Genomic DNA, 113,810 nt, shown 5'->3' with positions numbered 1-113,810 from the left:
TCCAGTCGACCATGGACACCCTCGACCGGCAGGTGAACGCCAACGTCACCGCCACGCTGCTGTGGATAGCCGGCATTGCCGCGCTGTGCCTCGGCGTGGTCAGCGCTGCAGGCCTGCTGCTCAACCTCAGCGAGCACCGTACGGCGGAAGCCAAGCTGCGCCTGCTCGCGCGGCGCGTGGTGCAGTCGCAGGAAGAAGAGCGCGGCCACCTCGCGCGCGAACTGCACGACGGCACCAGCCAGACGCTGGTGTCGGCCAAGCTGCTGATCGAATCGGCCGTGGAATCGCTCGAACGCCAGCACCAGCCCACGCCGCCCGCGCTGGTGAAGGCGCTGCAGCGGCTCAACGATTCGCTGATAGAGGTGCGCCGCATCTCGCACCGGCTGCGCCCCGCATTGCTCGACACCCTGGGCCTGCCCGCCGCACTGGAGCGGCTGGTCGACGAGTTCAGGGAAGAGGGCGGCGGCGTCGATGCCTCGATGATGATCGGCGGCGAATCCTTCGAACTGCAGCCCGAGGTGAAGACCGCGCTCTTCCGCCTCACGCAGGAGGCGCTGACCAACGTGCGCAAGCACGCCAACGCGCAGCACGTGCACATTGCGCTGAACTTCGACGAAGAAGAGGGCGTGCGGCTCGAAGTGAGCGACGACGGCACTGGCTTCGACATCGAGGCCGTGCAGCTCGACCCCCGGCGTGGCATCGGCCTGCGCAACATGCGCGAGCGCATGGAGTCCATCGGCGGGCGGCTCACCATGTGCAGCAACGCCGGGCGCACGTCCATCGAGGCCGAGGTGCCCGCCCGCAGCGCGAGGGCAGCAGCGGCCGAACAGAAACAGCAGGCACACGCGCCCGCATCAGGCGCCAGAGCATGACCACCGCCAAGACCATCCGGCTCTTTCTTGTCGACGACCACCCGCTGGTACGCGACGGCCTGCGAGCCCGGCTCGGCTCCATGCCCAACCTGGAGATCGTCGGCGAGGCCGGCAGCGCCGCCGAAGCGCTGGAGCTGGTCGGCAGCGTGCGGCCTGACCTGATGCTGATGGACGTCGGCATGAAGGACATGAACGGCATCGAGCTTGCGGAAGTGCTGCTGCAGCGCCAGAGCGCGACGCACATCGTGATGCTCAGCATGTACGACAACCCCGAGTACGTGCAGAAGGCCCTGCAGGTGGGCGCGCGCGGCTACGTGCTGAAAGACGCGCCCGCGGCCGAGATCGTCGCGGCCATAGAGGCCGTGTCTGCCGGCGGCACATTCCTGAGCCCGGCCGTGTCGAAAAAACTGTTTCGCACGCAGGAGCCGAGGCCGCTGCTCACGCCGCGCGAGAGCGAGATTCTTTCGGCGCTGGGCCGGGGCGAATCGAGCAAGCAGATCGCGCGCGAACTGGGCCTGAGCGTGCGCACGGTGGAGGCGCACCGGCAGAGCATCAAGCGCCGGCTGGGCATCGAGGGGCAGGCGGAGCTCATCAAGTACGCGGTGGAGCACGCGCGCGAATTCGGGCGCGATTCGTGAGCTGATGCCGTTGCTTCTGCAGCCTCTTTTTCGCTGATTGACCTGGCGACTGTCAGCGCTTTGTGGACTGGCGCTGCGGCCTCGCGATTACTCGAAGGAATCGAGAAATTCTGGGCAGAAAGTTATTTCTGCGCGGGGCTGGTCTTCTATACAGTGAATGCCCCTGTGGTTGAACGACCCACCTAGTGGGCATGGAGGGCAGAGCACACAAAGACTTCTTTTGAGTGAACCGCATTGCCTTGCGGCGGGCTGTTGGTGCGACGTGCATCGACGCGAACGCGAGGCGCAAAAGGCGACGGCCAAGGTGCGCGAACACCTTGACCGTCTGACCAAGTGACGTGCATTACCTTGAAGGAGAGCACACCAAATGGCTAAACGAATTATGGCCGGGCCCGCAAAACAGGCGTCCGTGGACGCGACCACCATGACACGGGACCCGTCCGGTCTTCTTGAGAACAAGCTGGAGCAACTGAACTCGCTGCTCTGGTGCTTCTACGGCGCCGGGGACGGATGGTTCCAGGAGGCGGGGGAGGCGCATCGGGAGAATCTGCTTTGGATTGCTTCTGATTTGGCGCGGGAGGCGGTGGCGCTTTATCAGGAGATGAGTCCGGCTGGATAAGGGCTCAGGGCGCCAAGTCTCCGAAGGTGGCTTGGCGCTTACTGCGGCTCTTCGGTTTCCTTCACGAGTTTCCGCTTTACGGCGGCTGCCGTCTTGTGTCAGGCTGAGTTCAGTTCCCGGAAGCGGTTGTTCAGCTTACGAGGTTATGCGCCGCTGTGAGCCGTCAGCCGCAACGACCAATTTTCTTGCGGGCGCGGGTTAGCAACGTGAATACACATGGCGATTGATCTCAGCCTATAGGGAACAACGGAGAAGTCACGGGCGATGGTCCTTCCTGGGGAGCAGCAATGGAGGAGATACTAGTCGTGAAGCCTGGTGGCAAGTGCTTGTACGTGGCGTCCGGTCCGGTGTCATGGCCGTGAATGGCGGCATCGAGATCGCGTACCGGAAGCTGAACGCACTGAGCAGTGAACAGCTGTCCCCCATCAACCGAGTATCCAACACGCTTGAATGCCTCGTAGTATGGGGTGACGACCAGTGAGCCACCAAAATACCCGGTGTTGCAGACCACTACGTTGCAGAAGACCGTCCTTGATAGAGAAACGGCCAGCGACTCGAAAAGCTTTACGTCACGGTTGTACGCGATGACAAACAGATGATGGACACGTCCGCGATAAAGGAGGGCGCGCTCAATATCCATAAAGTCGTAGCAAATGCTGACCCCGATCCGCCCGTAGGGTCCTGCATCGAAAACGTATACGTTGGGGTCGGCGTCAAAAGCCCATGGCGGTACGTACTTCTCAAAGCCGGACGCCTCGGCTGGCGCAGGGTCTCGCTTACCGAACCATACTCGGGCAGCATAACGCGAAGGTGTGCGCTTCCAAAAGTTTCGTGGGACGAGGACGAGACCTTCGTTTTTTGCTGACCTCGTTCGATGGTCCAGGCGGTAGTCAACTCCAATGATTGTTAGGGCATTCATAGAACAGACAAGCCGCTCGAAGTCGTCCAGTCGCGTTCTTGGTAGTGCTAGCTCAGGAAGAAGAATGATGCGGGGCTGATCGTCGTGATCTGCCAATGCCCTCATCGCTCTGCGAATCTCGTGCCACGCACGGCTATCCTCGGACGCCGAGATCCTTGGCGCACCACTAGAGACATTCCATGCGAGCTTGGAATCTAAGGTCGTTTGAATAACGCCAAGAGTAAGCGCTTCGACCAAGGCTGGTTGCTCAGAGCTCATGCTGGCCCCATTTCAAAGTAGCGTTTCCAATCAACGTCAGTGAGATGCATAAGATTGACAGGAGTGACTTGTCGGGACTGCTGATTGAAGGTCGATACTTGATTTGCCTCGAGTTCATCTTGTGCGATGGAGATGACGCGTGCTAAGTCGGCTGCGTCGATGAGGCTTACCGGATCATGCTCAGTGTCATCGGCAGCGTCCGGGCCCCATGCTTGATGCAGACCGGCGAATACATTTTCGGCAGCACGAGGCTGGAGACACGCCTCAAGAATCCCAAGAGTTGCCGACGAATAGGTGATTTCCTCTCGAAGGAGTTGCGGTAGATGTTTGAGCATGCTTTCATGCCCCAGCCCGTTCCATTGCACTGGCAGTAGGAACGTGCGCGAAAGCAAGGCAAACAGGCAAATGCCGAGACCGCGAATCGGATTCTGCGCAGAGCCGATTTCGGTCACCACGAGCGGCGCATATCGCCTGTCGTAAATCCGACGCCGCTGCGGCACTTGCCGTACTACGCCAACTCCGGACTGCCGCAGCTTTTGTTTCCACTCTTGCCAGGAAACCGCTTCCATGTCGATGAGATTGCTCGGCAACGCGAAGTTGAGCGGATGTGCGCAATGAGATCGCGCGCCAGCGTCTCTTCGTGACGCGCGTTCAAGGTAGTCGTTGTTCAGCGTTTCAGTGGAAGAAAGTAGCAACGCTGCTTGCCTGACGATCTCTAGGCAGGTCCATTCTCCGAGTCGCCACTCTTTTGTGATCCCGGAATCGCGGCTGTCCCAGATTCTTGTTGCCCAAACTGGGAGTGGCAGAAATTGCCCGGCCTCTGATCCTTCAAGGGATGTCCAGACTCGTGACGCTGCCGGGGAAAGAGTGGCCACTTCTTGAAGGTCTGGTTGATCTAGTCGACCCATCAAGGCATCAAACCACCAACCTTCTTGATTGGCTTGAGTTGGTCTAGTTCCTGATGCAATCCGCGTTAGCGCTCCGGTTGGTGCATCCGCAGGGAAGAAAGTCCAAAAGTCGTCGGATTCAGGCAGGTCTTCGACGCAGGTTCCTAGGTGAATGATTAGATCTGTCGCTCGACGAACGGGCTTGCGAAGATCGAACTTGCATCCCCACCAAGCAAATGCAACGCGCAGATCCGGCGAGACGTCATCGCTGCTTAACAGAGCTCGACCTCTTTCAAAAAATTTTTGACTTAGCCGTTGCCCGAGAAGCTGAAAGGTATTCGGCAATTGTTCCAACAGTCCAGTGGCGCAATAAACACCAACGAAGAACTGATCTAAGCTCTTCTGTACAAACCACCGATCTGCTTCAGGAACGCCTCGGTTAGTAAGCTTTGCAATATCTTGCAGTGATCTCAGCGCAGCCGCTCTGCGCCACCCTGCCGCATCGGGGTCAATAAGTAGCTGGGCAGCTCTCACTGTTTCTGCGGCGAGGACCGCGTAAGAGTTGCCGCGTATGTAGCTGGCCGCTAGCCGATTCACTGGATCGCGCGCATAGCGATCGATGTCGTCAAAAAGAAGTTCCAGTCCGGTAGCGCCGAGGCGGCGCGCGATGGTCAGTGCATGGGTCCATAGACGGACGCGATCAGGTCGTTCGTGCAGCACTTTTCTGACCAAGCCGAATACTCTGTCAGCAATGCCGGCAAGCCGGGCGTGAATCTGAGAGTCGCTAATGCCAGTAAGAGCAGCGATGGGGTCGAACGAAGGATCGTCCCCATTGCGACTGCTTACTTGGTTCCTAGTCTTTTGGATCTTCCCGGTGCCGCCATGTCGAACGTCGAGCGTTTCCGGTGCGGCGAGTCTTGCCTCGGCCACGCGGGCGAGGCGAGTCGCCGCGAACGCTAAACGTGTTCGCTCTGGCATCTCTGCTTCAGGAACATCTACCAGCAATAGGTGCTCTAGCTGCTGAGACAGGATTGAGAGTTCGTTGTCTTCAAGTGCCGTGAAGTCGGTTCTGCCGATTGCCGAAACCAAGGCAATCGTCTTCGTCATCAATGGAGTTGGAAACTCAGGATCAAGGCGGCATTCATCTTGTGCCCGATTCCAGAGGTCGGACCCCGCAACTCGCTTGCTGGCGTCGCTCGCACCTAATAGGTCCCCTAAAGCTTTAGGCTCGGTCTTTGAAGGGTTGATGTTCGCGCCAGAGCCTAGCCTATCGATCACATCCTTATAGTGATCAATCCACTTTATCAACTCCTCAAATGTCTTGGCCAGTATTACGTGGTCGTCGACATAGCGAAAGTGGGCGACGCGACCGAGAGGTAAGGATTTCTGCACCTCGTGGTCGACTTGCAAGAGCGCCGCGTTTGCGAGAAAACCTGACACCATGAGCCCAGTAGGAATTCTGCGAAATGTCTTCCGAGACTCATCAAGTTCGATGTGCTTAAGTTCGGCGTCCGTCCAACCCTCAAGGTCTAGTGGGAGCTGTGTCAGCGTCCTTAGCAGTCGTTGCACTTCTGGGCGCAGTTCGGCCGGAACGCAATGGGAGATTGCGTCGACGCACGCTGTTAGTGGGATTGATGGATAGAATTTCTCAAGATCTACAGATGCCCAAAAAATTCCATCGTCTTTAAGATCAGTTTCGGAACTATTCCAATAATCTGGAAAAACAAATGGGCATCGATCAGCCCGGTGCATTTGATACTGAAGCTCAAGCTCGTCGCGCTCATCGTCATCAAGGTTGTCCACCTTTGATTGACCGCTTGCGGCTGCCGAAACCGCCAAAGCGATATGACGCCTGAATAGCGGCCAAGCCTGCTGAAACGGCCGATAGATTCGCCCAGAGGAATGTCTGTATGGTCCGATTTTCCGAATCTTCTTGCCATGAAGATTTTCTTCAATCCACGTGGACCGGAAGAGTCTGTTGCCATAGCTCCAAACAGGCATCTTTGGGTCGACGTAGCGCCCTAAGACGTTCACGACTGCGGTCCAAGCGACTTGGTCTCTGATCGTGAAATGGAAATACTGCCGAACCCTGGGGTTTCCATCTCCATCAGGGTTCTTCGGGAAAGCCATAGGCCGAATCGGTGACATCCGAAATTTTCCCGAGCATAGTTCGTCACCAAGGCTCTGGAGTTCACGACCCAAATGGACTTCAAAAGAGGCGAGGTCCGCTTCGTCGATCCAGATGTCACCTGGGACGGATGCCCGTTTCACCTTCTCCCATGCCCAGCGCATGTTCAATTGGTCGCATACCTGACTCAGAAAACTACGCATTCTTCCCTCGCGCAATCACGTCACTGGCATCCATGCCTTCAGGTGGAATCACAAACCGAATGCTCTTGCTCCTCGCCCGAAACTCATTTGCCAGACATTTCATGAACTTTTCGCCTGCTGCATCACCGTCGGGAATGCCCACTAGATTAAATGGAAGTAGCTCTTCAACCCATTCGGAGCGAAACGACGTAGCCCCTAGAACCGCAACTGCTGCTAGGCCAGCCCCCTCCATGGCAATTGCGTCTGGGACGCCCTCGCAAATGTGGAGAAGACTGCCTGGCTGCAACTGGCTAAGCCGGTGGCGGTTGAACATAGGTTTAGGGATGCCGCTTGGGCCAAAGAATTTCATACTGCTCTCCAGGCAGCGAACCTGGAGGTACTCTGTAGCCGCTCCGGACTTGAAGGGGAAAAGTAGTGCGTAGCCAAACCAACTCAGTGCTCGTCGGCTCCCAGACAGTCCCGCGCCGCGGATTCGCTCTGCACCCCAGTGCTTTTCCAGCTCTCGATACGCCCTCGCTGAATTTACGAGTTCAACGACGCCGAACTTAAGCGCCAGTTCCGGTGCAATTCCGTGAGCTTGGAGGTAAGTGGTCCCCAACGACGCTTTTACCGGTCCGCAGTGCGCTATCAACCAAGCGTATAGCTCGGGGTCGGGCCTAGCTGAAGGGGCAGAAGTCTGGGAGTCGACTGGCTTGGGACTCGTAACTCGTGCAATGGAACGAGCGCGCCCACCAAGCGGGACTTCGCTACCGATGATGCCGAAATGGCTGCAGAGCCAGTTGCAGGCGTCCATAAACCCAACGCCGTGAATTTTCCGGACGAGCGCGATTGCGTCGCCATGCTCACCGCATCCAAAGCACCTCCAGGTGTTCCTCGCTTTGCTGACGGTGAAGCTTGGACTCGCTGTATCGTGTCCCTTGAAGCACATCGCCTTGTTGCCGCGCAGGGTGATCCCCATGGCTGATGCAACTTCCGCCATTGGCAATTCGCGCAGGCGTGCAAGTGCCTGATCACTCAGTGGCGTCGGCTTGGCTGCCTGTGTACTGGTTCGCCGCAAAACCATCTCCTCGCGCCAGTTTCCGTTCTCTTGCGGAAATTGTCCCATAGAGACAATTGAAATGGGGTTGTCAGTCCGCTAACGTCCGAATGCGCAGATGCCACCGGGGGCAACCAGTCCGGGCAAGGTAGTTACGTCAGTATCAGTCAGAGAGCGCGCCTGCCGTCACAGGCATTCGTCAAATGCTCAGGAAATCCGGCATGTCTCGTCCACACGCCCGCGCCGACGGTGCATTCAAATATGCAGATTTCAGACTTCTTCGGCATCCCACAAACAAGGTAGTCATGCGACGCGGAACTGCGCAATACGATTTCGCGCCGATACGAGAACACGAAAGCAGACCCTCGCAAGAAAGCTGGGTTTCTTCGTATGCACTGCTGTGAGGCCCTGTGCCGTTCGTTCTGGTCTATGCCCTTTTTCAGGCAATCGCGCCGATTCACAGACTGCACCGTCCGAAGCCGAGAGAAGGCCCCTAATCTATTCGCGACCGACTGCCGCAGAAAGATATATGAACCGAGTTCAGCCCGATTGTTTTGTCGACAGTGGATACCAACTGCTGGACGGCTTCCATTCAAAGAGGAAGGCCCTCGGCATCAGGCAGAAGTTGCTTGATGGACTCAAGCGACTGAATTCACAGCGAGGAGGACAAGGTTCAGCGAACTTGCTACAAAAGCTTCCCGTCTTTCAACAGATCGGAAAGCTATCCGCACTCGTCAAAGTTCCGGGCTTGCACGAAGCACTGTCAACGCCCGAGCTGATCGAGTGCATCACTCGTCTAGGCGGGCGCCCTCCGTCAGCAATTCAGGACACACAACTACTCCTGTCCCCACCCAACCAAGGCACCTCGACACTCGAAAGCCTGAACTGGCACGTCGACATCGCCACAAACTCCAAAGGCCCGTTACCCGGAATCCAGGCTTTCTTCCTCATCGACGACGTAGCCCCCGGAGGTGGCGCGACGCTGGCACTGGCCCGTTCGCATCGCGTCGACACCCAAGGCATGCCCACATCTTCCCGACTGCGCGAAGTGCTGAAGACCCCCGGCGACCTGAAACGTAATCTCGACCAACTGGGCATCGAAATCATCGAGATGTCCGGCCGCGCAGGCGACGTCTTCCTGATGGACATGCGCGTGCTGCACACGCCATCGGTCAACTCGACGAAGAACGTACGGATGATGGCCACGACCCGCTTCTTCTTCGACGGGCCTTCGCGCTAGGCCACTCCACGTCACGACGTTGACGGGGCCTGCAGACAGGGCCACCATCGCACAACGCGGCCGATGCCCGATCAGCCCGCGCCCCTGTTGCAGCCACCCAGCCAACCCCAGACTAGGTAACCCCAACAGGGCACCCAAGGGCACTGCTCCGAACAAGCTCTCAAGGAGACACCCCATGCCCGAAACCGACAAGCTCTTCGCAGGTTCGATCCCGAAGTTCTACGACACGCTCATGGTCCCCCTGATCTTCGAGGCCTATGCCCTCGACATGGCGGAGCTGGTCGCGGCCTCTTCGCCCGGCGCGGTGCTCGAAACGGCGGCTGGCAGCGGCGTGGTCACGCGGGCGCTTGCGCCCAGGCTCGGCGCCGGTGCGCGCTATGTGGTGACCGACCTCAACCAGCCCATGCTCGACTACGCCGCCACCCGGCAGGGCGACGGCGCCGATGGCAACGGCGGCAGCAGCACCGGCAGCATCAACATCGAATGGCGGCAGGCGGATGCGCTCAAGCTGCCGTTTGAAGATGCCTCGTTCGATGTCGTCTGCTGCCAGTTCGGCGCGATGTTCTTCCCCGACCGCACCGCCGGCTATGCCGAGGCGCGTCGCGTGCTGAGGCCGGGCGGGCGCTTCGTTTTCAATGTGTGGGACCGCATCGAGGAGAACGCCTTTGCCGACGAGGTCACCAACGCCATGGCCGAGTTGTTCCCGCAAGACCCTCCGCGCTTCCTGGCGCGCACACCGCACGGCTATCACGACGTCGCGCTGATCCGCCAAGACCTGAGCCGCGCAGGCTTCACCAGCATCCAGATCGACACGCGCGAGAAGCAGAGCCGCTCACCCTCGGCGCGCGAGGTCGCCACCGCCTATTGCCAGGGAACGCCGCTGCGCAACGAGATCGAGTCGCGCGACGCCAACGCGCTCCAGCTGGCCACGGACCGCGCGGCACAGGCGATTGCGAGCCGTCATGGCGAAGGCCCGGTGGCCGGCAAGATCCAGGCGCATGTGATCGTGGCGGCGGGGTAGGGGCGCAGGTCGCACGGGTGTGGCCCAGCCAGCCCCGCAACGCCGACCGTGGGGCTGACTGCGGGTACAAACGGCAGTTCCCGATCTCGCCCAGCCGCTCTTTCTCTTCGAATTCAGATGTCCAGTCTTCCCCACAGCCCCGCCGCCGACCGCAACAAGCAGCCGATCCTCGATGCGTTGACCGGCATCCTCGGCGACGAGGGCGCCGCCCTGGAGATCGCATCCGGCACGGGCCAGCACGCAGTGTGGTTCGCGGCTGCGTTGAGCAAGTGGACCTGGCAGCCCACCGACGCAGACGCGCGCATGCTGCCCGCGATGGCAAGCCGCATCGAGGAGGCCGCGCTGCCCAATCTGCGCCCGCCGCTGCTGCTCGACGTGATGGCGCCTCGATGGCCATCGGAGGGCTTCGCGTTCGCAGCAGCAGAAGAAGAAAAGCAGTTCGATGCGATTTTCTGCGCCAACATGCTGCACATCTCGCCTTGGGCCACGTGCGCCGCGCTGATGCAAGGGGCCGCGCGGCATCTGCGTGCTGGCGGAGTGCTTGTCACGTACGGGCCCTACATCGAAGACGGAGTGCCGACGGCGCCGAGCAACATCGCGTTCGATGAAGACCTGCGTGCGCGGAATCCCGAGTGGGGCATTCGGTGGCTGGAGGATGTGGCTGTGGAGGCGCGGCGAGAGGGGCTTGTGTTGCGGGAGCGGCATGCGATGCCTGCGAACAATCTGCTGCTGGTTTTCGCCCGTCCGTAGGCTTCAACGCCAAGGCGACTCCATCAACGCCACGTCCTCGAACGACAACTCTCTCAAAGCCCCACCATCGCGCGGCACCGCATACCAGCAGCGCCCAAGCGGTATCCGCCCATTCGCGTACATCACGCGAACCACCGCTTCCTGCGTGCCAAGCCGCAACACATGCGCCCCAATCGTCCGCTCCGCGTGCGTGAGCGCGAACTCGGCCAGCGCACGCTCGCATGCGAGCCGGTGCCAGCGCTTGTCGATCTGCCAGGCCCGGAAACGTTCGAACAGCGTCATCGTCGGTACTTTTCATCCAGTCCGGTCCGGAGTTTCGTGCATCCACAACGTGCATCGATCACGATGTTTCACTTTTGAAACGCGGGTGTGTGTCTTCATTCCTCGACGGGGCGTTTAAAGTTCGAGCCCGGTGCGCCCCGTGCGCACCTGTTTCATTTCAATCCATTCATCGTCCGACCAAAGAAAGACACCCGTTTTGAACAAGACCGACCTCATCGCCGCCATCGCCACGGACACCAACCTGAGCAAGGCCGACGCCGCCCGCGCGCTCGACTCCGCCATCGACAACCTGTCGCGCGCGCTGGCCAAGGGCGACACGGTGCAACTGATCGGCTTCGGCACCTTCGCCGTGGCCAGCCGTCCCGAGCGCGAAGGCCGCAATCCTTCGACCGGCGAGAAGATGACCATCAAGGCCAGCAAGGCGCCCAAGTTCACCGCCGGCAAGGCGCTGAAGGACGCGGTCAACGCGCCCGCCGCAGAGTAAGCAAGTAAGAGAAGAGACCCAAAAAGAACCCGCAGGAGGCACGCGCAGGCCTCTTGTCCAACCTCCCTCCGTGGCGCCCGCGCAGCAGTGCGGGCCGCGGAGGGCCGGCATCTTCAGGAAACCGTCGCATTCCGCGCTAGAGTTCGTGCAGGTTCACGAGCCCAGCCATCCGACATGTACGACGCGCCTGTGCCGACACCCTCATCCCCGACCACATCGCAGCAGTGGCTGCTTCGACTTCTTTCGATAGGGGCATGCCTTCTGTTCATCGGCTGTGCGAGCCCCTCGGGGCCACGGCAGGGCGGCGGCCCCGGGCCCGTCATCGGCGGCACCAGCACGTTGACGGCGGAGCAATCGAACAGCATCGCGATCCATGCGCTCGGCCTCGTGGGCACGCCGTACCGCTACGGTGGCAACACGCCCGACGGTGGCTTCGACTGCAGCGGGCTCATCGGCTACGTATACCTCAACAGCGTAGGTGAATCGCCGCCTCGCACGGTGGCTCGCATGACGGCCTTCGGCAGCCCGGTGGCCGTGTCCGAGCTTCGCACCGGTGACCTCGTGCTCTTCGGCTCTTCCACGCCCTCGCATGCGGGCATCTACGTGGGCAATGGGCGCTTCGTGCATGCGCCTTCGACGGGCGGCGTGGTGCGGCTCGATCGGCTCGATGGCGTGTATTGGTCGCGCCAGACGGTGCAGGCGCGGCGACCCTGAGCTGTCTCGGTTGAGGCCTCAGCCGGCCTTGCTGCGACCGCTCTTCTTCGCGCCCTCGGCACGCGAGCTCGCAGCACTCGCCGCAGCGGCACCACCACCATTCAACTGCTCGACCCACGACAGCGCATCGACATACGCCATGAACCGGTTGAGGTACTCCGGTGACATGTCGCGCATGAGCGTGAGCGAGCGGTGCACGAGCTGGTGCGAGTTGAGCGGGCCGGCGTTCTGGGGCACCTTCGCGCGCGACTGGTTCAGCCGCCGGTCGGCGCTGAGTTTGGACCAGGTGCTCTTGAAGTAGCGGATCGACTTCAGCTCGGCGGCTGGCGCAGGCGCTGCAGCGCGAGAAGAGGGGCGGGGCACTGCCTTGCCCGTTGCCGTTGTCTTCGCTGCCGTTGTTGCGGGAACGTCGCCAGCAGCAGGCGCATGCTTCGCGATGTGCTCGATGAGTTCCGCGAATGCGTCACGCTCGGGCTCAGCCGGCGGTTCCGCACCTACCGCGGACTTCGCCTTTTCCTGATCTTCGCCATACGCCGCAAGCAGCGCGATCACCTTGTCGTCGACGATGCGCCGCACTTCGCCATCGAGCGCAGCCGCGCGCCGGGCCATCGCCTCGATGACGCGAAAGCGCACCGGGTCGAAGCGCTGGTCGCCACGCGCAAGCGCCGCGGCGACCATGGCGCCGGTGTCGCGAGTGGTGGCTTCTTCCTGCTCAGTCACGAGGCTTCGCGTTGGCGCTGGAAGAAGAAGGGCGCGGCGTGGGCGCCATTTCCACGCGACGGTTCTTGGAGCGGCCGTCCGCGTCGGCATTCGATGCCACGGGCTGCTCGGAGCCGAAGGCGGCGGCGAAGATCGTCGATGACGGCACGCCGGCTTCGATCAGCGAGCGCGTCACGGTCAGTGCGCGCTGTGCCGACAGCTCCCAGTTGTCCGCGAACTGGCGCGCGTTGTCGCGCATCTGCCGGTTGTCGGTGAAGCCGCTCACCATCAGGATCTCGTCGCGCGACTTGAGATAAGTGGTCAGCGGCGCGGCCAGGCTCTTGAGCAGCTGCTTGCCCTCGGGCTGCAGCTCCGCCGAGTTGAAGGCGAACAGCACGTTGCCGCTGATGCCGATGCGGCCGTTGGTCAGCGTCACGCGCCCGGCGGCGAGCGGCGCCGCCAGGGCCTGTTCGAGCGTCTGCAGGCGCTTGGCTTCTGCCTGCCGCTGCTTGACTTCGGTCTCCAGCTTCGAGGCCAGCTCCATCTGCATGCCGAGCGCGCACACGAGGATGAGCACGAAGGCGCCGAGCAGGCCGGCCATGAGGTCGCCGAACACGGCCCACACCGGCACGCCGGGCTCGTCGAAGCCGGCCTCGATGTCTTCGCGGGTGCCCATCATGCTTCGCTGTCCACGGGCGCCTGCAGTTGCTTCTCTTGCCTGCTGGCGATCTGCTGCATGTCTTCGACGATCTGCTTTTGCGACATGATGCTCAGGTCGATCACCTCGCGCGCCTGCGCGACGTAGTAGGCGAGCTGCTCGTCGCTGCGAGAGATCGATTTGCCCAGCGCGCCTTCGATGCGCTGCAGGTGGGCCGCGAGCTTGTCGTTCGACTGGCTGAAGAGCTGCACCGCGAGGCCGAAGGCCTCACCCAGGCTGGCCACTTCCACTGCGCTGCCGGCGATCTGCGCGGCCACGTTGCTCATCTTGTCGGACTCCGCTTCGGCCTTCTCGGTGAAGCGGCTGCCGACGCGCTCCAGCATTTCGGCCGATGCCGACACCAGCGTGTCGATGGCCGCGCGCTGTTCGGTCGAAGCGTGGTTCACCGCGTCGAGCAGGGTGGAAAGCGTTTCGAGGATGCGGCTGCGCTCCTCCAGCATGGTGTTGTCGCGCGCCATGCTGTCGGCGAGCTTCTGGCGCAGCTCGGTCACCACCTCGGCCGCGGCACGTGGTGCCTCCGAAGCGGCCTGCAGCAGCTGGGCGATTTCGGTGACGGTGCTCTTCGCGTGCGCCTCGGTCTGCGCCGACATGTCGCGCGCGGTCTGGGCCATGGTGTCGAAGAGCTGCTGCTGCTGGTTCGCGTTGTGCGAATTGGCCTGCTGCCATTCCTGCTGCAGCGAGGCGGCCATGGCGCCCAGCGATTGCGTCCATGCCGCGAGGCGCTGTTCGTCGCGCGATGCCATCTGCGACATCGCATCGGCCGCGGCCTGCGGTGCTTCGGCGGCGGCCTGCAGCAGCCGCGAGATCTCGGCGACGGTGTTCTTCGCGTGCGTCTCGGTCTGCGCCATCGTGTCGCGTGCGGTCTGCACCATCGTGTCGATGAGCTGCTGTTGCTGGCCCGCGTTGTGCGCGTTGACCTGTTGCCATTCCTGCTGCAGCGATGCGGCCATGGCGGTCAGCGATTGCGTCCAGCCTGCGAGGCGCTGTTCGTCGCGCGATGCCATCTGCGACATCGCGTCGGCAGCCGCCTGCGGTGCCTCCGATGCGACCTGCAGCAGGCGCGCGATCTCGGCGACGGTGCTCTTCGCGTGCGTCTCGGTCTGGGCCATCGTGTCGCGTGCGGTCTGCGTCATCGCGTCGATGAGCTGCTGTTGCTGGCCCGCGTGGTGTGCGTTGACCTGCTGCCATTCCTGCTGCAGCGATGCGGCCATGGTGGTCAGCGATTGCGTCCATGCCGCAAGGCGCTGCTCGTCGCGCTGCGCCATCTGCGACATCGCGTCCGACGCGGCCTGCGGTGCTTCGGCTGCTGCCTGCAGCAGTCGGGCGATTTCTGCGACGGTGCTCTTCGCATGCGTCTCGGTCTGCGCCATCGTGTCGCGCGCCGTCTGCGCCATGGTGTCGAGCAGCTGTTGCTGCTGGCTCGAGTTGTGCGTGCCGGCCTGCTGCCATTGCTGGTGGAGCGAGGCGCCCATGTCGGCCAGCGATTGCGTCCAGGCAGAGAGGCGCTGTTCGTCGCGCGCGGCCAGCTCGGTCTGCAGCTTGGCGTGCGCCTGGTCCACGGTCTGCAGCAGCGAGGCGGTGTGTTGCTCGAATGCGGCGGTGGCGGAGGTGAGGGCCTGGTGCGCATCGCCCGACAGCTTCTCGCTGACCTGCTGGTGCTGCGCGAGCGCGTCGCCCCAGGTCTTCGACACATTGCCGACGGTGCTTTCGAGTCGCGCGGAGACGCTGTCGACCAGCGCGGCGGAGCGCTGCTCGAAGGTCTGCGCGAAGTGGTCGTGCGAGCCGCGCACGTCCTTCGACAGCGCTTCGCTGGTGTGCTGATGCTCGGCGAGCGCGGTCTTCCAGGTGTCTGCCACGCGGTCGGTGGTGGCCTCGAAGCGGCCGGAGAGGCCGTCGAGCTGCTGCTGAACGGTGCTCGAGATGGTCTGGTGCAGCGCGGCCGTCTCGCGCGCGATGCCGGCCATGGTGGCTTCGACCACGGGCTGGATCGCGGCGCCGGCGACGCGCGCGCTCTCGGTCAGGCTCTGCTTGAGCGACTGGTCGACGGAAGAGGCGAGGTTGCCGTACACGGCCTCGGCCTTGCTGTGGAAGCTGTCCTGGCTGGCCGCGAGCCGGTCGCTGAGGGACTGGTTCTGCCGTTCGATGGCATGCACCATGGCCTGCAGCTGGCCGATCATCTCGGGCATCGCGTGCGCCTGCTGCTGCAGCAGCTTGAACGACTCTTCGCGCTGGTGCGTCTGCGAGAAGACGCGCAGCACGGTGGCGATCTTCGTATCGAGCACCTGCCCGGCTTGCAGGCGCTCGCGGCGGCTCAGCGCAGAGGCCAGGCCCAGCATGGCCGATGCGGCCACGCCCGCCACCGAGGTGCCGAAGGCGAGGCCGAGGCCCTTCACGGGCGCGGAGAGCGAATCGCGGATGGTCTGCAGGTCGGTCGAGCTTTCCAGCGCGAGGCCGGTGCCCCGGAGCGTGACCACCATGCCGATGAAGGTGCCCAGCATGCCCAGCAGCACCAGGAAGCCGGCGAGGTACGGTGTGAGGGCGGGGCCCGGCAGGCCCACGCGCTCGCCCTCGATGCGCAGGCGCACGGCGTTGCGCAGCGAGGGATGCAGCCGGTCGAGCCAGGTGCCCAGGCTGTCGGGCGGGGCCGAAAGGTCGGCCGTGGCCTGCGTCAGGCTGTCGGTGGCCTGCTGGAAGCGGTGCAGCTCCAGCGCGCCCATGATGTAGAACGCGCCGATGATCAGCGTGACGGCCAATGCCAGCGGGTTGGTGCCGATGTATCCGGCGCCCACCCAGCCCACGACGGCAAGGCCAGCGACAAATACGGCGTAGTGGAGGAATCGGGTCATGAGGTCCTGGTGGCCTGGGTGCGAAGGGCATCGAGCAGCCCTTCGACCGGTTGAAATCTGAAGTCCAGTTCGGCGAGCAGCACGTCCTGGGCGTCTTTGCGGAACACGTCCAGCCACTCGTCGGTGGGCTGGGCACTGTGGGGGGTGTCGTCTGTCTCGGATGCGTCGGCTTCGGCGGCCTTGCGCAGGCGTTCGAAGTGCCGCTCGAGGATGCCCGGCACGGCCGACAGCAGGCTGTATTCGCGCGCTTCGAGCACTTGCGCCATGACCACGTCCACGGAAGCGAGCCGGGCCATGGCTGGCGACTTTGCCGCCATGGCCGCGCGCAGCTTGCCGCGCAGCGTGCTCGCGCCTGCTTCCATGGCCTGTTGCCGGGCCAGGTAGCGGCGCTTGTAGGGAGTGAAGTCGGAGGCTGCGTCCTTGCCGGCGCCGAAGGTGTTGTCTTCGGCGATGGCAGTGGCCAGTGCGGTCTTGACGCGCTGGCATTCGCTTTCTTCGTTGTTGCGGGGGGCGCGGAGGCCGGATTGCGGCGTTGCCGGGGCACCGTCGAGCGCGGCGGACAGCGAAATGGCGTCGGTCCAGCCGAACCACTGGCTCAGCCGGTCGGCGGTGGGTTGCGCGGGTTCCCGGGCGTCGACGTTGGAAAGCCTTGAGAGCAAGCGAATGAGCGCCGAGCCGTTGAAACCTGTGCGCCTTGAAACTTGCTCCATGCCCCCTGAAAGCGCCCGAATGCGCGTGATCCGAAAAACCCGGCAGTCTACAACAGGGGCCTCTCTCCGAGCCCTGCCCGGAGACACCGTAAAGCCCCGGCTGTGTAACGAAATGCCAGTTTTTTCATCATGCGCGCGGTGAACGCGGCGAAGTCACGTGCTCGGGCCGCAGGCCCAGTCCCACGGCCCGCGCCGGCAGCCTGCGCAGCAGCGGCCAGCGCGCAAGCAGCCGCAGCGGCAAGGGCAGGCGCCGTGGGGCCGCCGCCGGCCTGCCGTCGAGCACGGCCATGAGCACTCGGTCCTGTATGAATCGCTGTACGGCCTGGGTGACCTGCACGGGCAGTTCCCTGCGGCGCTGCAGCTGGGGCAGCAGGGCGTCGATCTGCTTGTCGGTCGCGTCGCCGGCCAGCGCGGCGGCCAGCAGGTTGGCGGCGGCCACGGCGTCCTGCACGGCGAGGTTGATGCCGACGCCGCCCACCGGCGACATCGCATGCGCGGCGTCGCCGATGCACAGCAGGCCGCGGCACGACCATGCTTCCAGCCGGTCGACCGTCACTTCGAGCAGCTTCACCGCGTCCCAGTCGGGCAGCGCCGAAGGCAGCCGATCGGCGAGGAAGGTGGCGATGCGGCCTATTTCCTCGTGGAAGGCACCGATGCCGCGCGACCGCAGTGCTTCATGCGCGCCCTTGTGGATGACGAAGGCGCATTGCCAGTAGTCGCCGCGGTTCAGCGTCACCAGGAAGCGTCCGCCCGCAACGTGGCCCCCGGTGGACGACGGATCGCCGGGTTGGCGCGGGATGGCCATCCACAGCACGTCGATGGGCGCCCCGTAGCTGATGTGCGGCAAGGCGGCGGCGTCACGCAGCGCGGAGTGCCGCCCGTCGGCCGCCACCACCAGCGAGGCGTGCAGCTCGACGTCCTGCGGTTGGCCCGCGCGGCCGCCGCGCCGCACCTTCACGCCGTTGACCCGGCCCTTGTCCTGCAGCAGGCCGACTGCCTCGGCGTCGGTCCAGAGTTCGAAGGAGGGATAGCGCCGGGCCTCGTCGCACATGAAGTCGAGAAACTCCCATTGCGGCATCAGCACGAGGAACTTGCTGTGCGAGGGCAGGTGGGTGAAGTCGGCCACCGGGACGCTGCGGCCCTCGAAGGTGGCGCGCAGTTCGTCGATGCGGTCGTGCGGGCGCTGTAGAAAGGCTTCGAGCAGGCCCAGCTCGTGCAGCACTTCGAGCGTGGACGGGTGCACGGTGTCGCCGCGAAAGTCGCGCAGGAAGTCGAGATGCTTTTCCAGCACGACGACGGGCACGCCGGCCCGGGCCAGCAGAAGGCCCAGCACCATGCCGGCAGGACCGCCCCCTGCGATGCAGCAGCGTGGGTTTGTGTCCATGGCTTCGATCTTTTCTCTCCCTGATCCGCTTGGGTGACCGACCTCATGTTCGCGCATGGCCCGGTTCGTGCGTGTAGGTCCGCAGGCATTGCACAGCGGGCCGGCGGGCGCCGTATCCGGGTTTTCCATTACGCAAAGCCACGCGCCCACCCCGCGCGGTCCGACGGATGCGCCGGCGCCCCGGTCCGGCAAAACTCCCCGGGTTCAATACCTAGGAGACATCCGCATGCACAGCATCCGACGCCATCTGGTGTGGCTGGTCGTGGCCGTGATCGGCGCGTTCGCGCTGGGCACTGTGGCCCTGACCCGAGGCGAAAGCGTCAACGCCCTCTGGGTGGTGGCCGCCGCGATCTGCACCTACCTGATCGCCTACCGCTACTACAGCCTCTTCATCGCCGACAAGGTGCTGGGCCTGGACGGCAGCCGCAAGACGCCGGCGCACCGCCACAACGACGGCCTGGACTACGTGCCGACCGACAAGAACGTGCTGTTCGGCCACCACTTCGCGGCCATCGCGGGCGCGGGCCCTCTGGTGGGGCCGGTGCTTGCGGCGCAGATGGGCTACCTGCCCGGACTGCTGTGGATCTTGGCCGGCGTGGTGTTCGCCGGCGCGGTGCAGGACTTCATCGTGCTGTTCATCTCCACGCGGCGCGACGGCCGCTCGTTGGGCGATCTCGTCAAGCAGGAGATGGGGCCGGTGCCCGGCATGATCGCGCTGTTCGGCACCTTCATGATCATGATCATCATCCTCGCGGTGTTGGCGCTGATCGTGGTGAAGGCACTGGCCGAATCGCCGTGGGGCACCTTCACGGTGGCCGCGACGATTCCCGTGGCGCTCTTCATGGGCGTGTACCTGCGCTACATCCGCCCGGGCCGCATCGGCGAGGTGTCGCTGATCGGCTTCGTGCTGCTGATGCTCGCCATCTTCGGCGGCCAGGCCGTGAGCCAGAGCCCCGAGTGGGCGCCGCTCTTCACCTTCGACGGCAAGGCGCTCACCTGGATGCTGGTGGGCTACGGCTTCGTTGCCGCGAGCCTGCCTGTGTGGCTGCTGCTCGCGCCGCGCGACTATCTCTCGACCTTCCTGAAGATCGGCACCATCATCGCACTGGCCATCGGCATCGTGTTCGTGATGCCCACGCTGCAGATGCCGGCCATCACGCAGTTCGCGCAGGGCAACGGCCCGGTGTGGTCGGGCAGCCTGTTCCCGTTCCTGTTCATCACCATCGCCTGCGGCGCCGTCTCCGGCTTCCACGCGCTCATCTCCTCGGGCACCACGCCCAAGATGCTCGACAACGAGCGCCATGCGCGCTTCATCGGCTACGGCGGCATGCTGGCCGAGTCCTTCGTTGCGGTGATGGCGCTGGTGGCGGCCTCGTGCATCGAGCCCGGCATCTACTTCGCGATGAACAGCCCCGGTGCGCTGGTGGGCACCACCGCGCAGCAGGTGGCTGCCACGGTGTCGAGCTGGGGCTTCGTGATCACGCCCGAGATGCTTGTGCAGACCGCCAAGGACGTGGGCGAGACCACCATCCTCGGTCGCACCGGCGGCGCACCGACGCTGGCCGTGGGCATGGCCCACATCCTGCACCAGGCGATCGGCGGGCAGGCCATGATGGCCTTCTGGTACCACTTCGCGATTTTGTTCGAGGCGCTCTTCATCCTCACGGCCGTGGATGCCGGCACCCGCGCCGGCCGCTTCATGCTGCAGGACCTGCTGGGCAGCTTCGTGCCTGCGCTCAAGCGCACCGACTCGCTGCCGGCCAACCTCGTCGCCACCGCGCTGTGCGTGGCCGCCTGGGGCTACTTCCTCTACCAGGGCGTGGTCGATCCACTGGGCGGCATCAACACGCTGTGGCCGCTCTTCGGCATCTCCAACCAGATGCTGGCCGCCGTGGCGCTGATGCTGGGCGTGGTGGTGCTGTTCCGCATGAAGCGCGAGCGCTATGCGTGGGTGGCCATTGCGCCGGCCGCGTGGCTGCTGGCGTGCACGCTCACGGCGGGCTGGCAGAAGATCTTCTCGTCCGACCCGAAGATCGGCTTCCTCTCGCACGCGGCCAAGTACACCGAGGGCATCGCCAACGGCGTGCTGGTGGCGCCGGCGAAGACGCCCGAGGCCATGTCGCGCATCGTCTTCAACGACCGCCTCGACGCCGCGCTGTGCGCGCTCTTCATCTTCGTGGTGCTGAGCGTGCTGGTGTACAGCATCAAGGCCTGCATCGCGGCGCGCGCGGCCAACCGCCCGACCACGCAGGAAACCCCGTTCGAACCGATGGGCGCCGCCGCCGCGACGGCCGCCCACTGAAGCCATGGGCCTCGCATTGCCGGAAGCCGGGCGCTACTTCGCGCGCTCGCTCAAGCAGTCGCTGCGGCTCATGGTCGGGCTGCCCGACTACGACGCCTACCTGACGCACATGGCGGCCACCCACCCCGACCGGGCGCCGATGAGCTACGAGGTCTTCTTCCGCGAGCGGCTGGAGGCGCGCTACGGGGCTGGCAAGGGACGCTGCTGCTGAGTGCGGCGCGGCATTGAGTTACAGCTCTTGCCTGTCGAAGCCCCGCCACGAGGGATGGACGGGCCAGCTCCCCGGGCCTAGAGTCCCGCCCATGTCCGCAGCCTCGTGGCTGATATGGAGGGTGATATGTCCCAGGATCCCTTTGCAGAGTTCAAGAACCGGCAGCGCGAGATGTGGTCGACCTTCGCGCCGACCGCCATGTTCACGACCCCGGTGGCCGGGCAGCTCGTCAGGTTCGCGCAGATCGAGCAGGGTGAGTCGGTACTGGACGTCGGAACCGGAACCGGCGTCGTGGCCGTCACGGCGGCACGCCGTGGCGCACGCGTCACGGGGCTCGACCTGACGCCCGAGCTGATCGAGGCCGCGGGAGAGAACGCCCGCATCGCCGGGCTCGAGGACATCGTCTGGACCGAAGGCGATGCAGAGAACCTGCCGTATGCCGATGCCTCCTTCGACGTGGTGCTCAGCCAGTTCGGCCACATGTTCGCGCCGCGCCCGGAAGTGGCCATTGCCGAGATGCGCCGAGTGCTCAAGCCCGGCGGGCGCATCGCCTTCGCCACCTGGCCGCCGGAAGATTTCGTGGGGCGCATGTTCGCCTTCATCGGCCGCAACTCGCCACCTCCGCCGGCCGGTGCATCGCCGCCGCCGCAATGGGGTAACCCGGGCATCGTCGCGGAGCGCCTGGGGCCGCACTTCGAGGCGCCGTTCTTCGGGCGCGGCACCATGCAGTTTCCCGCCCTGAGCATCGAGCACTTCCGCCTGTTCCTCGAGCGCTCGGTCGGCCCGATGCGCAAGCTGGTGGAGAACCTCGCCGGCGATCCGCAGAAGCTGGCGGCGCTGCGGGCCGAGTTCGATGCGATGGCCGGGCCGTACTACGTCGACAACGTGGTGCAGCAGAACTACCTGCTGACGCGCGCACGGGCACGCTGAGCGTCGCCGCGGCGGCCCGGGAGGCGGCCGTATCTATTTATTTAGAATCCGCCGGGTCGCGCGATGCGATCCCTTCGTCCGAAACCCCGGCCACCGCGCCGGTGCGGGCCGACGAAGGCACCCAACCCAGATTTCTTCAAGGCAGGGCACACACGGTTTCTTCATCCGAGCGATGGAGGAGTCGGCGTGGCGCTTCGCGATTTCAAAAACAAATCGCCCTGAGGGAATTCCTGCCATGTCCGTCCGTTCTCGCGCGCCGCGCTTTCGCCTGCGCCATCCGTCCCTGTTCGTTGCCGCCCTGGCCGCTGCCCATTGCGCGGCCCAGGCCCAGAGTGCCGACGCCACGCTGAAGGAGGTGACCGTCACTTCCGAGCAGGACGTCGGCTACGCGCCTTCCGTCGGCAGCACCGCCACCAAGGGCAGCGCGCCGTTGCGCGACATTCCGCAGGCGGTCAACGTGCTGCCGGCGCAGCTGCTGCGCGACCAGGGCGCGACCTCGATGCAGGACGCACTGCGCAACGCGCCTGGCGTGTCGTTCAACGCGGGCGACGGCCAGCGCGACCAGGTGGTCATCCGTGGCTTCACCGCCATTGCCGACTGGTTCGTCGATGGCGTGCGCGACGACGCGCTGTATTTCCGCGACCTGTCGGACACCGAACGCATCGAGGTGCTGAAGGGCCCGGCGGCGGTGCTGTACGGCCGCGGCTCGTCGGGCGGCCTCGTCAACCGCGTGACCAAGAAACCGATCTTCGAGCGTCCCTTCGGCGAGGTGTCGCTCGGGCTGGGCACGCACGACTTCAAGCGGCTCACCGCCGACCTCAACACGCCCATCGGCGAGAACATGGCGTTCCGCCTGAACGTCGCGCGCGAGAAGTCGGGCAGCTACCGCAACCAGCAGTTCATCGACCGCTACAACATCGCGCCCTCGCTGGCCATCAAGTTCAGCCCGCAGACCGACCTGCTGCTGCAGTACACCAACGCCTACGACCAGCGGCTCACCGACTTCGGCATTCCGGCGCTCAACGGCCGCCCGGTCAACGTGCCCATCGGCACCTACTACGGCTCGGCTTTCGCAAAGCGCGACGACACCACCACGACGAAGGTGCAGTCGTTCACCGCCACGCTGAACCACCGCTTCAGCGACGCGCTGAGCCTGCGCAACACCACGCGCTACTACAGCTACAAGCTCGACCGCTTCAACACCCTGCCCAGCGGCACCACCGACCCGGTGCGCCTGACGGTGGGCCGCACGCGCGGCTTCGTCGACCGCGACGAGAGCGGCTGGTTCAACCAGACCGACCTGACGTGGCGCAACGACCTCGGCGGCTTCAAGCAGGAATGGCTGATCGGCGCCGAGTTCGGCCAGCAGGACAAGCGCCTGTACTCGGTGAGCTCGGCCACCGGCTACGAGCGCGTGAGCATCCTGAACCCGGTTGCCGTGCCTGCGCCGCTGCCGCTTTCGAGCTACACGGCCAACAGTGCGATCCCCAGCAACTCCAGGTTCAAGACCGCCGCGCTGTATGCGCAGAACCAGATCACGCTGGCGCCGCAGTGGAAGGCGCTGGTCGGTGGCCGCTACGACGTATTCGGCCAGGACACCTCTTTCGAGCGCACGCTCGCGCCGCTGTCGCGCACCGACCGCAAGTTCAGCCCGCGCGCGGGCGTGGTGTGGCAGCCGAGCGAATCGCAGTCTTACTACGTGTCGTACAGCCGCTCGTTCCAGCCTTCGGCCGAGACCTTCGCGCTGTCAGCCAACAACACGGCCAACGACCCCGAGATCACGGTGAACAAGGAGATCGGCGCCAAGCTCGACTTCCTCGACGGTGCACTCAACCTCACGGCGGCGCTGTTCAACCTGGAGCGCTCGGGCATCAAGAACACCGACCCGACCAACCCGGCGCGGCAGATCAACGTCGGCACGCAGCGCACCAACGGCATGGAGCTGGCGCTGGCCGGCAAGCTGCCGGGGCGCTGGGACGTGAGCGCGGGCTACGCGTACCTCGACGGCCGCATGGTCAAGTCGCTGGCCACGGTGAGCTCGCTGCAGCTGCCGGTGGGCGCGGCGATTCCTGTGCAGGGCAAGACCGCGCCGCTCACGCCGCGCCACTCGGCCTTCGTGTGGCTGATGAAAGACCTGGGCAACGGGCTGAGCGCGGGCGGTGGCGTCAACTACGTGGCCGCGCGCTATGCCTCGCTGAGCAACCTCGTCACGCTGCCGTCCTACGTCACGGGCGACCTGGCCGCGAGCTACAAGACCGGGCGCTACGAGATTTCGGTGAACCTGAAGAACATCACCAACCGCAAGTACTACGTGTCGGCGCACGGCAGCGTGGACAACCTGATCATGCCGGGCCCGGGGCGCGAGCTGCAGGTGGGGCTGACCGCGAAGTTCTGAAGAGGCTGGGGCTCAGGCGCCGGCTGAGGCGGCCTGCGCCAATTCCAGCTTCTTTCTTCGGCGCGTCGGCGCGACGATGTCCTCTATGTCAATCGTGGAGAACATCGATGCAATCCGAACTCAACCAGCTTGCTGGCCTGTCCTTGCGCTGGCGGGTCCTGTTCTCGGCAGTGCTGCTCCTGGCGGCCGCGCTGAGCGCGGCCCGTCCGCTGGATGCCGGCACCGAACTGCAGGCCGAGCAGCGCTTCCAGCTCGCGCTCGAGGCGCAGGCCGCGCGCGACTACCGCTCGATGCTCGAAGAGCTGCGGCAGGCCGCGAATGAAGGCCACGCCGAGGCGCAGGAAATGCTTGGCATGGTGCTGATGACCGGCCCCACGCTCTACGGCACGGCCGTGAAGGCCGACCGCTGCGAGGCGGGCACGTGGATGCGCCGCGCGGCGGCACAGGGCAGCGAGACGGCCAAGGTGCAGCTGACCTTTCTCAACAGGCTGCGCACCGCGCCCGGGGGCAAGGTCGCCTGCTGATGAGCACCGGCGGCGCCGGTCGCACAATGTGCCTGCCGTGGGTGCACCGCCGCCCTTGGCCTTCCACCAGGAGGGCATGCCATGTTCAGAGACCGTGCAGACGCCGGCCGGCAACTGGCGCCGTTGCTGGACCGATACCGCGATGCGCAGCACTACGTGGTGCTCGCGCTGCCGCGCGGCGGCGTGCCCGTGGCGGCGGAAGTGGCGCGCGCGCTGAACCTGCCGCTCGATGTGCTGGTCGTGCGCAAGCTCGGCCTGCCTGGGCATGAGGAATACGCGGCAGGCGCCATCGCGGTCGGCGGCGTCCATGTGACGGGAGAGGATGCGCCGGGCATGGCGCGTGTCCTGAAGCGGGAGCGGCGCGAACTGCAACGGCGTGAGCGTGAGTACCGCGAGCATTGCGCGCCGCTGGATCTGCACGGCATGACGGCGATCCTGATCGATGATGGACTTGCTACCGGTCTTTCGATGCGCGCGGCCGTGATCGCAGCGCGGGCGCTCGGTGCCGCATCGGTCATCGTGGCCGTGCCCGTGGGCAGCGCGACCGCTTGCCGGGCATTGGGCGGCATGGACGTTTCGAGCCCCGCCACGGCTCACGCCGACGAGGTGGTGTGCATGCAGGTGCCTGAGCCTTTCGTTGCCGTCGGTGCCTGGTACCGGTCGTTCGAAGCGCCGGGCGACGAGGAGGTGCGCCGCACGCTGGCGCAGTGGCGCTGATCCTCTCCGGTGGACTACCGCTACGAGGCGTTCAGCGCATCGAACCCGCGCGCCAAGTCAGCCGTCAGATCCGCCGGCGCCTCCAGCCCGACGTGCAGCCGCACCACCGCCCCGCGCTGGCTCCAGTCCGTAACGCTGCGCGCCGCGCGCATGTTGGTCCATGCAACGAGGCTCTCGTAGCCGCCCCATGACGAGCCGCGCCCGAAAAGGCTGAGCGCATCGACGAATCGCTCGACCGCCGCGTTTCCGATGCCCGGTTGCAGCTCGATGGAAAGCAGCCCGTTCGTTCCGCTGCAGTCGCGCTTCCAGATCTCGTGCCCCGGATGCTGCGGCAGCGCGGGGCAGAACACGGTCGCGACTTCGGGCCGCTTCTCGAGCCAGTGCGCCACCTCGAGCGCATGCCGCTCGTGCATCTGCAGCCGCGCCGACAGCGTGCGCATGCCGCGCAGCACCAGCCACGCGTCATCGGGGCTCACGGTCATGCCGAAGGCGTCGCAGCGTTCGTTGAGCGGACGCCATGCGGCTTCGGTCGTGGCGACGGTGCCCATCATCACGTCGGAGTGGCCCGAGAGGTACTTGGTGGCGGCCATCGTCGAGATGTCGGCGCCCAGCGCGAGCGGACGGTACTGGCAGCCGGAGCCCCAGGTGTTGTCGGCGGCGAGCAGCGCGCCGCGCGCGTGCGTCAGTTCCGCCAGCCTGGGCAGGTCGCACATCTCGTAGACCAGGGAGCCGGGGCACTCGGCATACACCAGCCGGGTGTTCGGCTCGAACAGCTCCTCGATGCCGCTGCCGTCCGCCGCAAAGAACGAACTGCGGATGCCGTACGGCTCCAGGAACGAATGCACGAGGTTCCGCGTGGGCTCATACACGCTGTCCGACATCAGCACGTGGTCGCCCGGCTTCAGGTACGACAGCAGCACCATGCCGATGGCCGCGAGGCCGGTGGGAAAGAGCCGCGTGCGGTAGGCGCCTTCGAGCTCGCTCACCGCGTCTTCCAGCGCGAAGGCGGTAGGCGTGCCGCGTGCCCCGTAGCTGAAGATGCGCTCCTCGTCGCGCCGGGCCCGCGCGTCGCGCATCGCGCCCACGCTGTCGAACAGCACGGTGCTGGCCCGCACGAGGGGCACGTTGACGGGCGATCCGCCGGCGTATGACGGCGTCTTGCCGGTGCGCGTGAGCCGGGTGTCGAGCCTCAGGTCGGCGGGAACGTTGTGCGAGTCGGACATGGTCAAGTGGGGGCGAAGGGAGGTCGGGCCGCTATGTTGCTTCAATCAGTCGGCGCGCGCACCGGAAAGCTTGACGATGCGAGACCAGCGCTCGATGTCCTGGCGCAGTTGCGCGGCGAAGGCCTCGGGCGTGCTGGCCACCACCTCGCTGCCGCCGTCGGTCACGAGCTTCGTCACGTCGGGCAGGTGCAGGGTGCGAACGATGGCTTCGTTCAGGAAGGCCACGCGTTCGGGCGGTGTGCCGGCGGGGGCGAAGAAGCCGTACCAGTCCTCGAAGCGCGCGCCCTTGTAGCCCAGCTCTTCCAGCGTCGGCACCTTGGCGAACACGCCGATGCGGCGCGGGCTGGTCACGGCCAGCACGCGCAGCTTGCCGTTCTGCACGAAGCCGGCCACCGATGCGGTGGAGGTGACCATCACGTCGACCTGTCCGCCGATCAGGTCGGTCAGCGCCGGGCCGGCGCCCTTGTAGGGCACGTGGGTCATTTCCACGCCGTTGTCCTTCGCGAGCACCACGCCTACGAGGTGCGACAGCGTGCCGTTGCCCGGCGTCGCGTAGGTCACCTTGCCGGGGCTCGCCTTCGCCTTGGCGGCGAGGTCGGCGAAGCTCTTGAGGGGTGAGTTCGCTTCCACCACCAGTGCGAGCGGCGCGGCGTTGATCTGCGTGATGGGAACGAAGTTCTTGATCGGGTCGAAGCCGGGTGAGGCATAGAGCGACGGGTTCACGGCCATGATCGACACCTGCGAGGTGAGCACCGTGTAGCCGTCGGGCTTGGCGTCGGCCACGGCCTTGGCGCCGATGTTGCCGCCCGCGCCGCCGCGGTTGTCGACCAGTGCGGGCTGTCCCATGATCTCCGGCAGCTTCGTGGTGACGAGGCGCGCGGTCGCGTCGTTGCCGCCGCCTGGCGGGAAGGGCGAGATGAACTTCACCGTCTGTGACGGAAAGCCATTGCGCGGCGCCATCGGATCGGCTGTGGCTGGCTGCAGGGCGAGTGCCGAGAGCCATGCGGCTGCGACGGCAAGACGGGCGATGTGCGGGATGCGGCTGGCGAACGACATGACGGAACTCCTGGAATAGGAACTGACAAGGACGAACAGAAAGCGGGGCCGATGGGCGTGGATCAGGTGTGTGATGCGGCGGTGGGCAGTCGGAAGGCGGCGCGCTCCTGCGCATCGAGCTGCGCGACCAGGCCGGTCTCCCATGCGAGGTAGCGGCGCGCTGCTTCCTTGTTGCCGTCGTGCCGGTCGTGCACGAAGAACAGGTAGTCGATGCAGTCGCTGTCGGCGGGTAGCGCGGGCGTGGCTTCGACCGGCAGATCGGCGGCGCGCCAGGCGGCCATGCCACCGGACAGCAGCAGCGGTGCGAGCGGGAGTCCTGCGAGTTCGGAAGTGGCAGTCCATGCCGCGAGCGCTGCGTCATCGGCGACCAGCACGAGCTGCCGCGTCTCGTTCTTCACGTCACCGGCGAGGCGCGGGCGTATCGACCAGCGCGCCTGCGGGATGTGACCGGCGCGAAACTGCATGCTGCCGCGCAGGTCGATCACCGCCACGTCTTCACGCTCGATGCGCGCGGCGAGCGCCTGCGCGTCGATGGTGGCCAGCGCGGGCGCGGCCGGAGCCGCAGCGGGCGAAAGCGACAGTCCGCTCGCCAGCCCGCCTTCGAGCACGCTCGCGTCATGCCCCATCTGCCGCAGCCAGCTTGCCACGGTGGGCGCGCGCACGCCGTCGTTGTCGAACAGCACGAGCCGCGCGCCGCGCACGCCGAAGTACTGGTCGCCGGCCTGCATCAGCTGGCCGCCGGGCGTGTGCTGCGCACCGGGCAGGCTGCCGGCCTTGAATTCTTCCGGCGTGCGCACGTCGCACAGGAACAGGCTGCGGCTTGTGTCCGTGGCCCATTGCTGCACGGTCTGCGCGTTCACCGACGGTACGTCGAAGCGGGCGGCCAGCGCCTTCGCGGCAGGGCGCAGGTCGGTGTTGCCGCTGTCGTCGGCATAGCGCTGCGTGCCGCCGTGCTCCAGCTTGTGGTCGTTGAGATACCAGCCCTGCGTGCCGTTCTCCAGCGCGTAGACCGGGTTGGGCAGCCCGAGGTTGATGAGCGTCTGCGCGCCGATGATGCTGCGCGTGCGGCCCGCGCAATTGATGACGATGGGCGTGGTGGTGTCGGGCACCAGCTGCCGCACGCGGTAGGCCAGCTCGCCGTTGGGGCAGCAGGTGGCGCCCGGGATGTTCATCTTGTGGAACTCGCTGACCGGGCGGCCGTCGAGCACCACCACCTTGTCCTTGCGCGCCAGCATGTCGGCCAGCTGGTCGGCGCTGACGCGGGGCGTGTGATAGACCTCCTCGGCCAGTTCGCCGAAGGTCTTCGAGGGCAGGTTCACGCCCGCGAACAGCACGTAGCCCGCCGCCTTCCACGCGCGGGCGCCGCCCTGCAGCACGTGCACGTCGGTGTAGCCCAGTGCCGCGAGCCGCGCGGTGGCGCGCTCGGCCACGTCGGCATCGCCCTCGTCGTAGACCGTCACGCGCACGCCGCGGCGCGGCACGAGGCGCGGCGCATCGATCTCCAGCCGGCTGAAGGGCAGGGGAATGCCGTAGAACAGGTGCGCCTCGCCGTACTGGCCGTGCTCGCGCACGTCGAGCAGCGCGATCTCGCCGCCGTCGTGCAGCCAGGATTTGAGGGTCTTCGGGTCGATGAAAGAGGTCATGAAGGCAAGTCGTTGGGACGAACGAGTTCCTGCGAGGCCGCGACACGGCCCGCATGAAGAAGGAAAGGCGGAAAGGGAGAGTGAGTGCCTAGCGGCGCGTCTGCACGCCGATGCCCATGGTCTGGTACGTGCCGGCTGCCAGGTCGTAGGCGGTGCGGCTGTTCAGTGTCTCGAGCGCACGGCCGTACATGTGCAGATGACGGATGACCTGCTCGCCCTGGATCTCGACCGAGTGGATGTCTTCAGGCATCAGCGCGATGCCCTTGCCCGGCGCGACGACGACCAGCTCCGTCTGCTTCAGCTTGCCCACGCCCGGCACGCTGCCGTCGTCGGTGCGCTCGTACACGCGGTTGTGCTCGGTGCCTTCCACGGCGGCGATGCAGGCCCAGGTCGTGTGGTTGTGCGGCACGATCTTCTTGCCGGGGCGCATCACGTTCAAGTAGAGCGCATAGCTCTGGTCGGGGTCTTCGGCGATCAGGTAGCGGGCCTGGTGCTCGCCGGCCTCGGGCGGCGGAAAGTCGGCGGCGCCCCAGTATTCGGTGTGCGCTGCCAGGCCTTGCAGCGAATCGAGCACCACGTCGAGTTTTTCGCGGGTGGCTTCAGCGCCGCCGATGGCTTTCTTCATGTCGGCGATGGACGCCTCGACGGCCCGGCTGCGTTGCTCGGATGGGGTGCTCATGCGGTTTCTCCAGTGGGGTTGCCTGTTTCGTGTGCATCCACTGTAGTGACGGGGGCGTGACGCAACAATCCAGCCATCGCAGTAAACACATTAATAAAATTGATGTATGCCCACGCTAGATCTTGAGCTGCTGCGCTCCTTCGCGGCCGTCGTCAGCCTCCAAAGCTTTGCGGCCGCCGCCGTGCACCTGGGCCGCACGCAGTCGGCCATCACGCAGCAGATGCAGCGGCTGGAGGAGCAGATCGGCCATCCGCTGTTCGCCAAGCAGGGCCGGCAGAAGCGGCTGACGGAGCACGGCGAGAGGCTGCTCACCTACGCGCATCACATGCTGGCGCTGAACGACGAGGCGCTGCGCAGCCTGCGGCAGGGGCAGCTCGAGGGCAACCTGCGCATCGGCGCGCCGCACGACGTGGCCGAGACCATGCTGCCGCTGCTGCTGGCCGAGGTGGCGCGCACCTCGCCGCTGCTGCAGCTCGACATCCACATCGGCCGCAGCCCCTACCTGATGACCTCGCTCAAGAGCGGCGAGGTCGACATGATCATCTCCAACCGCGCCGACGCGCAGTCGCAGTTCGAGGGCGTGGTGCTGCGCAACTCGCCCACTGTGTGGCTGTGCGCCGCGAGCTACGTGCACGACCCGACGAAGCCGGTGCCGCTCATCATGGCCGACGGCCCCAGCATCTTCCGCCGCATCGGCCACGAGGCGCTCGACACGGCGGGCGTGGCATGGACGCCGCGCTACACGTCGTCGAGCCTGATCGGCATCAAGGCCGCGCTGCGGGCGGGGCTGGGCGTGACGGCGCGCGGCGTGGAGCAGCTCGACGCGGGCCTGCGCGTGCTCGGCGCGGGCGACGGCATGCCGAGGCTGCCCGACCTTGCGTACTACCTCTACGTTCGCAGCCACGTGGTGAACCCGGTCACGCGGCAGGTGTTCGAGACGCTGAAGAAACACCTGCGGCTGCCGCGCACCGACGAATCCAGCCAAGGTTCCGTCGCGTAACCGATGTGCTTGCGTGCAACAACATCGGTCCGAGACAAGGGCAAGGGCTTCAATGAACTTCTCACTTCGCGCGTCGTCGCCTCTCCCTCGGCCTTCCCGGCCCTGGCTTCTCGGAGCCCTGTTCAGCAGTGCCGCGGCGTGCGCCCAGCAGAGCCATCTGCCGGAGATCCAGATCGCCGGTCCGCGCGATGCGGCCATCGGCACGGCCGACAGCGCAAGCGAGGGCGCGGTGGAGCGCGAGTCTTTCCAGTCGAGGCCCAAGCTGCGGCCCGGTGACATCGTCGAGGCCGTGCCGGGCGTGGTTGCCACGCAGCACTCGGGCGATGGCAAGGCCAACCAGTACTTCCTGCGCGGCTTCAACCTCGACCACGGCACCGATTTCGCGGTGACGGTCGACGGCATGCCGGTCAACATGCCCACGCACGGCCATGGCCAGGGCTATGCCGACCTGAACTTCCTGATTCCCGAACTGGTGTCGGGCGTGCGCTACCGAAAGGGCCCGTACTTTGCGCAGAGCGGCGATTTCTCGCTCGCGGGCAGCGCGTCGCTCGACTATTTCAGCGCGCTCGAGTCGCCCTTTGCCGAAGTGACCGTGGGCTCGCACGACTTTCGCCGCCTGCTGGCCGCGGGCTCGCGCACCGTGCAGGACCAGACCTGGCTCGGCGCCATCGAGCTCGAAGGCAACAACGGCCCCTGGAACGTGCCCGAGAACCTCAAGAAGGCCAACGTCGTGCTGCGCTATTCGCAGGGCTCGCAGGCGCGCGGCTTCGGCGTCACCGCCATGGCCTACAAAGCCCGCTGGACCTCGACGGACCAGGTGCCCGAACGGTTGATGGACAGCGGCGAGCTGCAGCGCTTCGGCAGCCTGAATCCGACCGACGGCGGTAAGACCCGGCGCCTGAGTCTTTCGGCCAAGTGGTTCGACAAGGGCCCGGGCGGCGACACCGAGTTCAGCGCCTACGCCATCGACTACCGCTTCGACCTGTTCTCCGACTTCACCTACTTCCTGAACAACCCGGTCAACGGTGACCAGTTCGAGCAGACCGATCGCCGCCGCATCTTCGGCGCGCAGGGCTCGCACGCGATGGCCAACAAGATCGCGGGGCTCGACGGCCTGCTGAGCTTCGGCGCGCAGTGGCGCGGCGACCGCATCGGCGAAGTCGGCCTGTACGACACCGAGGCACGCCAGCGCCTGGGCACGGTGCGCAACGACAAGGTCTCGCAGGATCTGTTCTCCGTGTACGGCCAGCAGTTGGTCAATTTCAGCGACCGGTGGCGCGGCTATGTCGGCCTGCGCGGCGACGCGCTGCGCTACAACGTGCAGGGCCGCGAGCCCGTGCATGGCCCGCTCAACAGCGGCAAGGGCCGCGACTCGCAGCTGAGCCCCAAGTTCGGCCTGGCCTTCTCGCTCACGCCGGCGCACGAGTTCTACCTGAATGCGGGCGTGGGCTTTCACAGCAACGACGTGCGCGGTGCCGTCATCACCACCGACCCGCGCAGCGGCCTGCCGGCCGACCGCGTGCCCGCGCTGGTGAAAGGGCGCGGCGCGGAGATCGGCTGGCGCTTCCAGCCCGACGAAAACCTCACCGCCACGGTGGCGCTGTGGAAGCTGAATCTTGCTTCCGAACTGGTCTATGTAGGCGATGCGGGCACCACCGAACCGGGCCGCGCGAGCACACGGCGCGGGCTCGAGGCCACGCTGCGCTGGAAGTTCGACCGCGCCTGGCGCCTCGAGGTGGACGCCGCCGTGTCGCGCGCGCGCTTCAAGGGCGCGGCGCCCGAAGGCGAGGGCAACTACATCGACAACGCCGTCGAGCGCGTGCTGGCGGCGGGCGTCACCTACGTCGAAGGTCCGTGGACCGCATCGCTGCGGCTGCGCTACATGGGCCCGCGCGCGCTCGACACGCTGAACAGCGTGCGCTCGCGTGCCACCACGCTGCTGAATTTCGGAGCCCGCTACGCGGTGGACAAGCACCTGACACTGGGGCTCGACGTGTTCAACCTGGCGGGCCGCAAGGGCAACGACATCGAGTACTTCTATGCCTCGTGCACCGCGGGCGAGGTGGCGGGCGGCGCCTGCAACGGCGGCGTGAACGACCGCCACATCCACCCGATGGAGCCGCGCAGCGTGCGGGTCAGCGCACGCTACACGTTCTGAGCGGCCACGACATAGCTGCCGCGCCCGTTCTGCTTGGCCCGGTACATCGCCTTGTCGGCCGTGGCAAGCAGGTCTTGCGGCGTTTCGCCGCCGCCGCTGCCGATGGCGATGCCGATCGACACGCCTATGACCGTATCGGATTGCACCAGCTGCAGCGGCTGGGCAATAGCGTCGACGCACCGCCGTGCCAATGCCAGTGCGCCCAGTTCCGCAGATTCCTCGAGGCCGGTGGCCAGCAGCACGAATTCGTCGCCGCCGATGCGCGCCACCGTGTCCGTCTGCCGCACAAGCCCTTGCAGCCTGCGCGCGATTTCCCCGAGCGCCCTGTCGCCCGCCTCGTGGCCGAAGGTGTCGTTGAGGCTCTTGAATCCGTCGAGGTCCATGTAGAGCAGGGCCACCTGGTGCCCGTGCCGTCCGGCATGGGCCAGTGCCTGCTGCAGCCTGTCGTGCAGCAGCTTGCGGTTGGGCAGGCCGGTCAGCGCGTCGTGGTGGGCGAAGTGCGCCAGCGCCTCCTGGTTGTCCAGCAGCTTGGCCAGCAGGCGGTTGAAAGCCTGCGTGAGGTGCCCGATCTCGTCGTCGCGCACCACCCGCAGCGGCGCCAGCGCGAGTTCGCCCCGGGTCATGCGGTCAGCCTGGTCGGCGGCGCGAAAGAGCGGCCGCAGCAGCCAGGCCATGATCAGGCCGAGCACGACCAGCACGGCAGTCACGGCGGGCGCGCGCTGCTGCAGGATGAAGGTCTGCATGCGCGCCACCGGGGCCAGCGCCTCGGAGACCGGCAGCCGCGCCACCACGAACCAGCCGGCGCTCGGCACCGATGCGATGGCGGATATCTCGTCGATGCCCCTGGCGTTGCGCGTCGTCCCGCTGCCGCGAAAGCCCGCCATGGCGCGGTCGTGCAGCGGGTTGATGCCGTCGGCCGGCGTCGGCGTGAGGGACATCGACACATCCGTCGAGGCGACGAAGAGACGGTCGCGCGGCGAGATCACCAGGATGCCGCCGTTCTGGCCCACGCGCCCCTCCTGCAGATGGTCGAGCAGGCCGTCCGCCGTGAGGTCGGCCATGCCGAGCAGAACGGCCGTGACCTGGCCGGCGCTGTTGCGCATGGGCACGGCCATGGGCAGGGCCGAATGCTGCGAGGTAGTTGCCCGGGGCCGGCCCACGGCGCGCTGCCCGGCGGATGCGGCGGCGAATTCCGGACTGTCCGTTTCGAATTGCCCGGTTTCGTCGAGCCGATTGCCGCTGGCGTCGGCGATCGCCAGGCCCAGCGGGAAGAGGTCGCTCAGCGCGCCGCGCTCCGCCAGCCACGCATGCAGCTGGCGGGGCTGCGACAGGAGCTCCGGCGGCAGGGCGAGCGCCAGGCGCTCCAGGAAGGACAGCCGCTCGACGATGTAGTTGTCCACGTCACGGGCCACGTAGGCGGCCAGCGCCGTCTGCTGCGTCGCCACCGACTTCGTCAGGTCTTCCCGCAGGAAGCGGGTGAGCTGGATGTAGCTGGCCGCGGTGCCGACCAGCGCCATCGCCAGACCCATGACGAGGAAGCGGAAGACCAGGCTGTTGGCGGTTTTTCGGAGGTTCACGCGGCGGCAGGTCTTGAGGCGGGCTGGTGCGGGACTGTATCCGAAGCGCTCCAGCTGCCTCTTTACCGCCGTTCCGGCGGCGCCGCTCAGGTCGCCATGCTCAGGCCGCCATGCCGAAGAAATGCTGGCGGTAGCGCGGCGAAACCTCGTCCACGCGCAGCATCAGCGGCAGGTCGGCGGTGTTGAACGCCGCGTCGAGCGCGGGCGGCCCGAGAAGGCGCGCGCCGCAGCGCAGGTAGCCCTTGATGAGCGGCGGCGTGGCGGGAGGCGCTGCGTCGCTGTCGGCATCGGTGTCGGGCTCCGCGTCCAGCGGCAGCGCGATGCGCGGCTCCACGCGCCAGCGCTCCTCCACCAGGTGGGTGCGGCACAGCCGGTGCCACAGCCGCGCGGCGGCCGTGCCCTGGTCGTCGAGGCCGATGCTGGCGCAGCCGATCATGGTGTCGAGCGAGTGTTCGACCATGTACTGGCCCAGGGCGGCCCACAGCGCCATGATCACGCCGCCCGAGCGCCAGTCGGCGTCCACGCACGAGCGGCCCAGTTCCAGCGCGCTGGCGCGCAGCGGGGCGAGCGGGGCCAGGTCGAACTCGGTGTCGGTGTAGAAACCGCCCGCGTGGCGTGCCGCCTCGGGCGTGAGCACGCGATAGGTACCGATGAGCGGGCCGGGGCCGTGCACGGGGTCGACGGCGCGCACCAGCAGGTGGTCGCAGAAGGCGTCGAAGCGGTCGACGTCGAGTCCGGGCGGCGTGCCCTCGGGCGGCGCCAGGTGGGCGCCCATTTCCTGGGCGAACACGCGAAAGCGCAGGCGCTGGGCGTCTCGCACGTCTTCCTCGCAATCGGCCCAGCGGGTTTCCAGCATCGGCATGGCCGAGGCTGGCGTGACCGAACGGCCAGGCGGGGCGTGCGAGGCGTTGATGTCCATGCGCGTGCAACGGCTCAGTTGGAGGGTGGATAGCGCTCGACCAGCCGGTTCTGCCGCCGGTTGAGCCGCGCGAGCGCGAGCAGGCCGATGGGCTTCACGCCGGCCTTGCGCTGTGCCGAGCCGATGGCGAACAGCAGCCGCTGCTTGGCGAAGACCATGCGAAAGCCCTGCACCACGCCGATGTCGGGGTCCCAGGCTTCGATGGCTTCGGAGCCCGCACCGTTGATTTCCATGATCGTGAAGCCGCGCCCGGCGCCGAGTTCGCGCAGGCTCTCGTAGCGCACGTCGAAGCGTCCGAAGCGGAAGTCGGGCATGTCGCGCGCAACGGCGTCGATCGCCTGCACCAGCTCCGGCGTGATGAGCGCCGCGCCGTCGCGGTACAGGCCGCCCACGCGGGTCGAGCCGATGGTGGCCAGCCGCACCTGCTGGCCGGCCGCCGGCACGCTGTCGGGCGGCACGCTGCATTGGTGGCGCGGCGAGCGCGCGGTGCGGCGGGCGCGCACATCGACCGCCACGAGCTGGGCCACGGTGCTGCGGCCGTCGCCCGTCACGCGCGGGAAGTAGCGCAGTGCCAGCCCGATGATGCGGCCTTCGCCGCTGACGGGATCGCGTGCGTAGAAGATGCCGGCCTCGCCTTCCTGCGGCAGGTAGCGCTGCAGCACCACCGTTTCGCCGGAAGGAAAGACAGCCAGGTAGGCCAGCAGCGCCGCCATGTCGGGCACGAGGCGCACGCCGTAGCCGCACAGGCCGAGGTCGGGCTTGGCGACCACGGGGAACGCGAGGCCGCTGCCGGCCATGGCCTGCCGCAGCGAGTCTCCGGTCGCGGTGCCGTCGTTGAACACCGCGCAGTAGTCGGCCGTGAGCGAGCGCGCCAGCGGCCCCATGCCGCGGAAGTATTCGAGCTTGCCTTCGCCCACCAGCCCGCCCGAGGTGAGGTGCGGATTGGCCGCCGAGGGCACGGTCGGGCCCCCGTAGCGCAGCGAGAGCCACAGCCACTGCACCACCAGCGGTACGCAGATGAGCCACTTGGGCATGCGCTCCAGCACGCTGCATTCGCGCACCACGGCGAGCCGGGCGGTGTCGATGCCGAAGTCGAGCCCGGCGGCCATCACGCGCTCTCCTTCGTGCGCGTGGCGACGAGGCCGACGGCGGCGATGCGGTCGATGTGCGCATACACCGGACGCTCCAGCTCTTCGCCGAACACGTCGGGGTCGATCTCCGAGTAAGACCATGTATGGCCCGATGCCGCGAGCAGCGGCTGCATCTCCGCCAGGAACGGGTCTTCGCCATCGACCATGGCCACGCCGGTGTAGAGCAGCAGTTGTCCGCCCGGCGCGAGCCGCTTCAGCGACTCGGCCGCGATGCGCACGCTGAGCGCCCGCCCGAGCCGCGTGCCGCCATGCCGGTAGGCACGCTGCGCGGCATCGTCGAGGTAAGGCGGGTTCGACACGATGAGATCGAACTCGCCATCGACCGCCGACAGCGCATCGCCTTGAGCGAGCGTGACGGCGACGCCGGCCACTTCCGCATTGACGGCCGTGTACTGCAGCGCGAGCGGGTTGATGTCGTTCATCACGACCGTTGCCGGTGTGCCCGCGGCCGCCAGCGCGCGCGCCACCGCGATGCCGCCTGCGCCGCTGCCGCAGCCCACGTCCAGTACGCGCACCCCCGGCTGTTTCTGGCGCGGGGCCAGCGCATGGCGGATGAAGCGCGCGAAGCGGCTGGTGTCGGGGCCGAAGAACACGGCGTTCTCCTCGACCGTCGGATAGGCCGAGTGGAAGAACAGGTCGTCGCCCAGGCTCGCGATGCGCACGGTGCTGCGCAGCAGTGCTCCGTTGCGCCGCACGATGCCGGCGCGCTCCATGTCGGCCAGCAGCTCCGGCGGTACCGCGCCTGCCTCGAACGAAAGGTTCCAGCCGAAGATGTCGCGCAGTGTCGAGCCCGGCTCGCGCCCGCGCCGCGCGAGCACGCGCTGGTGCGTGAGCGGCGTGACCGTGGTGAAGCGGTAGCCCGTGGCGGCCACCTGGCGCAGCACGCCGGCTGCGTTCAGCATGCGGCAGTCTCCTCGACCCGCTGCAGCTCGGCGCTGTAGCGCGCGAAGCAGCGTTCGCCGCAGGTGAGCCGCATCAGCGCGCCTTCGGCGATGAACTGCCCGCAGGCCGGATCGGCCTCGACCAGCGGCCGGATCACCTCGCGTATCCATGCGCGCGAGTGCGACACATCGAGCGCCGCGTGCAGGTCGAAGTAGGCGCGCGCGCGGCCGCCCAGGCCCAGGCGGCGCATGCCGGCGGCCACCTGCTTCACGCGGCCGGGAGCAGTGAGTTCGATGACGCCGAGCGCGCCGATGGCGTGCCAGGCATAGCGCCGCGTGGTGGCCAGCGCGACCATGGTGTTGGCCAGCGCCAGCGACTCCCACACCGTGGTGTCGATGGCCGGATGCAGGTCGAGCTCGCGCACCATCTGCTCCAGCATCTGGCCGTGCATGGCGCTCTGCTTGCCGTGACCCATCTCGTCCCAGAAGTTGCGTGCGCATTCCAGCTTGGGCTGCGGCGGCAGCTTGACCTGGGTGCAGGCCAGCAGGTCCTCGAAGCCGGCTTCGCCCGCGGCCTCCTGCGTGAGGAACCAGCGCATCTGCGGCAGGGTGGCCTCCAGCGCCAGCCAGTCGAAGAGCGCGTGATGCTGGCCGGGGCCGGTGCGCTCCAGCGATTCGAACCAGCCGGTGAAGTGGTCCGCATTGCCGGCCGACGCCGAGGCCGCTGCCTGCACCTGGCTGCGCAGGGCTTCGAGAAAGTCGCCTTCGAGCAGCCGGTGTTCGTGCTCGCACGCGAGGTCTTCGCGCCACTGCGGGCGCGGGCTTCCCGGCTTCAGTCGCACGGCGTTGAACCGGGCCAGGCGCCGGTGCAGCTGTCGTTGCGGGTCCGGGTCCGTGATGTCGTCTGCGGACATGTTCGGTCCTTCTCGTCCGGTGGCGGAAAAAGAAGAGGCCAGCGTGCGCCTTTGCGGCGCGGCTGTCCGTCAGACGGCGCCTACAGATGGGTTCCGGCCGTGGGTCCGTGCCCACCGGCCGCTACGAAAAAGGCAGCACCTTGACGTCGAATACCCGCTCGCCGAGCCAGATGGCCGCCACCAGCACAGCGAGCGCCGAGCCGCCGCGCAGCACCAGCGGCGGGTAGCGCTGCCAGTTGCGCAGCGCCAGCAGGGCGGCCAGCGCCACGGCCACCACCATGAGCTGGCCTGCCTCCACGCCGAGGTTGAACTGCAGCAGCGCGATCACGAAGTCGTGCAGCGGCAGGTCGAGCTCGGCCAGCGCGCCCGCGAAGCCGAAGCCGTGGATCAGCCCGAACAGGAAGCTGAAGAGCTTGCGGCGCCCGCGCAGCACCGGATAGATGTTGTCGATGGCGGCCAGCATGATGGTGATCGCAATGCCGGGCTCGATGATGCGCGGCGAGATGGTCACGATCTTCAGCCCCGCGAGCGCCAGCGTGATCGAGTGCGCGATGGTGAACATGGTGACGATGCCGAGCATCGGCCAGACGGCTTCGCGCCACGCGAGCACCGGTGCCCAGCCGCCGTCGCGCCGGCGCAGCACGGCAGGCAGCAGCAGGCAGATCAGGAACAGGATGTGGTCGTAGCCGATGAGGATGTGGTGGATGCCGTCGCGGAAGAAGCCGCCGTCGGCTCGGGTTTCCGCATCCGCGCCCGCCGCGCCGGCGCTGCCCGGCCAGGGCACCGACACCGGCCCGGCGGACGGATCGAGCGAGCGCACCGTGGGCTGCGCGCCGCCGGCTCCTTCCGATTCCACGCGCAGCAGGCCGCGGTGCGTGGGGTCGACTTCGCGGAAGAGGCGGTAGTCGATGTCGAGCGCGGCGCCTGTCTTGCATTGCGCCTGCAGGCGCAGCACGAGGTAGGCGCCGTCGATGCGGTCTTCGATGGCGGGCTGCTGCGCTTCCGCCGGCACGCATTGGCTCTGCCCGAGGCGCAGGCGTGCAAGTGCATAGGCGCGGATGTCCGGCAGGCGTGCGCGCACCTCGCCCCAGCTGAGCTTGCGGTCGGCGTTGGTGTCGAGGTCGAGCATCGCGTCGAGGTCGCGCAGCGCGATGTCCCAGCGCAGGTCGATCATGTCGCCCTTGCGCTGCAGTTGCAGGTAGGCGTCGCTTGCCTTGTGGGCGTGGGCCGGCGCCGACCCGAAGAAGAGCAGAGCGACCAGCAGCACGGCCAGGCCGGCGCGTTCAAGGCATCGCATCGACACGCGCATCCTTCAGTCCGATCTGTTGCATCAACGCCTTCACTTCGCCGCGCGCAGCGGCGTCGTTGGCGGCCGAGGCTGCACGCGCGAACACCAGCAGGTCGACGGGCTCGCGCTGAAGCCTGACGTTCAGGCGCGCGAGTTCGAGCGCGCGCTTCGGGTCGTTCTGCACGTCGAGCGCGAACATGGCTTCTTCGCGCGCGTGCAGCGCGGTGGTGCCGGGGCGAAGCGCGGCGGCCTCGAAGCGCCGGCGCAGCTCGTCGGCCTCGGCCCGGGCGCTCCTGTCGCGCGCGGCGACCCCGGCGATGGCCAGCCGCAGCAGCACGGCGTCGCTGCGCGCTTCGCCGGCCAGCAGTTTCGGGATTTCGGCATGGCGCCCGACGCGCTGCAGATAGTCGCTGTAGGCCAGCAGCAGGTAGCCGGAGCGCTGCGCCGCCACGGCCTTGCGGTAGGCGGCGTCGGCTTCGGCCTGGCGGCCCGCCAGTTCCTCGATCTCGGCGACGCTGGTCAGCAGCCACTGGCGCGTGCCGGCCTTGGCCGCGTCGCGCAGCGCGGGGTCTGCCAGCAGGGCCTGCAGCGATTGCCGTGCGTCGGTGTGGTTGCCGCGCAGCCCGGCGTTCTCGGCGAGGCAGGCCACGGCGTAGAAGGAGGGGCCCGCGCGTCCGAGCGATCTGCAGGCGGCGTCCGACTCGCTGTAGCGGCCGCGCACGCGAAGAATGGTGGCGAGCGTGATCCACGCCTGCGCATCGTCGGGGCGCCTGGCGAGCGCCGCCCTGAGGGCGGCTTCGGCCCCGTCGAAGTCATGCAGGAACTGCGAGACCGTGGCGCGCATGACCAGCACGGCCGGCGGCGTCTGCGCCAGCGGTGCTGCCTCCCATGCCTGCAGCGCGCCCATGGCGTAGCCGGCATAGCGTGCGTCGCCCTGTTCGCGCGCCAGTTCGAGGTAGGTGGAAGCCGCGGCGATGGCGGTGGCCTCGTCGTCCGGCCGCTGCGCCAGCTCGCGGCGCAGCCGGCGTTGCTCGCCGGACCATCCGGCGACGACGGGCAGTGTCTCCACCACCTCGTCGTCGCTGGTGGGTACGCGCGGCACCGCATGCGCCGCGAAGGCGGCCAGCGCGAGTGCGGCGCCTGCCACCCATGCTGTCGCGGATGCGGTCCGGCGCATGTCGGTGCTACTGGGTGGCGACCGGCTCTTTGGTCTCCGACGTCGGCGGCGGGTCGAAGGCGGCCACGTTGGCCGGTTCGCTCGTGTCGAGCATGGTGGCGACCATGGCCTGCACATATGCGACGAACAGGTCGTAGGGGTCGGCCTGCGCGGGCGGCGGGTTCTGCGGCGGGGTGTTTCCGCCGACCGGAAACGGGAATGGGTAGAACCCGCCCCCGCCGCCACCTCCGCCGCCGCAGCCGGCAAGGGCTGTGGCCAGCAGCAGGGCGCCGCCGATGCGATGGATGTTTCGGTTCATGCCGTGCTCCCGGTTCACGGTGCCGAGGCGTTGACGGCGCCGGGCAGCGGGGTGTTCAGGTACGGGAAGGCGGCGGGGAACTGCGAGGGGCTCTGCAGCGCGCCGTCGGTGATCGCCGCGCCGCCTGCCGGCGCATCGCTGGGCTTGCAGCCGACCTTGAGCGCGTCGTTGGCGCCCGTCAGGACGCACAGGGCGCCCATGGCCACGCGCAACTCGATGTCCACCACGTCGTCGCCCGGGCGACGTCCGTTCGGGAAGCCGGCGTTGTCGCCGCCGGCCACGCCGAGATTGCTCTGGTTCGCCATCGCGGTGGGGGCGATGCTGGTGTTCAGTCGCAGCATTTCCGAAGCCTTGACGTTGGCGGGCTTGTTCAGGCCGTCGATGCCTGTCAGGAAGGCCGCGACCAGGTCGGTGCGCGGGAAGTTCGTCGGTGCGGGTGCGCTGGGGTACAGCGTCTGGATCAATGCCGGCAGCGTCGGATTGGTCACGTAGGTGGCGAACTGGCCGTCGTCCATCGGCCTGGAGCTGTTGAACTTGTCCTTGTCCTTCAGGCCGATGACGACTTCGTTGACCAGCGGCATGCCCAGGCGCGAGACCTGTGCCCAGGCGCCGCCGTTGAGCGTCGTGGTCCCGTGGCCGCTCTTGGGCGGGCTGGCGATCAGGCGGCCCTGGCGCGCGCTGGCCGTGGTCCAGCCGCCGATGATCGGGCCGGTGCCGCCCGCGGTGAGGCAGGAGGTCGGCACTTCGAGTGCCAGCGTGCTGACGTTGCGCGTGGCCAGCGTGCCCGTGCCGTAGGCGCTGGTCGAGCCCAGCGGGTTCAGGTTGATCAGGTCGAACACCTGGCCCAGCGCGACCGCGAACGGGTCCTGGCGCTGGCCCGCGAACACCCGGCCTCCGGCGGCGCAGCCCGGAATGTTGATGTTGTAGATCTGCTGGGCGGCATAGGCGGCGTAGCCGTTCGGGCCTCCGAAGGTCTTCTCGCCGATGTTGTCGGTCGGACGGTCGAACACGGTGGAGCCGTCGGCGGCATTGGTGACGGCGTAGGCCTGGCCCTTGCGGCGGTCGCCGCGCACGACGGTCAGCGTGAATGTCTCGCGCAGGTTGCTCGTGGCCTGGTTGGGCGCCGAGATCTGGCCGGCCTGCACCAGCGGGATCGAGACCTGCTTGCCGGAGATCGGCAGCTGGATGTCGCGCAGCGTGTTGGTGAAGCGGAACTGGAAGGTGAGGGTTTCCATGGCGCTGCCGGTGTTGTCGATATGGATCTCGTACAGCCCGTTCGGGTCCATCGTGAAGTAGTTGGGCCCGCCGTACGGGCCCTGGTCGGGCTGGTAGTTGGCGATCAGCGTCACGAAGTCCTGGCGGTTGGGCTCGTAGCTGCGGAACATGTAGAAGTCGGTGCCGTCCAGCTTGGGCATCCCCGCGATCGAGGGCGCCTCGCGGTGGCTGGAGGCGAATGCGCCGACGGCGGCGACCGCACTGAGCGCGAGAACACAGGCCTGTACAGGCGTTTTGGTCAATCTCATCGACGTCACCTCGGTAGTGAAAGTGTTGGGGTGGGCACGGACGGATCGCGTGGCCCCGGCGGGGGCGGCGCTGTCTGAGTACGGGCAACAAGTTCGCTTGGATGTGTCGATGCGGCTAGGTGCTTGCTCGCTTGCCAATCCTGCCGTTTGGGCGCACTCGCTCACGCACGCACGTACGCGGGCGGGCGGGGGCTGCCCGGTCGCCTGCCGTTCGATGCGGACGACCGGCCTCAGGTCGCCCAGATGCGCGGCGTGCCCGCGGGCAATTGCCACAGTTCGCCACGCCATGCCTGCCAGACCTGGCGCAGCAACTGCATCGCGGGCTCGACCACGGGCGCCAGCACGCGCAGCACGACAACTTCGGCGTGCGGACTGGTGGCTCCGGCGCTGTCGAGCAGGGGGCTCGCCTCGAGCAGCGTGCGCGCGTGCGCAAGAAGGGCGTCGCGCCGCGCGCGCGCCACCGGCGAGCCCGCCACGAAGAACAGCGAGGCCATGCAGCGGTGTCCGCCCAGGCCGATGGGGCTTTGCAGCAGCCGGTGGTCGGCCGCGTCGATGCGCCCGCGTTCCAGCCATGTGCCGGGTACCTCGATGTGCTGCAGGAAGGTGCCGCGTTCGAAGGGCTGGTTGGCATTCGGCAGGCCGAGCGCGGTGACGTCCCAGCCGATCAGCTCGGCACCAGGCTCGACCTCGATGGAAAGCCGGTTCTCGGCGCGGCAGCCGCTGTAGCAGATGGCTTCGAGCGGCAGCCATTCGAGCCGCGCGCCGGCTGCGAGGCGGATGCGCGTGCGCTGCAGCGCCAGCTCGCCTTCGGAGCGGTAGAAGCGGGAGGCGCCGGGCGTGGTGATCAGGCCATGGCTGCCGTCGGCGGCCTCGATGTCGATGTCGAGCGTGTCGCCGCCGACAAGGCCGCCGGGCGGATGCACGAGCACGTTGTGGCACACGGCATCGCCCTCGGGGTACAGGCTCTGCAGGATGCGCAGCGGGCCATCATGGCGGAAGCGGGCGACGGTGCGGGAGGCTTCCTGCCGGTAGGAGAGATGGAGACGGGCGTGCCAGGGCATGCGGCGAGTCTAGTGGCCCCGCTTTCAGGTCTTCCAGGCGCCGTCGTGGGCGGCACTGGCCTCGTCGATCAGCGCGGGCCCGATGCATTCGATTGGATGCGGCGAGGCGCGAAACACATCGCGGCACGACAGCTCTGCATCTCGCTGGTCCTGCCGCTCGCCTCGGAACACGCGCAGCCGCTCGGCGTCGATGCCGAACACCACGCGCCCGATGTTCGACCAGAAGATCGCGCCCGCGCACATCACGCAGGGCTCGCCCGAGGCATAGAGCGTGGCGCCGGCCAGCTCCTCGCGCGAGATGTTGCGTCCGGCCAGCGCGCGCAATGCGTTGACTTCGGCATGGGCTGTGCAGTCGCCCGTTTCCGTGTTGCTGTTACCGGCCTCGGCCAGTATCTCGCCGGAGGCCGAGACGATGACCGAGCCGAAGGGGCGGTTGCCCCGGCGGCGTGCAGCGTGCGACCAGACGATGGCCTTGCGCAGGTAGCGGCCGTCGCGCTCGTCGAGCGCGGTTTCCGCGGGGTAGGGGATGCCGTTGTTGTTGCTGGTGGTGTTCATGCCTTGGGGAGGGAGCGTTCGCTGCGCGATGGAAGCATCGACGTGTTGAAGATGGCGTCGGAGGCGGGCTTGATCTTGAGACCGAAGACATCGGCCACCTCGTCGACCTGCTGCTCCAGCGTGAGCTTCTTTATATCGCCGAGGCCGTGGCCGCGGGTGTCGGCGGCGCCCACGTACTGCGCGGTGATGCCCCAGCGCTCGAGTTCGATTTTCTCATCGAGGATGGGCTCGCGCTGGCGCATGGCCGCGATGCTGGGCGCCGGGTTGGCGAAGGTCTCCACGATGGCCCGGTTGCTCGCGCGCAGGAAGGCGGCCACCACCTTCGGGTTCTGTGCGATCAGGTTGCTGCCGGCGAGGATGGCGTTGCCGTACAGGTTGACGCCTGCGTCGGCGTACTTGAGCACCGAGAGCTCCTCCGGCTTCATGCGCGCGAAGAGCGACACGGCCGAGTCGTGGAAGTAGGTGGCGGCGTCGACGTCGCCGCGCACCATCACGTTGTCGCGCGCGCTGAAGTCGGTGGTCTGCCACTGGAAGGCGTCGGCGCGCATGCCCTGCTTGCGCGCGACCATCGGCCAGGCGCGGCGGGTCGATTCGACGGCCGCCGCCGCGACCTTCTTGCCCGCGAGGCTCTTGAAGTCGGCGGTCACGCCACGGTCCTTGCGGCCGATGATCACGAACGGTGCACGGTTGTAGTACTGGTACACGGCCTGCACCATCGGCGTGCCGGGGTTCTGCGCGTTGAACTCCACCAGCGAGCTGATGTCGCCCAGGCCCAGCTGATAGACGCCGCTGGCGATGCGGGTGATGGAGGCGACCGAGCCGGCACCGGTGTCGATGCTCACGTCCAGCCCTTCGTCGCGGTAGTAGCCCTTGGCCAGCGCGAGGAAGAAAGGTGAGGTCTGCCCGTTGATGCGGAAGTCGAGCGTGAACTTGAGCGGGGTGAGCTTGCCGTTGCCGCCTTGGGCAAGAACGGCGGGGGCGGCAAGGGCTGCGGCGCTGGCCGCGAGGAAGGATCGACGTTGCATGTGGGGCCTCGGAAGCTTCGTGTCTTGAATCCGTTCGCCCCTTCCTGTGGAACGGGCGGCGGGTGTTTCAAGAGCAATTTCCGGGCGGGCGCACAGTCATGGTGCGTGCGCTGCTGAACGCTTCTACTCTTGCGGCAGGTGATGCACGACGCATGCCAAGGGCCCTTCGCGAGCATCTTGCCGGGGCGTTTTGCTCGGGCATCGGGGCGGGGGCTTGGAGCGGCGGCGCGGCCGCGCCACAATCCGGGCGCGCAATTTGCAAGGCATCTTGCGCAGAGTAGAAGCGTTCAGCCGTGCAATGCCCCACGCATCCAGGCAGGAAATTGCTCTTTCACGTTCGTCCCACACGACCACAGAAGGAGTCCGCGCATGCTCGTCACCCAACAACCCGTCTTCCGCAAGTTCTGGCATGCCGTCATGCCGCTCACCGAACTTGCCAACGGCCCGAAGCCTTTCAGGCTGCTGGGCGAAGACATCGTCCTCTTCATCGACTCCGACGGCCAGCCCGCCGCGCTGCGCGACCGCTGCTGCCACCGCACCGCGAAGCTGTCGAAGGGCTGGTGCGTGGACAGCGAAGGCCAGGCCTGTGGCACCGGCGCGATCCAGTGCGGCTACCACGGCTGGACTTACGACCGCAGCGGGCAGGTCATCCGCATTCCGCAGTACGAGCCCGACCGGAAGATCTCGCCGGACTACCGCACCACGGCCTACCACTGCACCGCCCGCTACGGCTATGCATGGGTTGCGCTGGAGGAGCCCATCGCCGGGATTCCCGCCATTCCCGAGTTCGACGACCCGGGCTACCGCACCATCTTCCAGTTCTACGAGGAGTGGCAGACCAGCCCGATGCGCGCGCTGGAGAACTCCTTCGACAACTCGCACTTCAGCTTCGTGCACCGCGCCACCTTCGGCGTGGCCGCGAGTCCGAAGCCGAGCAAGTACGAGCTGGTGGAGAACGACTCGGGCTTCTACGCGGAGACGGTCATCGAGGCGACGAACCCGGTGAAGTTCCATGCGATCAGCGGCGTGACCGACCCGATCACCACGCGCCACATGCGCAACGCGTATTTCCTGCCGTTCTCGCGCCGGCTCGACATCGAGTACCCGAGCGGCGTGCGCCACATCATCATCAACTGCTTCACGCCCATCGACGACGGTCGCATGCAGCTGTGCCAATGGCTGTTCCGCAACGACACCGAGGCCGACTGCGCGGCGCAGATGCTGATCGACTTCGACGAGGAGATCACGCGCGAGGACAAGGACATCCTCGAATCGACCGACCCCGACGCGCTGGTCGACACGCGCCGGCGCGGCGTGGAGTATTCGATGGAGTCGGACCGCCCCGGCATGCTGATCCGCAAGCACCTGATGCAGCTGCTGGCGAAGCATGGCGAGGCGGAGGTCTATCGCGGCATGAGCAGTGCCGTGATTCCGATCGCAAAGGCCGCCTGAGCGGCCCCTGCATCAAGCGCATCAAGCCGGCGCGGTCGTCGGGTTCGGGCGCGTTGCGCGCGACGAGCCCGTTTCGTAGCGGTCCATCGCCAGGCCGTCCGTGCGGATCTCCGGGCGCTGGCCCATCACCATGTCGGAGATGAGCTTGCCCGAGCCGCAGGCCATGGTCCAGCCCAGCGTGCCGTGGCCCGTATTGAGGAACAGGTTGGCGTAGCGCGTGCCGCCGACGATGGGCGTGCTGTCGGGCGTCATCGGGCGCAGGCCGGTCCAGAAGGTGGCGCGCGGGACGTCGCCGCCGGGGAACAGGTCGGTCACGACCTTCTCGAGCGTGGCGCGGCGGGCCGGGTTCAGGCGCAGGTCGAAGCCGCCCAGCTCGGCCATGCCGCCCACGCGGATGCGGTTGTCGAAGCGCGTGACTGCCACCTTGTAGGTTTCGTCGAGCACGGTCGACTGCGGCGCCAGCGATTCGTCGAGCAGCGGCACGGTCAGCGAATAGCCCTTGACCGGGTACACCGGGATGTCCAGCCCCAGCGAGGCGATGGCGGCGCGCGAGTAGCTGCCGAAGGCCATCACGTAGCGGTCGGCCGTGAGGATCTTGCCGGCGGTGGTGCGCACGCCGGTGATGCGGCCGCCGTCGGTTTCGAGGGCGGCGATGGTCTGGCCGAAGCGGAAGTCCACGCCCATTCCGCGTGCGATCTCGGCGAGGCCGCGGGTGAACAGGTGGCAGTCGCCGGTCTCGTCGTTGGGCAGGCGCAGGCCGCCGGTGAGCCGGTCGCGCGCGCCGGCCAGTGCGGGCTCGATGCGGGCGAGGCCGTCGCGGTCGAGCAGTTCGTAGGGCACGCCGCATTCCTCGAGCACGGCGATGTCGCGTTCCACGGCGTCGAGCTGGGCCTGCGTGCGGAACAGTTGCAGGGTGCCGCCGGTGCGCTGCTCGTACTGCAGGCCGGTGTCGGCGCGCAGTTGCTGCAGGCAGCCGCGGCTGTACTCGGCCACGCGCATCATGCGTTCCTTGTTCACCGCGTAGGCCTCGGGCGAGCAGTTGCGCAGCATGGCGGCCATCCAGCGCAGCTGGAACAGCGTGCCGTCGGGGCGAATGGACAGAGGCGCATGCTTCTTGAACATCCACTTGATTGCCTTGAGCGGAATGCCCGGCGCTGCCCACGGCGTGGAGTAGCCGGGCGACACCTGGCCGGCGTTGCCGAAGCTGGTTTCCTCGGCGGGGCCGTCCTGCCGGTCGAGCAGGGTGACCTCGGCGCCGGAGCGCGCGAGGTAGTAGGCCGTGGTGGTGCCGATCACGCCGCCGCCGAGAACGATGACTTTCATGGTGTATTCGCCGATTCAAATGGAATGAATGGAATCTAAAGTCCTCAATGCAGTGGATTCCACTGATTTCAGCGATTCGGCAGTGGAATACACTGCCGCCTATCGTCCAAGGCCGCCTCCGAAGTGAAATGCCCGAACTCGACCGGATAGACCGCAAGATCCTCGACGTCCTGCAGCGCCAGGGCCGCATGTCCATGACCGAGCTGGCCGAGCACATCGGCCTGTCGGCATCGCCGTGCGCCGAGCGCGTGAAGCGCATGGAACGCGACGGCGTCATCACCGGCTACCACGCCCACGTGTCGCCCGAGGCGCTGGACAAGACGCTGCTGGTGTTCGTCGAGATCAAGCTCTCGGCCAAGTCGGGCGACGTGTTCGACAAGGTGCGCAAGGAGCTGCTGCACATGCCCGAGGTGCTCGAATGCCACCTGGTGTCGGGCAGCTTCGACTACCTCGTGAAGGCACGCCTGAGCGGCATGAGCGAGTACCGGCACCTGCTGGGCGACATCCTCAAGAAGCTGCCGGTGGCGGCCGAGTCGCACAGCTACGTGGTGATGGAAGAAATCAAGGAAACGCTGATGCTGGCCGTGGACCGCTGAACCGATGAGCACGAACAACGACGTTCCCGACATCACCATCCGGCCCTGGCGCGTCGACGACTTCGACGCGGTGAAGGCCATCCTCGACGACACCTTCGCCGGCACCTGGCTGCCGGAGCTCACGCCCGAGGCCGCCCAGGCCTACAAGGAGAGCGGCGAGCCCGCGGGCTACATCGACGAGATGGGCCCGGCCTTCTTCGTGGCCGAGATCGACGGCGAGGTGGTCGGCATGGTGCATTGGGAGCGCGACTTCGTGCACGCGCTGCACGTGCCGGCAGCGCACCAGCGCAAGGGCATCGCCCGGGCCCTGATGGCCTTCGCGGAAGACGGCATGCGCGCCGACGGCGTGGAACTCGCGCGGCTCGAAACCGACACCTTCAACACGCAGAGCCAGGGCTTCTACCTCGCGCTCGGCTACCGCGAAGCCGACCGCTACCCTGATCTCGAATGGCACAGCGGCTTCACCACCATCCTGTACGTGAAGACGCTTTCTCCCCGAATCGCAACCCCTTCTCGGAGCAAAACCGCATGAGCATCTCGATCCGCCGCGACGGCACCACCGGTACGCGCCACATCCTGAAGATCCGCAACCACGAGATCCCGGTCGACGCCTCGCCCGCCGGCGGCGGCAGCGATGCCGGCCCCGAGCCGCACGACCTGTACGACGCCTCGCTCGCGGCGTGCAAGGCGCTCACGGTTCTGATCTACGCGCGCCGCAAGGGCATTCCGGTGGAAGACATCGAGGTCGTGGTCGATCGCGACGACAGCGAGGAGCGAAAGGGTGTCTACCGACTCAAGTCGGGCCTGCGCCTGAGCGGCGAGCTGACCGAGGCGCAGCGCGACGAGCTGCTGCGCGTGGCCGGCAAGTGCCCGGTGCACAAGCTCATGACCGAGGTGAAGACCGAGATCGAGACCGGCTGGGCCGAGTGATCCGGCTTGCCGGCCTCGCCGGTCAGTGCAGCACGCGGTAGGTGCGCACCGCGCGCAGCAGCGCCCACAGGCCGGCTTCGGCCGGCACATTCTTTTCGTTGAACGCGACGGCGATGTAGACGTCGTCCGCCGGTATGTAGGCCACGATGCTCGTGAAGCCCTCGATGCCGCCGCTGTGGCCGAGCATCAGTCCGGGCCCGTCGGGCACGTCGTAGAGCTGCACGCCCATGCCGTAGAAGGAGTTGCTGCCCGCATAGGGGCCGAGCATGGCGGGCATGCCGGTGAACATGCGATGCGCCGATTCGCCCGGCAGCACCTTGCCCCCGAGCAGCGCGTGCCAGAACACGGCCAGGTCGCCCGCAGTCGATGCCAGCGCGCCCGCTGCGTAGGGCGTGGCGTACTGGTCGGGTGCGTCGACCGGCCGGCCGGCCGCATGGCCCGTGACGACGGGCAGTTCGACACCCGGCTTGCGCATGGCCGTGTGCGTGAGCGCCAGCGGCTTGACGAGCCGCTTCGAGAGAACCTCCGCGAACGGCGCCCCGTCGATCTTCTCGACGATCATGCCGAGCATCGCGTAGCCGGTGTTGCTGTAGCTCCAGTTCGTGCCAGGACAGAACTGCGGCTTCTGCGACGTGCCGAGCGCGACGACGTCGGCGGGCGTGCGGTAGGCTGTTCCCAGCGACGGCAGCGCGTTGAAGCTCACGAGTCCGCTGGTGTGGCGCAGCAGTTGCTCGATGGTGGTGAGCTTTGCGTTCGGCGCGTCGGGAAACCACTTGTCGATGGTGTTGCCAAGCTTGAGCCTGCCTTCCTCCACGAGCTGCAGCACGACCGCCGCCGTCAGCGTCTTGGCGGTGCTCGCGACCTGGAACTGCTGGTCGGGCATGACCGGCTGCGGCGGTTCCTTGCGCGCCAGGCCGCGCGTCGCGGTCCAGATGCCTTCGCCGGGAATGGCGACGGCCACGCTGGCGGCGGGAACGTGCTGCAGCATCTTGTCGAGCGCGTCGCCGAGGGCTGTCTGCAGTCCGGTGGGGAGCTGGCCGTCGATGGGACGCTTGAAGTCCTTCTGCCAGACCGTGTCGGGTGCGTTGCGCATCTGTGGACCTGCCCAGGCGGGAGAGGGCGTGCATGAGGTCTGCGTCATGCCCGGCGAGGCATGCAAGGCCGCGCACAGCGCGAGCAGCGCGGTGGCGGACTTCGCCTGTCTCGTCACTTCGCTGCCTCGGCCCGCGTGCGCGCAGCCTCCACGCGCTTGGCATAGCGGTCTCCCCAGTCGGCCAGTGGCGCGAGCGCCGCATTGAGCGTGGCACCCAGCTTCGTTTCGGAGTACTCAACGCGCGGCGGCACTTCGTGGAACACCTCGCGATGGACGATTCCGTCGGTTTCCATTTCGCGCAGCTGCTGGATCAGCATTTTTTCGCTGATGTCGGGCAGTGCCCGCTTCAGCTCGCCGAAGCGCAGCGGCTGCACATGCAGTTCCCACAGGATGACCGCTTTCCACTTGCCGCCGATCACGTCGAATGCCGGGCCGATGCCGCAGTTGTAAGGTTTTTTCGATTTCACACGGATCCCCTCGAATAGGTAATACATACATTTTGGTAAGTACCTAACTTAATTGTAGGTACTTGACCATTGGGATGCTCAATTTCTACGATTCGCTCATCTTCACAACCCGCAAGCGAATCGTCATGAGCAGCAAGAGCAACGACATCAAGCAAGTTTCCGTTCTGGGCCTGGGAGCAATGGGCGAAGCCATCGCACGGCTCTATCTCGACCAGGGCTACAAGGTCACGGTGTGGAACCGCACGGCAGGCAAGGCCGATGCGCTGGTCGCGAAGGGCGCGGTGCTGGCGCGCAGCGCGAGCGAAGCAGTGCGCGCCGCGAAGGTCGTCGTGATGTGCGTCTACGACTACCGTGCCGCCGACGCCATCTTCGCGCTCGACGGCGTCGCCGCCGCCATGGACGGCCGCCTGCTGGTGCAGCTCACCACCGGCAGCCCTCAGGACGCGCGCGATGCGCAGGCGTGGGCGCACGCGCAGGGCGCCGCATACCTCGAAGGCGCGATCCAGGCCGCGCCCGACCAGATGGGCCAGCCCGACACGCCGTTGCTGGTCTCCGGCGCGAAGCCGGTGTTCGACGAAGCCGAACCGTGGCTGAGGGCATTGGCCGGCGGCATCGTCTACCTTGGTGAAGCGGCGAGCGCGGCTGCGGCCATGGACCTTGCAACGCTCTCCACCATCTACGGCACGATGCTCGGCTTCCTGCACGGTGCGCGCATCGCCGAGCACGAAGGCTTCGACGTGGCCGAGTACGGCCGCATCGTCGCGGGCATCATGCCGACCTTCGCCGGCTTTCTTCAGCACGAGGGCTCCGTCATCCAGTCGGGCGACTTCGCCATCTCGCAGAGCCCGATGCGCATTTCGGTCGAGGCGACGCGGCGCATCCTGCAGGCGGCGCAGGCCTCGGGCATCAACGCTGAATTTCCGGCTTTCGCGGCAGGGCTCTTCCAGCGCGCAGACGACGCGGGGCTCGGCGGCGAGGAACTCGCGGCGCTGATCAAGCTGCTGCGCGCCAAGGGGTAATCGGCATAGCTCAGGCCCATGTCATGAACTGGATGGCGCGCAGCACCTCGGCCTCGCGCTCCATGAAGAAATCGCCGTGGCTGGTGTTGTCCAGGGTCAGCCGGTTCGTGGTCGTGAGCGCTGCCACGAGCCGGTTCGAATCCGCAATGCGGACGCTCCGGATGATGCGCAGGTAGTCCGCGGCGTCCTTCTGCGTCTTGGCATCGAGCGGCAGTTCCAGCCAAGGGAACATGTCGCGGTGGTTTGCGGGCAGGGCGGTCATGACCAGTGAAGGCGCGCGCACGGCCTTGTAGTCGGGCGAGAACGATCGAGAGGCTGTTTCCATGGCGTCATTCACTTCGCTGGGTGTGTTGAGACTCACGCTTCCGTCGGCATGGATGTCGAGGCTGTCGCGCAGGTTCGCCTCATGTGTGGGCCCCCAATTCTTCGAGTTGCGGCGGAAGAAGGCGATGGCGGCCTGCAGCGAGCGGCCGTCCTCCGGCTTCGGTTCGGGTTCTTTGAGCAGTAGTGGGTTCGCCGGGACGTCTTCCTCGCCAATGTCAGGGTTCGCCGTGTAGTCGAAGGTCGTGTCGAGGTAGATCAGGCCCTGCGTGCGCTCGGGATAAAGGGCTGCGAAGCGCGTGAGTTCGTTGCCCGCGATCGAGTGGCCGCCCAGCACCGCGCGCCGCACACCCAGTGCGTCGAGCACGACCTTCAAGTCGGCCACGAGCGTGTCCACCTCGTAGTACTGCGTGGCGGTCTTCACGGGCAGCGGCTTGTCCGAGAGGCCATAGCCGCGGCGGCTGATCGCGATCACGCGCGACTTGGCCGCCAGCGCGGCTGCAAGGCCGTCGAAGCTGCGTGCGTTGGCGCCGAGCCCGGGCAGGAATACGAAGACCGGTCCGGTGCTGCGAGGCGGCTGCCAGTCGCGCACCTGCAGCGAGACTTCGGGCGAGCTCGACACCTTGATCCGGCGGTCGATGACGGAGATCTTGCCCTCGCCACTGCCGTCCCGAGGGCCTTCGCCGCCGGCAACCGGGGTGGTATCCGGGGTAGCACTCGGTCCGGCAGCGGGGGGCGCGGCAGGACCGATGCCGGTGCCGACACCGGGCCCGATGACAGCACCGCCGTTGCCGCCGCCACCGCAGGCTGCGAGCCCGGCAACGCTGCCCAGTGCCATGGCATGAAGAATGTCTCGCCGCCGGGGACGGATGCGGCGCAGATGGTCGCGAGGGACAGGAAGGGGGGGTGAACGATTCATTTCAGTACTCCGGTTCCGTGTGGGTATGAGGGATGGCTGCAGTGTCCGGGCCACACCTGAAGGTCCGCTTCGGCATTCATGAAGATTTCCTGAAGTACCGCGCAGCCGCTTGGCAGATACTTCCGCCCACATTCCGGAAACGGAGTGGTCCGTTCACGTGGAGGCTCATGAATCTCTTGCTTGTTGAGGACGACCTTGACCTCGGCAATGGCGTGCGCATCGCGCTGGCCAATCAAGGCATGGATGTGGTGTGGGTCCGCAGACTCGACGACGCCTTGCGCACCCTCGACGGCGGCACCTTCGACATGGTGCTGCTCGACCTCGGCCTGCCCGACGGCGACGGCCTGGACCTGCTGTTCCGCTTGCGCCGCGACCGCCAGATATTGCCTGTGCTGGTGCTCAGCGCGCGCGATGCGCTCAACGACCGGTTGAGAAGCCTGGACGACGGCGCCGACGACTACCTGGTCAAGCCCTTCGCGCTGGCCGAGTTGCTGTCGCGCGTTCGTGCGCTTGCACGTCGCAGCTACGGCTTCAACGACGAGACCATCCGCATGCGCGGTCTTGCGCTGCACGAGCCCACGCGAGGCGTGATCGTCGACGGCGAACCGGTGGAGCTGTCGCGCTGCGAGTTCGACCTGCTGGCGCTGCTGCTCAAGCGCACCGGCCGCGTGGTCACGCGCCGCGTGATGGAAGAGCAGGTGCTGCCCGGCGGACAGGCCAACGGCAGCAATTCGCTCGAGGTGCACATCTCCAACCTGCGCAAGAAGATCGGCCAGGGCTACATCCGCACGGTGCGCGGCATCGGCTACGTGATCGACGTGCAATCGCTGGCGCGGAGCACGCAGAAATGATGCAGGCGCTGGCGCAGCGCTGGAAGAACTGGAAACAACCTTCCCTGATGCGGCGCCTGCTGCTTGCGCAGATGGGCGTGGTCGCCTTGCTGTGGACCATGGCCATCGCCCTGCTGCTGTACGACTCGTACGAAGACCCCGAGCTGCTGAAGTTCGACAAGATCTTCCAGACGGTGATGGCGATCGCGAAGAACACCGCCGACCGGCCCGACAAGCAGCAGGAAACCATTGCCGCCTTCGATGCCGCGCTGCTCGAGACCGTGGGCGACGGCGACGCCGCCTCGGACACTTCGCCCGTCCTGCAGGTGTGGCAGGGCGACAGGCTCATCTATCGCTCGACGGCGGCCGTGCCCGTCATCCTCAACACCGTGCCGAACCGCATCGAGACCGTGAAAGCGGGCAACCGCGAGTGGCGCGCCCGCACGCTGGCTTCGCCCGATACCGACATCCGCGTGATGCTGGCCGAGCCCAGTGTCTGGCGGCTGACGGTCACCGTGATGTACCGCGGCTACTACCTGCTGCCGCTGGTCATCAGCCTGCCATTCCTGATCTTTCCCGCGTGGCTTTCGGTGCGCCTCGCGCTGCGGCCATGGCGCCGCGTGAGCCAGGAAACCGCCGAACGAGGGCCGGCCGACCTCACGCCGCTCTCGTACACGCCGCCGCACAAGGAGCTGCAGCCGCTGGTGCAGAGCATCAACAGCCTGCTGCAGCGGGTGCGCGACAGCACCTCGCGCGAGCGCAGCCTGATCGCCGACGCCGCGCACGAGCTACGGACGCCGCTGGCCGCCATGCGCGTGAACGTGGAGGCGCTGAAGGAGCAGAGCACCGACGAGCACCAGCGCGAGCTCATGGGCAACCTGCTGCGCAGCAACGACCGCGCGGCGCGGCTGGTGGGACAACTGCTGCAGCTGATGCGCAGCGACGCGGTTTCGGACAGCGCGCTGCCCGTGATGCTGTCGTTCGACGCGCTGGTCCAGGACCGGCTGGCCATGATCGAAGGCCTGGCCAGCGCCCGCGGCGTCGAGCTGGAACTGGAGTGCGAAGACCGCGTGCCGGTGCTTGGCGAGCGCGAAAGCCTGGTCTCGATGATCGACAACCTCATCAACAACGCCATCAAGTACAGCCCGCCCGGCGGCACCGTGGTGGTGAACGTGGCGCGCGATGGCTCGCAGGCCCTGCTGACGGTGGCCGACCAGGGCCCCGGCATTCCGCCGGCGCTGCGCGAGCGGGTGTTCGACCGCTTCTTCCGCAACCCCGACCAGAGCCAGAGCGGCAGCGGGCTGGGGCTGGCCATCGTCAAGTCGGTGGTCGACCGGCACGGCGGCGAGGTGAAGCTCGGCGAGACCGCGAGCGGCGGCCTGCTGGCCACGGTGCGGCTGCCGCTGGCCATGGCCGATGCGCCCCAACCCATGCTGTGCAGCTGAAACCTCCCCCGGCGCACGGCCAAAGGGCGCGTTCAGGTCCATTTTGGGGCGAGGAATTACACTACCCGGCGCTGTTTACAGGACACTTTCCAAATGAAGTGGGTCATTCTTGCCATCTTCGCGCTCAGCGCGCTCTACGTTCATTTCCGCGGCCAGGTGCGGCATCGCTTCTTCAGACAGCTCTCTGATCACTCGACCTTCCTCGCCCCGCTGAACGTCTTCATGTACCTTTTCTCGAAGGTGCCGGGTACGCCCTACCTGTCGCCGTCGCAGTTTCCCGAGATGCGCGTGCTCGAGGAAAACTGGGAAGTGATCCGCGAAGAGGCCCTGGCCATGCGCAACGGCGGCGGCATCAAGGCGTCGAGCCAGTTCAACGACGTGGGCTTCAACTCCTTCTTCAAGAGCGGCTGGAAGCGTTTCTACCTGAAGTGGTACGACGACGCGCATCCCTCGGCCGCCGTGCTGTGCCCGCGAACCACCGAACTGCTCAAGGGCATCGGCACCATCAAGGCCGCCATGTTCGCCGAGCTGCCCCCGGGCAGCCGCCTCGTGCGCCACCGTGATCCCTTCGCCGGCTCGCTGCGCTATCACCTGGGGCTGTGGACGCCGGGCGTCGAGGGCTGCTACATCGACGTGGACGGCCAGCGCTACCACTGGCGCGACGGCGAGGCCGTGGTGTTCGACGAGACCTTCATCCACTACGCCGAGAACACGACCGACCACGACCGCGTGATCCTGTTCTGCGACATCGAGCGCCCGCTGAAGTACCGCTGGGCCAGCGCCGTGAACCGCTGGTTCGCGAAGAACCTGCTGGCCGCGGCCAGCTCGCCCAACGATGCGGGCGACAAGACCGGCGGCATCAACCGCGCCTTCAAGTACATCTACCAGATCCGCGTGGTCGGCAAGCGCCTGAAGGCGTGGGACAAGCGGGTGTACTACCTCGTGAAGTGGGCCATCTTCGGCGGCCTGGCGCTCTGGATCTTCTGGTAAGCCGTTTCTTTCACGGCCTTCGCTGAAGGCCGAACGCGGTCGCGAAAGCCTGCGCGACCGCTTCGACATTGCGGCTGCCCTCGTCCGAGTTGCGCCAGACCAGCGAGAGCTTGCGAAACGGGGCGCGGCTTCCCAGGCCCACCTCGCGGACCGCATAGGCATCGACCAGCGGGCGCCTGGGCTGCGGCACCACCGAGACCCCCAGGCCTTGGGCGACCATCGCGACGATGGCGTCCATCGACCGAAGCTCCATCACGCAGCGCGCATCGGGCTTCAGGCTGCGTACATACCGCGCGGCGACACGTCCCCCCGAAAGAGACAGGTCGTAGCCGATCCAGTCGCAGGTTTCCAGCAATTGCCTGACCGTCTTCCCCGGGGCGTTCGGCGGCGCCAGCAGCACATAGGGCTGGCGGTGCAACTCCTGCCATACCAGCCGGCGCGAGCCGCCCGATTCGGGGCGCACCAGCAAGGCCACGTCGAGGCGCGCTGCCTTCAGTTCCGAGATCATCTCGTCGCTGTCGTTCAGGGGCGGGACCACCACGTCCAGCGACGGGTGCTTCTGCCGCAGCGCATGCAGCGCCTGCGGCAGCACATCGCTCTGCATGCTGGTGATGACGCCCACCCTGATCCGGCCCGCCACCTCGACGACAGGGCGCGAGCGCAGCATCTGCAGCCTGTGGGAGAAATCGCCCACCGCGCTCACCACGTCGCGGGCGAAGTCCGTTGGCACCACCACCCGCGTGGAGCGGTCGAACAGCGGTCTTCCGAAGTACTGCTCCAGCTGCTTGACCTGCAGGCTGACCGCGCTCGGGCTGCAGCCGACGACACCCGCGGCGGCGGTGAAACTGCCCTGCTCGAGAATGGTGCGCAGCGTGACCAGCATGGTGAGATTCATGAGAAATCCTCACAGTTGGTGTTTGTATATCTCGCTTTACTCATTCTAGGGCGTGCCTACGATCACTCCGGTCCATTCCAACAGCCAGCCAGACCGGAAGCACCCGATACATGAATCAGACCAGACGTCATCGTCTCGCGCGCGCCAGGAGCCTGGTGTGCACCCTGGGGCTCGCATTCGCCGCATGGCAGGCGCATGCCGCCGCCGCGTGGGTTCCAGAGCGCCCCATCCACCTGATCTCGCCGAGTCCTCCGGGCGGGGGCACCGACGCGGTCTCGCGCCTGCTCGCGGCCAAGCTGGCCGAGCAGGCCGGATGGCAGGTGGTGGTCGACACCAAGCCCGGCGCGGGCAACAACATCGGCCTGGAATTCGGGGCGAAGTCGCCGCCCGACGGCTACACGGCCGTGCTCGGCGAAACCAGCAACCTGACCGTCAACCAGTTCCTCTACAAGAAGCTCAGCTTCGATCCGGTGAAAGACCTCGCACCGGTCGCGCTGGTCGGCACGGGCGTGTCGGTGCTCGTGGTGAACGCCGCCAGCCCCATCGACAGCCTCGCATCGCTGCTGGCGACCGCGAAGAAGAAGCAGCTCGCCTATGCATCCTCCGGCAACGGAACCGTCGGGCACCTTGTGGCCGAGAGCCTGCGCGTGATGGCCGGGGCCAATGTGCTGCACATTCCCTACAAGGGCGGCGGCCCTGCCATGACGGACCTGCTGGGCGGGCAGGTCGACTTCTACATCTCTTCCCTGGTTTCGGCGCTGCCGCTGATCAAGGACCGCAAGCTGCGCGCGCTGGCCGTGACCTCGGGCACGCGCGATGCCTCGCTGCCCGAGGTTCCCACCTTCATCGAGAGCGGCTTCAAGGGCTTCGAGTACTACACCCTCTACGGCGTCGTGGTGCCCGCGAAGACGCCCGACAACATCGTGCGAACCATGAATGCGGAGATCAACAAGGTGCTCGATTCGGCCGAGGTGCGGGCCAATCTGGCTGCACGCGGCGTCTATGTGCGCACCGGAACGCCGGAGGCGTTCAACACTTTCCTGAACAGCGAGAGAAAGAAATGGGCGGAGGTCGTGAAAGCGTCCGGCGCGACGGCCGAATGACGCAGCAGACCTCAGCCATGGCCACTCCCGAGGCCGAAGATCGCGGCACCGTGGACCTGCGCAGCGACACCGTGACGCGCCCCACGCCGCAGATGTACGACCGCATCGCATCCGCGTCCCTCGGTGACGACGGGCTCGACGGCGACCCGACGGCGCTCGAACTGGAGGCGGAAGCCGCCCGGCTGCTGGGCAAGGAAGCCGCGATGTACGCCCCCAGCGCGACCATGGCCAACCTGCTGGCCATCCTCGCCCAGGCCGGCCGGCAGGAAGTCGTCCTCGCCGAAGCGGCATCGCACATCTACGTGACCGAGCGAGGCGCGGGCGCGCTGACCGGGGCGTTCTATCAGCCCATTGCCGGCGTCGACGGTGCCATGGACCTGGGCCTGCTCGCGCAGGCACTCGAGCCGGGCCGGAACAAGCTGCGCACCGGACTCGTCTGCCTGGAAACCTCGCACAACAACGCAGGTGGGGCGGTGTTGCCACTCGCTCATATGCAGGTGGTGTTCGAGGCGGCCAAGGGCGCCGGCGCCACGGTCCATCTGGACGGCGCGCGAATGATGAACGCGGCGGTGGCACTGGGCGTGCCTGCCGCGGAGATCACGGCCTTTGCAGATACCGTTTCGCTGTGCCTCTCCAAGGGACTGAGCGCGCCCATGGGGGCCGTGCTCGCGGGGCCCGCGAGCACCATCCAGCGTGCGAGATGGCACAGGAAGCTGCTGGGGGGCAGCCAGCGGCAGGTCGGGATCGCAGCGGCAGCGGGGCTGGTCGCCATCACCACCATGGTGGGCCGGCTTGCGGACGATCACGCATGCGCGCGCCGTCTCGCTCATGGAATCGGCCGGCTCCCGGGGCTTTCCGTCAACGAGCCACAGACCAACATCGTGCAGGTCGACGTGAGCGCCACCGGGTTCGATGCGGCGCGGTGGGAAGCCGAACTGCGGAAACTGGGCGTACTGGTGCGGACCTGGGGCAGGAACAGGCTGCGCTGCGTCACCCATCGCCACACCGGCGAGCGCGAAATCGACGTGGCGCTGGATGCATTCCGCGTCGTGGCCGGGCGGGGCGATGGCACGCCGGCAGGCTGACCGAGCCGCAGCCGGCGTTCAGGCTTGCGTCAACACCAGCCGGCTGCGCGTGCTGCCGGCCCGGCTCACGGCGGCGGCGAGCAGCGAGCCACCGAGCACGTCGAGCAGAACGTGCTGGCGCGTCGCCAGCGTCGAGTAGACGATGCCGAGGGCCCACAGCAGGTTCAGCGCACGCACCCACAGCGGCGCCTCCACGCTGCGCAGCTGACGCTCCAGCAGCACGGCCGTGAGCACAGCGAATGCGACGTGCAGCGACGGAAACGCATTGCCGCCCACGTCGGTGGCCTTGAGGAACTGCAGCGCCGGATACTGCGACCAGTCGACCGGGAACACCGGCACCGTCGTCGGAAAGAGCCAGAACACCGCGAGGCCCACACCCGCCATGATGGCGGCGTCGCGCGCGCAGGCCCAGAGCTCAGCCTTGTCCTTCGCGAAGGCCGGCGCGAGCGAGATGTAGAACCACAGCGAGCCGTAGAGCAGCATCGCGTCGTCGCTCACGCCCACCCAGTGGTCGATCGGCGTGAGCGGCATGACCGTCGGCTCCGACGGCGGGTTGTGCATCACCCAGAAGTACAGCACGAAGAAGCCCGAGATGCCGACGGTGGTGCCGATCATCTTCATCACCCAGAGCGTGGCGAACCGCCGGCCCAACGCCAGGTACCAGGGAATGGAGGAGGTGGTGGAAGAAGTCGCCGGGCGGGTGGTCATTGGCGCCCCAGCTTATGCAACTGCATTGCGTGAACATTGCGCCTCCCGCAAGAAGGCCTCTCCTAGAATGACCGGCCTTTGGCCTCTCTTTTCTCCGTACTCCCACTCCCATGAGAATCCTGCTCGTCGAAGACGAAGTCGACCTGGCGCAAGCCTTGGCCTCCGCGTTGCGGCAGAACCAGGCGGTGGTCGACGTGGCGGGCTCGCTGCGCGAGGCGGAGGATGCGGCGCTCTCGGCGCAGCACGACGTGATCGTGCTCGACCGCGGCCTGCCGGATGGTGACGGCCTTTCGCTGGTGGCCTTCCTGCGCCAGAACGACATACCCGCCGCAGTGCTGGTGCTCACGGCCATGACCGACGTGGCCGAGCGCGTGCTGAGCCTCGACGGCGGCGCCGACGATTACCTGGCCAAGCCCTTCTCGATGGACGAGCTGATGGCGCGCGTGCGCGCGCTGGCGCGCCGCCCCGCGGTGCGCGCCAACCTCGTCATGACGCTCGGGCAACTGCGCTTCGACCATCACACACGGCAAGCCCACGTGGGCGAACACAGCATCACGCTGCCGCGGCGCGAGCTGCTGGTGCTCGAGGCGCTGCTCGAACACCGCGGCCGTACCGTGCTGCGCGAGGCGATGCAGGAGCGCGTGTACGGCCATGAGGACGACATCCAGTCGAACGCGTTGGACACGCACGTCTCGCGGCTGCGCTCCAAGCTCGACAAGGCCGGCGCGCGAGTCGAGATCCATGCCATTCGCGGCGTGGGCTACCTGATCTGCGCGGCGCGTCCGGGTGCATGACGAGATGAGGCAAGGCCTTCTCTCGCTGCGCTGGCGGCTGATCTGGAGCCTGATCCTGTTGCAGGTGGTGGTCGGCACGCTCGTGATGGGCGGCTTCCTCGGCCTCGCGTGGATGCTGGGCCGCGTGGTCGACGAGACGGGGCAGGAAACCATCGCGGTGATCCAGCGCGCCCTGGCGCGCGGCCCCGACGGGAAGCTGGTGGTCGAGCCCACGTCCGAAGTGCAGCGCCTGCGCGAGGCCGATCCGCCGTTCTGGTTCATCGCACGCGACAGCCATGGCGGCGAGGTCCGCAACGGCGAGGTGCCGCCCATCTATGCCGCGCTCTTCGAGTCGCTCGACGGCATGGAGCGCATGGCCATCAACACCGAGAGCGACAACACCCGCCCCAAGGCCCGCTTCGAGCGTGTGGAAACCCGCGCAGGACCGGTGGCCGTGATGACGCAGACCGGCGGTCCGCTGACGGTGAAGAACACGCTCAAGGGCACCGGCATCGCCTTCCTGTTCCTGGTGGCGCCGATGGCGCTGGTGACCTGCCTCGGCGTGATCCTGGCCACGCCGTTCGTCGTGAAGCGCGGCCTGAAGGGCGTGGTGGCCACGGCCGAGCACGCGGAGAGCATCGACGTGCACGAACGCACCACGCGCCTGCCGCTGGCCAACGTGGCGAGCGAGATCCGACCGCTGGTCAACGCGGTGAACCGCGCCTTCGATCGGCTCAACGAAGGCTACGACCGGCAGGAGCGCTTCCTGGCCGACGCCGCGCACGAGCTGCGCACGCCGATCACCACGCTGCAGATCCATCTCGAAGGACTGGAGGACGGCCCGCTCAAGGTGAAGCTCATGCAGGCTTCGGCGCGGCTCGCCACGCTGGCCGAGCAGCTGCTCGACCTGCAGCGGCTGGACCGCATCGCCGCGCACGACCAGCAGCAGGTCGACCTGAAGGCGCTGTGCGAACGCGTGGCGGGCGACATCGCGCCGCTGGCCATCATGAACCGCTGCACGCTGTCGGTCGAAGCACCGAAGCCGCTGTGGGTGCGCGGCGACGCGCCCTCGCTGGAGCGCGCGTTGAGCAACCTGATCCAGAACGCCATCGAGCATGGCGGGCAGGGCTGCGACATCCAGGTGCGGCTGTGGGAGCCTTCGGGATTCGAGGTGCTCGATTCGGGCCCCGGCATTCCGGAGGCTGACCGCGAGCGCGTGGTGGCGCCTTTCCACCGGCTGGTGCCGCGTGGGCGTGGCGCGGGGCTCGGCCTGCACCTCGTGGCCGAGGTCGCGCGCCTGCACGGCGGCCAGCTCACGATCGGGTCCAGCGAATCGGGCGGAGCGAAGATGCGGCTGGAGCTGAACCTCGACCTCTGAGCGCGCGGTTGCAGGGCTCGGAGAACCACCGCGCGAAAAGCTGCCCCAGCAGGCCAGAGGCCGCGACGACCGCGGCGAACCACAGCGGAATCCACGAGGGCGATGCGCCGAGCCGCTGGAACAGCCACGCCGCAGGAATCACGATGAACATGTGGCTCAGGTAGACCTCGTAGCTGTTGCGGCCGAACCAGCGCAGCGGCGCGGCCATTGATCCGGCGCACCAGGTCCACGGCCGCCAGTGCGCGGCGACGAGCAGCAGCGCGATGCCCAGTTCCAGCAGCGTCACCTGCAGGCCGAAGCGTGTGAGACCCAGCTGGTACACCTCCTTGCGAAAGCAGAAGACGGCCGCGCCCAGCACGAGACCGGCCAGCAGCACGGCCCGCTGCATCAGCACCGGCACGCGCGGCACGCGGTGCGCGAGCAGGGCGGCGAGGCAGCCGAAGGCGATGCCGTCCATGCCCGACAGGTAGGAGTGGTCCTGCCACAGCTCGTTGTCGCTGAACACGCTGCGCGCCAGCGGGCCGAGCACGATGGGCACGACCAGCAGCAGGGCCAGCCGCCGCTCGCTGCCGCACAACACGCACAGCAGCGGAAAGCACAGGTAGAAGGCTTCTTCCACCGACAGCGACCACAGCACGCCCCACGGCCCCGGCAGGTAACCGACCTGCGCTTCAAGCCAGTTGAGATGCAGCCCCAGCGCTGCCAGCAGGGCACGCCACAGCGAGACCTTGGACGTGTCGAGCGCGAACCATGCGCTGCCCGCCAGGTGCAATGCGGCCAGCACTGCCAGCAGCAGCAACAGGGGCGGCAGGATGCGCGCCGCGCGAAAACGATAGAAGGCCGCGGGCCGTACCAGCGACAGGTCGCCCCAGCGCCGTATCGACGCGCTCGTGATCAGGTAGCCCGAGACCACGAAGAAGGCGATCACCGCGTAGTAGCCGCTGCGAAACAGGATGCCCGTGGCACGCGGCCCCAGCCATTGGGCCAGCTCCGGCGGCCCGAATGGAATGCGCAGGTTGGCGTGCAGCAGCACCACGAACACTGCGAGCAGCCCGCGAAGCATGTCGACGTGTGCCAGGCGGGGAAGCGGGGCGGAGGAAGCCATCGCCGCGATTCTGTTGCTGCCAGCCGCGCGACGGCTGAAGGGCTCCTGAAGCACCGACAATCGCAGCCTGCCGCCATGCCTCTTGCTGACCAGGACCTTTTCCCTCCGACCGATCTCGCCACCGCACAGGTGCTGATCGCCCGCGTCCGCGCACAGCTCGACGCAGAAGGACACGCCATGCGCGCGCCACCGCCAGAGCCCACCACCTGTTGCGGGCGCGGCTGCAACGGCTGCGTGTGGGAGGGCTGGCTTGCGGCGGTGGCCTACTGGCGCGACGAGGCTTCGCTGCTGCTGGGCTGAACGAAGGGCCGGAGTACGCGTTCGCCCGTCGTATCGGCTTTGAATGCGCGGGGCGAAACCGCTACAGTCGGCGATGGTGCTTGCAGTTCTCGTAGCGCGTCGAGAAGGGCGAGGTGCCCGCCTTCGGCAAGGTCGCCGCAAACAGCAAAAAAGAACGGGCCACGTCGTGACCCACTAGAGGAATGAGGGATACGGATGAGGGCATTTCAGTTCGCTCTGGTCGCCAAGATCGCTTTGCCTGCGCTTTGCCTATGCTTGGCCGCCTGTGTCGCGCCACCGCGGAAAAGCGTGCCTTCCGCAAATTCAGGACAGTTTGGCTCGTACGTATGGCCGGCCCAGGGCAGAACCATCGCGAGGTTCGATGGTCGTGCAAACAAGGGGATCGATATCGCCGGCAATATCGGCGACCCGGTCGTTGCTGCAGCAGCAGGGCGGGTCGTCTATGCCGGCTCGGGCCTGCGGGGCTACGGCAACATGGTCATCATCAAGCATGATGACCTCTTCCTGACCGCTTATGCACACAACAGCCGATTGCTTGTTCGTGAACATGAAACCGTGTACTCGGGGCAGCGAATCGCCGAAATGGGCAACACCGATTCCGACGTGCCGAAGCTGCATTTCGAGGTCAGGCGTGCGGGCGTGGCTGTAGATCCCGAGCCATATCTGCAGATCGCGAAAGGGCGGCCCGAGTCCATGCCGGCTGTGCGGGCAGACGGCGTGGCTGGCCCGAAGGGGAAGGCCACAGGATCGGGTTTTGTCATTGCTGCCAGGCAGGTCGTCACCAATGCCCATGTCGTGGAAGGGTGCAAGAAGATCGACGTAACAGACCGCGGCCCGGCGCGCGTCAAGGCGTTGGATGCGAAGAACGATCTGGCCTTGCTCGAAGTGGATGCGGTCATGGCGCCCGTAGCGACCTTGAGCCAGACCAGACTGCGCCAGGGCGATCCGGTAACGGTTGTCGGGTTCCCGTTGCGCGGATTGCTCGCTGCCGGCCCACAGGTTACGGCAGGCAATGCAACGGCACTTGCGGGTTTGGCGAACAACACGGCGGTCATTCAAATTTCGGCGCCGGTGCAACCGGGCAATAGTGGCGGCCCGGTGCTCGATTCCAGCGGCAACGTCGTTGGGGTGGTGGCAAGCAAGCTGAACGTTCTGAGGGCTGCTGCCATCACCGGCGACATTGCTCAGAACGTGAATTTCGCGGTGGCCCCCTCGACCTTGCGTGGCTTCCTCGAAGCCAATGACGTGGGCTACAGCGCCGTACCGTCGACCAGGAACCTCGGAACCGCGGATGTGGCAGACATAGGCAAGAGGTTCACCGTCGTCGTGGAGTGCGGCGGATATTGAGTGGCCTTTTGCACGCGCGGAACGATCTTTCCGCAGTCGAACGCCGTGACTGCATATTGGCTCCGCACACAGAAAGAGGGCGCAGATGGCTGGTTGGAAAGAGCGCTTGTTCTTCCTCGCCTTTGGTGCATTGGTGGCCGTAGTCGGCTATCTGATGCAGCGCTGGGGCGAGCCGATCGGTTTCCTGATCGGGTTTGTCGGGTGGGTGTGCGTTGCCATGAGTCTGCTGCTTTCAGGAAGCGCCTTCGGGAAGACCATCAACTTCATTTCCCGGTTCTGGTAGGCGCCCTGTTTGCGGCGGCTCCGAGCCACGCACGGCCTACTGGTTCTGCGAACCCCGGTGTGCCCAGCCCGTGGTGTGTTTCTCGACCACGCTGAAGAGCTCGTACATCAGCATCGCCATCGCGCCCACCACCATCAGGCCCGCGAAGGCCAGGCCCATCTGCATGGCCGAGCCGGCCGAGATCAGCAGGTAGCCGATGCCTTCGTTTGCGGCCGTCATCTCGCTGACGGTGGTGCCGACGAAAGCCAGCGTGATCGCCACCTTCAGCGAGCCGAAGAAGTAGGGCATGGAGCGCGGCAGGCCGATCTTCATGAGCACGTCCCAGCGCTTGGCGCCGAGCACGCGCAGCACGTCTTCGAGCTCCGGCTCCAGCGTGGCGAGACCGGTCGCGATGTTGACCATGATCGGGAAGAAGCTGATCAGGAAGGCCGTGAGAATCGCCGGCCCCACGCCGATGCCGAACCACACCACGAGGATCGGCACGAAGGCCGCCTTGGGCAGTGCATTGAAAGCCGTCATCAGCGGATAGATCGCCGCGTACGCGACGCGCGAGCTGCCGATCACGAAGCCCAGCAGCACGCCCACCACGATCGCCAGGCCGAAGCCCGCCATCGTGACCCAGAAGGTTCGCCAGGCGTGGCCCGCGATGATTTCCTTGAATTCCCAGAACTGGTTCCAGATGCGCCACGGGCTCGGAAAGATGAAGTCCGAAACCTCGAATGCCGAGCAGATGATCTGCCACAGCAGGATCACGGCCACGAGCAGAAGCCACGGCGACCAGCGTTCGATTTGCTTGGTGTTCTTCATGGTGACGCGCCCGCTCAGTGAGACACGGCTGCGGCCGTCTGCGCCGCGCTGATGCCCGTGTTGCGGATGGCGCCGATGTGCCCGCGCAGCTCCAGCACGATGTCGGTGAACTCCTTCGTGTACGTGAGCTCGAGTTCGCGCGGACGCGGCAGTTCGATCTCGCGCTTGACCACGAAGCGTCCCGGGCTCTTGCTCATCACGTACACCGTGTCGGCGAGGAACACCGACTCGCGCAGGTCGTGCGTCACCAGGATCACGTTGAATTGCTGCTCGGTCCAGAGGTCGCGCAGGATGCACCACAGCTCCTCGCGCGTGAACGCGTCGAGCGCGCCGAAGGGCTCGTCGAGCAGCAGCATCTTGGGCTCGTGGATGAGCGCGCGGCAGATGCTCGCGCGCTGCTGCATGCCGCCCGAGAGCTGCCACGGAAACTTGTCTTCATAGCCGCCCAGACCCACTTTCTGCAGCAGGCGGCGGGCGCGCTCCTCGTACTCCTTGCGCCTGGCCTTGAAGTTCGAACGGTAGGGCTCGACGATCTCCAGCGGCAGCAGCACGTTGTCGACCGTGGTGCGCCACGGCAGCAGCGAAGGCGCCTGGAAGGCCATGCCCGAGATCTTCAGCGGCCCCGTCACAGGCTGGCCGTCGATGCGGATCTTGCCCATCGACGGCATCTTCAGCCCCGTGGTGAGCTTCATGAAGGTCGACTTGCCGCAGCCCGAGGGGCCGACGATGGCGATGAACTCGCCGCGCTTCACCTTCAGGTCGATGGCCTCGACCGCGAAGTGGTTGGCGCGCAGCAGCTCCTCGTTGTAGGCGAGCCAGACGTCCTGGAAATCGACGAAGGGAGCGACGAAGGGGGCTGCGGCCGCGTCCTGCGATGCGGGCGCCATCACTTCTTCAGGATGTTCAGTTCGGCGGCCGGCGGCAGCAGCGCGGCGGTCCACACCGCGTCGGGGCTCACGCGCGTCTTGGTGTTGAAGGCGTCCGACACCTGCGAGGCCATCAGCGACATGCGGCCCGCGTTGACCGCGCCGAAGCCTTCGGCGCGCGCGTCGGCGCTGTTGATGACGGTGTCGATGGCCAGCTGCAGGCGGCGCGTCTCGAGCTTGCTGTCGATGATGCCGTCGCGCGCCTTCACCGACTCGATGGCCACGGCCGGATTGGCGATGACTTCCTTCGCGCCCTTGGCGAAGGCCGAGAGGAATTTCTTCACCGCCTCCGGGTGCTCCTTGATGAGCTTCGGCGAGGCGATGATGACGTTGCCGTACAGCTTCACGCCGTAGTCGGGGTAGGGAAGGATCACCACGTCGGCTGCCTTGGCGCCGCGCGCTTCCAGGTTGAGCAGCGAGGTGAAGGTGAAGCCGGTGATGGCGTCGATGTCGCCGCGCATCAGCATGGTCTCGCGCAGCGTCGGGTCCATGGCGGTCCAGTTGACGGCGCCGATGTTGTTGGCCTTGGCGAAGATCGGGAACGCGCGGCGGCCCGCGTCGAACACCGGCGCGCCCAGCTTCTTGCCGGCGAGGTCGGCCGGCTTGGTGATGCCGCTCTTCTTGAGCGCCATGACCGAGGCCGGCGTGTTGTTGTAGACCATCATCACCGCGACCGGCTTGTTGGGGCTGTCGGGGTTGTTCGCATGGAATTCCATCAGCGCCGCGAGGTCGGCGAAGCCCATGTCGTAGGCGCCCGAGGCCACGCGCGTGACGGTGCCGCCCGAGCCGTTGCCCGCGTCGATGGTCACGTCGAGCCCAGCGGCCTTGAAGTAGCCCTTGGCGGCGGGGTGCAGGAACAGCGCGGCCGGTCCTTCGAAGCGCCAGTCCAGCTGGAACTTGATCGGCGTCGGGGTCTGCGCAAAGGCCGGGGAGAGGCCGAAGCTGATGGCCGAGGCGGCGAGGAAGGACTGGAGCAGTTGGCGCTTGTTCATGCGGAGATCGATCCGTTGGATGAAAGGGTATTGAATGCTTCTGCATTCAAGCAAAAACGGTGCCCGCACGTGATTGGTGCGAACCCTTCCTCGTGGATCGAAGCAGTGCGCGGCGGGCGCGAACTGCACCCCGCCAAAGCAAAAACGCGGCCGAGGCCGCGTTTCGAGCACTGAAAGCGGGCGATCTGCCCACTCGCCTGTCGCTTGCCTACTTGTCGACCGTGACCTTCGCCACCGCCAGCGCCGTCATGTTGATGATGCGGCGCACCGTCGACGAAGGCGTGAGCACGTGCGCCGAGCTCGCGGCGCCCAGCAGCACCGGGCCCACCGTGATGCCGTTGGCACCGGTCATCTTCAGCACGTTGTAGAGGATGTGCGCCGAATCGAGGTTCGGGCACACCAGCAGGTTGGCCTCGCCGCTCAGCGTGGTCTCGGGCAGGGCGGTGCGGCGGATTTCCTCCGACAAGGCCGCGTCGCCGTGCATCTCGCCGTCGCATTCGATGTCGGGTGCCATCTGCGCGAACAGGTCGCGTGCCAGGCGCATCTTGCGGGCCGATGCGCGGCTGGAGGTGCCGTAGTTCGAGTGCGACAGGAAGGCCACCTTCGGCGGCAGGCCGAAGCGGCGCACTTCCTCGGCGGCCATCACCGCGATGCTGGCGAGCAGCTCGGCGCTGGGGTCTTCGTTCACGTTGGTGTCGGTGATGAATACCGTGCGCTTGTCGAGCGTGAGCGCGTTCAGCGTCGCGAAGCCCGGCGCGCCGCGCTTCAGGCCGATCAGATTGCGGATGTGCTCCAGGTGGACGTCGAAACGCCCGACCAGGCCGCAGATCATGGCGTCGGCATCGCCCAGGTGCATCATCAGCGCGGCGATGGTGGTGTTCGAGCGGCGCACCATGGTCTTGGCGGCCTCCGGCGTCACGCCGCGGCGGCCCATGATCTTGTGGAAGCTCTCCCAGTAGGTGCGGAAGCGCGGATCGTCCTCGGGGTTGACGATCTCGAAGTCGACGCCCGCTCGGATGTGCAGGCCGGCCTTCTTGATGCGGGCATCGATCACGGCGGGGCGGCCCACCAGGATCGGCTTGGCCAGGCCTTCGTCCACGGCCCACTGGGCGGCGCGCAGCACGCGCTCGTCCTCGCCCTCGGCGTATGCCACGCGCTTGGCGGTGGCGATCTTGGCGGCGCTGAACACCGGGCGCATGAACATGCCGGTCTGGTAGACGAAGCGCGTCAGGTGCTGGCGGTAGGCGTCCATGTCCTCGATCGGGCGCGTGGCCACGCCCGAGGCGGCGGCCGCCTTTGCCACGGCCGGCGCGATGCGCAGGATCAGGCGCGAGTCGAAGGGCTTGGGAATGATGTAGTCGGGGCCGAAGGCCAGCTCCTGGCCGGCGTAAGCGGTGGCCACCTCTTCGCTGATGTCGGCCTTGGTGAGCTCGGCGATCTCGCGCACGCAGGCCAACTTCATCTCTTCCGTGATCTTGCTGGCGCCGCAGTCGAGCGCGCCGCGGAAGATGTACGGGAAGCACAGCACGTTGTTGACCTGGTTCGGGTAGTCCGAACGGCCGGTGGCGATGATGCAATCCGGCCGCACGGCCTTGGCCAGCTCGGGGCGGATCTCGGGCTCGGGGTTGGCTAGTGCCAGGATGATGGGCTGCGTGCCCATGGTCTTGACCATCTCGGCCGTCATCACGCCCGGGGCCGAGCAGCCCAGGAACACATCGGCGTCCTTCACCACGTCGGCCAGGGTGCGGGCGCCGGTGTCTTTCTGGGCGTAGCGTGCCTTGGATTCGTCGAAACCGCCCGCACGGCCCATGTAGATCAGGCCCTTGGAGTCGCAGGCGTGGATGTTGGCGGGCTTGGCGCCCAGGCCGACCATCACGTCCAGGCAGGCGATGGCCGCGGCGCCTGCGCCCGAGACGGCGATCTTCACGTCCTCGATCTTCTTGCCGACCAGTTCCAGGCCGTTGATGAGCGCGGCGGCCGAGATGATGGCCGTGCCGTGCTGGTCGTCGTGGAACACCGGGATGTTCATGCGCTCGCGCAGCTTCTTCTCGATGTAGAAGCACTCGGGCGCCTTGATGTCCTCGAGGTTGATGCCGCCCAGTGTGGGCTCCAGCGCCGCGATGATGTCGACCAGCTTGTCGGGGTCGCGCTCGGCCAGCTCGATGTCGAACACGTCGATGCCGGCGAATTTCTTGAACAGGCAGCCCTTGCCTTCCATCACCGGCTTGGCGGCCAGCGGGCCGATGTCGCCCAGGCCGAGCACGGCCGTGCCGTTGGTGATGACGCCCACCAGGTTGCCGCGCGCGGTGTATTCGGAGGCGGTGGCCGGGTCTGCGGCGATGTCGAGACAGGGATACGCCACGCCCGGCGAATAGGCCAGCGACAGGTCGCGCTGGTTCAGCAGGGGCTTGGTCGGGGTGATCGAGATCTTGCCCTTGACGGGCGAGCGGTGGTATTCGCGCGCTGCCTCGCGAAGTGCTTCTTCTGCGGGGGAAAGGGGTGCAGCCATGAAAGTCTCCTTGTTTCTGACGGGCAATGAGGCTACCGCAAAAGCAGGGCCTCTTCTTACAGGGGGAATGCCGAAAACGCCTGGATCTATAGCTTTAGCTTGATAAGACGGGCTCGCCGGTTCGCTAAACTGCCGATCGTTACCTACGGTTAACAGGCGCCGAACCGGCGAGGGACGGCGGTATGGGCCGCGGCGTCGCCGACAACGACAAAACCACGACGAGGGACAACAGCGAATGACATCCGGACCTTTCACCAGCAACGACCCCGATGTCGTGGTCATCGGCGGCGGCCCTTCGGGCTCCACGGTGGCCGCGCTGCTCGCGGACAAGGGGCACGACGTGGTGCTGCTCGAGAAGGCGCAGCATCCGCGTTTTCACATCGGCGAATCGCTGCTGCCGATGAACATGCCGCTGTTCGACCGCCTGGGCGTGCGCACCGAGGTCGAGGCCATCGGCCTGCGAAAGCATGGCGCCGAGTTCGTCTCGCCCTGGCATGACCACAGCAGCCACTTCGACTTCGGCCAGGCGATGGACAAGAGCTTTCCCTACGCCGTGCACGTGCGCCGTTCGGAGTTCGACGAACTTCTGTTCCGCCATGCCGGCAATCGGGGCGCGCGCACCTTCGAGGGACAGCGCGTCACCGGCGTGGACATGGACGCCGGCAAGGGCACCCCCGACAACCGTCCGCTGGTGAAGGTCAAGGCCGACGACGGCACCGAAACCAGCTGGCGTCCGCGCTTCGTGATCGACGCGAGCGGGCGCGACACGCTGCTGTCGAACCAGTTCGACGCCAAGCAGCGCAACCGCAAGCATGCGAGCGCCGCGCTGTACGGCCACTTCGCCAACGCCGAGCGCCGGCCCGGCCGCTTCGAGGGCAACATCTCGCTGTTCTGGTTCGACCATGGCTGGTTCTGGTACATCCCGCTGAAAGACGGCACGGTGAGCGTGGGCGCGGTGGCATCGCCGGCCTACTTCAAGCGCCGCAAGGGTTCGCTCGAAGAGTTCCTGATGGAGACCATCGCGCTGGCACCCAAGCTGGCGGCACGGCTGAAGAACGCCACGCTGATGGAAGGCGCCACCTCCACCGGCAACTACGCCTACGACTCCAAGTTCTGCCGCGGCGACCGCTTCATGATGGTGGGCGACGCCTATGCTTTCGTCGATCCGATGTTCTCGTCGGGCGTGTACCTGGCGATGAACAGCGGTTTCGAGGCCGCGACGGCAGCCGATCACTGGCTCAAGGGCGAGGCAAAGGAAGCCGAGCGTGCCTTCCGTCACTACGAGAAGGTCATGAAGCGAGGGCCGAAGATGTTCTCGTGGTTCATCTACCGCATCACCTCGCCGGCCATTCGCCGCCTGTTCATGGCGCCGCGCAACATCTGGCGCATGCAGGAGGCGTTGCTGTCCATCCTGGCCGGTGACCTGTTCCGGGACACGCCCATCGGGCCGCGCTTCTGGGGTTTCAAGGTGACGTACTACGCCTCGTGCCTGGGCATCCTGCCGCAGGCTGTGAAGACCTGGGCCTGGCGCCGGCGCAATCTCAAGGAATCCTTGGAGACCGCTGCAAAAACCTGACTCTTTTCGAGGAACACCGCGGAACCGGCTTTGCCGGGCCGCTGGTGTTGCACCCGGCGAGGGGGAAGGAGAAGCGGCACGAAGTGCGCGAAGCCTGGGGGAGTACCTGGTCAGTCCGGCGTGACGGTGTGCTGCGCCAGCGCTTCCAGCGCACGCACCAGCGCCGAATGGTCGAGCTGGCCGTAGCCCAGTGCCGCGCAGGCGTTCATCAGTTGCGCCGCGCCGGCGGTCTGCGGCAGTGCCACGCCCAGCGAACGGGCGCTCTGCATCGCGAGGTTCAGGTCCTTCTGGTGCAGGCCGATGCGGAAGCCCGGCGCGAAGGTGCGCTTGATCATGCGTTCGCCGTGCACTTCGAGAATGCGCGAGCTGGCGAAGCCGCCCATCAGTGCCTGGCGCACCTTGGCCGGATCGGCACCCGCCTTCGAGGCGAACACCAGCGCCTCGCCCACGGCCGCGATGTTCAGCGCCACGATGATCTGGTTGGCCACCTTGCAGACTTGGCCGTCGCCGGCGCCGCCCACGAGCGTGACGTTCTTGCCCATCTTGTCGAGCAGCGGCTTCACGCGCTCGAAGGTGCCTTCGTCGCCGCCGCACATGATCGTGAGGCTGGCGGCCTTGGCGCCCACCTCGCCGCCGGAGACCGGCGCGTCGATGTAGCCGGCGCCCAGCGCGGTGATGCGGCGCGCGAAGTCCTTGGTGGCGATCGGGTCGATGGAGCTGCAGTCGACCACGATCTTGCCGCTGGAGCCCTTCAGGCCGGCGGCCACGCCTTCGGCGCCGGGCACGCCGAACAGCACCTTCTCGACGTCGGGAGTGTCCGGCACCATGATGAAGACGATGTCGGCCTGGCGCGTCACTTCGGCTGCCGAGGCGCAGATGGTGGCCTTCGAGACGAAGGGCTCGGGCGTGTTGCCGTGCGTGTTCACGAACAGCTGGTAGCCCGCGTCGAGCAGGTGGCCCGCCATGGGCGCACCCATGATGCCGAGGCCGATGAATCCGATTTTCTGTTGCTGGGTCGTCATGTCTCTGTTTCCTTGTCCGATTTCATTCATTCATTGCTGCGTGAGCGCCTGGCGCCAGCCGAGGCCCTCGACCGTGGTGGCGCGGGGCTTGTATTCGCAGCCGATCCAGCCGTCGTAGCCGAGCGAGTCGATGTGCCTGAAGAGCCACGGGTAGTTGATCTCGCCCGTACCCGGCTCGCCGCGACCCGGGTTGTCGGCCAGCTGGATGTGGCCGATCTGCGTGAGGTGCTTCGTGAGCGTGTTGCCCAGTTCGCCTTCCATGCGCTGTGCGTGATAGATGTCGTACTGCACGCGCAGGTTGGAAGAGCCGACTTCCTCGATCAACGCCAGCGCCTGGTAGGTGCGCGTGAGGAAGAAGCCCGGGATGTCGAAGGTGTTGATGGGCTCGATCAGCAGGCGCAGGCCCGCCGCCTCGAGTTCGCGCGCGGCGAGGCGGAGGTTGTCCACCACCGTCTTGTGCGCGAGCTCGCGGCTCACGCCGGCAGGCACCTTGCCGACCAGGCAGTTGACCTGCGGGCAGCCGAGCGCGGTCGCGTAGTCGATCGCCACGCCGATGCCTTCGGCGAACTCGCCGGTGCGGTCGGGGTGGCAGGCGATGCCGCGCTCGCCCTTGTCCCAGTCGCCGGCGGGCAGGTTGTGCAGCACCTGCTGCAGGCCGTTGTCGCGCAGGGCGGCGGCGAGTTCCTTCTTCTCGAAGGGGTAGGGGAAGAGGTACTCCACTCCCTTGAAGCCGGCCTTGGCGGCGGCCTCGAAGCGCTGCATGAAGGGCAGCTCGGTGAAGAGCATCGTGAGATTGGCTGCGAACTTGGGCATGTCTGTTCTCTTGGTTCTCTTCTCTCGTTTCAGTCCAGCAGCGCGGCAACGGCGGTGGGCGCATCGGCCAGCGTCTCGGCCAGCGGCTCGAACTCGGTGATGTTGTCGATCTCGGTGCCCATCGCGATGTTGGTCACGCGCTCCAGCATCACCTCGATCACCACCGGCACGCTGAACTCCGACATCAGCGCTTCGGCGCGGCGGATGGCCGGCGCGATCTCTTCCTGCCTGTTCACGCGGATCGCCTTGCAGCCCAGGCCCTCGACCACCTTCATGTGGTCCACGCCGTAGCTGCTTTCGATGCCCGCGTCGGGCGCCGCGTTGATGTTGTCGAACGCGAGCTGCACGCAGTAGTCCATCTCGAAGCCGCGCTGCGCCTGGCGGATCAGGCCGAGGTAGGAGTTGTTGACCACGATGTGGATGTAGGGCAGCTTGAACTGCGCGCCCACGGCCAGCTCCTCGATCATGAACTGGAAGTCGTAGTCGCCCGAGAGCGCGACGATCTTGCGCGTGGGGTCGGCGGCACGCACGCCCAGTGCGGCGGGAATGGTCCAGCCCAGCGGGCCGGCCTGGCCGCAGTTGATCCAGTGGCGCGGGTTGTACACGTGCAGGAACTGCGCGGCCGCGATCTGCGAAAGTCCGATCGTGCTCACGTAGCAGGTGTCGTTGCTGAAGTTGTTGTTCATGCACTGGTACACGCGCTGCGGCTTCATCGGCACTTCGTCGAAGTTGGTCTTGCGCAGCATGGTCCTCTTGCGCTCGATGCACGACTTGGCCCAGTCGCGGCGGTCGGGCAGGCGGCCGGCGGCCTTCATTTCCTCGGCCACTTCGACGAAGAGCTGGAGCGCTTCCTTGGCATCGGACACGATGCCGAAATCGGGCGTGAACACGCGGCCGATCTGCGTGGGCTCGATGTCCACGTGCACGAAGGTGCGGCCCTTGGTGTAGACGTCGACCGAGCCGGTATGGCGGTTGGCCCAGCGGTTGCCGATGCCCAGCACGAAGTCGCTGGCGAGCATCGTGGCGTTGCCGTAGCGGTGGCTGGTCTGCAGGCCGCACATGCCGGCCATCAGCGGGTGGTTGTCGGGAATGGAGCCCCAGCCCATGAGCGTGGGAATCACCGGCACGCCGGTGGCTTCGGCAAAGCGCACCAGCAGGTCGGACGCATCGGCGTTGATGATGCCGCCACCGGCCACGATCAGCGGGCGCTCGGCCGCGTTGAGCATGCCGATGGCCTTCTCGATCTGGGCGCGCGTGGCGGCCGGCTTGTAGGGCTTGAGCGGTTCGTAGCTGTCGATGTCGAACTCGATCTGCGCCATCTGCACGTCGAAGGGCAGGTCGATCAGCACCGGGCCGGGGCGGCCCGAGCGCATCAGGTGGAAGGCCTGCTGGAACACCTGCGGCACCTGGCCCGGCTCGCGCACCGTGACCGACCACTTGGTGACGGGCTTGGAGATCGATTCGATGTCCACCGCCTGGAAGTCTTCCTTGTAGAGCCGCGCGCGGGGCGCCTGGCCGGTGATGCAGAGGATCGGGATCGAATCGGCCCAGGCCGAGTACAGGCCCGTGATCATGTCCGTGCCCGCCGGGCCCGAGGTGCCGATGCACACGCCGATGTTGCCGGCCACCGCGCGGGTGTAGCCCTCGGCCATGTGCGAGGCGCCTTCCACGTGCCGCGCGAGGATGTGCGCGATGCTGCCGCGCTGGCGCAGCGCCGAGTACATCGGGTTGATCGCCGCGCCGGGCACGCCGAAGGCCTGCGTCACGCCTTCTTTTTCCATCACCAGAACCGCGGCCTGGACCGCTGTCATCTTTGCCATCTGAGTCTCCAGAAATGAATAAACCCCCAGGCTTCGCGCACTTCGTGTCGCTTCGCCAACCCCCTTGCTGGGGGCAACACCGGAGGCCCGGCAGAGCCGGTTCCTCGGTGTTCTCGGATCGGTAGGCTGACTGTAGGAAGCGGGGCGGATTCCAAGAAGACGGCTGCGGACCATAAAACCTATTCCAGGCTGGAATAAGTGACTACCATCCGGCCCATGGATAGATTGCTGGCAATGGAAATGTTCGTGCGGGTGGTCGAGACAGGCAGCTTCTCGAAGGCCGCGCGCGAGTTCAACACCACGCAGCCCACGGTGACCAAGCAGATCGCGGCCACCGAGGAGCGGCTGAAGGTGCGCCTGCTCAACCGCAACACGCGCGGCGTGAGCCTCACCGAGCCGGGCGCGCTCTACTACGAGAAGTGCAAGACCATCGTGCGCGAGGCCGAGGAGGCCGACAGCATCGTGCAGCTGCGGCAGACCCAGGCGCAGGGCCTGCTGCGCGTGGGCACCTCGGTGGCGTTCGGGCGGCGCGTGGTGGTGCCGCTGGCGCTCGAATACATGCGCCGCCACCCGCAGGTGCAGCTCGACCTGAGCTTCGAGGACCGTTATGTGGACCTCATCGCGCAGGGCATCGACGTCGCCATCCGCATGGGCAAGCTGGCGGATTCGTCGCTGGGCGCGCGCTACCTGGGCGTCAATCCGTGGGCGATGGTCGCGTCACCCGCCTACCTGAAGAAGCACGGCACGCCCAAGCGCGCTCAGGACCTGAGCGCGCACGTGGCGCTCATCTACAGCAGCGTGGTGGGCGACGAGTTCTGGCGCATGCACACGCCCAGGGGAGAGCCGGTCACGGTGCCCGTGTCGGGCCGCTTCCGCTCGAACAACCTCTCGGCCGTGCTGGCGGCGGCGCGCGACGGACTGGGCATCGCGCTGATGCCGCGCTACGTGGCCAGCGATTCGCTGGCTGCCGGCAAGGTGCGCGAAGTGCTCGGCGACCATGCGCTGCCCGAGCAGGAGATCCACGCCGTCTTTCCCTCGCCCAAGCTGGTGCCGGGCAAGGTGTCGGGCTTCGTGGCCTTCCTGCAGGGGCGCTTCGACGAAGGCTGGTGGGCGGCCTGAACTGCTTCAGGCTGGCACGAAGGCGCCGTGCAGCCCCAGCGGCAGGGCGTAGGGCAGCGTGGCCTGCGCCACCGGTCCCGTCGCCAGGTTGTCGGCCGCGAAGCACGACAGCACTGTCTTCTGCTTTCCGAAGTCGAACGCGGTGCCCAGCACCCAGCCCGGCTTCGAGCCATCGGGCACGAAGACATGCTCTTCAACCATGGCCTGCGTGCCATAGCTGAAGCGCTGGCTGCGGCCCGTCTCGACGTCGGTGCGCGCGATCGCGCCGAAGCCGGGCAGGTCGCGCCGGATCTGCGTGGCGTGCACCACCTGGCGATGCCGCAGGCCGACGCGCCGCGGGTCGATGCGCGGAAACTCCGCCTCCTGCGCCAGCGCCGTCTGCGTGGCCCGGCCGGAGGCCAGGTTCAGCGTGGCCACGGTCAGGTGCGGCTCGGTGGTCTTCACGCGGCGCGCGCGCATCACTTCGCGGTTGCTGGTGAACACCGAGTCGGCGTTGTCCGAGCGCACGTAATCGACGCGGATCAGCGTGCCGCGCGCTGTGTCTTCTTCCCAGGCATTGCCGACGTGGAACAGAAAGCCGGCCGGCAGAGCCAGCACCTGGCGCTTTTCCCAGTTCCGCTTGTCGACAACCAGCGCGCGCATGCCGAGTTCGGGCCGCCAGACGTGCGCGTCGAGAAAGCTCGCGCCGGCCTCCTTGCGCTTGCTGTCGTAGACCAGCGGCGGCAGCAGGAACACCAGGTGCCGCTCGGTGACGGCGAAGTCGTGGACCATCGGCATGTCGGCCACCGGCACCACGGCCGCGCGCCGCAGCGCGCCCTCGGGCGCGATCTCGTACAGCGCCAGCATGCCCTGGCCGGAACTCACGCCGAAGTTCCATACCGTGCCGTCCGGATCGACCTTGGGATGGGCCGAGAACGGCATGCCCGCGAGATCGGCACGCCAGGTCTTCACGCCCAGCGTGTCGAGCGTGCGCGCGTCGATGCGCGTGGCCGAGCCGCCTTCCCACAGTGCCAGCACCTCGCCGCCCATCGGCAGCACGCTGGTGTTGGCGACGTTGATGCTGTCGGCCGAGGTCGGCGGTTCCACGCCCGGCGGCATGGTGCCGAAAGCCTCGACAAGGCGGCGGCCGGCCTTCACTTCGGCCACGCGCTTGGGCGTGGCGACGTAGCGGCCCTGGTGCCGCACGTCGGATCCTTCGATCACGAAGCGGTGCACCATGCCGTCGCCGTCGAACCAGTGGTGGTAGCGCTCGCCGCCCATGTCGTGGCCGGCCGGGCCGATGCGGAACAGCGTGCCGGCCACGGCATCGGGGAAGCGCCCACGCACCGTGGCGCGGGTCAGGGGGAAGTCGTCGGGGGGCGTGGCGAAGCCGGTCTTCCAGGGGGCACCGGCAGTCTCGAACTGAGCCTGCCAGTCGTCCGTTGTGCCGGCCGCGCGCGCCAGCGGTGCCAGCAGGGGCAGGGCGCCGGCCGAAGCCAGCATGCGCAGGAGTTCGCGTCGTTCCATGATGGCGGCCTCCTCTTCAGTGCAGGTGGATGACGGTCTGCAGGTCGGCATCGACGTTGATCGCCGCGGCGTCGAAGCTGGGCGGGGCGCGGTTGCCCTTGGCGTCGTTCGAGAAGCCGTAGCGCTCGGTCGGCATGCCCAGGAGGTTGGTGTCGAGCTTGCCGTTGCCGTTCTCGTCGGCGAAGGCCCGCACCGCATAGCGTCCCGGCGCGAGCCCCGCGAACACGAGACGGGCCTTGCCGCCTTGCATCGGCGCGGTCTGCGACGCCACGGCCTTGCTCTCGGCATAGCCGGCGGCGTCGTTGTACAGCGCGACGTAGAGCGTCGCATCCGCGGCGGGGCCGTCGGCGACGCTCAGGCTCAGGTCGGCGGCGAAAGCGCCGGCGGGCAGGAAGACCGCGGCGGCGCACAGGGCGCGCACGGCCGGGTGGGTGATGAATGCGGGAAGTCGCATGGCGGGCCTCGTTGGAAGTTGAGGGCCCGACGATCTCGCAGGCTGGCCTGGGTGCCCAGCGCGATGTGACGAAACGCAGGATTGCGCACGCGAAATGCGCGCGAACGGGGGTGGAAGGGGCGTTACGGGCGGGTGCCCGCGCCCGGTTCAGCCCTTTTTCTTGCCGTTGTCGGCGCTTTCCGCGCCTTCAGCCACCTCGTGGCCGTTGCCGACATGCCCCGAGTCGGCGAACAGGCTCCACGCAGCCATGAAAAGCGCCGCGATCACCGGCCCGATCACGAAGCCGTTGATGCCGAAGATCGCCATGCCGCCGATGGTCGACATCAGCACGATGTAGTCGGGCATCTGCGTGTCCTTGCCCACCAGCACGGGGCGCAGGATGTTGTCGACCAGGCCGATGACGAACACGCCCACGAAGATCAGCGTGCCGCCCTGCCAGAAGTGTCCCGTGGCCAGGAAGTAGATGGCCACCGGCCCCCAGATCAGCGCCGCGCCCACCGCCGGCAGCAGCGACAGGAAGGCCATCAGCACCGCCCACAGCAGCGCGCCCTGCACGCCGAGGAACCAGAAAGCCAGCCCGCCGATCGTGCCCTGCGCCACGGCCACCGCCACGTTGCCCTTCACGGTGGCGCGGATCACGGTGGTGAACTTGTTGAGCAGGTAGTGCGTGTGCGGCTTGGCCAGCGGCAGCGCGTCGCGCACCCGCTTCGAGAGGTCGGCGCCGTCGCGCACCAGGAAGTACAGCAGGTACAGCATCACGAAGAAGCTGACGATGAAGTCGAAGGTGTTCTGGCCGATGGCGAGCGCCTGGCTCGCGATGATCTGGCTCGCCTGCCCGGCGGCGGCCGAGATGCGCGCCTGCCAGGCGGCCATGTCGCCGAGGTTGAAGCGCTCGACCAGGTTCAGCAGCCATTGCGGCGAGGCGTCGAGGATCTGCTGGAAGTAGGAAGCGAAGTTGATCTGCCCCGAACGGATGCTCTGCGTGACCAGTGCGATCTCCTGCACCAGCGACACGCCCACCATGGCCAGCGGCAGGATCACGATGAACAGGCAGATCGTCAGCGTGGACAGCGCCGCCGCATTGGGCTTGCCGCGCATCTTCTTCAGCAGCCGCTTGTAGAGCGGCGTGAACAGGATCGCCAGCGCCACGCCCCACAGCACCGCGCCGAAGAACGGCATCAGCACCCAGAGGAAGGCGACGGTCACGACGGCGAGAAGGGCGAGGAACACGCCGCGCTGGAGTTGGGGTGAGTTCATAAGTGTCTCGGACTGTAGCCGAGCCCAGCGGCGGCGGAAGCCGTCCGCCGGCCGCGGCTCACTCGATCGATCGAGGATCTGCCGTCCTGGGTCGGGAATATCGAGATAAATCGCACCAAAGCTCGCTCGTTTATTTCAGATGGCCGAATTCGCGTCGGCCTGCGTCCTAGGATTACCTGCAAGAAATAAAAGAGGGAGGTGAGCGTGAGCTCAATTTGCAATTGTTATTCGTGCAGAACGATTTGCCCGTGGATTTGCCCGTGGACTTCTCGCCGTATCTGCATACATCGGCCTTCTCATGATCCGGCACGCCGGATTCAGATCCCGTCGGCAGAGGCGCCGTAATTCCGCAAGCCGGAAGCCCGTGACGAAGCCGGTTCCATGCGCATGCGCGACGGAGCCTCCTTTTCTTTGCCAATCGATTTTCACGACACAAGCAGACGCAGTCAGGGAGACTGGACAATGGGATCAGGCACGCCCCAGCGGCCACCATCGGGCGCACATCAAGGCCAGCCCGCACCAACACCGATCGCCGAGCGCGAGCCTCAGACGGCCGTCGCTCCGCTGAACACCATCGCCAAGGAAGACATCGCCGCCGCGAGCAAGGTGGTGGACGAGTGGCTGCGGTCCTTCACCGGCGGCTACGTCACGCTCGATCGACTGACCACGGTGCTGGGCAGCATCCCGATCGTGGGCAACGTCATGGCGCTGGTGGATGTGTTTCTCGACATCGTCACCATCCTCGAGAAGAGGTCGACCGATGCCGTCACAAGGTTCCTGAACTGGGCCAGCCTGGGCATCAATCTCATCGGCCTGATTCCTGCGCCGCCCACCATGGCCGCAGCGCGCATGAGCCTGCGGCCCACGCTGCATCTGGTCAAGCAAGAGCTCATGCATGGGGCCAGGAATCTTGGCGAGACCATCGTCACCACGCTGGTGGGACATCTGAATGCATCCATCGTCGGTGAACTTGAGACCTTCATCGACGGGGCCATCGCCAGGCTCTCGGGCATTCTGGAAGACTGCGCAAGGCTCTCCGACAGCATATTGGACAACCTGATCGGCATCCTTCAGCGCGTTCTCGGCGGGCAAGACCTCCTCACCATCGCCAAGCCGGGGGCCGCGGAAACCAACGACTACGATCCCAAGACCCAAAGCACATGGAGCGGCATGTGGCGCCGGGCGGTGAAGTACTCCGAGGGCACGGCCAAACGAGCCGCCAACTACGCCGCCAGGAAGGCAGCCGGCTACCTGCCTGAAAGCGTCAGGGTCAAGGTCAACGAGGTGATCGCGAGTCTGAGCACCTTGAAGGTGGACTTTCGCAAGCAACTGACGGACCTAGCCAGCCAGGAACTGGAGGGCAGCATCATGTGGCTGCTGCGTAAGCTGCTGGCGGCCATTGCGCAGCGGAAGAGCCTGCGCGCGGCAATCGTGTCGCCAGGTGCCGGTGCCGAAGCGACAAAAAACAGGGCCGACACCCGGGTCGAGCACCTCCGTGTGCAGGCCCCTGTCAACGGCGATCCCGGTTGCAAGAATTGTCCGGTTTCCGGTGCATCGGTGCCCTCGGCAAGCAAGTTCGCCATCAGCCTTGCGACCGGCTGTGAAAGCTTCACTCACGTCGACTTCACGCTGGCTGCGCCGTTGCCCATCACCTGGGCGCGCATCTACCGCAGCAATCTTGGCGCTTTCGATCAGGGCAGCCTCGGCGCGAGATGGCTCACGCCCTACAGCACTCGCGTGGATATCGCCACGCCGGCCCAAGGTCCGCGAGCCGGCCAGCTCAGCCTGATCTATCACGGCGCGGACGGCCGCAGTCATGCCTACCCACTGCTGGCCGTGGGCCAGGGCCATCGCGATGCCATCGAAGAAGTGACGCTCACGCGCCTGAGCGAGACGCTGTTGACCGTGGATTTCGGCAAGCCCGTATCGGCTGGCGAGGCCGGCGACTGGCGCGAGGTCTACGAACTTGTGAATACCGTGGCTCGCAAGGTTTCGACCCAGGGCAGGCAGAACTTTCGCCTCGTCGCGCTGCATGCCGGAAAGGAAGCCGTCGTCGGCTTGCGCTACGACCACGTGATTGCGGCCACTGGCGAGCAGGTTCTGAGCGACATCATCAGCAAGCAAGGTGGGCTCACGATTGCCCATGTCGGCACGCGCCCCGATGCGCAAAGCGGATTGATCACCAGCCTGTGGGAGATCAAGGGCGGCCAGGTTGTGCGCCAACTCGCTGCCTATGCTCACGATGCCGAAGGCGACCTCGTCTCGGCACAGGACGAAAACGGCGGGAGCTGGAGCTACAGCTACAGCCATCACCTCGTGACCCGTTACACCGACCGCACCGGCCGCGGCATGAACCTCGAATACAACGGCACCGGCGCCGATGCAAAGGCCGTGCGCGAGTGGAGTGATGACGGGAGCTTTGCCCTCAAGCTGGAGTGGGACAGGAACATCCGGTTGACCTATGCGACCGACGCACTTGGCGGTGAGACCTGGTATTACTACGACATCCTCGGCTACACCTACCGGATCGTCCATCCAGACAAGCGCCAGGAGTGGTTCTTCCGCGATGAAGCAAAGAACATCACTCGTCATGTTCATACCGATGGCAGCACGGACGACTTCAGCTACGACGCCGACGGCAACCTGCGGACCCACACCCGGGCCGACGGCAGCCAGGTGCACCTTGCGCACGACAAGCGCGGGCGCATGACGGGCCTGCGCGACGCCGAGGGTGGTGTCTGGAAGCGCGACTACGACGCCGACGGCAACCTCGTCGAAGAGATCGACCCGCTGGGGCACAAGACCGAATACGCCTACGACAAGGCCGGCCGGCCGTTGCGAATTACTGATGCGAGGGGCGGCGTCAAGACGCTGGCCTATACGTACGCTGGTCAACTTGCCAGCCACACCGATTGCTCGGGCAAGACCACTCGATGGGAATACGACGAGCAGGGGCGCTTGGTCAAAGCGACTGATGCAATGGGCCAGAGCACCCGCTATCGCTACACCGGAGCGAACGGACAGCGGCAGGCTACGACCGCGACGAATGCCAGCCATCCAGGCCAGCTCGAGGAAATCACCCTGCCCGACAACACCAGCGAGTATTTCGTGCACGACGCTGAGGGGCGCCTGCTCGCGCACACCGATGCGCTGGGGCGCAGGACGAGCTACGACTACACGCGCTCCGGCCTCGTGTCCGAGCGCACCGACGCGGCAGGCCACACGCTCAAGTACCGCTGGGATCTGCTGGGACGTTTGAGCGAACTCCACAACGAGAACGGCAGCCGCTACGACTTCCGCTATGACCCGGTGGGCCGGCTGCTGGAAGAAACCGGCTTCGACCGCAAGATCACCCGATATCGCCATGAAGAGTCCACCGGGGTGCTGTCGGAAGTGGTCGAGGGCGAGCACACCACGCTGCTGCAATTCGATCCGATCGGCCGCCTGAGCGAGCGCCAGGCCGGCGGCGGCGCCGAAAGCTTTGCCTACGACCGCAACGGCCGATTGATCGAAGCCAGGAACAGCGATGCGAAGCTGCAATGGTTCTATGACCCCGCGGGCAACCTGACGCGCGAGCATCAGCACTACGTGGAGGGCGCACGCACCGCGGTCTGGCAACACCGCTACGACGAACTCAACCAGCGCATTGCAACCATTCGCCCCGATGGTCACCTGACCCAGTGGCTCACCTATGGCTCGGGCCACGTGCACGGATTGCTCATCGACGGGCAAGACATCCTGGGCTTCGAGCGCGACAACCTGCACCGCGAGATTGCGCGCGAGCAGGCCAACGGGCTCATACAGAAGCAAAACTACGATCCGGCCGGCCGATTGCTGGAGCAGCAAATATCCCAGACCAGGCGCGGTGCCCTCGAACCCATCGGCATCCGCCGCAGCTACCAATACGACAAGGTCGGCCAGTTGATCGCCATCGGCGACAGCCGGCGCGGCAACCTGCGCTACCGCTATGACCCGGTAGGGCGACTGCTCGAAGCCAACAGCCGGCTGGGGCGCGAGACCTTCGCGTTCGATCCAGCGGGCAACATCGGCGACTCGTCCTCAGACGTGGAAGGCGGTGCGCAGCCGGCGGGCCGCACCACCAATCGTGTTGCCGTTCGCTCGGGCGGTGACGGCCGCAGCATGGTCGGCAAGCTGATGGACAACCTGCTGAAGGACTACGCCGGCACCCACTACCAGTGGGATGAGCGCGGCAACCTGATCGAGCGCAGCCGCAACGGCGAAAAGACGGTGTTCACCTGGGACGGCTACAACCGCATGCGCAGCGCCGAAGCCTTCGGCGAAATCACGCGCTTCAGCTACGACCCGCTGGGCCGCCGCATCGCCAAGCGCACGCGGCATGCGTGCACCTTGTTCGGCTGGGACGGCGACACGCTGGCGTTCGAGAGCACGCAGAGCACCGAGGGGCGGCAGGAGCATGTCTGGCGAGGAGACAGCGTTCACTACATCCATGAGCCCGGCTCGTTCGTGCCGCTGGTTCAGATCCGGCAGGCGCGGGCAGTTGCGTTGAGCCAGACGACGGATGTGAAGGCGCTGATGGCCGACAACGGCGGACGCTATGACATCGAGCAGGATCCGCTATGGAATGGAGAACAAAGCCAAACGCCTGCGCCATTTGTCAAGGAAGAGATTGCTTTCTACCAGTGCGATCACCTGGGCACGCCGCAGGAGCTGACGGATCATGAGGGGCGTGTGGCCTGGTCGGCGAGCTACAAGGCTTGGGGTGAGGCGAGGCAGGCGATCAGTGAGGCGGGTAGGAAAGCGGGGTTTCGGAATCCGATCCGGTTTCAGGGGCAGTATTGGGATGAAGAGACGGGGCTGCACTACAACCGGTATCGGTACTACGACCCCCACTCTGGACGATTCATCAGTTCGGATCCAATCAAGATCCTGGGTGGATTGAATGTTTTTGCGTATGCAAAAAATTCAATAAATCATATAGATCCGCTTGGTCTGGCAACAACGCCGGCAACGATCACGGCGTCTGAGATTACCGATAAAACGCGATCTGAAATAAGAGCGTTGGCCGCTGCCAAGGGATTGACTTCTACTGGACAACCCGATTCCTCTGGATTGCCTCGGAAATGGAAGTGTCCATGTACCGGCAATCAAAGGTTGCGGTTAGATCGTGGCCATATTGATCAACAGACAGGACTGCCTTATAACGATCCAAAAGCTGCGGTTGATCATGTTCATGCTTATCAACCGGATGGAGTAACGAAGATTTTTTCGCCAGTAGATGGAAATGCGCATTTCCCAACAAAAGGATCATGAAAATGAAGGAATCTATTAAACGCTATACATCCGTGGATGGTTGTATTGATGTATGGATTGAACAGGATTCATCTATCCAGTTGAAATCAATATCAGAATTTGGGGATCCGGTTGAAATGACGGCCGAAGAGGTTCGGCTGTTGGCGGAAAATCTAATGAGATTGGCTGATCTGTTGGATGAAATTGATCGGTAATTTAAAATGGGTTGACGGGGTTGCATGAATTATGGGGCATGAATATAATTTGATTTTTGAAAATGCCTCTTTGATGTCGAGTTTTATAGACTCACTGAAATCCAGTGAAGCTTGTGTCAAAGCTCGTGAGCGGGAAATTTATCTGAAGGATCAATTTCTAAAAACTGTGGCTGAATATGATGCCAGGCTGATTTGGAAGGGTGAAAAGAAAATCTTCCCTCGCTATATCCGTGAATTGGATTTCTTCCTTCTGGCCATGAGTGATGATGACCTGGATGAGTTTTACATCAACGAAGAGAGTTGTCGTGCCAGATTGTTTGATGCAATGAAAGCAGACTTTGACCGTTTTGGCCCGGTGAGCAAGCAGAGGGTGCTGGAAGCCATCGAGTTCATCTTGTCGTCCGGCCAATTCGAAAAGTTCTGGGGTTACGTGGTTCCGCAATCAGTACCCTTGGACGAAGTCGAAGATAAGCCCGGCTACCTTCGTGCTCTATATGAGAAGCTGTCGGGCCATGCGCCACCCATGTGCGACTTCGGCCCCGATGTGGAGCTGGTTTCCACCATCAGCCCGCCTGGCATCGACATACGCGAGTAGTTGGAGGTGCTGCCGCACCAGCGTTGCGAGTGCGTGTGGCCGAACGCCCTTCAGCGCCGTGCGCGCGGCAGTGCCACCGGCGCCAGCGTGGCCTTGAGCCTGCTCGGCGCATCCGGCTCGGCCGCAGCATCGACCTCCAGCGCCCGTTCGACATTGCCGATGTGCTCCAGCATCAGCCGGCGCGCCGCGGCCGTGTCGCCGGCCTCGAGCGCCGCGACGATGGCGCCGTGCTCCGCGCACGACTGCCCGGCTTCGTGCTTCGACTGGTAGAGCGTGGCCGCCAGCGTGGTGCGCGCCGTGAGGTCGCGCAGCACGTCGACCAGCAGCTGGTGCCCCATCTGCTCGGCCAGGCAGACATGGAAGTCGGCCAGCAGGAAGGCGCGCGTTGCGGCATCGGCGCCCTCGATGGCGCGCTGCTCGTCGGCGATGTGGTCGCGCAGCTTGCGGATGACTTTCGACAGCGGCCGGCCAGCGCTGGCCTCCAGAATGCCGGCCTCCACGATGCGCCGCGCGGAGAAGGCGTCGCGCGCCTCTTCGGCCGAAGGCTCCACCACGTACCAGCCGCGGCGCGACTGCACTTCGACGAAACCACGCGCCTGCAACTGCATCAGCGCCTCCCGCACCATCGTGCGGCTCACCGAGAAGTTCTCGGCCAGCGCCTGCTCGCCCAGCCGCTCGCCCGGCGCGAGCTTCTGCGCGAGGATGGCCTCGACGACGCGTTCGGCGATGACGGTGGGGCTGACTTCGGCGGGCATGGTTCTTCCGGGTTTCTTCTTCAGTGGGCGCGCGATGCTGCTGCAGCGGCGGTGCCCGCGGTGTTTACCACGGCCTCTGCCTCTGCCTCGGCTTCGGCCAGCGGCTCGTCGTCGGGCGAATAGTTGCCGTCGAGCACCGCATGGGCGCGTTCGCGGTCGATGTCGCCTTCCCAGGCGGCGATGGCCACCGTCGCCACGCAGTTGCCGATCAGGTTGCCCAGCGCGCGGGCGATGCCCATGAACCAGTCGACCGACAGCACCAGCACCAGCCCGATGGCGGGAATCGCCGGAATCGCGTGCAGCGTGGCGGCCAGCACCACGATGGCCGAGCCCGGCACGCCGTGCGCGCCCTTGGAGGTGACCAGCGCGATCGCCAGGATCGTCATCAGGTCGGCCATCGAGATCGGCGTGTTGGTGGCCTGCGCGATGAACACTGCCGCGAGCGTGATGTAGATCGAGAAGGCGTCGAGGTTGAACGAGTAGCCCGTGGGAATCACCAGGCCCACCGTCGAGTCGCGGATGCCCATGCGGCGCAGCTTGGCCATGACCTGCGGCAGCACGCTGTCCGACGAGGTGGTGGCGAACACGATGGTGAGCTCTTCACGCAGGTAGCGCAGCAGCTTGATCAGGCTGAAGCCCGACATGCGCATCACCAGCCCGAGCACCACGAACACGAAGACCAGCACCGCGCCGTAGAAGAGGGCGACCAGCATGCCCAGCTGCTTGAGCGAGCCGATGCCGTACTGCCCCACCGTGAACGCGATGGCGCCGAGCACGCCCAGTGGCGCCAGCTTGATGATGATGCCCATGATCTTGAAGAGCACCAGCGAGAGCGCATCGACCACCACGGCCACCGGCTTGCCGCGCTCGCCCAGCAGCGTGAGCGCGCAGCCGAAGAGCACAGCGAACAGCAGAACCTGCAGCACGTCGCCCGTGGCGAAGGCGTTGACCACCGTGGTCGGGATGAGCTTCATCAGGAACTCGACCGTGCCGCCGCTCGTGAGCTTGTCGGCGTTCGAGGCATAGGCGCTCATCGCCGCCGGATCGAGCTTCGACGGATCGACGTTCATGCCCGTGCCGGGCTGGAACACGAAGGCCAGCACCAGGCCCATCGCCAGGGCGATGGTGGTCAGCACCTCGAAGTAGATGAGCGACTTCACGCCCACCCGGCCCACGCGCCGGAGGTCGCCCGCGCCGGCGATGCCGTGCACCACCACGCAGAACACCAGCACCGGGATGATCATCTTGATCAGCTTGATGAAACCGTCACCGAGCGGCTTGAGCTTGACGGCGTACTCGGGGGCGAGAAGCCCCGCGAGCACGCCGAGCACCAGCGCGATGACCACCTGACCGAAAAGCGATTTGGCGAAGCGGGGCATGGAGTCTCCTGTCTGTCTGTCGTGTCTGGGTTTTTGCATGCAAGCAATGCCAGTTCTTGCATGCAAGAAATGTAGGCAAGACGGTCGAGGAGGCGTCAGAGGGTATTCCCGGGCGCGGAAGCCGTGGGAATCGGGGCGCGAAAACGCTTTTCAGGGGGATTCGGGCCTGTCGCCGGAGCGGGTTCCGGCAACAGGATCGCGGGCTCCGCCGCAGCGAAGCCCGAAGGCGCTCAGCCCGGAATGTTCGGCTCGACCAGCTGCGCCAGCGAGACCAGCGACTCCTGCCAGCCCAGGTAGCACATCTCGGCGGGGATCACGGCGGGAATGCCTTCCTGCACGATGGAGACCTCCGTGCCGCAGGACACCGCCGTCAGGCTCACGGTCGTCTTCATGGTGCCCGGAAGATTGGCATCGTCGAAGCTCGCGTCGTATGCGATGCGGCTGTGCGGAACGAGCTCCAGGTACTTGCCGCCGAACGAGTGGCCGTGGCCGGTGCCGAAGTTGGTGAAGGACATGCGCCAGGCGCCGCCCACCACTGGCTCCATCGCGTGGACCTTGCCGGTGAATCCGAACGGCGGCAGCCAGCGCTCGAACGCGCCGGGTTCGGTGAATGCGCGATAGATCCGCTCCGGCGAGGTGCGCAGGACACGGTGCAGGCGGACGGTATTGGTGTTGGTAGCCATGGCTGATTACTCCTGAAGAACCGAGGATGACCCTCAGCAGCACGTCGGGCGAGCGTGAGGAGAATCGACATGCCGGGAGATAGGTGAAAACCCTGATCCGCGGGGGCGTTGCTTCTTTTCCTGCTACTACCGGCAGTCGTTCCAGTAGGCATCGACGTTCGCCTCGAGCGGCGTTGCGACCCGTTTCAGCGACACCCGGCCCTGAGCGTCCCGGGCGACGACGAAGACGTGGCCGTCCTGGACCGGGAAGCCGTTGCGCAGGAACTTGAAGCCGCTGCGCACCGACGGGAAGTCGGCCCTGCTGAGTGCGTTGCGCAGGTCACTGCGATTGGCGACGGAGCCTCCCGTTTCCTTCAGCGCGCTGTCTATCAGGAGCGCCGCATCGAAACCCTGCGCGGCATATTGCGACGGGATGCGCCCGTACTTCCTTTCGAAGGCCGGAACGAAAGCCTTGTTCGTGGGGCTCGGCAGGTCGGGGCCCCAGACCGAGCCTGCAAGCACGCCGAGCGCGGCATCGCCGAGCAGCGGCAGCGTCGTGCCGTCGACCGTGCCGATGGTCAGCAGGGGGATCCTGTTCAGCAGGCCCGACCGGTTCATCTGCCTGATGAAGTCGACGCCCATCTGGCCCGGAAGAAAGGCGACCACCGCGTCCGGCGCGACGGACCGGATCTTCGCCAGCTCCGCCGAGTAGTCGGTCTGGCCGGGCCGGACGTGGAGCTCGTTCACCACCTCCCCCGAGTAGAAGTGCCTGAAGCCGCGCAGCTGCTCCTTGCCCGACTGGCTGTCGGGCGCCAGGAACAGCGTCTTCCACCAGCCCTTGTCGACTGCGTACCGTCCCACGATCCCGGCCTGGTATTCGTCCTGGGACGAGGTGAAGAAGAACTTACTGTTGCACTGCCTGCCGGCGAGCGGCGCAGGGCCGGCGTTCGATCCGACGAACAGCGTGCCCGACCTGGCCAGCGGCCTGGCCATGGCCATCATCACGTCGGAGGAGGTCACGCCGGTGATGAGGCCGACCTTGTCCTTCTGGACAAGGTTCTCCACCAGCTGCGCGCCGAGTTCGGGGTCCTGCCGGTCGTCTTCCCTGATGACCGTCACGGGCACGCCGCCGAGCATTCCGTTGCGCTGCTCCACGGCCAGCATGAAGCCGTCGTACTGGTCCTGCCCGAGCGCCGCCGACGGTCCGGACAGCGTGGCGATGAAGCCGATCTTCACCTGGGCTGAGGCGGCCAGCACAGCGGTGCCCAGAGCGCAGGCGAGGAGGACCGAGCGGATGCGGTGGATCAAGACATTCCTTGTGTTCAGGTGAGGAGAAAGGCGGGCCGGCGTCCCGGGGCCCCGGGGCGCACGGACCTTCGGTCAGAGGCTCTCGAAGAAGTACGCCAGCACGGTGTTGTCGATGAACCCGTTGTCGAGCATCTCTTCCGGCAGCGGCTGCATGGCCTCGTCGAAGCCGATCTGCTCGAACTGCCGGTCTTCCAGGATTCGCACCAGCGGCGCGCAGAGCGCGTGCAGCCGCGCGTGGCCGGTTGCCAGCTCCCAGAGTCGCCCGTTCATGGCGTACGGCAGGACGACGAAGATGCGCAGGTCGAAGCGCACGAGGAAGCGGGCGCGCAGATCCTTGCCGAACTCGCACTCGATCAGGTGCGAGTAGAGGTCGTTGCCCGGGGCACTCGCCGTCACGCGCGCCTTGTTCGCGCCGAAGGCTTCGCTCACGGCATCGAACTCGGGCGTGCCTGCGTCGGGCAACGGTGCAAATTCTCTTTCGGCGGCGAGGGCCTCGAGTTTTCGGAGCGTCGGATTCGTCGGGTTCATTGGGGAAATTGTGTCACCACGGTCCGCTCGTCATGCACGGGCCCGCCGCCCGCCTTCTCGAGGATGACGCGCCCGCCGCGCACTTTCGTGACGTTGTCGGCTCCCCGTCCGGTGACCCGGCCGAGGTCGGGGTTCTCGAAGCGCAGCCGGGCGACGTTGGGTGCACCCTGTCGGGTGACGACCGTGCCCGGGGCGTAGATGATTTCGTCGGTGAATTTCTGTCCGCCTTCGGTCACGCGGAATCGCCCCTTGCCGGCCTGGGGCACGGAATTGGCATGGTGGCGCGAGTGCCCCAGATGCTGCCGTGACTTCGCCGTGTAGGTTCCCCTGCGAGCGACCGAGAGGGCTTCGATGGGTGTGAGCCCTTTCGAACGCAGGATCATGTACTTCTGCTTCAGCGTCAGCGGGCACCAGCCCAGCGGGTCGGCCCAGCCGGTCGGGTTGTCGGCGTACCCGTGCAGGTTGATGCCGCCTTCCAGCCCGATCGGATCGGGACTGATGAAGCGTCCGATGTCCGGGTCGTAGAAGCGGAAGGTGTTGTAGTGCAGCCCGGTGTCGCGGTCGAGGTACTGCCCCTGAAAACGCAGGTTCTGTTCCACCGGCCGTGGCGCTTCCTCGCCCTGCCGGACGGGGCGGCCGTCAAGCGCGGTGACTTCCCATTGCTCGGTGACGGTCGCGCCCCAGGTCCTGTAGCTTGCGCGCCAGCACAGGTTGCCGTCTTCGCTGCTCAGTTCCTCCGGCATGCCGGAGGGGGAGTTGTGGAAGTGAAGGATCCGTGCGGAGGGCGCCGCCGCCGTGGGCGCGCTCTTCGCATCCACGCGTGCCATCGGCACGTGGCTGCCGGGCTCGTACACATAGCTGACCACCTGCGAACCCCGGCGCTCCTCGATCAGCCGCAGGCCTTCCCACACGAAGCGCGTGGTGCCGAAGGCATCGTGCCTGGCCACGCGCCGCCCCATCGCGTCGTAGTCGAAGCGCGCGACCTGCGTGGCGGCCTCGGGCGTGTGCGGGCGCCGCGTGGTGTGCACGGCCACGAGTCGGTTCTCGTCGTCCCATTCGAAGCGCTGCTCGGTGTGCCTGCCCGACTTCTTGCACGCCAGCCGGCCTTGGCCGTCGTAGATGTAGCGCTTGTCCTCGAACACGCGCACGAGGTTGTCGCGCACGTAGCCGCGCACCTCGCCTTGGGGCATGCCGGCCAGCGACGCATCGAGCAGGTTGCCGGCCGGGTCGTAGGCAAAGCGTTCCTGGTTGGCAGCGCCGCGCATGGTCTGCGCGCCGGGCAGCGGCATGCGCGCGGTTTCCTCGATGCGACCGGTGGCGTCGTAGCGGTATCCGGTCGTGCCCTGCAGCGAATGACGGCTCTGGCGCAGCTCGCCCGCGGGGTCGTAGCTGTATTCCTTCATCAGTCCGTCGAGCAGGCGGGCATTCGAGGTGCCCGCGCTGTCCATGGCCTGGCGCCAGGCGGCGTCCCGCGTGCTGAAGGAGGAAGCGAGCGATCCCGGTCGGCTCCAGGTGGCGGCGCGGCGCCCCAGCGGATCGAGTGCGAAGCGCGTGGAAAGCGCACCCTGGCTGCGCGAGATCTCCCGGTGCAGGTCGTCGCGCTCGATGTCGCTGATGAGCTGATGCACGGCCGGCGCATCGCCGCGCTGCAGCGAGAGGTTGACCTGGTGCAGGTGGCCCGAGCCGTAGTGCAGGTAGTTCAGTGCGCGCAGGGCATCGTCCTGCCCCCCGAGCGCCGGGAGCAGGGTGCACGTGCGGTTGCCGAGCGCGTCGTGCTCGTGGCGCAACTGGTGCCGCTCGCCGGTGACTTCGTCGATGGCCGTCTCGCCCACCAGCCGGCCGAGCCTGTCGTATGCGAAGCAGTTGCGGTGCAGCGCGCGCAGCTGCGCCGGCTTGCCCTCGGCTTGCGGGCCCACCACTTCCAGCCTGACGGCGTCGATGAGCTGGTCGAGCGCGTTGTAGCGATAGCGGTAGTGGTGCGTGGCCGTGCGTTTTTCCACGAGCCGGCCCACCGCGTCGCGAACGAGCTCGGTGCGCAGTGGTTGTACCGCGCGGCGCGGGCCGTCCGGCGCGAGGTCTTCGTCACCGATGCCAGGGTAGTGCGTGATGGCGGCCGGCCAGCCGCCGGCGTCGTATTCGACCTGCACGCGCGTGCCGCCCACGCGGCGCTCTTCCACCACGCGGTCGGCCTCGTCGTGGACGAACTCGAAGCGCAGGCCGTTCTCGTTGACGATCGACTGCAGCCGGCGGGCACCGTCGTAGTTCCAGCCGACCCGCCTGCCTTCCGCGTCCTGGCGCCACAGCGGCTCGCCGCGCCGGCCGAGCGAGAAGCGCGTGGTGCGGCTCAGCGCGTCGGTGCTTGCGACCAGCCGGCCCGCCGCGTCCCGCTGGAACGACTGGTGGCTGCCGTCGGGCTGCGAAACGCCGAGGACGCGCCCCATGGCGTCGTGCGTGAACCGCGTCTGCTGGCCCGCCGCATCGGTCACGGCCTTCAGGTACCCCCGTTCGTCATAGGCATGGCGCGTGGTCTTGCCGGAGCAGTCAGTCTGCGAGACGAGCTGCGCGCATTCGTTCCAGCTCAGCCGGCTGATGCCACCCCTGGCGTCGGTGATGGCGATGGGCAGGCCGCGCCTGTCGTAGCTGTATTCGGTGACGTGGCCGAGCGGATCGGTCTCGCGCACGAGATTGCCTTCGTCGCTGTAGGCATAGGTCCAGGCGCTGCCGTCGGGCAGGGTCTCGCGCCAGGGCAGGCCGAGCTCGGTCCAGCCGGTGCTGAGCGTGCGGCCGAGCGCGTCGGTGCGGCTGCTCATGAAGCCTTGCGCGTCGTAGGTGCAGCGGGTGACGGCACCGTTGGGCTGCGTCATCGCGACGAGCTGGTCCAGCTCGTTGTACTGCGCCTGCCACCGCATGCCCGCGGCGTCGGTGTACGAGACGAGCTGGTGCTGCGCGTTCCAGCGCCAGACGAAGACACGGCCCAGCTGGTCGACGACGCGGGTTTCGCCGACGGCCTGCGCGCCTTCCGCCTCCAGCGGAGAAAAGCGGATGTCGCAGCTCTCGCCGTCGTTGGTCCAGTGGCGGCGAACCCGGGCGTCCTTGCCCGCTCCGCTCCATTCGTAGTGGCACTCGAGTCCCGCCGCATCGGCGTGGAAGCTCATGAGGCCGCCCTGCGCTTCGTAGCCGAAGCGGCGCACCACCTCGCCGTTGCGGTTGCTCACCTCCAGCAGGCGGCCCTCGGCATCGTGCCGGTAGGCCACCAGCAGGCAGGGCGTTTCGCCCGGCGCGCCCACCGCGAGGCGGACCGCGCGCAGCTGCCGGCCGTCGCCTGTGTAGTCGAGCGCGAGCAGGCGCCCGGTGCTGTCGGTCAGCTCGTGCAGCCGGCCCTGCGCGTCGTGGCGCAGGTCGATGAAGTTGCCGTTGCGGTCTTCGAGCCGCGACAGCTTCAGCGTCTGTTCGCGCGGCAGGTCTTCGCGCGGCGGCTGGAAGATGAAGAACAGCCCGCCCGGTACGTGGATGAAGTAGTGGCCGCTCTCGGTGCGGCACAGGTCCAGGCCGTCGCGCAGGCTGTACTGCCGCGTGCCGGGTTCGATGTCGGGCAGCTCCAGCAGCCGGCCCTGTTCGTCGACGAGCGTGAGTACGTGCTCGCCCGCCGCGCCGGTGCCCGGGCGCAGCTCCATCGCGTAGGGCAGGTTCCAGCCTTGTCCCAGCGCGCCGTCGCTGCGCAGGTCGTGGCTGCTGTAGAAGCGCTGCCATTCGATGGGCAGCGGGCCCGGCAGGGTGAAGTCGAGTTCGCTTTCGCCGCCCAGGAACTTGCCGCCGGTCACCGCGTGCACCGGGTTGCCGAAGGAGCTCACCATGCCGTGGATGCCCATGCCCAGCCCCACGGCACCTTCGATCAGGCAGGGCAGGGCGTTCCTGCCCTGCCGCGCGAGCTTCGGCAGGCAGCGCAGGCCCTTGTAGATCATGACCACGTTGAAGATGGTCACCAGCACCTTCGAGATCAGCGGCACCTCGTCGGCCACCTCGCGCACGCGCGCGGTCGGCCCGCCGATGAAGACGGTGGACGAGCCCTTGCTGACCTTGGCGCCGCACTCGGTGTGGTCGTCCTTGCGAGAGGCCACGCCCATGTTGATGAAGACGGTTTCGGCGCCCTCGGCCAGCAGGATCTGCGGCGAGTCCCTGGAGCAGCTCACGGTGTCCATCGGCACCTCGGGCGAGGCGCGCGCCGCGCCGGTGGCCTTGCTGTCGATGAACACGTCCAGCGAACCGCTGGTGATCTTGCCGGTGACCGTGAGCGTCTCGGGCACCAACGCATCGGCGGCGGCCTCGCCGAGCCCCGCGCCGATGTAGCCGCCTGCGGCGCGCGCGCCGACCACCACCAGCCCCGCCACAAGCGGCCCGGCCAGCCCGCCGGTGCCGACGATGGCCGCCGCGGCCAGCCCAGCGGCAAAGCCCACGGCGATGCCGCCGATCAGCCCGCCCGCGAACTTCGCCCAGAACCGCGCGTGCGCATTCGTGTGGGCGATGGGGTCGTGCAGGCGTGCCGCGGGTTGACCGGCCATGGTGTGCGTGCTTGCGTGCGTGGCCTGGTGGCGTCAGCCTCGCGGCTGGAAGCTCGCGAGCGCCCGCTGCCAGATCGCGAGGGCCTCGGCGTCGAAGGGCAGGGGACTGCTGGCCGTGAGGATCAGCACGTTCCGGCTCGAGGCCGACGGAAGGAACACGGCCTGCCGCTGGTGCAGCGCCTGCCCGTTCTGCCTGAACTGCGTGGCGAGCTCGATGCCGCGCAGGTTCAGCATCGGTGGGCCGATGCCGACTTCGCCGCGCGACAGTTCCTTGAGCTGGCTCACCTGCCGCGTGAGATCGTTCATCTGGCGCGTGACGAACTGCGGCAAGGTTTCCTGCGTCCGCAGCGCGTCGCGGCTCACGACGAGCGTGGTGCCCGAGCCGTCGGGCATCGCGAGGACGTTCATCGAGCGGTCGATGCGGCCGTCGTCGGGGATGTCGAACTGGCCTTCCTGGATGTGATAGTTCATTTTTCTCTCCCAGCCTTTCGGGCGTGCCGCCTATGAGGGGTCGAAGGCCACCTGGGCCAGGCAGTCGGGGTTGCGCTCCGTGAACCCGAACGACAGCCGGCCCCAGCCGAGCGTGGCGGTATGGGTGGTGGCCTCGTCGAGCGACCGGCCGCGCGGCACTCCGGTGATCTCCAGCTTCGCGTAGTGCTGGCGAACCTCGGCCATCGGTACGCAGCGCCCACCCAGTTCGAGAACCAGGAAGCCCGGGTGCGGTCCTTCGCGTTTGATGCGAAGGTCGATGCGTGCGAGCTCGGTGCCATCCCCGAGGCGCACCGGCGTGCCCTCGAAGAAGCGGAATACGTCGCCGCCCTCCGCGTGCGTGTCGCTCAGGGTGGTGGAAAGCGTGCGGCCGACCTTCTGCGTGGAGAACGGCAGTTGCGCCGCCAGCGCTTCGATGGCCTGCCAGAGCGTCATGGCCGTGGCCTGCGGATTCACGGGTTCAGTGCTTGCCGCCATGGGTCTTGTCGTAGGAGTTGCCGTAGTACAGGGTGTATTGCTCGCCGGTGGTCGAGGTGTTGAGCGTGCCGTAGTAGCTGCCGGCCGCGGCTCGCGCGGCCTCCCGGGTACCGCCCTTGACCATGACGTTGTAGGCATCGTTGAACGCGGCCACGTTCGTCGGGTTCGCTCCCTTGAGGATGTCGACCTTGGCCGCGCCCCAGACTTCGCGCTGCACCTGGATCTGGTTCAGCGCGGCCTCGCCCTCGGAGCTGAGCATGCTGTTGACGAAGGCGCTCTTCGAGGAAACATCAGGCTTGAACTTGTACGAGTAGACCGCATGCCCGACCTCGTGCGACAGCGAGGCGGTGGTCCTGTAGGGGTCGCTCTTCTCGTTGCTGTCGATCACGATGCGCTTGACGCCGGGATTGGTGTTGGCATATGTGCCGCCGCCCGCGGCTCCATAGCCGATCTTCCATCCCTGGCCCTGCAGGAACTTGATCTGGTTCTGCAGCGTGGGCGATCGCGCCGAGATGGCATCGACGCCCTTGCCAAGACCGGTGGTCACGTAGCCAGGCGGCGCGGCGGCGGGTACGGCGCTCTCGGACGCGCCGGCCGACGTGGCCGCCGCCGCGGGCGCCACCGGCACAGCTTCCTCCACCACGGCTTCTTCAGCCTGGCTACCGATGGGCGCTTCGCAGTTCAGGAAAATCTTTCCGCCCCGCTGATCCAGGTTGTCCGTGAAGTTCACCAACCCCTTCACCCCGTTGATCTTCACCGTCCCGTCCGCCAGCAGCACGATCGACGACTTGCCGCAGATCAGCGAGATGCTGGTCTTTGCCGTGACGAACACGTCCTGCTCGGCCGCCTGCACGAGCACCGACTTCTGGCCGGTGAGGTTGGCGTTGGCCGTGGTGGAGGTCACCGAGGCGTCGGTCTTCGAAACGAGGTTGATCGCACCGGCGCTCGCGTGCGAGACGATGTCGCCGTCCGACACCACGTTGACCTGCCCGCCCTCGCTCACCTGCGTGAACATGCCCTTGGCGGCCAGTTGCGTGAGCTGCGCGCCGGTGGTCATGGTCATCGCCGAGGTGGAGCGCATCGACACGCTCTGTCCCGAGCTCATGACGATGGGCCGGGGGCTGATCATCGTCTGGCCCTCGGGGCTCACGATGGAGACCACGGGCTTGTCGATCCTGCGCGAGAGGTCGAGCATCTGCTGCGCATCGGCCATGGCCGGGTCGGGGTCGTCCGAGACGCCGGCCTCGGGCGATCCGCCTGCGGCCAGCGCGGTGATGGCCTGCGAGATGCCGCCCACCGACTGCACGCCCTGCACCAGTCCCGAGAGCAGCTGGTTCTTGCCCTGCGCCATGGCGCTGACCAGCGACTTGGTGGCGGCCACGGCTTGTCCCGCCGCCTGCATGAGCGCGCTGCTCTGTGCGAGCGCGGCACCCATGTGCTCGTGGCCGTCGGGGTTGTCGCGCGAGGTCTTCTGCGCGAAGTCCTGCGTGTAGGTGGTCAGCAGCAGGCCCTTGTCCGCGCGGATCGAGCCCCACTCGTTGGTACGCAGCTCGAAGCCGTAGCTGCGCTGCACGCCCGAGCCCTGGTTCATCAGGTAGCCCATGTGCAGGTGGGTGTTGCCGTGGTCGGTGGAGAGCTCGATGTGCTCGGTGCCGCGGCTGTCCTCGAAGCGCAGCATGTGCTTGCCTCCGCCGCCCTTGCTCCAGTTCGACTGGAAGCCGGTCTGGGTCTTGTGGCGCGGCAGTTCCCACGGCGGCATCTGCGCGGCGTTGTATACGCAGCCGGTGACGATGGGGTGGTCGGGGTCGCCGTTGAGGAAGTCGACGATCACTTCCTGGCCGATGCGCGGGATGTGCATCGCGCCGTAGCTGCTGCCGGCCCAGGTCTGCGACACGCGTATCCAGCACGAGGAGTTCTCGTCGCGCCTGCCGTGGCGGTCCCAATGGAACTGCACCTTGATGCGGCCGTACTCGTCGGTGTGGATCTCCTCGCCGGCCGGGCCCACCACCACGGCGGTCTGCGGGCCGGTGGTGCGCGGGCGCGGCGTGACGCGCGCGGTGCGGTAGGGTGCGCCTTCGGGCAGCACCTCGAAGCCTTGGCGGTAGCTGGTGCTGCTGGTCGATTCGCGGTGCGGCGCGTCGGCGGCGCCCACCACGCGAAGGGCGTTCTCCTGGAAGTCGTAGGTGACGGCCTCGATCAGGTAGCGCCGGTTGTCCTCGGCGTTCGGATGGCGCGCCAGCTCGAACAGGTAGCCGGGCGCCATGTGGCGCAGGTTGCCTTCGGCACTCACCAGCTCGCGGCGCCCGGTCAGTTGCTCCAGCCGCAGGCGTGCGTAGTTCTCTCCGTCGCCCATCTCGGTGTAGCCGCCGGGCCAGTCGTACATCTCGAAGCTGTCGTGGCTGTGGCCCGCAGGCTGGCGGCGCAGGGTGTCGATCTCGGCGTTGGGCTTCCTGAAGTCGTAGTCGTCGGCCGCGAAGTTGCCCGGGGCGATGTCCTCGCCGTGATGCCAGGTGTCGATGAAGTCCTGCTCCAGGATCTGCGCAGCCAGCACGCCCGCGTGATAGGGCACCTTGGCCGGTCCGGCGGGCAGGTCGGCGTGCGAGTCGGGGCCGTCGCACAGCACCAGCTGGTGGCTGCCCTTGGCGTGCGAGAAGAAGTAGTAGATGCCTTCCTGCTCCATCAGCCGGCTGACGAAGTTGAAGTCGGTCTCTGCGTACTGCACGCAGTACTCCCAGGTGCGGTAGTTGCCGCCCAGCCTGGCGTCGATGGCGAAGCCGTAGGGTGCCAGCACCTCCTGCAGGATCTGCGGCGCCGTCTTGAACTGGAAGATCCTGAAGTCCGACCGGCGGGTGGCGTACCAGAGCCACGGCCGCAGCGTGGCCTCGTACACGCACATGTCGCCGTCGTCCTTGCCGACGCAGGCGAAGCGCGCGACCTGGCCGCTGAGGAAGCGCAGGCCCGGTCCGCCCAGTTCGGTGGCGAGATTGATCTCGATGGTCATGTCCTCGCCGAGCAGTCGCTTCGGCGAAATGCCCTGCATGTCGCTCACGAGTCGCACGCGCGACTCGAACAGGGTGGAGATGCGCTCCTGTCCCGTCATCGAACGGAACTTGAGGCGCTCGCCCAGCGAGCTGTGGGCGATGAAACTGCGGGTCATCCTGACGCTCGGCCGACGGAGGGAATCAGGTTTCCTTGTTCTCCTTGATGTTCCAGGCCAGCACCGTCTCGGCGCCCTTGCCGCCCTTGTCGGTCTGCTCCCAGTACTGCTGCTTCACCTTCGCGGCCTGGAACGCGTACTGCACGAACACCGCGTCCGAGCCCTGCTCGGCCGTGTACTGCACCGAGGTCACCAGCACCTCTTCGAGCGTCACGCGGGTGTATTCGATCTGCGAGCCCCCCGCCTTGCACACCGACACCTCCACCTTGCTCAGGTGCTTGCCGCTGGCGCAGTTCTTCATGACCGACGGTGCCGCCTTGTCGATGCGAGCCAGAACCTGCAGGTCGTTGAAGCTGGCCTTGCCGACTCCGCCGCCACCGCCGCTGACCATGTTGCCGGGCTGCGTCGCGCCCCACGCGAACGACTTGATGTCGCTCCACTCCTTGTGGTTCGAGTCCTTCGATTCGCCGTTCGCGCCTTCAACGCGCATGAACATGTCCACTGCCATGATTGATCGCTCCCCTGGGTTGTTGCGTATGCCCGGGAAGTTAAGCAAATCGGAGCCTGGCTGCCAGTGCAGAAGGTCACTGAGAAAAAAGAGCTATACCGCCGGATCCGGCGGCTTCCGGCTCCTTGGGGCACCTTTTTCCCGCACCCGCGCTACCTGCTCCTGCCTCCAGAGCCTGCGAAGCCGCGCCGTCAGGCTTCGCGGGATACGTAGTTCCCCTCACGCCTTCGTCAGACAGCGATCAGCTACGCCCGAGAGCATCCCATCGTCCGGATTTCCATCCGGATGGAGACGGAACCGGCCGGATTTCACCTGCGCCGGCGGTATTCAATAACCCAGTACATCGGGAACGTATGAGAAACAGAAATCTTGTCAGGGGGCTCTTCCTCATGGCAATCGCGCTGGCCTTCGGCCTTACGGCGCTTCGCTACCCCATTGGAGACCTGAGCCGCGCGGGGCCGGGATTGTTCCCCGCACTCGTCAGCGCCATGCTGCTGGTGATCGCCGTGTCGACCGTGATCCGGTCGTTCTTCGTGGCGCCGGTGCGGCTGGACTTCAACTACAAGAACATCTCGCTCATCCTCGCGAGCCTCTGCGGGTTCGCGCTGATCTCCACCTTCCTGAACATGATCGCCGGCATCATCTTCATGGTGTTCTGTTCGGCGTTCGCCGGCAGTTCGTACTCGTGGGTGCGCAACGTCAAGGTCTCGGCTGGCCTGATCGTGATGGCGCTGGCCCTCCAGAAGCTCCTCGGCCTGAACCTGCCGCTGTACTGAGGAGACGACGATGGAAGTCCTTAACAACCTGGCGTTTGGTTTTTCGCACGCCCTGACGTGGCAGAACCTGATGTTCTGCGCCATCGGCTGCACCGTGGGCACACTGGTCGGCCTGCTGCCCGGCCTGGGCCCCCTGGCCACCATCAGCCTGCTGCTGCCGCTGACGTACTCCATTCCCACGACCGGCGCGCTCATCATGCTGGCCGGCATCTACTACGGTGCGCAGTACGGCGACAGCGTGAGTGCCATCACGATGAAGATCCCGCATGCCAGCAGCATCGTGGCCTGTATCGACGGGTACGCGATGACGCTCAAGGGGCAGACGGGCCTGGCGCTGTTCACGGCGGGCTTCTCCAGCTTCATCGGCGGCACGGTCGCCATCCTCGTGCTGTCGTTCCTGGCGCCGGTGCTCGGCGAGGTGGCCTTCCTGTTCGGCCCCGCCGACTACGTCGCGATGATGCTGGTGGGCTTCGTGTGCGTGAGCTTCGTCACCACGGGCAGCCTGCTCAACGGCCTGGCCATGTGCATGATCGGCGTGCTGCTCGGAACGATCGGCACCGACGTGAACAGCGGCATGCAGCGCTTCACCCTCGACCTGCCTTTCCTGGTGGACGGCGTCGGCATCGTGAGCATCGCGCTGGGCTGCTTCGGTATTGCCGAGATCACCAAGAACCTCGACTCCCGTGAAGAGCGCTCGCCTTTCAACGGCAAGATCAACCTGATTCCCACCTGGGCGGAGTTCAAGCGGATCATTCCGAGCGCACTGCGCGGCAGCGTGGTCGGCTCCTTCCTCGGCATCCTGCCCGGCGGCGGCCCGACCATTGCGCAGTTCGCGGCCTATGCGATCGACAAGAAGGTCAGCAAGTACAAGGACGAGATCGGCACCGGCTGCATCGAAGGCGTGGCCGGACAGGCGGCAGCCGACGAAGCGGCCGCGCGCACCAGCTTCATTCCGCTGATGAGCATCGGCATTCCCGAGAACGCCGTCATGGCGCTGATGCTGGCCGCCTTCATCATCAAGGGCATCCAGCCGGGGCCGAACATGATCGGCAGCCATCCCGAGCTGTTCTGGGGCCTGGTGGCCAGCATGTGGATCGGCAACGTCTTCCTGCTCGTGCTGAACGTGCCGCTGGTGCGCTACTGGCTGTCGGTGTTCAAGATTCCGTACGCCGTGCTGTTCCCGTCGATCCTGTTCTTCTGCTGCATCGGCACCTACAGCGTGAACAACAACCTGGAAGACGTGTTCATCACCGCGGCCTTCGGCTTTATGGGCTACATGTTCATGCGCCTCGAGCTGGATGCGGCGCCGCTGATGCTCGGCTTCATCCTCGGGCCGATGCTGGAAGAGAACTTCCGCCGCGCGATGCTGCTGAGCCGCGGCAGCTTCGGCACCTTCGTCACCCGCCCGATCAGCGGCACGCTGCTGAGCCTGATCGCGGTCTTCGTCGTCTGGCAGGTGGTTTCCTTCGTTCTGCAGGCCCGGAAGAAGGGTGTTCCGGCGGCTCCAGTGGCGCTCGAGCCGCAGGAATAACGCGAGAGCACATCGGCGCTGTCGGCATCGCCCGGAAACCGGGGCGGTGCCGACAGCGCTTTTTCTTTTCCGAAGCGCAGCGGCTTGCCCGGTGGATTCCGGCCTGCGAGTTGCATGAAGCGGGACGGCAGGTATCGTTTCACGGAACTCCCTCCTGAACTTCACTGCGAATTCACCCGGCGCACGCACACTGCGCCCCGACAGTGGTTCGGCGCTGGTAGAGGCCAGGGAGAAAAAAACCGCTCAGGGTACCGCCTCGATGCCGGCCACTGTCGCCCTTCCCGCGGACTCGATCGGACCAACGCCTAGCCCGGCCGGACTGTCATCCGGCTGACGCCATCCGCCGCTTCAATGAGCCGCAACCGCGCGGTTCACATCCGGACCGCGCGCCTTCACGAGGAGGACCGCCGTGGACGAAGAAGCGATCGATGCCTTCAAGGCCAGCCTGCAGCGCACTTCGGCAGAGCGCGAACAGGTGAGGACGCTGGTGGCCGAAGGCCGCTGGCGCGATGCCGAACCCGACGTCGATCGCTCTCGCGCCTACGCGATGCGGCATCGCACGCTCATGTCGTCCAGCGGGGCCGAATCCATCACCGGCGCCACCGAGGATTTCCAGCGCGCCAGCTTCCTGTCGCAGGGCGCCCGCAGCGCCAGGGCCGTTGGCTACGTCGAGGTCAACTACGGAACCAAGGCGGAGATCGGAACGGGTTTCATGGTCAGCCCCGCGCTCTTCATCACCAACCGCCATGTCATCCAGGACGAGTCGGCGGCGCGGGGCACGCAGGTGACCTTCTTCCGCGAGCTCGACGAACGCGGCGTGCCGAAGCCCACGACCACCTTCCTGCTCGACCCCGACCGCTTCGCGCTGTTCTCGCCCGACGACCAGCTCGACTATGCCCTCGTCGCGCTCGGCCGCAGGCAGTCCGGCGAGGCCGAGGCCGGTGACCTGGGCTTCTGCGCGCTGTCGGACCAGCCGGACAAGCATGTGCTCGGGATGAACACGAACATCGTCCAGCACCCATCGGGCTGGCCCAAGATGATTACCGTGCGCAACAACATCCTGACGGCGCGCACCGACCGCACGCTGCTGTACGAAACCGACACCGAGCAGGGCTCTTCGGGCTCGCCGGTGTTCAACGACGACTGGCAACTGGTCGCCCTTCACCACTGGGGCGAGCCGTTCATCGACAGGAATGCCCTGGGCAACAAGGTGCCGGTGAACGTGAACGAAGGCGTTCGCATCAGTGCCATCTACAGGGATCTCGCAAGCCGCATGAGCGGCCTGCCGGCGCAATGGCAGGCATTGCTGCGCGAGGCGCTCGCGCTGGGAGACCCTGGCGCCGCACCGGCCGCGGGGAGCGACCGCAGGCTTTCGCCGCCACGGCCCTCGACGCAGGAAGCCAAGGAAGTCGAAATCACGAATCCAACCACGGAGCTTCACACCATGGACACCCAGAGCAGCGCATCGCCTTCCAATTCCATCCGGCTGACCGTGCCCATCGAATTGACGATCAGCATCGGGCAGGCGGTGCAGGCGCAGCCGGTCGTCATCGGAGCCTCCCAGTCCTCGCTTGCCTCCGCTTCCGTGCAGCCGAAGGTGCTGGCCCGCGGCGCCGAAGCCGTGCAGGTCGACCAGGACTACGGCAACCGCAACGGCTACGACTCGGCGTTCATTCCGGGGCTGGAGCTGCCGCTGCCCCGGCCGTCCCAGACCCTGGCCAAACAGGTCGCCCCGCTGCGTGCGGAAGAGCCCGACGCCGCCGAAGGCGAGCTGAAGTACGAGCACTTCAGCCTGAAGCTGAACAAGTCGAAGCGGATCGCGCTCTTCACGGCGACCAACATCGACGGCGAGACCTATCTGGAAATCGACAGGAAGACCGGCCAGCCCAACGCCTCCGAAGGCGAGATCTGGTTCAAGGACCCGCGCGTCAGCGCGAGCTTCGTGCTCGACCAGACCTTCTACTCGGCGTGGTCGACCTACTTCGACCGCGGCCACCTCACGCGGCGCACCGATCCGACCTGGGGCTCCGCCGAAGACGCCGCGCGCGCCAACGCCGACACATTCCACTTCACCAACTGCTCGCCCCAGCATTTCAGGTTCAACCAGAGCGCGCGTTACTGGCAGGGGCTGGAGCGCTACGTGCTCGAGAACGGCACGCTCGCGGGCGACGTGCGGCGCAGGCTGGTCGTCTTCCAGGGACCGATCTTCGACGACAAGATCGACCTCTGGGCGGACGACGTGCAGATCCCATCGTCGTTCTTCAAGGTGGTGGTCTGGAAAGGGCAGGCCGGCCCCAGGGCCGTGGGGCTGGTGGCCGATCAGTCGAAGCTGCTCTCGGAGCCCCGGCGCAGCCTCGGCACGCCGCAGGCCCTGGCCTCGGTGGACGTGAACCAGTGGCGCGTGCCCATCGAGAAGATCGAAGCCCAGTCGGGGCTCGATTTCGGCGCGCTGGTCCGGGGTGCCGACACCATCGCCAGCCCTGGCCAGCCGCGCGTGGGCGAGGGGCTGGTGCTCGTCAGGAGCTTCGAGAGCATCCAGCTCTAGCCTCGGCGGCCCTCGCGGGCTTCAGCCGGCAGCGGGCTGCGGGACTTCCGGCTCGTACTGCAGCGCGGCGTCGTGGCTGGGGATGGGCGCGGTCAGGATCTGCGCCAGCCAGTGATCGAGCGTGTTGCCCGGCGGCGGTGCGGGACGGCGTTCGCGCGGGGGAGTGGGCACGTTCGCCGCGTCGCGCGAGATCTGTCCCACCTCGTCGGGAAACCACCTGAAGATGTTGACCTGGCTGCGGTAGCCGTCACCCGATCGCACGAAGAGAAAACCCTGTCGCGCGTTGCCTTCCGCGTCCACCGGAACGCCGGCGGCCCGCAGGGCCTTGACCTTCGCTTCGGTGTCCAGGTCGAACGGCAGCTTCAGGGTGATCGTCGCGTTGTGGACCATCCGTCTCGCCATGGCTTTACCCTCATGCTTTCTGGTGGATCGATCGATTCGAAAAAGCTTTCCCAGGGATACCGCGTCGGGAGGTGGCAAGCCTCCCGGTGGGGCGATGACGCCCCTGTCTGCCCGCGTGCCTTACTTGTCGTGGTGCAGGTAGGTCGCCTGCTTCGGCAGCAGCAGGCTCACGGTGAACGCCACGACCATCATGGCCGTCACGTACCAGTAGAAGTACGACTCGTGCCCGATCGACTTCAGCCCCAGCGCCACGTACTCGGCGCTACCGCCGAAGATCGCGTTGCCCACCGCATAGGAGAGGCCCACGCCCAGCGCGCGGATCTCGGGCGGGAACATCTCCGCCTTCACGATGCCGCTGATCGAGGTGTAGAAGCTGATCACCGCCAGAGCCAGCGTGATCAGCAGGCCGGCCGCCAGCGGGCTGTTCACGTTCTGCAGGTTGCTCAGCACCGGCACCGTCATCAACGCGCCCAGGGCGCCGAACAGCAGCATGTTGCTGCGCCGGCCGATGCGGTCCGACAGCGCGCCGAACAGCGGCTGCATGCACATGTAGATGAACAGGCACGCCGTCATCACGTTGCTGGCGGTCTTGATCGACATGCCGGCCGAGTTCACCAGGTACTTCTGCATGTACGTGGTGAAGGTGTAGAAGATCAGCGAGCCGCCGGCCGTGTAGCCCAGCACCACGAAGAAGGCGCGCTTGTGGTTCGTGAACAGCTCGCGCATCGTGCCCGCGCCCTTGGCGGCGCGCGTCTTGTTGCTCGCGGTCTCGGTCAGCGTGCGGCGCAGCATGAGCGCGACCACGGCCGCCACGGCACCCAGCACGAAGGGAATGCGCCAGCCCCAGGCCTTGAGTTCGGCCTCGTCCAGCACCTGCTGCAGCACCACGACGACGACCACCGCGAGCAGCTGGCCGCCGATCAGCGTGACGTACTGGAACGACGAGAAGAAGCCGCGCTGCCCGCGCATGGCCACTTCGCTCATGTAGGTGGCGGTGGTGCCGTACTCGCCGCCGACCGACAGGCCCTGCAGCAGCCGCGCGGCCAGCAGCAGCGCCGGAGCGGCCGCGCCGATCTGCGCATAGGTGGGCAGGCAGGCGATGACCAGCGAGCCCACGCACATCATGACGACCGAGGTCACCATCGAGGTCTTGCGACCCTTGCGGTCCGCGAGCCGGCCGAACAGCCAGCCGCCGATCGGGCGCATCAGGAAGCCGGCGGCGAACACGCCGGCGGTGTTCAGCAGCTGGACGGTCGGGTCCGACTTCGGGAAGAAGGCCGGCGCGAAATAGATGGCGCAGAAGGCGTAGACGTAGAAGTCGAACCACTCCACCAGATTGCCGGACGAGGCCGCGAAGATGGCGAAGATGCGCTTGCGCTTTTCCTCGAAGGTGTAGGGAGTGTTGCTGCTGGTGGCGGGTGCCGTGTCGGCGCTGGAAGCGCCGGCGGCCGCGCTTGCGGTGGCGGTCATGAAAGGGGTCCTTGTCTCTGGCTGGGGCCCGCCGCGTTAAGAAAAAAGTCACGCGGAGGCCGTTCGGCCGAGTCTGTCCCCCTGGCGCCGCGCTGTCGTCCGTAGCTGGGCGCGGGGTGGCTACGTATCGGTACGCAAGGGTAAATACCTAGATCGGGCCCGCCGCATGCCTTGGCGACAGGGCCAACGACCCGCGATGCCTACAGCGCATGCTCCCGCAGAAACCGATCCAGCTGATGGCTGTTCGCCAGCCCCAGCTTCGCGAACACATGCGCGCGGTGCGTTTCCACCGTGCGCTGCTCCAGCGGCGCCAGTTCCTGCGCTATCTGCTTGTTGGGCTTGCCTTCGGCCACGAGGCGGGCGATCTGCATCTCGCGCGGCGTGAGCTTGTCCCACAGCGCCTGCGCGGCCTGGCGGGCCTGGCGGCGGGCGCCGATCTCGCCGGCCTGCTGCAGGGCGCGGGCGATGGTGTCGAGCAGGCGCTCGTCGTTGCAGGGTTTCTCCAGCCAGCCGAAGGCGCCGTTCTGCACGGCCTCGACGGCCATGGGAATGTCGCCGTGGCCGGACAGGAAGATCACCACCAGCGGGCTGTCCTGCGCGCGCAGCGCGTCGAACACCTGCAGGCCGCTCGCGCCGTCCATGCGCAGGTCCATGATCACGCAGCCGGCGCGCTGCAGGTCGGCGCCCTCCAGGAAGGCCTCGCCCGAGGCGAAGGTCTGCACCGCGTAGCCGCGCGACAGCAGCAGGAGACCGAGCGAGCGGCGCACGGCCTCGTCGTCGTCCACGATGCACAGGTTGTTGGCGGGAGCGCTCATGGTGTTCACGGCAGTCATGGCGAAGATATTTCCAGCTCGAGGGTGAAGACTGTGCCACCGCCGGGCCGGTCGGCGAAGAACAGCCGGCCGCGATGCGCCTCGACGATGGTGCGGCAGATGTTCAGGCCCAGTCCCAGCCCGCCAGCCTTGGTGGTGAAGAAGGGCGCGAACACCTGGTCGGCCACCGCCGCGTCGATGCCCGGGCCGCGGTCGGCCACGCGGATGTGCATGCGCCCGTCCTGCAGAGCGGCCTCGATCTCCACCAGCCGCTGTTCCGGCGGCACGGCCTGCATGGCCTGAAGGCTGTTCGACAGCAGGTTCAGCAGCACCTGCTCGAGCAGCACGCGGTCGCCGCGCACCTCGGGCAGGTCCGGCGGAACGCGAAGCGCGGCGCGCGCCTGGCGCATGCGGATCTCGCCCTGCAGCAGCGCGAGCGCGTTGCCGGCCAGCGCGGCCACGGAACAATCTTCGGTGCCCACGGTGCGCTGGCGCACGAAGCCCCGGATGCGCCGCACGATCTCGGCGCTGCGCTGGGCCTGCACCATGGTCTCGTCGAGGCTGCTCACCAGCAGCTGCTGGTTGCCCTGTTCGGCAAAGGCCTTGGCGGCGCTCGCGAAATTGCTCAGCGCCATCAGCGGCTGGTTCAGCTCGTGGGCCAGCGTGGAAGCCATCTCGCCCAGGCTGGCGAGGCGTTGTGCGTGCTGCAGCTGCTCGTCGTTCTGGCGCTGGCGCAGCTCGGCGCGCTTCTGCTCGGTGATGTCCACCACCGAGCTCATCCAGCCGCTGTGCCTGCCGTCGGCATCGATCAGCGCGGCGGTGTAGACCATGGTGATCACCTCGTGCCCATCGCGATGCCGCAGGCGCGACTCGAAGCCGGCGCGCGCGGGCTGGCCGCTCATCATGGCGTCGTACTGGCGCCAGTGCTGCGTCACGTCGTCGGGGTGCCAGTAGGGGTAGGGCGGCAGCCGGCCGAGCAGTTCGTCGGCGCTGTAGCCCGTCATCTCGCAGAAGGCGAGGTTGACGTAGATGATGCGGCCTTCCAGGTCGCGCGCGCGCATGCCCACCAGCAGCGAGTCTTCCATCGCCTTGCGGAAGGCGTGGGCCTCGTCGAGCTCGTGGGTGCGTTCGCGCACGCGCAGTTCCAGGTCGCGCCGCGCGTTGCGCTGTTCGGCAAAGCGCCGTTCGCGCAACTGCCAGTACAGGCCGGCCAGCAGCAGCACGACGGCGCACAGCAGGCCCAGCATCCAGGCCCGCTCGCGGGCGACGGCGACTTCGGAATGGTCGGCCATCACGGTCAGCGTCCAGCCGAGGTCGGGCAGGCGTTCGTCTACCGCGAGGAACTGGCGCGGCCGGCCGCCGATGTCGGTGCGCACGAGGTAGCGATGCGCGGCTTCCTCGCGTTCCACCTTCCACGGCACCGCCGGAAAACCGGCGCGCATGCCGTACTGCTGGTCGCGCCGCATGCTGTCGAGCTCGGCGACGCTCAGGGGGCGCGTGGACTGGTACAGCCACGACGGCACCGAGCTCAGGAACACGATGCCGCGCGCGTCGGTCAGCAGGATGGGGTCGCGCGAGAAGGTCCAGGCCTCCTGCAGCTGCCGCAGGCTGACCTTGACCGTCACCACGCCCCGCACCTCGCCGTCTTCGCCCCGCACTGGCGTGGAGATGAAGAGCCCGGGCTCGCCGGTGGTCTGGCCCACGCCGTAGAACAGGCCGTTGCGTCCCGCGCGGGCGTCGATGAAGTAGGGCCGGTTGGCATATGACTGGCCGACGAAGCTCTGCGGCGTTGCCCAGTTGCTGGCCGCCAGCGTGAGGCCCTGCATGTCGATCAGGTAGAGCGCGTCGGAGCCGGCGCGGCGGTTCACTCCCTCGATGTAGAGGTTGGCGCGCTGCTTCGCGGCAGCGTCGCCCGGATGGTCCAGCGCGGCCAGGACGAGCGGATGCAGTCCGGCTGTGAAGGGAAGATAGCTGTACTTGCCGGCGGCATCGCGCAGGCCGAGCACGTGGACTTCCATGGCGCGCCGGATCGAGTCGGCCTGGAAGTTCGCCTCGCGGCGCGCGGCCCATTGGCCCGCGAGGCCGATCAGCAGCAGCGCGAGCGCGCAGGCGGCCGCCCACGCGACCACGGTGCGGTAGCGCAGGCGAGGGCGGGACGGGGGAACGGGCGGTTCGGGCGTGGTGGGTGGCATGAAGGGAGCGACGGGGTCGACCGGCGCGGCGAGCGAAATTTTGCCCTGATCCCGCGAGGAGGCCCGCGTCGCTAGACTTGCCCGTGGTCTGGCCCTCCGTCTCTAGGGCCGCAGACCCCCTCCGGATGCCAGACGCCTACACCCTAGCTGCCTTCGACTTCGACGGCACCATCACCACCCGCGACAGCCTGCAGGATTTCGTGCGGGGCGTGGCTGGCCGCGCAGGGTTCGCCGCTGGCGTGGCGCGCTCGGCCCCGTGGCTCTTCGGCGCATGGACCGGGGCATGCGACCGCGGCGTCGCCAAGGCGCATTTCCTCTCGGCCACCCTCGGCGGCATGACGCGCCATGAGCTGGAAGAAGCCGCGCGAAACTTCGCCGCCCGGGAGCTGCCGGCGCTGGTCCGTCCGGAAATGCTCGAGAGGGTCCAGGAGCACAAGCGACTGGGGCATCGGCTGGTGCTGATCAGCGCATCGCCGTCGATCTATCTCCGTCCATGGGCGGCGCAGGCCGGCTTCGACGCGGTGCTGGCGACCGAGCTCGAATTTGTCGGCGAACGCTTTTCGGGCCGGCTGGCCTCGGCCAACTGCTGGGGCCCCGAGAAAGTGCGACGCCTGCGGGAGTGGCTCGCGGGCGAGCAACCTGCGGTGCTCTATGCCTACGGCGACAGCCGGGGCGACCGCGAACTGCTCGCGCTGGCCGACCGGCCATGGCTGCGGGGCGACGGTGCATTGCCCGCGCTCCCCGCCGCAGCCACGGCCCGGCCGTCATGAGGCGGCGACGCTGAGCTCCTCCCGTCGCGGCGAGCGTTCCAGCTGCTTCGCCAGCGCCTGCCAGCGCACCCGCGCTGCCACCACGCTTTCTTCCTTCACATGGCCGAAGCCACGGATCTGCTCGGGCAGCCGCGCCAACGACAGCGCGGTGTCGAAGTCGATGCTGCCGAAGCGCGCGAGCAGGTCCTCGACCATCGCGCGGTAGTCCTCGATGAGCTGCCGCTCCATGCGCCGCTCGGCCGTGCGGCCGAACACGTCGAAGGCCGTGCCGCGCAGGCCGCGCAGCCTTGCGAGTACGCGGAACCCGCTCATCATCCACGGCCCGAAGCTGGTCTTCATCGCGCGGCCCTCGGCATCGCGGCGGCCGAGCACCGGCGGTGCGAGGTGGAAGCGCAGCACGGGCTTGCCTTCGAATTGCTCGCTGAGCTTCTCCATGAAGCGCCTGTCGGTGTAGAGCCGCGCGACCTCGTACTCGTCCTTGTAGGCCATCAGCTTGAAGAGGCCCGAGGCCACGGCCTTCGCCAGCAGGTTGCCGCCGCGCTCGCGCTGCTCGACCGCGCGCACGCGCTCCACCAGCTCGGCATAGCGTTGTGCGTACGCGGCGTTCTGGTAGGCCGTGAGAAAGGCGGTGCGGTCCGTCACCAGTGCCTCGAAGCTCTGCGGCCGCTGCAGCGTCACGACATTCGACGGCGCGGCTTCTCGCGTCACCGCGGCGAGGTCCAGCGCCGCCTTGCGGCCCCAGCGGAAGGCAGACTGGTTCGCCTTCACGGCCACGCCGTTGATCTCGATGGCCTTGTCCAGCGCCTCGGCCGACAGCGGCACGAAGCCCTTCTGGAACGCGAAGCCCAGCAGGAACAGGTTGGCTGCGATGGCATCGCCCATGAGCCGCGTGGCCAGTTGCGTCGCATCGACGAAGTCGGCGCGGCCTTCCACCGATTCCTCGATCAGCGCGCGCACCTGTGCGGCCGGAAACTGCCAGTCGGGCTGCTGCGCGAAATGCCCCGTCGGCTGCTCGAAGGTGTTGACCAGCGCATAGGTGCGGCCCGGCCGCATCCGCGCGATGGCGTCGGGCGCGCCGGCCGTCAGCATGTCGCAGCCCAGGATCAGGTCGGCCTCGCCGGTGGGAATGCGCTGCGCCTTCAGCTGCGCCGCGTCGCGCGCGATGCGCACGTGCGAGGTCACCGAGCCGTTCTTCTGCGACATGCCCGTCATGTCGAGCACGCTCACGCCCTTGCCTTCGAGGTGCGCCGCCATGCCGATCAGCGCGCCGATGGTGATGACGCCCGTGCCGCCGATGCCGGTGATGAGGATGTTGTGCATGCCTTCGAGCGCGAGCTGCTTCGGCTCGGGCAGCGGCGCCTCTTCGGCTGCGGCCTTCGCGGCGACCGGTGCCTGCCTGCGCGGCTTCACGCCCTCCACCGTCACGAAGCTGGGGCAGAAGCCCTTGATGCACGACTCGTCGGCGTTGCAGGCGCTCTGGTCCACGGCGCGCTTCAGGCCGAGTTCTGTCTGCTTCGGCAGCAGCGCGGTGCAGTTCGACTGCTCGCCGCAGTCGCCGCAACCCTCGCACACCGCGTCGTTGATGAACACGCGCCGCGCGGCCTGCGGGAACTCGCCCTTCTTGCGGCGGCGGCGCTTCTCGGCGGCGCACACCTGGTCGTAGATCAGCACCGAGACGCCCTCGAACTCGCGCAGCTCGCGCTGCACGGCGTCCATGCTGTCGCGGTGGTGCACGGTGAGCACGAAGCCCTCGCGCTCCGGCGGCAGCACGCTGCGGTCGGCCCAGCGCGTCGGGTCTTCGGCCACCAGCGCGAGGCGCTTCACACCCTCGGCGGCCATCTGGTGCGCGATGCGCGGCACGGTGATGGGGCCGTCCACCGGCTGCCCGCCGGTCATGGCGACCGCGTCGTTGTAGAGGATCTTGTAGGTGATGTTCACGCCCGCCGCCACGGCCGCGCGGATGGCAAGCGAGCCCGAGTGGTAGTAGGTGCCGTCGCCCAGGTTCGCGAACACGTGCCTGCGCTTGGAGAACCAGGCCTGCCCGAGCCACGGCGCGCCTTCGCCGCCCATGTGCGTGGTCGTGCGGTTGTGCTCGGGGTAGATGGCGGTGGCCATCACGTGGCAGCCGATGCCCGCGAGCGCGAGGCTGCCTTCGGGCACCTTGGTCGAGGTGTTGTGCGGGCAGCCCGAGCAGTACCAGGCCGGGCGCGAGGGCGTGGCGACTGCCTTGCCGAGCACCACGTCCTTCGCGTCGAGGATGGCGAGCCGCATGCGGATGCGGTCGCTGGTGTGAAAGCGCGCCACGCGCCCCGCGATCACGCGCGCGATCTGCGCCACCGAGAAATCGGCCGTGGCCGGCAGCAGCCACTTTCCGCGCGGATGCGCTCCCCATTCACCTTGCTCGTCGAACTTGCCGATCACGCGCGGGCGCACGTCTTCGCGCCAGTTGTAGAGATGCTCCTTGAGCTGGTACTCGACGATCTGGCGCTTCTCTTCCACCACCAGGATCTCCTCGAGCCCGTCGGCGAACTCGCGGATCGAGTCGGGCTCCAGCGGCCAGGGCATCGACACCTTGAAGAGCCGGATGCCGATGCGCGCGGCTTCGTCGGCGTCGATGCCGAGCTCTTCCAG

Annotated in this window: 97 protein-coding genes and 1 pseudogene (2 of these 98 only partly in view); 41 read left to right on the top strand and 57 right to left on the bottom strand. The window is 66.7% G+C overall.

Going from position 1 to position 113,810, the window contains the following annotated elements; genetic code table 11:
- The 3 genes from EJO71_RS02325 to EJO71_RS02315 form a co-directional block, all read left to right on the top strand.
- Positions 1–872, top strand: partial view of a cache domain-containing protein gene (locus tag EJO71_RS02325; protein ID WP_125946988.1) — the 3' portion only. 550 nt of this gene lie to the left of the window's left edge; 872 of the gene's 1,422 nt are visible here — the last part of the coding sequence; its start codon lies off the left edge, out of view; the stop codon is at positions 870–872.
- A complete protein-coding gene (locus EJO71_RS02320) occupies positions 869–1,510 on the top strand; it encodes a response regulator transcription factor (RefSeq protein ID WP_125946989.1) in 642 nt (213 codons plus the stop codon). Before EJO71_RS02325 ends, EJO71_RS02320 begins: the two co-directional genes overlap by 4 nt.
- Positions 1,511–1,877: 367 nt before the next feature.
- Positions 1,878–2,129, top strand: a complete 252-nt coding sequence (locus EJO71_RS02315; protein WP_240651244.1) for a hypothetical protein — start codon at positions 1,878–1,880, stop codon at positions 2,127–2,129.
- Between the two features lie 229 nt (positions 2,130–2,358).
- On the opposite strand, the gene EJO71_RS02310 is transcribed toward EJO71_RS02315, so the two are convergent.
- Genes EJO71_RS02310 through EJO71_RS02300 form a run of 3 tightly spaced genes read right to left on the bottom strand, consistent with a single transcriptional unit; the run spans position 2,359 to position 7,482 of the window.
- Positions 2,359–3,306 carry a carbon-nitrogen hydrolase family protein gene (locus tag EJO71_RS02310; RefSeq protein ID WP_240651245.1) on the bottom strand — a complete coding sequence of 316 codons (948 nt, stop codon included), beginning with the start codon at positions 3,304–3,306 and terminating at the stop codon, positions 2,359–2,361.
- On the bottom strand, positions 3,303–6,485 hold the full coding sequence (locus EJO71_RS02305; RefSeq protein ID WP_240651274.1) for an RNA-directed DNA polymerase: 3,183 nt from the start codon (positions 6,483–6,485) through the stop codon (positions 3,303–3,305). Before EJO71_RS02305 ends, EJO71_RS02310 begins: the two co-directional genes overlap by 4 nt.
- Positions 6,486–6,516: 31 nt before the next feature.
- Positions 6,517–7,482: a CHC2 zinc finger domain-containing protein gene (locus EJO71_RS02300; protein WP_206169081.1), complete on the bottom strand. Its 966-nt coding sequence runs from the start codon at positions 7,480–7,482 to the stop codon at positions 6,517–6,519.
- Between the two features lie 607 nt (positions 7,483–8,089).
- Between EJO71_RS02300 and EJO71_RS02295 the strand changes: the two genes are divergently transcribed.
- From EJO71_RS02295 to EJO71_RS02285, 3 genes are all read left to right on the top strand, one after another.
- Positions 8,090–8,800 carry a phytanoyl-CoA dioxygenase family protein gene (locus tag EJO71_RS02295; RefSeq protein WP_125946992.1) on the top strand — a complete coding sequence of 237 codons (711 nt, stop codon included), beginning with the start codon at positions 8,090–8,092 and terminating at the stop codon, positions 8,798–8,800.
- Positions 8,801–8,975: 175 nt separating this feature from the next.
- Complete coding sequence (locus EJO71_RS02290; protein ID WP_125946993.1) at positions 8,976–9,821, top strand: methyltransferase domain-containing protein; 846 nt, start codon at positions 8,976–8,978, stop codon at positions 9,819–9,821.
- A 117-nt stretch (positions 9,822–9,938) separates the two neighbouring features.
- Complete coding sequence (locus EJO71_RS02285) at positions 9,939–10,571, top strand: DUF938 domain-containing protein (protein WP_125946994.1); 633 nt, start codon at positions 9,939–9,941, stop codon at positions 10,569–10,571.
- Between the two features lie 3 nt (positions 10,572–10,574).
- Here the strand turns inward: EJO71_RS02285 and EJO71_RS02280 are convergent, their stop codons facing one another.
- Positions 10,575–10,853, bottom strand: coding sequence for a hypothetical protein (locus EJO71_RS02280; protein WP_125946995.1), 279 nt, complete (start codon positions 10,851–10,853; stop codon positions 10,575–10,577).
- A 196-nt stretch (positions 10,854–11,049) separates the two neighbouring features.
- Between EJO71_RS02280 and EJO71_RS02275 the strand changes: the two genes are divergently transcribed.
- Positions 11,050–11,337 (top strand): HU family DNA-binding protein, encoded by a 288-nt coding sequence (locus EJO71_RS02275; RefSeq protein ID WP_125946996.1) that lies wholly within the window; start codon positions 11,050–11,052, stop codon positions 11,335–11,337.
- Between the two features lie 174 nt (positions 11,338–11,511).
- Positions 11,512–12,051 (top strand): C40 family peptidase, encoded by a 540-nt coding sequence (locus EJO71_RS02270; protein WP_125946997.1) that lies wholly within the window; start codon positions 11,512–11,514, stop codon positions 12,049–12,051.
- A gap of 18 nt (positions 12,052–12,069) precedes the next feature.
- Here EJO71_RS02270 and EJO71_RS02265 read toward each other — a convergent pair whose 3' ends face one another.
- The 5 genes from EJO71_RS02265 to EJO71_RS02245 form a co-directional block, all read right to left on the bottom strand.
- The gene (locus tag EJO71_RS02265) at positions 12,070–12,771 is read right to left on the bottom strand and encodes a DUF2894 domain-containing protein (RefSeq protein WP_240651246.1); all 702 of its coding nucleotides are present in this window, start codon (positions 12,769–12,771) and stop codon (positions 12,070–12,072) included.
- A complete protein-coding gene (locus EJO71_RS02260; protein ID WP_125946999.1) occupies positions 12,764–13,429 on the bottom strand; it encodes an OmpA family protein in 666 nt (221 codons plus the stop codon). Before EJO71_RS02260 ends, EJO71_RS02265 begins: the two co-directional genes overlap by 8 nt.
- Positions 13,426–16,314: a DUF802 domain-containing protein gene (locus tag EJO71_RS02255; RefSeq protein WP_125947000.1), complete on the bottom strand. Its 2,889-nt coding sequence runs from the start codon at positions 16,312–16,314 to the stop codon at positions 13,426–13,428. Before EJO71_RS02255 ends, EJO71_RS02260 begins: the two co-directional genes overlap by 4 nt.
- Positions 16,311–17,024: a DUF3348 domain-containing protein gene (locus EJO71_RS02250; RefSeq protein ID WP_125947001.1), complete on the bottom strand. Its 714-nt coding sequence runs from the start codon at positions 17,022–17,024 to the stop codon at positions 16,311–16,313. The genes EJO71_RS02255 and EJO71_RS02250 overlap by 4 nt, the downstream gene beginning before the upstream one ends.
- A 127-nt stretch (positions 17,025–17,151) precedes the next feature.
- On the bottom strand, positions 17,152–18,408 hold the full coding sequence (locus EJO71_RS02245) for an FAD-dependent oxidoreductase (RefSeq protein WP_125947002.1): 1,257 nt from the start codon (positions 18,406–18,408) through the stop codon (positions 17,152–17,154).
- A gap of 226 nt (positions 18,409–18,634) precedes the next feature.
- On the opposite strand from EJO71_RS02245, the gene EJO71_RS02240 reads away from it, so the two are divergent.
- The 6 genes from EJO71_RS02240 to EJO71_RS02215 all read left to right on the top strand — a co-directional run bounded on the left by EJO71_RS02240 (position 18,635) and on the right by EJO71_RS02215 (position 25,487).
- Positions 18,635–20,710, top strand: a complete 2,076-nt coding sequence (locus EJO71_RS02240) for a carbon starvation CstA family protein (RefSeq protein ID WP_125947003.1) — start codon at positions 18,635–18,637, stop codon at positions 20,708–20,710.
- Between the two features lie 4 nt (positions 20,711–20,714).
- A complete protein-coding gene (locus EJO71_RS02235; RefSeq protein ID WP_125947004.1) occupies positions 20,715–20,921 on the top strand; it encodes a YbdD/YjiX family protein in 207 nt (68 codons plus the stop codon).
- Positions 20,922–21,047: 126 nt separating this feature from the next.
- Positions 21,048–21,851: a class I SAM-dependent methyltransferase gene (locus EJO71_RS02230; RefSeq protein WP_125947005.1), complete on the top strand. Its 804-nt coding sequence runs from the start codon at positions 21,048–21,050 to the stop codon at positions 21,849–21,851.
- 235 nt (positions 21,852–22,086) lie between these two features.
- The gene (locus EJO71_RS02225; protein WP_125947006.1) at positions 22,087–24,246 is read left to right on the top strand and encodes a TonB-dependent siderophore receptor; all 2,160 of its coding nucleotides are present in this window, start codon (positions 22,087–22,089) and stop codon (positions 24,244–24,246) included.
- A 107-nt stretch (positions 24,247–24,353) separates the two neighbouring features.
- On the top strand, positions 24,354–24,770 hold the full coding sequence (locus tag EJO71_RS02220; RefSeq protein ID WP_125947007.1) for a sel1 repeat family protein: 417 nt from the start codon (positions 24,354–24,356) through the stop codon (positions 24,768–24,770).
- Positions 24,771–24,851: 81 nt separating this feature from the next.
- Complete coding sequence (locus tag EJO71_RS02215; protein WP_125947008.1) at positions 24,852–25,487, top strand: phosphoribosyltransferase family protein; 636 nt, start codon at positions 24,852–24,854, stop codon at positions 25,485–25,487.
- 20 nt (positions 25,488–25,507) lie between these two features.
- On the opposite strand, the gene metC is transcribed toward EJO71_RS02215, so the two are convergent.
- From metC to EJO71_RS02195, 4 genes are all read right to left on the bottom strand, one after another.
- The gene (gene metC / locus EJO71_RS02210) at positions 25,508–26,710 is read right to left on the bottom strand and encodes a cystathionine beta-lyase (protein WP_125947009.1); all 1,203 of its coding nucleotides are present in this window, start codon (positions 26,708–26,710) and stop codon (positions 25,508–25,510) included.
- 45 nt (positions 26,711–26,755) lie between these two features.
- Positions 26,756–27,766, bottom strand: coding sequence for a tripartite tricarboxylate transporter substrate binding protein (locus tag EJO71_RS02205; RefSeq protein ID WP_125947010.1), 1,011 nt, complete (start codon positions 27,764–27,766; stop codon positions 26,756–26,758).
- Between the two features lie 62 nt (positions 27,767–27,828).
- Complete coding sequence (locus tag EJO71_RS02200; RefSeq protein WP_125947011.1) at positions 27,829–29,409, bottom strand: rhodanese-like domain-containing protein; 1,581 nt, start codon at positions 29,407–29,409, stop codon at positions 27,829–27,831.
- Between the two features lie 88 nt (positions 29,410–29,497).
- Positions 29,498–30,088: a cysteine dioxygenase family protein gene (locus tag EJO71_RS02195; RefSeq protein WP_125947012.1), complete on the bottom strand. Its 591-nt coding sequence runs from the start codon at positions 30,086–30,088 to the stop codon at positions 29,498–29,500.
- Positions 30,089–30,194: 106 nt separating this feature from the next.
- Here EJO71_RS02195 and EJO71_RS02190 point away from each other — a divergent pair, with 106 nt between their 5' ends.
- Positions 30,195–31,088 carry a LysR substrate-binding domain-containing protein gene (locus tag EJO71_RS02190; RefSeq protein WP_125947013.1) on the top strand — a complete coding sequence of 298 codons (894 nt, stop codon included), beginning with the start codon at positions 30,195–30,197 and terminating at the stop codon, positions 31,086–31,088.
- Between the two features lie 52 nt (positions 31,089–31,140).
- Positions 31,141–33,246 carry a TonB-dependent receptor gene (locus EJO71_RS02185; RefSeq protein WP_125947014.1) on the top strand — a complete coding sequence of 702 codons (2,106 nt, stop codon included), beginning with the start codon at positions 31,141–31,143 and terminating at the stop codon, positions 33,244–33,246.
- Here the strand turns inward: EJO71_RS02185 and EJO71_RS02180 are convergent.
- From EJO71_RS02180 to EJO71_RS02125, 12 genes are all read right to left on the bottom strand, one after another.
- Entirely contained in the window at positions 33,234–34,823 is a 1,590-nt protein-coding gene (locus tag EJO71_RS02180; RefSeq protein ID WP_276311641.1) for a GGDEF domain-containing protein, read from the bottom strand. The two genes, EJO71_RS02185 and EJO71_RS02180, sit on opposite strands and share 13 nt — an antisense overlap.
- A gap of 100 nt (positions 34,824–34,923) precedes the next feature.
- Positions 34,924–35,742 carry a GNAT family N-acyltransferase gene (locus EJO71_RS02175; RefSeq protein ID WP_125947015.1) on the bottom strand — a complete coding sequence of 273 codons (819 nt, stop codon included), beginning with the start codon at positions 35,740–35,742 and terminating at the stop codon, positions 34,924–34,926.
- Positions 35,743–35,756: 14 nt separating this feature from the next.
- A complete protein-coding gene (locus EJO71_RS02170; protein WP_125947016.1) occupies positions 35,757–36,851 on the bottom strand; it encodes a hypothetical protein in 1,095 nt (364 codons plus the stop codon).
- A complete protein-coding gene (locus tag EJO71_RS02165) occupies positions 36,851–37,795 on the bottom strand; it encodes a class I SAM-dependent methyltransferase (RefSeq protein ID WP_125947017.1) in 945 nt (314 codons plus the stop codon). The genes EJO71_RS02170 and EJO71_RS02165 overlap by 1 nt, the downstream gene beginning before the upstream one ends.
- A complete protein-coding gene (locus EJO71_RS02160) occupies positions 37,789–38,688 on the bottom strand; it encodes an iron-containing redox enzyme family protein (RefSeq protein WP_125947018.1) in 900 nt (299 codons plus the stop codon). Before EJO71_RS02160 ends, EJO71_RS02165 begins: the two co-directional genes overlap by 7 nt.
- A gap of 121 nt (positions 38,689–38,809) precedes the next feature.
- Positions 38,810–39,985 (bottom strand): HupE/UreJ family protein, encoded by a 1,176-nt coding sequence (locus EJO71_RS02155; protein ID WP_240651247.1) that lies wholly within the window; start codon positions 39,983–39,985, stop codon positions 38,810–38,812.
- Positions 39,972–41,153, bottom strand: a complete 1,182-nt coding sequence (locus EJO71_RS02150) for a tetratricopeptide repeat protein (protein WP_125947020.1) — start codon at positions 41,151–41,153, stop codon at positions 39,972–39,974. Before EJO71_RS02150 ends, EJO71_RS02155 begins: the two co-directional genes overlap by 14 nt.
- Before the next feature lie 7 nt (positions 41,154–41,160).
- Positions 41,161–41,451 (bottom strand): hypothetical protein, encoded by a 291-nt coding sequence (locus EJO71_RS02145; protein WP_125947021.1) that lies wholly within the window; start codon positions 41,449–41,451, stop codon positions 41,161–41,163.
- A 14-nt stretch (positions 41,452–41,465) separates the two neighbouring features.
- Positions 41,466–42,974, bottom strand: a complete 1,509-nt coding sequence (locus tag EJO71_RS02140) for a DUF4331 domain-containing protein (RefSeq protein WP_125947022.1) — start codon at positions 42,972–42,974, stop codon at positions 41,466–41,468.
- A gap of 230 nt (positions 42,975–43,204) precedes the next feature.
- Positions 43,205–44,035, bottom strand: coding sequence for an urease accessory protein UreD (locus tag EJO71_RS02135; protein WP_125947023.1), 831 nt, complete (start codon positions 44,033–44,035; stop codon positions 43,205–43,207).
- 24 nt (positions 44,036–44,059) lie between these two features.
- The gene (locus EJO71_RS02130) at positions 44,060–44,590 is read right to left on the bottom strand and encodes a nucleoside deaminase (RefSeq protein WP_125947024.1); all 531 of its coding nucleotides are present in this window, start codon (positions 44,588–44,590) and stop codon (positions 44,060–44,062) included.
- The gene (locus EJO71_RS02125) at positions 44,587–45,615 is read right to left on the bottom strand and encodes an ABC transporter substrate-binding protein (protein WP_125947025.1); all 1,029 of its coding nucleotides are present in this window, start codon (positions 45,613–45,615) and stop codon (positions 44,587–44,589) included. Before EJO71_RS02125 ends, EJO71_RS02130 begins: the two co-directional genes overlap by 4 nt.
- A 369-nt stretch (positions 45,616–45,984) precedes the next feature.
- On the opposite strand from EJO71_RS02125, the gene EJO71_RS02120 reads away from it, so the two are divergent.
- A complete protein-coding gene (locus tag EJO71_RS02120) occupies positions 45,985–47,067 on the top strand; it encodes an aromatic ring-hydroxylating dioxygenase subunit alpha (RefSeq protein WP_125947026.1) in 1,083 nt (360 codons plus the stop codon).
- Positions 47,068–47,088: 21 nt separating this feature from the next.
- Here EJO71_RS02120 and EJO71_RS02115 read toward each other — a convergent pair whose 3' ends face one another.
- Complete coding sequence (locus EJO71_RS02115; protein WP_125947027.1) at positions 47,089–48,390, bottom strand: D-amino acid dehydrogenase; 1,302 nt, start codon at positions 48,388–48,390, stop codon at positions 47,089–47,091.
- Between the two features lie 128 nt (positions 48,391–48,518).
- Here EJO71_RS02115 and EJO71_RS02110 point away from each other — a divergent pair, with 128 nt between their 5' ends.
- Genes EJO71_RS02110 through EJO71_RS02100 form a run of 3 tightly spaced genes read left to right on the top strand, consistent with a single transcriptional unit; the run spans position 48,519 to position 49,916 of the window.
- Positions 48,519–48,986, top strand: coding sequence for a winged helix-turn-helix transcriptional regulator (locus tag EJO71_RS02110; protein ID WP_093197485.1), 468 nt, complete (start codon positions 48,519–48,521; stop codon positions 48,984–48,986).
- A 4-nt stretch (positions 48,987–48,990) separates the two neighbouring features.
- Entirely contained in the window at positions 48,991–49,518 is a 528-nt protein-coding gene (locus EJO71_RS02105; RefSeq protein WP_125947028.1) for a GNAT family N-acetyltransferase, read from the top strand.
- A complete protein-coding gene (locus EJO71_RS02100) occupies positions 49,515–49,916 on the top strand; it encodes an OsmC family protein (protein ID WP_125947029.1) in 402 nt (133 codons plus the stop codon). Before EJO71_RS02105 ends, EJO71_RS02100 begins: the two co-directional genes overlap by 4 nt.
- Positions 49,917–49,938: 22 nt before the next feature.
- Here EJO71_RS02100 and EJO71_RS02095 read toward each other — a convergent pair whose 3' ends face one another.
- Positions 49,939–51,126, bottom strand: a complete 1,188-nt coding sequence (locus tag EJO71_RS02095) for a serine hydrolase domain-containing protein (protein ID WP_125947030.1) — start codon at positions 51,124–51,126, stop codon at positions 49,939–49,941.
- Entirely contained in the window at positions 51,123–51,476 is a 354-nt protein-coding gene (locus EJO71_RS02090; RefSeq protein ID WP_093198433.1) for a helix-turn-helix domain-containing protein, read from the bottom strand. The genes EJO71_RS02095 and EJO71_RS02090 overlap by 4 nt, the downstream gene beginning before the upstream one ends.
- Positions 51,477–51,601: 125 nt before the next feature.
- Between EJO71_RS02090 and EJO71_RS02085 the strand changes: the two genes are divergently transcribed.
- The gene (locus tag EJO71_RS02085; RefSeq protein ID WP_125947031.1) at positions 51,602–52,495 is read left to right on the top strand and encodes an NAD(P)-binding domain-containing protein; all 894 of its coding nucleotides are present in this window, start codon (positions 51,602–51,604) and stop codon (positions 52,493–52,495) included.
- 10 nt (positions 52,496–52,505) lie between these two features.
- Here EJO71_RS02085 and EJO71_RS02080 read toward each other — a convergent pair whose 3' ends face one another.
- Positions 52,506–53,654 carry an alpha/beta fold hydrolase gene (locus tag EJO71_RS02080; protein WP_125947032.1) on the bottom strand — a complete coding sequence of 383 codons (1,149 nt, stop codon included), beginning with the start codon at positions 53,652–53,654 and terminating at the stop codon, positions 52,506–52,508.
- Between the two features lie 248 nt (positions 53,655–53,902).
- On the opposite strand from EJO71_RS02080, the gene EJO71_RS02075 reads away from it, so the two are divergent.
- The 3 genes from EJO71_RS02075 to lpxO all read left to right on the top strand — a co-directional run bounded on the left by EJO71_RS02075 (position 53,903) and on the right by lpxO (position 57,000).
- Positions 53,903–54,586 carry a response regulator gene (locus tag EJO71_RS02075; protein WP_093197474.1) on the top strand — a complete coding sequence of 228 codons (684 nt, stop codon included), beginning with the start codon at positions 53,903–53,905 and terminating at the stop codon, positions 54,584–54,586.
- Positions 54,583–56,010, top strand: coding sequence for an ATP-binding protein (locus EJO71_RS02070; RefSeq protein ID WP_125947033.1), 1,428 nt, complete (start codon positions 54,583–54,585; stop codon positions 56,008–56,010). The genes EJO71_RS02075 and EJO71_RS02070 overlap by 4 nt, the downstream gene beginning before the upstream one ends.
- A 93-nt stretch (positions 56,011–56,103) precedes the next feature.
- Entirely contained in the window at positions 56,104–57,000 is an 897-nt protein-coding gene (lpxO, locus tag EJO71_RS02065; protein ID WP_125947034.1) for a lipid A hydroxylase LpxO, read from the top strand.
- 10 nt (positions 57,001–57,010) lie between these two features.
- On the opposite strand, the gene EJO71_RS02060 is transcribed toward lpxO, so the two are convergent.
- Positions 57,011–57,895, bottom strand: coding sequence for a LysR family transcriptional regulator (locus EJO71_RS02060; protein ID WP_125947035.1), 885 nt, complete (start codon positions 57,893–57,895; stop codon positions 57,011–57,013).
- A 110-nt stretch (positions 57,896–58,005) separates the two neighbouring features.
- On the opposite strand from EJO71_RS02060, the gene EJO71_RS02055 reads away from it, so the two are divergent.
- Together EJO71_RS02055 and EJO71_RS02050 are read left to right on the top strand one after the other, a co-directional pair.
- On the top strand, positions 58,006–58,998 hold the full coding sequence (locus EJO71_RS02055; protein ID WP_125947036.1) for a tripartite tricarboxylate transporter substrate binding protein: 993 nt from the start codon (positions 58,006–58,008) through the stop codon (positions 58,996–58,998).
- Between the two features lie 17 nt (positions 58,999–59,015).
- Positions 59,016–60,083 carry a GntG family PLP-dependent aldolase gene (locus tag EJO71_RS02050; protein ID WP_240651248.1) on the top strand — a complete coding sequence of 356 codons (1,068 nt, stop codon included), beginning with the start codon at positions 59,016–59,018 and terminating at the stop codon, positions 60,081–60,083.
- 18 nt (positions 60,084–60,101) lie between these two features.
- On the opposite strand, the gene EJO71_RS02045 is transcribed toward EJO71_RS02050, so the two are convergent.
- Positions 60,102–60,791: a phosphatase PAP2 family protein gene (locus EJO71_RS02045; protein WP_240651249.1), complete on the bottom strand. Its 690-nt coding sequence runs from the start codon at positions 60,789–60,791 to the stop codon at positions 60,102–60,104.
- 110 nt (positions 60,792–60,901) lie between these two features.
- Here EJO71_RS02045 and EJO71_RS02040 point away from each other — a divergent pair, with 110 nt between their 5' ends.
- Entirely contained in the window at positions 60,902–61,585 is a 684-nt protein-coding gene (locus EJO71_RS02040) for a response regulator transcription factor (protein WP_125947038.1), read from the top strand.
- Between the two features lie 4 nt (positions 61,586–61,589).
- Entirely contained in the window at positions 61,590–62,942 is a 1,353-nt protein-coding gene (locus tag EJO71_RS02035) for a HAMP domain-containing sensor histidine kinase (RefSeq protein ID WP_125947039.1), read from the top strand.
- Here the strand turns inward: EJO71_RS02035 and EJO71_RS02030 are convergent.
- Complete coding sequence (locus EJO71_RS02030) at positions 62,878–64,047, bottom strand: acyltransferase (RefSeq protein WP_125947040.1); 1,170 nt, start codon at positions 64,045–64,047, stop codon at positions 62,878–62,880. The two genes, EJO71_RS02035 and EJO71_RS02030, sit on opposite strands and share 65 nt — an antisense overlap.
- A 75-nt stretch (positions 64,048–64,122) precedes the next feature.
- On the opposite strand from EJO71_RS02030, the gene EJO71_RS02025 reads away from it, so the two are divergent.
- From EJO71_RS02025 to EJO71_RS02015, 4 genes and pseudogenes are all read left to right on the top strand, one after another.
- The gene (locus tag EJO71_RS02025; protein ID WP_125947041.1) at positions 64,123–64,347 is read left to right on the top strand and encodes an oxidoreductase-like domain-containing protein; all 225 of its coding nucleotides are present in this window, start codon (positions 64,123–64,125) and stop codon (positions 64,345–64,347) included.
- A 318-nt stretch (positions 64,348–64,665) separates the two neighbouring features.
- Positions 64,666–65,013, top strand: a pseudogene (locus tag EJO71_RS34695) (peptidoglycan DD-metalloendopeptidase family protein); the annotation flags it as partial.
- A 27-nt stretch (positions 65,014–65,040) separates the two neighbouring features.
- The gene (locus tag EJO71_RS34690; RefSeq protein ID WP_240651276.1) at positions 65,041–65,694 is read left to right on the top strand and encodes a trypsin-like peptidase domain-containing protein; all 654 of its coding nucleotides are present in this window, start codon (positions 65,041–65,043) and stop codon (positions 65,692–65,694) included.
- Between the two features lie 85 nt (positions 65,695–65,779).
- Positions 65,780–65,977 (top strand): hypothetical protein, encoded by a 198-nt coding sequence (locus EJO71_RS02015; RefSeq protein WP_125947042.1) that lies wholly within the window; start codon positions 65,780–65,782, stop codon positions 65,975–65,977.
- A gap of 36 nt (positions 65,978–66,013) precedes the next feature.
- Here the strand turns inward: EJO71_RS02015 and EJO71_RS02010 are convergent, their stop codons facing one another.
- From EJO71_RS02010 to EJO71_RS01995, 4 genes are all read right to left on the bottom strand, one after another.
- Complete coding sequence (locus EJO71_RS02010) at positions 66,014–66,784, bottom strand: ABC transporter permease (protein WP_125947043.1); 771 nt, start codon at positions 66,782–66,784, stop codon at positions 66,014–66,016.
- A gap of 14 nt (positions 66,785–66,798) precedes the next feature.
- Positions 66,799–67,671: an ABC transporter ATP-binding protein gene (locus EJO71_RS02005; RefSeq protein ID WP_125947044.1), complete on the bottom strand. Its 873-nt coding sequence runs from the start codon at positions 67,669–67,671 to the stop codon at positions 66,799–66,801.
- On the bottom strand, positions 67,671–68,702 hold the full coding sequence (locus EJO71_RS02000; RefSeq protein WP_125947045.1) for an ABC transporter substrate-binding protein: 1,032 nt from the start codon (positions 68,700–68,702) through the stop codon (positions 67,671–67,673). The genes EJO71_RS02005 and EJO71_RS02000 overlap by 1 nt, the downstream gene beginning before the upstream one ends.
- Positions 68,703–68,910: 208 nt before the next feature.
- Positions 68,911–71,211: an NADP-dependent malic enzyme gene (locus EJO71_RS01995; RefSeq protein ID WP_125947046.1), complete on the bottom strand. Its 2,301-nt coding sequence runs from the start codon at positions 71,209–71,211 to the stop codon at positions 68,911–68,913.
- Positions 71,212–71,446: 235 nt separating this feature from the next.
- Here EJO71_RS01995 and EJO71_RS01990 point away from each other — a divergent pair, with 235 nt between their 5' ends.
- Complete coding sequence (locus tag EJO71_RS01990; RefSeq protein WP_125947047.1) at positions 71,447–72,787, top strand: NAD(P)/FAD-dependent oxidoreductase; 1,341 nt, start codon at positions 71,447–71,449, stop codon at positions 72,785–72,787.
- Between the two features lie 110 nt (positions 72,788–72,897).
- On the opposite strand, the gene EJO71_RS01985 is transcribed toward EJO71_RS01990, so the two are convergent.
- The 3 genes from EJO71_RS01985 to gcl are packed head-to-tail and all read right to left on the bottom strand — an operon-like array spanning position 72,898 to position 76,442.
- Complete coding sequence (locus EJO71_RS01985; RefSeq protein ID WP_125947048.1) at positions 72,898–73,809, bottom strand: 2-hydroxy-3-oxopropionate reductase; 912 nt, start codon at positions 73,807–73,809, stop codon at positions 72,898–72,900.
- A gap of 30 nt (positions 73,810–73,839) precedes the next feature.
- Complete coding sequence (hyi, locus tag EJO71_RS01980) at positions 73,840–74,622, bottom strand: hydroxypyruvate isomerase (protein WP_125947049.1); 783 nt, start codon at positions 74,620–74,622, stop codon at positions 73,840–73,842.
- A 29-nt stretch (positions 74,623–74,651) separates the two neighbouring features.
- Positions 74,652–76,442 (bottom strand): glyoxylate carboligase, encoded by a 1,791-nt coding sequence (gene gcl / locus EJO71_RS01975; RefSeq protein WP_125947050.1) that lies wholly within the window; start codon positions 76,440–76,442, stop codon positions 74,652–74,654.
- A gap of 216 nt (positions 76,443–76,658) precedes the next feature.
- On the opposite strand from gcl, the gene EJO71_RS01970 reads away from it, so the two are divergent.
- Positions 76,659–77,561 (top strand): LysR family transcriptional regulator, encoded by a 903-nt coding sequence (locus EJO71_RS01970; protein WP_125947051.1) that lies wholly within the window; start codon positions 76,659–76,661, stop codon positions 77,559–77,561.
- 6 nt (positions 77,562–77,567) lie between these two features.
- On the opposite strand, the gene EJO71_RS01965 is transcribed toward EJO71_RS01970, so the two are convergent.
- From EJO71_RS01965 to EJO71_RS01955, 3 genes are all read right to left on the bottom strand, one after another.
- Positions 77,568–79,067: a carotenoid oxygenase family protein gene (locus EJO71_RS01965; RefSeq protein WP_125947052.1), complete on the bottom strand. Its 1,500-nt coding sequence runs from the start codon at positions 79,065–79,067 to the stop codon at positions 77,568–77,570.
- Between the two features lie 16 nt (positions 79,068–79,083).
- Complete coding sequence (locus tag EJO71_RS01960; protein WP_125947053.1) at positions 79,084–79,521, bottom strand: DUF2141 domain-containing protein; 438 nt, start codon at positions 79,519–79,521, stop codon at positions 79,084–79,086.
- A 147-nt stretch (positions 79,522–79,668) separates the two neighbouring features.
- Positions 79,669–80,778, bottom strand: a complete 1,110-nt coding sequence (locus EJO71_RS01955) for an AI-2E family transporter (protein WP_125947054.1) — start codon at positions 80,776–80,778, stop codon at positions 79,669–79,671.
- A 381-nt stretch (positions 80,779–81,159) separates the two neighbouring features.
- Between EJO71_RS01955 and EJO71_RS01950 the strand changes: the two genes are divergently transcribed.
- Genes EJO71_RS01950 through EJO71_RS34685 form a run of 3 tightly spaced genes read left to right on the top strand, consistent with a single transcriptional unit; the run spans position 81,160 to position 86,859 of the window.
- Positions 81,160–86,070 carry an RHS repeat-associated core domain-containing protein gene (locus EJO71_RS01950; protein ID WP_240651250.1) on the top strand — a complete coding sequence of 1,637 codons (4,911 nt, stop codon included), beginning with the start codon at positions 81,160–81,162 and terminating at the stop codon, positions 86,068–86,070.
- Positions 86,067–86,264 (top strand): hypothetical protein, encoded by a 198-nt coding sequence (locus EJO71_RS01945; protein ID WP_125947055.1) that lies wholly within the window; start codon positions 86,067–86,069, stop codon positions 86,262–86,264. Before EJO71_RS01950 ends, EJO71_RS01945 begins: the two co-directional genes overlap by 4 nt.
- A gap of 49 nt (positions 86,265–86,313) precedes the next feature.
- Positions 86,314–86,859 carry a hypothetical protein gene (locus EJO71_RS34685; protein WP_240651251.1) on the top strand — a complete coding sequence of 182 codons (546 nt, stop codon included), beginning with the start codon at positions 86,314–86,316 and terminating at the stop codon, positions 86,857–86,859.
- Positions 86,860–86,909: 50 nt separating this feature from the next.
- Here EJO71_RS34685 and EJO71_RS01935 read toward each other — a convergent pair whose 3' ends face one another.
- The 10 genes from EJO71_RS01935 to EJO71_RS01890 form a co-directional block, all read right to left on the bottom strand.
- Positions 86,910–87,614: a GntR family transcriptional regulator gene (locus tag EJO71_RS01935; RefSeq protein WP_125947056.1), complete on the bottom strand. Its 705-nt coding sequence runs from the start codon at positions 87,612–87,614 to the stop codon at positions 86,910–86,912.
- A gap of 20 nt (positions 87,615–87,634) precedes the next feature.
- Positions 87,635–88,993, bottom strand: coding sequence for a C4-dicarboxylate transporter DctA (locus EJO71_RS01930; RefSeq protein ID WP_125947057.1), 1,359 nt, complete (start codon positions 88,991–88,993; stop codon positions 87,635–87,637).
- A 230-nt stretch (positions 88,994–89,223) separates the two neighbouring features.
- Positions 89,224–89,676 carry an SRPBCC family protein gene (locus EJO71_RS01925; protein WP_125947058.1) on the bottom strand — a complete coding sequence of 151 codons (453 nt, stop codon included), beginning with the start codon at positions 89,674–89,676 and terminating at the stop codon, positions 89,224–89,226.
- A 126-nt stretch (positions 89,677–89,802) separates the two neighbouring features.
- Positions 89,803–90,963 (bottom strand): ABC transporter substrate-binding protein, encoded by a 1,161-nt coding sequence (locus EJO71_RS01920; protein ID WP_164546725.1) that lies wholly within the window; start codon positions 90,961–90,963, stop codon positions 89,803–89,805.
- A 72-nt stretch (positions 90,964–91,035) separates the two neighbouring features.
- Positions 91,036–91,425, bottom strand: coding sequence for a hypothetical protein (locus EJO71_RS01915; protein WP_125947060.1), 390 nt, complete (start codon positions 91,423–91,425; stop codon positions 91,036–91,038).
- A gap of 62 nt (positions 91,426–91,487) precedes the next feature.
- The gene (locus EJO71_RS01910) at positions 91,488–96,050 is read right to left on the bottom strand and encodes an RHS repeat-associated core domain-containing protein (RefSeq protein WP_125947061.1); all 4,563 of its coding nucleotides are present in this window, start codon (positions 96,048–96,050) and stop codon (positions 91,488–91,490) included.
- Positions 96,051–96,083: 33 nt separating this feature from the next.
- Positions 96,084–96,521, bottom strand: coding sequence for a DUF1795 domain-containing protein (locus tag EJO71_RS01905; protein ID WP_125947062.1), 438 nt, complete (start codon positions 96,519–96,521; stop codon positions 96,084–96,086).
- Positions 96,522–96,551: 30 nt separating this feature from the next.
- Positions 96,552–97,016 (bottom strand): hypothetical protein, encoded by a 465-nt coding sequence (locus EJO71_RS01900; RefSeq protein WP_240651252.1) that lies wholly within the window; start codon positions 97,014–97,016, stop codon positions 96,552–96,554.
- Positions 97,000–100,173 (bottom strand): type VI secretion system tip protein TssI/VgrG, encoded by a 3,174-nt coding sequence (gene tssI, locus EJO71_RS01895; RefSeq protein ID WP_125947063.1) that lies wholly within the window; start codon positions 100,171–100,173, stop codon positions 97,000–97,002. Before tssI ends, EJO71_RS01900 begins: the two co-directional genes overlap by 17 nt.
- 25 nt (positions 100,174–100,198) lie before the next feature.
- Positions 100,199–100,681, bottom strand: a complete 483-nt coding sequence (locus EJO71_RS01890; protein ID WP_125947064.1) for a type VI secretion system tube protein Hcp — start codon at positions 100,679–100,681, stop codon at positions 100,199–100,201.
- 353 nt (positions 100,682–101,034) lie between these two features.
- On the opposite strand from EJO71_RS01890, the gene EJO71_RS01885 reads away from it, so the two are divergent.
- The 3 genes from EJO71_RS01885 (at position 101,035) to EJO71_RS01875 (ending at position 105,533) form a co-directional block, all read left to right on the top strand.
- Positions 101,035–101,457: a tripartite tricarboxylate transporter TctB family protein gene (locus tag EJO71_RS01885; RefSeq protein ID WP_346428053.1), complete on the top strand. Its 423-nt coding sequence runs from the start codon at positions 101,035–101,037 to the stop codon at positions 101,455–101,457.
- A gap of 10 nt (positions 101,458–101,467) precedes the next feature.
- A complete protein-coding gene (locus EJO71_RS01880; RefSeq protein WP_125947066.1) occupies positions 101,468–102,988 on the top strand; it encodes a tripartite tricarboxylate transporter permease in 1,521 nt (506 codons plus the stop codon).
- A gap of 409 nt (positions 102,989–103,397) precedes the next feature.
- Positions 103,398–105,533, top strand: coding sequence for a DNA/RNA non-specific endonuclease (locus EJO71_RS01875; protein WP_125947067.1), 2,136 nt, complete (start codon positions 103,398–103,400; stop codon positions 105,531–105,533).
- A 21-nt stretch (positions 105,534–105,554) separates the two neighbouring features.
- Here the strand turns inward: EJO71_RS01875 and EJO71_RS34580 are convergent, their stop codons facing one another.
- The 4 genes from EJO71_RS34580 to EJO71_RS01855 all read right to left on the bottom strand — a co-directional run bounded on the left by EJO71_RS34580 (position 105,555) and on the right by EJO71_RS01855 (position 110,409).
- Entirely contained in the window at positions 105,555–105,935 is a 381-nt protein-coding gene (locus EJO71_RS34580; RefSeq protein ID WP_206168983.1) for a hypothetical protein, read from the bottom strand.
- A 120-nt stretch (positions 105,936–106,055) separates the two neighbouring features.
- Complete coding sequence (locus EJO71_RS01865) at positions 106,056–107,405, bottom strand: MFS family transporter (protein ID WP_125947068.1); 1,350 nt, start codon at positions 107,403–107,405, stop codon at positions 106,056–106,058.
- A 200-nt stretch (positions 107,406–107,605) separates the two neighbouring features.
- Positions 107,606–108,220 (bottom strand): response regulator, encoded by a 615-nt coding sequence (locus EJO71_RS01860; RefSeq protein WP_125947420.1) that lies wholly within the window; start codon positions 108,218–108,220, stop codon positions 107,606–107,608.
- Between the two features lie 14 nt (positions 108,221–108,234).
- The gene (locus EJO71_RS01855) at positions 108,235–110,409 is read right to left on the bottom strand and encodes an ATP-binding protein (RefSeq protein ID WP_125947069.1); all 2,175 of its coding nucleotides are present in this window, start codon (positions 110,407–110,409) and stop codon (positions 108,235–108,237) included.
- A 125-nt stretch (positions 110,410–110,534) separates the two neighbouring features.
- Here EJO71_RS01855 and EJO71_RS01850 point away from each other — a divergent pair, with 125 nt between their 5' ends.
- Entirely contained in the window at positions 110,535–111,179 is a 645-nt protein-coding gene (locus tag EJO71_RS01850) for an HAD family hydrolase (RefSeq protein ID WP_125947070.1), read from the top strand.
- Here EJO71_RS01850 and EJO71_RS01845 read toward each other — a convergent pair.
- Positions 111,174–113,810, bottom strand: partial view of an indolepyruvate ferredoxin oxidoreductase family protein gene (locus EJO71_RS01845; protein ID WP_125947071.1) — the 3' portion only. The gene runs 903 nt beyond the window's last position; the window shows 2,637 of its 3,540 coding nt (coding positions 904–3,540); its start codon lies beyond the right edge, outside the window; its stop codon occupies positions 111,174–111,176. The two genes, EJO71_RS01850 and EJO71_RS01845, sit on opposite strands and share 6 nt — an antisense overlap.

It is taken from the genome of Variovorax sp. 679, from assembly GCF_003952185.1.
In the GTDB taxonomy this organism is placed as follows: Bacteria; Pseudomonadota; Gammaproteobacteria; order Burkholderiales; family Burkholderiaceae_C; genus Variovorax.
Note: the sequence above shows the minus strand (reverse complement) of the source record. Positions and strands in the feature narration are given on the sequence as shown.

Coding starts and splice junctions, on each gene's coding strand:
- EJO71_RS02320 (WP_125946989.1), top strand. CDS start 869: ATGACCACCGCCAAGACCATCCGGCTCTTTCTTGTCGACGACCACCCG.
- EJO71_RS02315 (WP_240651244.1), top strand. CDS start 1,878: ATGGCTAAACGAATTATGGCCGGGCCCGCAAAACAGGCGTCCGTGGAC.
- EJO71_RS02310 (WP_240651245.1), bottom strand. CDS start 3,306: ATGAGCTCTGAGCAACCAGCCTTGGTCGAAGCGCTTACTCTTGGCGTT.
- EJO71_RS02305 (WP_240651274.1), bottom strand. CDS start 6,485: ATGCGCTGGGCATGGGAGAAGGTGAAACGGGCATCCGTCCCAGGTGAC.
- EJO71_RS02300 (WP_206169081.1), bottom strand. CDS start 7,482: ATGGGGATCACCCTGCGCGGCAACAAGGCGATGTGCTTCAAGGGACAC.
- EJO71_RS02295 (WP_125946992.1), top strand. CDS start 8,090: ATGAACCGAGTTCAGCCCGATTGTTTTGTCGACAGTGGATACCAACTG.
- EJO71_RS02290 (WP_125946993.1), top strand. CDS start 8,976: ATGCCCGAAACCGACAAGCTCTTCGCAGGTTCGATCCCGAAGTTCTAC.
- EJO71_RS02285 (WP_125946994.1), top strand. CDS start 9,939: ATGTCCAGTCTTCCCCACAGCCCCGCCGCCGACCGCAACAAGCAGCCG.
- EJO71_RS02280 (WP_125946995.1), bottom strand. CDS start 10,853: ATGACGCTGTTCGAACGTTTCCGGGCCTGGCAGATCGACAAGCGCTGG.
- EJO71_RS02270 (WP_125946997.1), top strand. CDS start 11,512: ATGTACGACGCGCCTGTGCCGACACCCTCATCCCCGACCACATCGCAG.
- EJO71_RS02260 (WP_125946999.1), bottom strand. CDS start 13,429: ATGATGGGCACCCGCGAAGACATCGAGGCCGGCTTCGACGAGCCCGGC.
- EJO71_RS02255 (WP_125947000.1), bottom strand. CDS start 16,314: ATGACCCGATTCCTCCACTACGCCGTATTTGTCGCTGGCCTTGCCGTC.
- EJO71_RS02250 (WP_125947001.1), bottom strand. CDS start 17,024: ATGGAGCAAGTTTCAAGGCGCACAGGTTTCAACGGCTCGGCGCTCATT.
- EJO71_RS02245 (WP_125947002.1), bottom strand. CDS start 18,408: ATGGACACAAACCCACGCTGCTGCATCGCAGGGGGCGGTCCTGCCGGC.
- EJO71_RS02240 (WP_125947003.1), top strand. CDS start 18,635: ATGCACAGCATCCGACGCCATCTGGTGTGGCTGGTCGTGGCCGTGATC.
- EJO71_RS02235 (WP_125947004.1), top strand. CDS start 20,715: ATGGGCCTCGCATTGCCGGAAGCCGGGCGCTACTTCGCGCGCTCGCTC.
- EJO71_RS02230 (WP_125947005.1), top strand. CDS start 21,048: ATGTCCCAGGATCCCTTTGCAGAGTTCAAGAACCGGCAGCGCGAGATG.
- EJO71_RS02225 (WP_125947006.1), top strand. CDS start 22,087: ATGTCCGTCCGTTCTCGCGCGCCGCGCTTTCGCCTGCGCCATCCGTCC.
- EJO71_RS02220 (WP_125947007.1), top strand. CDS start 24,354: ATGCAATCCGAACTCAACCAGCTTGCTGGCCTGTCCTTGCGCTGGCGG.
- EJO71_RS02215 (WP_125947008.1), top strand. CDS start 24,852: ATGTTCAGAGACCGTGCAGACGCCGGCCGGCAACTGGCGCCGTTGCTG.
- metC (WP_125947009.1), bottom strand. CDS start 26,710: ATGTCCGACTCGCACAACGTTCCCGCCGACCTGAGGCTCGACACCCGG.
- EJO71_RS02205 (WP_125947010.1), bottom strand. CDS start 27,766: ATGTCGTTCGCCAGCCGCATCCCGCACATCGCCCGTCTTGCCGTCGCA.
- EJO71_RS02200 (WP_125947011.1), bottom strand. CDS start 29,409: ATGACCTCTTTCATCGACCCGAAGACCCTCAAATCCTGGCTGCACGAC.
- EJO71_RS02195 (WP_125947012.1), bottom strand. CDS start 30,088: ATGAGCACCCCATCCGAGCAACGCAGCCGGGCCGTCGAGGCGTCCATC.
- EJO71_RS02190 (WP_125947013.1), top strand. CDS start 30,195: ATGCCCACGCTAGATCTTGAGCTGCTGCGCTCCTTCGCGGCCGTCGTC.
- EJO71_RS02185 (WP_125947014.1), top strand. CDS start 31,141: ATGAACTTCTCACTTCGCGCGTCGTCGCCTCTCCCTCGGCCTTCCCGG.
- EJO71_RS02175 (WP_125947015.1), bottom strand. CDS start 35,742: ATGGACATCAACGCCTCGCACGCCCCGCCTGGCCGTTCGGTCACGCCA.
- EJO71_RS02170 (WP_125947016.1), bottom strand. CDS start 36,851: ATGGCCGCCGGGCTCGACTTCGGCATCGACACCGCCCGGCTCGCCGTG.
- EJO71_RS02165 (WP_125947017.1), bottom strand. CDS start 37,795: ATGCTGAACGCAGCCGGCGTGCTGCGCCAGGTGGCCGCCACGGGCTAC.
- EJO71_RS02160 (WP_125947018.1), bottom strand. CDS start 38,688: ATGTCCGCAGACGACATCACGGACCCGGACCCGCAACGACAGCTGCAC.
- EJO71_RS02155 (WP_240651247.1), bottom strand. CDS start 39,985: ATGCGATGCCTTGAACGCGCCGGCCTGGCCGTGCTGCTGGTCGCTCTG.
- EJO71_RS02150 (WP_125947020.1), bottom strand. CDS start 41,153: ATGCGCCGGACCGCATCCGCGACAGCATGGGTGGCAGGCGCCGCACTC.
- EJO71_RS02145 (WP_125947021.1), bottom strand. CDS start 41,451: ATGAACCGAAACATCCATCGCATCGGCGGCGCCCTGCTGCTGGCCACA.
- EJO71_RS02140 (WP_125947022.1), bottom strand. CDS start 42,974: ATGAGATTGACCAAAACGCCTGTACAGGCCTGTGTTCTCGCGCTCAGT.
- EJO71_RS02135 (WP_125947023.1), bottom strand. CDS start 44,035: ATGCCCTGGCACGCCCGTCTCCATCTCTCCTACCGGCAGGAAGCCTCC.
- EJO71_RS02130 (WP_125947024.1), bottom strand. CDS start 44,590: ATGAACACCACCAGCAACAACAACGGCATCCCCTACCCCGCGGAAACC.
- EJO71_RS02125 (WP_125947025.1), bottom strand. CDS start 45,615: ATGCAACGTCGATCCTTCCTCGCGGCCAGCGCCGCAGCCCTTGCCGCC.
- EJO71_RS02120 (WP_125947026.1), top strand. CDS start 45,985: ATGCTCGTCACCCAACAACCCGTCTTCCGCAAGTTCTGGCATGCCGTC.
- EJO71_RS02115 (WP_125947027.1), bottom strand. CDS start 48,390: ATGAAAGTCATCGTTCTCGGCGGCGGCGTGATCGGCACCACCACGGCC.
- EJO71_RS02110 (WP_093197485.1), top strand. CDS start 48,519: ATGCCCGAACTCGACCGGATAGACCGCAAGATCCTCGACGTCCTGCAG.
- EJO71_RS02105 (WP_125947028.1), top strand. CDS start 48,991: ATGAGCACGAACAACGACGTTCCCGACATCACCATCCGGCCCTGGCGC.
- EJO71_RS02100 (WP_125947029.1), top strand. CDS start 49,515: ATGAGCATCTCGATCCGCCGCGACGGCACCACCGGTACGCGCCACATC.
- EJO71_RS02085 (WP_125947031.1), top strand. CDS start 51,602: ATGAGCAGCAAGAGCAACGACATCAAGCAAGTTTCCGTTCTGGGCCTG.
- EJO71_RS02080 (WP_125947032.1), bottom strand. CDS start 53,654: ATGGCACTGGGCAGCGTTGCCGGGCTCGCAGCCTGCGGTGGCGGCGGC.
- EJO71_RS02075 (WP_093197474.1), top strand. CDS start 53,903: ATGAATCTCTTGCTTGTTGAGGACGACCTTGACCTCGGCAATGGCGTG.
- EJO71_RS02070 (WP_125947033.1), top strand. CDS start 54,583: ATGATGCAGGCGCTGGCGCAGCGCTGGAAGAACTGGAAACAACCTTCC.
- lpxO (WP_125947034.1), top strand. CDS start 56,104: ATGAAGTGGGTCATTCTTGCCATCTTCGCGCTCAGCGCGCTCTACGTT.
- EJO71_RS02060 (WP_125947035.1), bottom strand. CDS start 57,895: ATGAATCTCACCATGCTGGTCACGCTGCGCACCATTCTCGAGCAGGGC.
- EJO71_RS02055 (WP_125947036.1), top strand. CDS start 58,006: ATGAATCAGACCAGACGTCATCGTCTCGCGCGCGCCAGGAGCCTGGTG.
- EJO71_RS02050 (WP_240651248.1), top strand. CDS start 59,016: ATGGCCACTCCCGAGGCCGAAGATCGCGGCACCGTGGACCTGCGCAGC.
- EJO71_RS02045 (WP_240651249.1), bottom strand. CDS start 60,791: ATGACCACCCGCCCGGCGACTTCTTCCACCACCTCCTCCATTCCCTGG.
- EJO71_RS02040 (WP_125947038.1), top strand. CDS start 60,902: ATGAGAATCCTGCTCGTCGAAGACGAAGTCGACCTGGCGCAAGCCTTG.
- EJO71_RS02035 (WP_125947039.1), top strand. CDS start 61,590: ATGAGGCAAGGCCTTCTCTCGCTGCGCTGGCGGCTGATCTGGAGCCTG.
- EJO71_RS02030 (WP_125947040.1), bottom strand. CDS start 64,047: ATGGCTTCCTCCGCCCCGCTTCCCCGCCTGGCACACGTCGACATGCTT.
- EJO71_RS02025 (WP_125947041.1), top strand. CDS start 64,123: ATGCCTCTTGCTGACCAGGACCTTTTCCCTCCGACCGATCTCGCCACC.
- EJO71_RS34690 (WP_240651276.1), top strand. CDS start 65,041: ATGCCGGCTGTGCGGGCAGACGGCGTGGCTGGCCCGAAGGGGAAGGCC.
- EJO71_RS02015 (WP_125947042.1), top strand. CDS start 65,780: ATGGCTGGTTGGAAAGAGCGCTTGTTCTTCCTCGCCTTTGGTGCATTG.
- EJO71_RS02010 (WP_125947043.1), bottom strand. CDS start 66,784: ATGAAGAACACCAAGCAAATCGAACGCTGGTCGCCGTGGCTTCTGCTC.
- EJO71_RS02005 (WP_125947044.1), bottom strand. CDS start 67,671: ATGGCGCCCGCATCGCAGGACGCGGCCGCAGCCCCCTTCGTCGCTCCC.
- EJO71_RS02000 (WP_125947045.1), bottom strand. CDS start 68,702: ATGAACAAGCGCCAACTGCTCCAGTCCTTCCTCGCCGCCTCGGCCATC.
- EJO71_RS01995 (WP_125947046.1), bottom strand. CDS start 71,211: ATGGCTGCACCCCTTTCCCCCGCAGAAGAAGCACTTCGCGAGGCAGCG.
- EJO71_RS01990 (WP_125947047.1), top strand. CDS start 71,447: ATGACATCCGGACCTTTCACCAGCAACGACCCCGATGTCGTGGTCATC.
- EJO71_RS01985 (WP_125947048.1), bottom strand. CDS start 73,809: ATGACGACCCAGCAACAGAAAATCGGATTCATCGGCCTCGGCATCATG.
- hyi (WP_125947049.1), bottom strand. CDS start 74,622: ATGCCCAAGTTCGCAGCCAATCTCACGATGCTCTTCACCGAGCTGCCC.
- gcl (WP_125947050.1), bottom strand. CDS start 76,442: ATGGCAAAGATGACAGCGGTCCAGGCCGCGGTTCTGGTGATGGAAAAA.
- EJO71_RS01970 (WP_125947051.1), top strand. CDS start 76,659: ATGGATAGATTGCTGGCAATGGAAATGTTCGTGCGGGTGGTCGAGACA.
- EJO71_RS01965 (WP_125947052.1), bottom strand. CDS start 79,067: ATGGAACGACGCGAACTCCTGCGCATGCTGGCTTCGGCCGGCGCCCTG.
- EJO71_RS01960 (WP_125947053.1), bottom strand. CDS start 79,521: ATGCGACTTCCCGCATTCATCACCCACCCGGCCGTGCGCGCCCTGTGC.
- EJO71_RS01955 (WP_125947054.1), bottom strand. CDS start 80,778: ATGAACTCACCCCAACTCCAGCGCGGCGTGTTCCTCGCCCTTCTCGCC.
- EJO71_RS01950 (WP_240651250.1), top strand. CDS start 81,160: ATGCGCATGCGCGACGGAGCCTCCTTTTCTTTGCCAATCGATTTTCAC.
- EJO71_RS01945 (WP_125947055.1), top strand. CDS start 86,067: ATGAAAATGAAGGAATCTATTAAACGCTATACATCCGTGGATGGTTGT.
- EJO71_RS01935 (WP_125947056.1), bottom strand. CDS start 87,614: ATGCCCGCCGAAGTCAGCCCCACCGTCATCGCCGAACGCGTCGTCGAG.
- EJO71_RS01930 (WP_125947057.1), bottom strand. CDS start 88,993: ATGCCCCGCTTCGCCAAATCGCTTTTCGGTCAGGTGGTCATCGCGCTG.
- EJO71_RS01925 (WP_125947058.1), bottom strand. CDS start 89,676: ATGGCTACCAACACCAATACCGTCCGCCTGCACCGTGTCCTGCGCACC.
- EJO71_RS01910 (WP_125947061.1), bottom strand. CDS start 96,050: ATGGCCGGTCAACCCGCGGCACGCCTGCACGACCCCATCGCCCACACG.
- EJO71_RS01905 (WP_125947062.1), bottom strand. CDS start 96,521: ATGAACTATCACATCCAGGAAGGCCAGTTCGACATCCCCGACGACGGC.
- EJO71_RS01900 (WP_240651252.1), bottom strand. CDS start 97,016: ATGGCGGCAAGCACTGAACCCGTGAATCCGCAGGCCACGGCCATGACG.
- tssI (WP_125947063.1), bottom strand. CDS start 100,173: ATGACCCGCAGTTTCATCGCCCACAGCTCGCTGGGCGAGCGCCTCAAG.
- EJO71_RS01890 (WP_125947064.1), bottom strand. CDS start 100,681: ATGGCAGTGGACATGTTCATGCGCGTTGAAGGCGCGAACGGCGAATCG.
- EJO71_RS01885 (WP_346428053.1), top strand. CDS start 101,035: ATGAGAAACAGAAATCTTGTCAGGGGGCTCTTCCTCATGGCAATCGCG.
- EJO71_RS01880 (WP_125947066.1), top strand. CDS start 101,468: ATGGAAGTCCTTAACAACCTGGCGTTTGGTTTTTCGCACGCCCTGACG.
- EJO71_RS34580 (WP_206168983.1), bottom strand. CDS start 105,935: ATGGCGAGACGGATGGTCCACAACGCGACGATCACCCTGAAGCTGCCG.
- EJO71_RS01865 (WP_125947068.1), bottom strand. CDS start 107,405: ATGACCGCCACCGCAAGCGCGGCCGCCGGCGCTTCCAGCGCCGACACG.
- EJO71_RS01860 (WP_125947420.1), bottom strand. CDS start 108,220: ATGAGCGCTCCCGCCAACAACCTGTGCATCGTGGACGACGACGAGGCC.
- EJO71_RS01855 (WP_125947069.1), bottom strand. CDS start 110,409: ATGCCACCCACCACGCCCGAACCGCCCGTTCCCCCGTCCCGCCCTCGC.
- EJO71_RS01850 (WP_125947070.1), top strand. CDS start 110,535: ATGCCAGACGCCTACACCCTAGCTGCCTTCGACTTCGACGGCACCATC.